This is a genomic window from Paraprevotella clara YIT 11840, from assembly GCF_000233955.1.
GTDB lineage: Bacteria > Bacteroidota > Bacteroidia > Bacteroidales > Bacteroidaceae > Paraprevotella > Paraprevotella clara.
This window is the reverse complement of record NZ_JH376618.1, coordinates 1-115343: the sequence shown is the minus strand read 5'-3', so window position 1 is coordinate 115343 and position 115343 is coordinate 1. Positions and strand designations below refer to the sequence as shown.

The window sequence follows — 115343 nt, the reverse complement described above, 5'->3', positions numbered from 1 at the left end:
GAAGCTTTCTCCAAGTTCAGCAGCGACATGGATTCCGTGACCGTCATGACTATCGACCGCGGACGAAAGAACAACCAACTGTTGATACAACCCCAATACTCCCCTATGCCGGTAGGCGAACAAGTCGCTATCCTCTATTGCGGTACGCACGGACTGATGCGCGACATACGTATCGACCAGGTCATTGCCTTCCAGCACGAATTTCTGGAAAGCCTGCGCGCATCGCACCGTCAGGATGTGTTGGAGGTTTTAGAAGGCGGAGCCATCAACGAACAAGTGACCAAAGTCATCGAAGATGTGGCTCAGTCCACTCTTCTGTTATTTAAACACTGATTAGACCATGGCATCATTAAAAGAAGTAAAGGGCAGAATACTCTCGGCCAATAATACGCTGAAGATTACGTCGGCCATGAAAATGGTGGCTTCCGCCAAGCTGCACAAGGCGCAAGAAGTCATCGAAGGCATGTTGCCCTACGAACGGCAGATGTCGGCCATCATGACCCACTTCTTGCAAACCGGCGGTAAGACGGAATCGCCCTTTGCCACGCAACGGAAGGCAAAGCGCATTGCACTGGTCATATTCTCGTCCAACAGCAGTTTGTGCGGCGGATTCAACTCCAACGTCATACGCTCCTACCATCAGTGGCTGGACGAACACGCACAAATGGCAAAGGAAAATCTTATCATCTATCCCGTAGGAAGAAAGATTGCAGACGCTGTGAAAAAATCGGGCTTTACCCCGGCCGGAGATTATACGCACATGGCCGATAAGCCCAACTACACGGAATGTGAGAGGTTGGCAGCAGAACTATGCGAACGTTTTTTGTCGGGCGACATAGACCGGGTAGAGCTTATTTATCATCACTTTAAATCCGCCGGTTCACAGGAACTCGTCAACACGGTATATTTACCGATAGATTTGTCTGCCATGACCGAGGTTCCGACCGACAACCGGCAGCCGGACTATCTGATAGAACCTTCGGAAGAAATTCTATTGGCCAAACTGATTCCGGAGGTGTTGAAGCTGAAAGTCTATACCACTCTTTTAGACTCCAACGCATCCGAACATGCCACACGAAGCATGGCCATGCAGATAGCCACGGACAATGCCAACAACTTGATACAGGACCTCACCGTCGTGTACAACAAAGGACGTCAGCAGGCCATTACCAACGAACTGTTGGACATCATGGGCGGCACCATGGCTTGATGCGCCGCGCTCCGCGACTTCTGAAAAAAGACCGGGCATACCAAGAGATTCTCCTCTGTATGCCCGGTCTTTTTTTCCAGATTCCGTTACCGCCCTCACCTGTGTTTCCTACCCTTGTGTTCCAGACCTAAAAAACACGTTCGGAAGGTTCTTTGCAACAGTCTGATAATGAATGTCATAAAATCTGCGCCAAACGATTTTTCATTCTCAGCCGAATGATTTTTCAATCTCCTGAGATTGATTTTCCGTTCTGCGGCAAACAGTTTTCCAGCCTCCTGCCTGCTTTTCAGCGGCGCGGCGCAGAATGCGTTTTTTGTCCCTGAAAACGCGGACGACTTCCCATGTCCGGACGTTCATAAAGCTGTTGCACCTGTCTCATCGTCAACACTTTCTTAAACTTGTCATAGTAGCTCTTCTGCACGTCCAACCGTTTCTCCTGAGCCGAAAAACGAGCCTTTATGTTCTCGTCTATATCTTTATCCGACTGTGCCGCCTGACTTCCTTTTTCCTTTTTGGGCACGCGGCATTCCGCCAACTTTTGCATATAGTCCTCGTAAAGGGGAATAAATTTTGCCGATGTTTCGTCGTCCAACATCAGTTTCCCGGCCATCCGCTTGGCCATCTGTTCGGGATTTGTCCGCATGCGCGGCGTGTTTCCGCCCTCTTGGGCTGACAATGTGCTTCCGGCCAGCAAAGCAAAACATACGGCCATCATCAATTTTCTCATAGTTGTTTCCTTTTTAATTAAACCATTCTTTTTTGTTTCACAGAAGTATGACCCATTTCCAAGTATAAGGTTTACTCGCAAAATCTCTACTCTGCCGAATATAACAAGCTTTAACAAGCCGTACCGGACCGTCACATACTCAAAGGGCCGGCTCCGTTTCCTTACGAAGCCGGCCCCTGCCACCGTATCTTTCCGGCGTGCAAACCGTATTATTTCATCACAAACGTATTATAAGAATGTGCTGCCAGTTCGGCGGACAGGCTCTTCTCTCCTATCTTGACCACCAACGGAGAAACCTCGTCTTTGAAATTTCCGGCCACGACCACATACTTTCCTTCAGGTGTGCGGCTGACCAATACCGGCATCCTGTCGTCTCCTTGGGCTTTGTAAGCCACCACCTGACTGCCTTTCGTGATGAAATGGCTGTAATGCTTCACGGCAAAATACTCCGGAGTATAGGTAAACGTACGTGCCTTGGAATCCACCCGGATAAGGGCATTCTGTTTCCATCCCCACGGACTCTCGCCATTGTCGGCCAAGATGAAATTCCAGAAAGTGTACTCGTTGCATCCGTTACCCAAATAATGGTTCATCAGTTCAAAGGTATGTTCGCCTGCTCCCCAGTCGAAGCTACCCCGTCCGCATTCGCTTTCCGAACACATATAGTTCCACTCGGGATGTTCCTTGCGCAGTACGGGGAGCGACTCGCGGCCTTCCCATTGGAATGCCATGCCGCTTACGTATTCCTGCAACTTCGTGTCGGAAGCAATCTTCTGCACGTAGTCCACACGGTTGGTGTTGAACGTCCCGAGATAAAGCTTCACCTCCGGATGTTTTTGTCTGAGCGTGGGACCCAGATAGTCGCGATTGAACCGCACCGTTCCCTCGGCCGTCCATGCACAACCGGGGTAAGGCGTGTAGCTGTATGCCTCATTCTGATATATCACCATATCTATATTCACCCCCTGTTCCTTGTAAGCGTCGATAAACTTACAGAAATAATTGGCATACGCCTGCAAGTAACGCGGGTCCTGTATAAAGTAGTCCGTGGTAGCCAACTGGCGCGGGAATTTATCCCCTCTCCTACCGACCAGTTTCATTTCATCAGGATCCACCTTATCGTTCACATTACCGTAAAGGATGTAATTCATCTTTTCGGGCATGTGGTTGAACTTGCTGCTCAACACAGGATAATCTCCCGTGATTTTCATCCAACTGGGTGGACACCACGGAGATGTCCAGAACGTCAGTTCGGGATTATACTTCTGTGCCGCACGTATGAAGGGGATGATGGACTGTTTGTCGCGGTTTATATTGAAATAACGCAGTTCCAGATCCCCGGCCACCTCGTCGCAACTATACCAAGAACGGGCATAGTCGTTGGCGTTCATGGAAATACGCCCACGGGAAATACGCAAATCCCCCTCCGGAGAAAATACGTTTTTCAGTATCTCGTCCTGTTCGTCACGGGTCAACATGCCCAATGCGTCCCAATCCAATTCATTAAACGTGGCACCCCACGCCTTGAATTCCACAATCGGTGCCACATTCTCTTCTACCGTCACATGGGCATCCGCAGCTTTCTTGGACATCTTCACCGTAGACGTTTTCCACGTATTTCCTTCCGTACTGGCATACCACGTGAATGATTGTGCCAAACTCCCGGCAGACCAAGCCGCCACACAACTGCATGCGAAAAGCAATTTGATTCTTTGTTTCATAATACTTCAAAAATTGGTTAATGAATATCAAGTGCAAATCTAACACTTTTTCCGAAACAGATATCTGATATAAATCAGAAAAAGCGGGCTCACACCCGCTTTCTTCTTAAAAAAAATTAATCCATACTTCAACTTTTATGCGTCATAATCTCCAAAACCTTACGGTCGGTCTCGTTCATGGCTTCGGCTCCGATACTTGTCAGGTTATGTATGCTCTTATCCACATCATCGTCGATGATGCCCTCCACGCTGCTCACACATTTCTGCTGCATGGCCAGCATGGCTGACAATACGGCTGTGGAAACCCCGCTCGTCAATTTCAATGCGCAACTCGGTTTGGCTCCGTCACAAATCATCCCCGTGAGGTTCGCTATCATATTCTTCACGGCGTATGAGACTTGCTCGTACTTTCCTCCCATCAGGTAGGTGATACCACAGCTCGATCCCGTAGAAGCCACCACACATCCGCACAAGGCCGACAGGACACCCAGACTTTGCTTGATATAGATGGCAGTCAGATGGCTCAGCATAAGCGCACGAACAAGTTCTTCGTCCGTATTGTGATTCTCTTCGGCAAAAACCACGACCGGCATCGTAGCACAAATCCCCTGGTTGCCGCTTCCGGAATTGCTCATCACCGGAATCATAGCCCCGGCCATACGGGCGTCGCACGCACATGAGGTGCTCGACAGAATATGAGAGAATATCGTATCCCCCATAATACCGCGCCCCAAAGGACGGCTCAGCGTCTTGCCCAACTCATGTCCGTAGCACCCTTTCAAAGCTTGCCGGGAGGCCGATTCGTTCAAGCGGCGTGCTTCCCGGATAAATTCGATTTCTTCCAACGGCGCTTCTACGGAAAAATCGTACACCTTGCGCAAGTTGAGTTCACATTCGTCCTCTCCGGCTTCCTCTCCTTGTGGCATACGGTTGTCCAACAGCACTTTCCCGTCTTTCTCCACATAGACGAAATGCGTGTGCTGACCGGCAATGACAGCCGTAGCCCTATGGCCGGACTCACTCTCCACTATGGCTTCGACATACAGCTTTTCCGAAATGCCTTCTTTCAATGATATTTTGACACGCCGCTCCGCTATGTATTGTTTGCCCTGCTCTACGTCTGTCGGCGTCACGTCTTTCAGCACCTCCAGCCCGTATGCAGACTTACCTGCCACTACGCCCAAAGCTATAGCTATGGGAAGTCCCACCATACCCGTACCGGGAATTCCCACGCCCATGGCATTTTTCAATATATTCGCACTGAGAAAGACACTGACTGCGACCGGTCTTTCTCCAAGCACCTCTGCCGCGCGGGCCACACAAAGAGACACGCATATAGGTTCTGTGCATCCCATTGCCGGCACCACCTGTTGCTTCACCAACCGGATGATGCGTTCCCGCTCCGTTTTTTCAATTTTCATGTTTTATTCTTTTCCGGCCCAAAGGTCATTCATCCGCCAGTTCTTCCTCCACATCCTTAATGTCCGCCTCGGGGGTATAGCTTCCGTAAAAAGTATCATCTCCGGCCGTATCGCCCTCTTCTTCCGACTCCGAATCTGTTTCAGTGTCTTCGTCTACAATACGACGATTGCCGTCTTCGTCATATTCCGGTTCGGGCACAAAACGCAATTTCTCTACCGGTTCGCGTTTCTTGGCAAAAATAGCCTCTACCCAAGTTCCTTTCGCAATCTCCAAGGCTTCATAGCCATCGGCGACTTTACGTTCCAACGTACCGCCTGCAGCATGGATGCGTGAAGCAGGCAGAGTTGTCGTACTAATGTCGAAAGCCGACTCTATAATGTCTTTTATCGTCAAAGATATGGAATCCCAACCACCGCCGAAATTACCTTCTATCAATTTCAGCAGGTCGGACGCCGTAATATGTTTAATGTTCTCATACGAGAGGTCCGTAATCCGGCGAATCTCTTTCTTACGTATGGCCACGGCACCTTTTCGTTTGTCTACACAAGGAAGGATGACATAATTGCCGTCGCTATACCTCATGACTTCCCGGTCGTCTTTCGGGTCGAAATGATATACGTCAAAGGCCAGCCGGATGACGTTCAGCACTTTTTCCTCAGATGAAGAAAAACCTTCTTCCTTAATATCCTTTTGCCACAATTCCAAAAGCTCTTGGGCTTCCGTTCCCCATACATTACTGGCGTTCAAATCGAGAACCGATTCCAAATAGTAATTCTTCTTCTGCATATTCTTTCCTCTTTAATTTTTTGGCAAAAGTAATAAAATAAATACGTTCTACCACAAGTATTTTTGAGAAAACGAGCGGAATGTCCATAAAAAAAGTTACCTTTGACCGTATTAATCTAATATCAATAAAAATACAGACCTATGAAGAAACCATTATTGACAGTTTTGACACTTCTTACCTCCTCGTTATGTATCTGGGCAGATCCGGTAGACAGGGCAAAGGCCAAAGAAATAGCTACGGCCTATATGCGTGGAAATCAACCCCCTGAACTTATAGAAACTTCTATTGCCAAACGCAAGGGAACTGACGGACATGCCCCTCTTTACATTTTCAATCGTGGAAACGACCAAGGCTTCGTCATCATATCCGGAGACGACTGCATGCCCTACGTACTGGGATATACCGAAAAGGGGGACTTCGACCCGCAAACTCTCCCGCCTGCCATGCTCGACTGGTTGGAAGGATACAGCCGAATGATAGAAGCAGCACAAGCCCAGGGTTTAGGGCCGAGAGTACAAACACGGGCCAACGACAAGGAAAACATCGCCCCATTGGTCAGTGCACACTGGTCGCAAGGGGCTCCTTACAATAACTTATGCCCGTATATGTCAAACGGGTCGGGCCGCGCGCTGACCGGATGTGTGGCCACGGCTGCCGCACAAGTCATCTACTATTGGAGAAAAGAGCTGCCCGACCGTTCGCAGTATGATACACCGACTTACGGTTACGGCGACGCTCCCGTCACCGAATCATTCCCGAAAGGAACTCCCTTGCAATGGGAACTGATGCAGGACAACTACGGAGGCTCCACGCCCGAGGACATGAACACGGCCGTGGCCACGCTGATGGCCATCACGGGAACATCCACATGGCTCACTTACGGCTCATCCACCTCGGGGCAAATCAGTGATTTGGTCAATACCTTCTCCGGACAATTCCTCATGGACAGCCGATGTACATACAAATCCGGCATCAGCCAGTCGGAATGGGAAAACATGATTTATGACGATTTGTCCAAAGGTTGGCCCATCGTGTACAGCGGCGTGCATCCCACATCAGGCGGGCATGCCGTAGTGGTAGACGGATACCGCGCCTCAGACAACCTTTTCCATTTCAATTTCGGTTGGGGCGGTGGCGGTGACGGCTACTTCACCGTGGACGACCAGACGGGCATGAACGGGTTCAATTCTTGGCAAGGCATGACCCATGCCATACATCCGCGTGCCCATTCTTTGGAAGGTGAAATCCGGACAGACAAGATGTACACCCGCATGAAAAACGCCATCAAGGTGGAAATCACCAACCATGGAACCACGGACTACAAGGGAATATACCTTGCCATCGAGCGAAAAGAAGAGGAACCGACAGACGTAAGCGACGCACTTCTGAGAGACGTGAACACGGTCGTCCCGAGCGGAGAAACGGCAACCGTGGAATTGACTTACCGGCCCAGTATCGCCGGGCCGTATTACATGTACCTCATGGACAGTAATGCCCGTATCCTGGCACGCCTGACGACCGAAGCCTCCGTACAGGAACCCGTCTTGTCACTGAACGGCCTCCGGCTCGATGCCGCTCAGGAAAGCGAGAAAACATCCATCGTGATCGGCGGACAAGAGAGCACCATATTATATAATAAGGTGTACAGCGACGCAGCCTGCGTCCTGGCTTCCATAACGAACGCCCAAGAAGCTACCGCCACTACGCCGACCTTGCAATGCGACCTGTACCAATACGATGCCGGACAATCAGCCTTTGTCATACGCGAGGATTTGTCGGACAGGGAGACCGTCTTTGCTGAAGGCGCGACACAAGACGTGACGTTCAACTTCGACGACATGGAAAAAGACGTGTTATACGCCGTCGCACTGCACCGCGACTACAAGGCCGGAGGAGAAGAGCGGACGATGGAGGCAGCACCGGAAGACACCATGGTCTATTTCAAGATAGCCGGTTGCGACCTCACCATGGCCGAAACGGACAACCGGGGAACCGTCTTCTTCGGCCACTGGAACAGGGACAAGTTTTTGGAACTGGCGGCCACGACCCCGGCCTTGCACTACGACCTGACACGCGTGACTGGCATAGACAGCCTGCCGCAGGTAGCGAACCCGAACATAGTGTTCTATCTTGATGCCGCCTCGGACGTCACCGGACGCAACATCATCAAAGACGGGATATGCGAGGAGCTCTACCTAACCCTGGGTTACGACTACTACGCGAAGGAACCTTTCACCGCCCGCCGCGCCGTCTTCGACCCGCAGTCCTCGACGACGAAATGGCAATATATCGCCCTGCCTTTCGACTGCGAAGTACCCGAAGGCAGCCGCGCACGGCGAATCAAGAAACTGAGCAACATCCTTATCTCGGAATCGGACGAAGTAAACACAACGTTAAAGGCTTGCACGCCTTACCTCTACCGGACTACCCGGCCGGGCGAAGACCGGATTACGGCCACCGACGTGACCGTCGATGACGGTCACGGAACGGCTACGTCCGACACCCTGTCCTACAGTTTCAGCAATGGAGTGGCCCGGAAAGGACTCCGCATGCTGAACAAGGCCGACATACAGACCTTCGTAGAGGACGAGGGCGCCACCATCCCCGCTTTCAGCGGTTACCTTACGTACGACAAGGACGTAAGCATCAACATCTACGCATACGAAAAGAAAGACAAGGAAAGCGAGGAGCTCGGCGAACTGCTGAACCAAGCCTACATTTTGGCTGAAAATTCCGACGGGCAGTTGTCTGCGGAAGACCTCAACACGTTCCTCGACCAAATCCACACCGCAGCCGCATGCTATACCCGCCATCCGGAAGCGGAGGAGATAGCCGCAGCCGCCGCCCTTCTGGAGGAGAATATCAAAGCCTGCCGACAGAACCTCATCCCCACAGATGCGCCCATCGACCTCACGGATGTCTACCTGACCAATGCTTCGTTTGAAAGCCGACGCACCACGGGTTGGGACATCACGCGCGAGACAGGGCAGAGTTCAAAGGTGGCGGACGTTTCCTCTTTAGACAACTACATGGTGGATGCCGATGGCAGTTACGTGTTCTATTCTTATTCCAGTAGCGGGGCAGGCAGCGTCACGCTGAGCCAGAAAGCTACGGGCCTGAAAAACGGATTCTACCGCGTGAAGGCATGGATAGCCACTGACGAAGGACAGAGCGTCACGCTCTTTGCCAACGAGGCCATGGCCACGATGACCGACGACGGTTTCGGCGGACGTTACCTGCGGGAAACCGTCATAGACAGCATCCACGTGACGGACGGCATGCTCACCCTCGGCATCAAAGGTAACGACGGATGGTATAAGGCCGACAACTTCAGAGTGTATTATCTGGGCGACGGCACCACCTCCGTCACTCCCGTACGTAAGGGCACAGCTACCGTCAAAGCATATGGCGGAGAGGGTTGCATCAGTTTGCAAGGTCCGGAAGGACAAGTACTGACCGTTTCCATTTACGGAACGGACGGACGCATGGTACGGCAAGTGACCGTCGACGGGCGCGAACAAGTGCGCGGCCTCTCTAAGGGGCTATATATCGTAGACCGGCAAAAAGTCATCGTCCGGTAATACGGACAATCGACTACATCGCCTACATTACCCCACTTCCACCTACAAGGTATGGAAGTGGGGTTTTTATTTCATATTTTTATCACCCATAATCAAACGGTACACAAGAGCAAAATCGGCGATAAATTATCGTATTTTACGTCTTAAAAAGGAGAATTCATAGAAAATATTGATGGGAATACCCAAAAAACACACCAAACCTTATAATTATATTATATTTATTTGTAACTTCGTTTTAAGTTCATTTACTTATCATTCATTAAAAAAAATGGACAGTATAAAAGCAATTATCAAATTAGATGACTGAAAAAGCAAGAAAACAGAAGTGGAATACAGGGTGTATTCCACTTCTTATATTATACATAATCCATGGAGTATTCGTCACGGCCTACATGGGGGAATATTATCCCGAGGTGGAGTTCGCCTTTTGGGTCGCCGAAGTCTTCCTCGTCATGCACGCCTACGCTTTGTGCAGACTGCCCCATAAGGTAGAATGGAATGACTTCTGGGGCATCAATTATCTTTGCACATACATCCCCGAACTTCCAAACTCCCCAAAACGGTCTGCCCTTTACATCAGGATTTTCATCCGGATTTTCTCTGCCAGCTTGGTAATTATTCCACCCACCGCTATCGTATCAGCCCGACTACACCTCCCTTTGCATACGGCTTTCTACGCCTTATTATATGGCCAAGCAGCCGTAGGCACAGCGTGTTTACTCATCTTGCTGAAAAAGAAGTGGACGCAGCACCGGTGACGGCCACCTTTATGACGCCATCCAACCTGTTCTCAAAAATCCGGTAGGCTTCTTCAATACGTTCCAACGGGAAACGGTGGGTGACGAGCGGCGTGGTGTCAATCCGGCCCGCCTCTATCAGGGAAAGGATTTCGGCACAATCGCAACCGTCCACCCCTCCGGTCTTGAACGTCAGGTTCTTCCCGTACATGTCCGGCAACGGCAACAACTGGGGCTTGTCATAAAGTGCCACAATCGTCACGATGGCATTGGGACGGGCACACTCCCAGGCCAGTCGGAAACTGTCCTGACTACCGGCCACCTCCAACACCACGTCCGCCCCTCCACGGGCACTATGGCGTATCACAAATTCTTTACAACCTTCGGGAGTCGTCACCTCTACCCCGGGATAGTGTTCGCGCACGAAACGCAACCGCTCCTCCGACCGTTCGCAAACGATGACGCGATGCGGATTCTTCAGCATGACACACTGTAAAGTGCATATCCCCGTGGGGCCTGCACCGATAATCAACACCGTGTCCTCTTCCTTGATTTCCGAGATACGCGCCGCCCAAAAGCCTGTGGCCAAGATGTCGCCCACGAACAAAGCCTGCTCGTCGGTCACCGACGGGGGAATCACATTCAAGCCCTGGTCCGCATACGGAACCCTGACAAATTCGGCTTGTCCTCCGTCGATGCGGCAACCCAAAGCCCATCCGCCATGAGGGTCGGTGCAGTTGTTCACGTATCCGTGTCGGCAAAAGAAGCATTCCCCGCAAAATGTCTCCACGTTTACGGTCACCCTGTCGCCCGGCTTGACCGAAGTGACTTCATGGCCTACTTCTTCCACCACCCCGACCATTTCATGCCCTACCGTGATTCCCGGTACGGCACGCGGCACACTCCCGTGTTTGATGTGTAAATCACTGGTACAGATGCTTCCCAACGTCACCCGTACGATGGCATCCCGCCCGTCCTGCAACTCCGGACGCGGCTTTTCCCTTAATTCGAATCTCCCTTGTTCTACGAACGTGTATGCAAGCATAATCGTCTCCTTTCTTTTGAACGGTTCTTTCCGTACACAAAGATAGCGAAAGGCGAGTGCAGTTCCAAGCCTAAAGCTTGCTTTTGAGCGAGGAACTGCCGAGCCACATCCTATCTTCGTGAAACAAAGAAAACGAAAGGCGAGTGCAGTTCCAAGCCTAAAGCTTGCTTTTGAGCGAGGAACTGCCGAGCCGCATCCTATCTTCGTGGAAACAAAGACAGCGGCCCTCCATCCCGCTACTCCGCTGCACCGCCCGCCCCTTCTCCCCTTCACACTCCGCAGGCGTAGACTGACAAAATGGCAGTTTTTCGCCCCACTCTCAGAGAGAAAAAAGACGGAAACAGCCTCATCTGGAAAATTCTTTTTAAGAAACATACATATTTGTGCGGCATATCCCAATAAGAATTATGGAATATTCACAATCAATTGCAAGAGATTGATTTCTCATTCGGCTGAAAGCGATTAATTTTTCTCCGCATAACTTTCCGTCGTCGTCCTCATCCCACCCCAAAAACAAGAAGAAAAGGGCAAAACATCCTACGGGGAAAAGGGATTTTTTCTCTATTCCGACGTTATTCCCCAACAAAAAGCTACTGTCATTTTGTATGGCTTCCCCCTCGCCTATGCCGGATGCCCGGATATGGAAGGTAAGTAAAAGACAAACGGAAATTACATTCAAGCATGATCCGGCTTCTTATCCGTTACATATTGTCCCAGGCAAAAGGCACGAGAATCCATTATTTTCGCACACGCCTGCACCCGTTCCCGAAAAACCAAACCTAAGCTCATTATAACTGACATTTTGGCAGACTCAAAATGAAGTTCAATGAAAAAATGAATCACAAAAAAGGGATGCCCGAAGGGCATCCCTTTATCTTTAAAACAAAATCCCCGTACGTAAGGAAAACGTTCCTATACAAACGCGGGGCACATCTCCCCCTCTGGGTTCTATTCCTCTTCCAACGTCATGCCCAAATAAGAACAAGAGAAGTTCTTTCCTTTTACGGAAGGAAACTGGCTGCGCGCATCCACATCTTGCCGTGAACGCAAATGCTCCACTATGCGATTGTAACATTCCTGCGCGTTACGAGCCTTGCAACGAGCCTTGAACCGCGTATCCTTATACTGGAACTTCGTGGTGCCGGGAATGGGAACCACACGTTTGAAAAGGATTTCCCCTTCATACCATCCCGGACGGTCGTTGATGGAAAAACGGGCCGCGGGTTCCTTCTCCGAACTTTCGGCCAAAGACTGCGTCCTGCCTCCGTTCACTTTAAATTCGGCCAAAGTCGTAGCCGTCGTCTTAATCACAATAAAATACACACGGGGACGTACCTTATAACGCTTGGGATAAGGCATCGGACTATCCATGTATTGGCGCAAATCTTTCACGAAAGCCTCATCCAACGTAATACCCGGCAGAGAAGACAGGAAATCGAAAGCCTCTTCCGCCGAACTCACCACGCACTCCTCGTCAAAATAGCGAATGTATAAATTCATCAATTCATTAAATAAATAAAACCATAAAATCCGAACAATTATACACCAAGGATATAATTAGTCGGAGACCGGTGCAAAATTATATAAAATCTCCCGTCCGGACAAATTTTGTCTGGTTTAATCCGCCCCGGCGATAACAAAATAAGTAACTTTGCACAACCATTCATGATAATTTGAACATGCCTATCATCAGATTCATTAAAAACTGGACTCTTCCCATCGCCATGCTCGCGGGAGCATTGTCTTACTTCATTTACACCGGGATTCCTGCCCTGGAACCTACGAAGCCTTACGTAGCCCGGTTTATCGACATCCTGCAACCGGCATTGATTTTTGCCATGCTTTTCATCACGTTCTGTAAAGTGAATCCCAGAGAACTCCGTCCTTGCCGTTGGCACGGATGGCTGCTCTTGATTCAGGCCGGCTGTTTTGCCCTCCTTGCCGGACTTTTGAAATGTTTTCCCCATCTGCCGGGCCAGGTTTTGGCAGAAGCCGCCATACTGTGCATGATTTGCCCGACAGCTACGGCGGCAGCAGTGGTCACCGGGAAATTGGGAGGCAGTGCGGCCAACCTGACCACCTATACCATTTTAATCAATCTGGTCACGGCACTGATAGTCCCCATATTCGTCCCCTTGATTCACCCCCACCCCGATTTGACATTCGGTGTCTCCTTTTCCTTGATATTAAGCAAAGTCTTCCCTCTCCTGTTCTGCCCGTTCCTGGCCGCTTTATTCGTTCGCTACTGCCTTCCGGGCGTACACAAACTGGTCGTCCGCTGCAAAGACCTGGCATTCTATTTGTGGGCCGTGGCACTGGCCATTGCCATCGGGGTTACCGTGAAGAGTATTGTCCACAGCGAAGTATCGGTGCTTTACCAATTGGGCATAGCCGGCATATCGCTTGTTTGCTGCGTCGTACAATTCTGGGCGGGGAAACGCATCGGAACCTGTTACAATGATTCCATCAGTGCCGGTCAGGCCTTGGGACAAAAGAACACGGTATTTGCCATTTGGATGGGGTACACGTTCATGACTCCGGTCACATCGGTAGCCGGAGGCTTCTACAGCATCTGGCACAATATCTACAACTCTTACCAGCTCTACCGTAAACGAAACGAAGAAAACAAATGAAACCGGAAAGTATAAAAACAAGAAAAGCCACCCTCACGGGCAGCTTTGCCTGAGCGGAAAACGAGACTCGAACTCGCGACCCCGACCTTGGCAAGGTCGTGCTCTACCAACTGAGCTATTTCCGCAAACTAATCGCTTATGAAAGTGAAGAGAAGGAGACTCGAACTCCCACGACACAATTGTCACTACCCCCTCAAAGTAGCGCGTCTACCAATTCCGCCATCTCTCCGGATGATACAGAAAACATTCTCTGTGCCCAGAACAGGACTCGAACCTGCACGTCTCTCAACACTCGCACCTGAAACGAGCGCGTCTACCATTCCGCCACCTGGGCAAAAAATGTTTCTGAATATCTTGAGCGGAAAACGAGACTCGAACTCGCGACCCCGACCTTGGCAAGGTCGTGCTCTACCAACTGAGCTATTTCCGCAAAAGATGCTTGTTCCATTAAGTTCATTAGCTTTTGCATTCCCCTGAATGCGGTTGCAAAGGTACAATTATTTTTTTAAAGCGCAAGCATCTGTATGGAAAAAAATCAATCGTTATTTCATTTTTTCTGTTTTCAACACATCCTGTCCCGATAGTCGGTGTAACTGAAACGCCGGTAATATTCCAAAGTCCCGTCGCTATGCAGCATCGCGATGTCCGGATGGCGGATGCCGTTGAACATATTGGTTTTTACCGTAGTATAATGTATCATATCTTCAAAGATAATCCGGTCGCCCGGCGCGAGCGGATGGCCAAAGCGCCATGCGCCCATGTAGTCACCGCTCAAACAACTGTTCCCGCCCAAACGATAGACATTTTCTTCCGGAGTCGCACGTTTCACCGCATCGGGTTCCACCGTCTCGGCGTTACGTACCGCCGGTTGATACGGCATTTCCAAACAATCCGGCATGTGGCAAGTGAAACTCACGTCGAGAATGGCCGTGCGTATCCCTTTATTTTCCACAACATCGACTACCGAAGCAACCAACGGACCGGTTTGCCAGGCAAAAGCCGAGCCAGGTTCCAAAATGACCGTAAGGTCGGGATAGCGTTCCTTCAAGCCTTTCAGGATGGCCACCAAACGCTCCACATCATAATCCTTCCGCGTCATCAAATGGCCGCCTCCCAGATTGAGCCATTTCAATCGGGACAGCCATCTCCCGAACTTCTCCTCTATATGCTGCAATGTGTGTTCGAGTGCTTCGGAAGAACTCTCGCAGTGACAATGACAATGGAATCCTTCAATCCCGGCTGGCAGACAGTCCGGAAGTTGCGAGGCCATCATACCGAAACGGGAACCGGGCGCACAAGGATTGTACAAGTCCACTTCTATCTCCGAATACTCCGGATTGATGCGCAGCCCGCAAGAGACGCGCTCCTCCGGATACAGACGGTTGTATTCCTCCACACGCGGATAGAAACGGACGTACTGGCTCATGGAATTGAACGTGACATGACTGCTGCACGAGAGTATCCGGTCGAAATCACGTTCCGTATACGCCGGAGAATAAGTATGTGCCTTGCTACCGAACTCTTCCGCCGCCAAACGGGCCTCGTAGAGGGAACTGGCCGTGGTATGGCTGATGTATTCCCTGAAAACAGGGAACGATTTCCATAAAGCGAAAGCCTTGAAGGCTAAAATGATTTCCACTCCCGCCCTTCGGGATACATCCCGAATCAGCTCCAGGTTACGCCGCAACAAATCTTCCTCTATGATATAGCACGGTGTCGGCACACCTTCGTATGTAAAACGGTCTGTCTTCATGCTGCCCACTTACCTACTTAATATATGACATGCACATTATCCAACCACAATGTGGTTCCTACAGAACCCACGTACGCACCTCCGTAACTGGAATCGAACTGCAACACGATATGCGTGGGCGTTTCACCGGCATCGGCCCAACCCACTTCCTTGATAGGCACCATCTTCCCCTTGCTGTTACGGGTGTATTGTGTCTTGTCACCGGATATCAATCCCATATAACTTTGGAACCCCGGCTGCTTGGTAATATCACCGTATTTAATAGGAAATTTTGCACCGTTTACCCAATCCGTATTGTGGTTGAAACGATGAATCATCGTTCCTATGCGTTGGGCGTACACATTTCCTTTTTTGTCTTCCCAACGTTTCTGGAGCAAACATACCACATCGGGCATATCTTTTCCCTGGACTTTGGTCACGCGGCTAAACCCTGTCTGACGGATACGGTCCGGTTCGTCGGAAAGTTTCACCTTATAGTCGAAACTGATAGCCTGCGGACGTTTGGTAAAAGGTATGCCCACAGCCAATTTGCTCATCGGATTGGACGTATTGGTAATCGGTTCGGGCACGCTGCCCAGAAAAACAGAACCGGCTGCCAACACTTCTATATTCACAATTCCCATGACTTTCACTTTCTCTACATGAGTCTCCAGGCGGGCACAATAACCGTCTCCCCGTTTCTCCCGGTAAACCGAAGTATTCGTCTTGGTGATTCCGCAAACCTTGGCCATCACATTCGACGTTGCCCACGGCGAACCTCCCTGATTCGTATAAGCCTTGTTCTCGTTCCACACCGCGTCCGGACCGATTTCGTACAACTGTTTGGTATCTCCACCGATAATGCCGCTCTCCTTAATGTTGCGGACAATCCATTGATCGAAATCACCAAACTTAATCAATTCCGACTGGGCCATGCCCTGCATCACGGGCCATACAGCCAACAGCCCTGAGACATACACACTCTTAAAATTCATTTTATATCTCTGTTTTTAGTTTTTTTCAAAAAGCCTCATTGATATTAAAGGTGAAATTCGGGCTGTCTTTGGTAAAGCCCAAATCAAAACGTATATTCACCCTTTTCTTGAATTCCCAACGATAGCCGATACCATAGTTGGGAAGCATCTCATCATAATATATATGACCGAAATTAGGAAACACGTTGGCCAAACCCACCCATACGGCTATTCCGTTGCGCCCCTTGATATGTTGGCGCAGTTCCAACTGCCCTTCCATGATATTACGGTCGCGATATCGCCCTTCATAATACCCACGCATGCGCCCCAACACCCCGACCTGGGCCATCATGGTCCAAGGCACATCTCCATAATTGAACAAGGTATGCAATTCCATGGCCAGCACGCCGCCTTTCCACACCTGATGGTAGGTGCTATAAGTCAAGTCGGTATAACTGAAAGCGTAGTCGTTTCCGAAACCGGACGGGTAGAACATCTGTTCCCAACGAAAGAAATTGCCGCGGTAGGCATTCAGTACAAAGTCTCGCGTATCGTACGTGAAATTAAATCCCGCTCCGTAATTCGCCACCGATTTGTCTTGTCCCTCCAGCAACGTCTCGTTTTCAAAACCGAAACTGTTCACCCATTCTACGTCCACGACCGGCCCCAAAAAGACCGATTCGTTCAGGCGAAACAAAAAACTGGGCTTGAACTGAAGCTTCACACGCTCATAGTCGCTCTTATTCGCATCACTGGCACCGTTTTCATAACCTATTCCCCAAAATTTTCCCGGAAAAGTATAAAACGACAACTGATAATCGAAACGGTATCTCTGATGAGGTAGAAAATTATTTCCCCGCAACCCTACAGCCAACATCCCCGACAGGGAAGCATTGGCGTACACCGAAACATTGGACTTGGGCAACAAAGGATCGGAACGATCCCATGAATACAGACCGGAGGCCGTAGCTCCCAATCCGACAGATGTAGCAGCCGAATAACTCGGCCCTATCAACATACTGAAATCGAAAGGCCGGTCTTCGTGTTTATTGGTGTTACTCAGATAACGCCCTATCCACTTGAGCGGATTGCGCGTCTTGCGAACCGGCTCCACAACTGAAGATACAGAATCCGCGCCAGGTTTTATACTGTCTTTCACCTCAGCGAAGGCATGCCCACCTTCTCCGACAGCCCGAACAAACATGCAAGACAGCCCGTACAAAAGCACAGTACAAAAGAATCTATTCCGCATTTCTTATTCCATGAAGTTGCAAAATTACAGTTTTTTTGCCATTAAGAGCTACTGTTTTCAGTATATTGATGCTTTCTTAAAAGAATTAACACTATGATTTCTACATTCTATCAGCCTGTTTGCCACGAAAAACCGCCAGCAAACATTGTAAGGAACAAAAGATTTGCGTAATTTTGTCTTAATGAACAAACGAAATATAAATACCATGACTCAGATATACTCCTACGAAAAGATTCGGAACGACATGAGACTTCTGGAACTGCTCTCCCAAAGCGTCCCCAACATCGGTGCCGCATGCACGGAAATCATCAACCTGGAGGCCATTCTGAACCTGCCCAAAGGCACGGAACATTTCCTGGCCGACATACACGGGGAATACGAGGCCTTCCAGCATATCTTGAAAAACGCGTCGGGCAATATCAAACGTAAGGTGAACGAAATATTCGGAACCACAATGCGGGAGTCGGAAATCCGGCAACTCTGTTCCCTGATTTATTACCCCGAACAAAAGCTGCAATACATCAAGAACTCCGAAACGAACCTGAACGATTTCTACAACATCACCCTTCATCAACTCGTAAGCGTATGTCAGTCGGTCTCGTCCAAATACACGCGTTCCAAGGTGCGTAAGGCGCTCCCTAAGGAATTTGCCTATATCATAGAGGAGTTGTTGCACGAGTCTCCGCAAGACTATAACAAACAAGCCTACTTCAACCGCATCATCGAGACCATCGTGTCCACCGGACGGGCTGATGAATTCATCTGCGCTATCTGCAACCTGATACAACGCCTGAGCATCGACCAGTTGCACATCCTCGGCGACATCTTCGACCGCGGCCCCGGAGCGCACATCATCATGGACACACTGTGCAATTACCACAACTTCGACATACAGTGGGGCAACCACGACGCGCTTTGGATGGGGGCGGCAGCCGGCAACGACTGTTGCATTGCCAACGTGCTGCGCCTGACGCTCCGTTACGGTAACCTCGCCACACTGGAAGACGGCTACGGCATCAACCTGGTGCCGCTTGCCACGTTCGCCATGGAAACATACGCCGACGACCCCTGTCATTATTTCGGGCCGCAACTGGACAAAGACGACACGAGGCATAACCAGAAAGCCCGACGCCTCATCGCACAGATGCACAAGGCCATCAGCATTATCCAGTTCAAGCTCGAAGCTGCCATGATAGACAGCCGCCCCGAATGGCACATGAAAGAGAGGAAACAACTGGAGCACATTGATTTTGAAAGAAAAGTTTTCGTGCGCGACGGGAAGGAATACGCCATGCGCGACTGTTATTTCCCCACCATCGACCCGAAATCGCCCTACAAACTCACGCCCGAAGAGCAAGAACTGGTCAACAAACTGCACCACTCTTTCAGCGTGAGCGACAAGCTGAACAAACACATACAATGCCTGTTCTCCCACGGTTGCATGTACGGGATATTCAACTCCAATTTGCTGTTCCACGCTTCCGTACCGCTAAATGCCGACGGAAGCCTGAAGGAAGTGGACATCAACGGAGAAAAAGTCAAAGGACGGGCCTTGCTGGACAAGATAGGCCTGGTCTTGCGCTCCGCTTTCAACAGCGACACCGAGCCTAAAGAAAGAAAGTTTGCCGTCGACTATTTTTGGTATCTGTGGTGCGGCGTGGACTCTCCCCTATTCGACAAATCCAAAATGACTACTTTCGAACGTTATTTCCTGGAGGACAAAACCACCCATACCGAAGAGAAAGGGTACTACTACAGATTGAGGGACGACGAGAAAGTCTGCGACATGATTCTCGATTCGTTCGGAGTCACGGGACAGCACCGCCACATCATCAACGGCCACGTCCCGGTACGCGTAGGGCGCGGAGAGACACCCATCAAAGCCAACGGCAAACTGATGGTCATCGACGGCGGCTTCGCCAAGGCCTATCATAATACGACCGGAATAGCGGGCTACACCTTGGTGTTCCACAGCCGAGGCTTCCAGTTGGTACAGCACGAACCGTTCACATCGGCCGAAGAGGCCATCAAAAACGGGACGGACATCGTGAGCACCACGCAAATCGTGGAAATGAGCACTCAACGTATGATGGTGAGGGACACCGACAAGGGTGCCGAACTGGAAAGCCAGATAGAAGAGCTGAAAGAATTGCTTTATGCCTACCGGCACGGTTTCATCAAGGAAAGTACCAAAAACAAGTTCCGCTATTGACGCACAACGCACGCGTTCCCTTCGCCTGCCCCACGAAGCGTCGTCGTCCGGACGCACCGAACATCCGACCTTCCGTACATATTATTTACCAGAAGAACATCATTGATTTACAACCGATTACAGTTGTAAAAAAGTTCTGCGCCAAACGGAAAATCGTTCTCAGCAGATTGATAAATCATTCTCAGCAGAACAAAATTTCGTTTGGCGCAGAACGTTTTTTGTATATCATTCTTCCTTTTCACGCTTCCCGAACAGCAGTTGACGGTCGCGCTCGCAAGCCGGAACGGCCCATGCTTCCGGCACCAAACGCCATTGGTACAAAGGACAGGCGTCAATCTCGCCTTTCTTCTTGATATATTCTATGATACATGCACGCAAATCCTTATCCGTACTGGACAGCAAGCGTTCGTTCAACTTCTCGTGAGGAATGCCGGCACCTTTGGTAAACAGTTCCCCTCCTCCGTTTCCGCGGTAGGAATTGACAACCACCGTGTACCACGTTTCAAGTCCGAACGTACTTCCGTCCGCCATCCCCGTCACGCGGATTTTCTCGCCGTAGGGTTTCGTCACGTCCACCGTGTAACAAATACCGGCAGCCGAATCGAAGTTGTAGGCCAGATGCTTGAAACCCAAACGCCGGCCTTCGTCCAATACATAGTCCAAAAGCATCACGTGGTCGTCCGGCGCTTTCATCTGCGCCGTCCAGAGTCCGTAACTCATCTCCAGCATATCCTTGATTTCCTGTCCGGTAAGCCGCATGGTGTACAGCACGTCGTCGTAACGGTAAAGATTGAACACGTCGCGCACGCACACGTCTCCCTCCTTGATACTGGCCGCAAAAGAGACCGGAGCGGCAAACGACACCTGGGCACCCGTGGTTTCCAACTGCGCCCGGTGGACAATGTCTACAAAAGCCGAGGGGCCGAAATAAGCATCCTGGCTCTCTATCGTATGCACGAACCTTCCGATTTTCTGCCCTACGTAATACTCCGTATTGCGGATATAACGGCTGAAATAACGCTGCATGTATTTGGATTCTTCGCCTTTATAGTACGACAAATCTGTTATTTTCCCCTTCACGGACACCACACGGTTGCCCTCCCGTCCCGTCTCTACGTCTATATCGACCTCGCCCACCACTACGGCCATGCTCGAGGGAGCCAGACAAAGCACCTCTTTGCCGTCGGGACCTTTCACCGTTTCACAGTTCTTCATGTGGTCATGCCCATAGCACACGACATCAAATCCCGCCACCTCGCGAGCTACGTCCAAAGCCGCGTTCTCCGCATAGTCCGGCGTAACGATGCCGCCCTCCTTGCCGGAATGGAACAGTCCGACGAGTACATCCGGCTGCTCTTTCTCCCGAATCAGGGGAACCCACCGCTTTGCACAAGACACCATGTCCTCAAACTCCAGGCCGTCCCACAAAGCCGGCGGAAGCCAGTTCGGCACAGCCGGGGTAGTCATCCCCATTACAGCTACTTTCACACCGCAACGCTCCAATATGCAATAGGGAGGCAAGTAGCATCCGCCCCTCGCCCGGTCTATCACATTGGCCCCCAGCACCGGAAAACGGCAGGCGGCCGTCCAACGGTCGTACACCGCATGCCCCGTCTCGATGTCATGATTCCCCATCGCACCCACATCGTATGCCATATAGTTCATGATTTCCGCTGCCAGATTCTTTCCGGAAGAAGCCACGAAATTACTGTAATACACCACGGGACTCCCCTGCAATATGTCCCCGCCGTCCATCAGCAACAATCTGTCCCCATAAGCCTTCCGCAGCGACTGCACGTAAGCATACACTCGGGAAAGGCTTCCCCTTACGGCATGATTGTTCACATAATCCCGCATGAAAAAAGTGCCATGCACGTCACTGGTATGCACAATTTTTAAACTCACTATCTGTCTCTCTGCCGTACTATTTGCCATAATCTTCCCTCTGAAATTGAATCTTCCATGCAAAAATAACAATAATGCCGTCTTCTACAAACAGATTGGCATCTTATTTGTTGCAAATTATGCAGAAAGGAGATTTTTAACTATGGCATTTATCGATTATTATAAAATAATGGGTATCAGCAAGGATACTCCGCAAAAGGACATCAAGGCCGCTTACAAGAAAAGGGCCAAACAGTTCCACCCGGACCTGCATCCCGACGACCCTAAAGCCAAAGCCAAATTCCAGGCACTGAATGAAGCGTACGATGTGTTGAACGATCCGGAAAAACGGGCAAAATACGACCAATACGGCGAACACTGGAAGATGGCAGGCATGGGCGGCGGTGCCACAGGCGGTGCAGACGCAGGCGGCTTTGAAGGATTTGACTTCAGTCAGTTTACAGGAGGAGGCTTCTCGGACTTCTTCACGCAAATGTTCGGCGGAGGCGGCGGACGCGCACGCAGCTACCGCAGCGGCTTCAAACGGGGATTTGACCCGTTTGGAAACGAAAGCGGGACTGTAAGTTATGCCGACCGTGAGTGCACGGTAAACATCGACATGTACACGGCGTTGCTGGGCGGCTCCATCATCGTACAAACCCCGGAAGGCGACAAATTGAAACTGAAAATAAAGCCCGGCACACAGCCCGGCGCCAAAGTCCGCCTGAAAGGCAAAGGCGACATGCATTCCGATGGTACGCGCGGCAACCTGATTCTGACATACAACGTGCAACTCCCTGCCAGCCTGAGCGAAAGGCAAAAAGAGCTGTTGCAACAAATGAGAATGGGATGAAGATAAGGAAATATGTTGTGAAATCCGGAGAAAAGTGCGATATTTGCACCGGATTTTAAACTTCAATATCAAGCAATATGAACGACAATATCACACCCTACGTCAGATACATTGGCGCCGATGACATGGATTTGGACTTATTCGAGAGCCAATACGTCGTACCACAAGGCATTTCGTACAACTCATACGTTATCACGGACGAAAAGATAGCCGTGATGGACACGATAGACCAGCGTAAAACGGACGAATGGACAGCTCGTCTGGAAGAAGCCTTGGAGGGAAGGACGCCGGATTATCTCATCGTGCAGCATATGGAACCTGACCATGCGGCCAACATCGGATGGTTTGCCGAAAAATATCCCGAGGCCACAATCGTAGCCAGTGCCAAGGCCATCCAAATGATGCCTCAGTTTTTTGAAGAAGTCAACTTCGCAGGACGTACGCAAACCGTCAAGGAGGGCGACACGCTCTGTCTGGGACAACATACCCTGAAATTTATCATGGCGCCGATGGTACACTGGCCGGAAGTGATGCTGACGTATGAAGAAAGCGAGAAAATCCTGTTCTCTGCCGATGCTTTTGGTAAGTTCGGCGCACTCTGCCATGAGGGGGAATGGATAGACGAAGCCCGCCGTTACTACTTTAACATCGTCGGAAAATACGGGGCGCAAGTACAGGCTTTGCTGAAGAAAGCCGCCGGTCTGGACATCGCCATGATTTGTCCGCTCCACGGGCCTGTCTTGAAAGAAAACTTAGGGTATTACATCGGGCTTTACGATACTTGGAGCAAATACGAACCGGAAACGGAAGGGGTTGTCGTGGCTTATGCCTCCATACATGGAAATACGGCTGCCGCCGCACGCCGGATGGCTGAAATCCTAAGCGAAAAAGGAGCCACCGAAGTCATGCTTATTGACCTCTGTAGGGACGACATGGCTCTGGCCGTGGAAAGTGCGTTCCGTTACAGCAAGATGATTGTGGCCGCATCCTCATACGATGCAGGGGTATTCCCCCCGATGTTCGACTTCCTGCACCATCTGCAAATCAAGAATTTCCAGAAACGCCGGGTGGGCATCATCGAAAACGGCTCTTGGGCACCTACCGCCGGACGCATGATGTCGTGCATGTTGTCGGAAATGAAGAACATGGAAATCATGGAACACATGGTCACGATTAAAAGCAGCATGAAGAAAGCCGACCTCTTGCAAATGGAAGAATTGGCCGAAGAACTCCTTGCCACAGAATAAAAGAAAGCCGGCACTTAGCAAAGAAATCAGAAAAGCGGGAATGCAATGAAAAGCACTTCCCGCTTTTTGTTTGTCACCCGCCACATCCTTCCGCAAGCCTCCCTTCCAACCACGCGTCAATCAACATGCGTGCCATGGAGACCTTTCCGGGTATGTCCGGCAATTTGTCACGATTAAACCAACCGCCGTATGCGATTTCGCTACGTTGCAAATGTAAGTCTCCCTCCACATAGTCGGCATAAAAACCAATCATCAATCCGCAAGGATAAGGCCAAGGCTGACTTCCGAAGTACCGGATATTCTTCACGGTGACACCGGTCTCTTCCATCAACTCGCGGCGCACACATTCTTCGAGCGTCTCTCCGGTCTCCACAAAACCGGCCACCAGTCCGTAATACTTCCCACGAAGATTATGGGCATGCACCAATAAAATGCTATCTCCCCGGCGTACCAATACGATGATGGCCGTGGCCAACTGGGGCCAGACTTCTTTCCCGCAGTTCGTGCAACGTTTGCTGATGTCCGTGTGCAACTTCATCGGCGCCCCGCATACTCCGCAAAACTTCGTATTCTTATCCCAATAAAGAATCTCGGCTCCCTTTCCGGCCTTCAAATAAAGTTCGCGGGGCAGAACGTCGTATGAGGCCCGAAGCCCGGTCATGACATAGCGTTCGTCTCCCACCACCGGCATATCAATGCTTACCGCCCGGCATTCCCGCCCTTCCAACGGGGTCAGCCGATGCACGGTATTCCATTCTGCCAACTTCACCGGAGGTTCCGCCCCGTAAGGCACCGTACAACGGCCTTCCGTCTCTCGCTGCAACAACAATTCGTCCTTACAAAAAACAAACCAATACGCCGGCTTGTCATATACAACCTGTACCATAAGTCTTATCATACAAAACGGAAGCCCCAACCTTAAAGGCGAGGCTTCCCGAACAGTTATTTCATCAGAAGTCCTATTACAATCCCAAAGAAACCTTCACGGCTTCGACGGTTTGCATAGCCTTCTTTTCTGCTTCTGCGTAGCATTTCGGACATTTCATCTCACCTGTCACTTCAATGTAGAACTTGATTTTAGGTTCTGTTCCGGATGGACGGACACTCACCTTTGTTCCATCTGCGGTATACCATTGCAGCACATTGGAGGTAGCGGGTTGCGCAATGTCCGTCACGTTACCCTTATTATCCGTAGCCTTCAGGCTCTGATAATCCTTCGTCAGTACGACTTCCGAACCGGCCAGTTCCTTCGGCGGATTCGTACGGAAGTTCACCATCATTTGTTTGATTTCGTCAGCTCCCGTCTTGCCAGGCTTCACGACATTAACCGTATGGTTGAGAGAGAAACCGTACTCCACGTAAATATCCATCAAGACATCGAACAGCGTCTTCCCCTGGTCTTTGGCCCAAGCGCAGATTTCTGCCAAGAGCGAACAAGCGGACACAGCATCCTTGTCGCGCACGAAGTCTTCGGCCAAGAATCCGTATGACTCCTCTCCTCCGCCGATATACTGCTTCTTGCCTTCGTTTTCGCGAATAACACTGGCAATCCACTTGAAACCGGTGTAACAATCGTACATCTCTACGTTGTTCTTGTCAGCAATAGCCTTAATCAATTCCGTGGTCACAATGGTCTTTACTACGAACTCGTTCCCCTTCATCTTTCCCATTGCGATACGGTTCTTGATGATGTAATAGAGGAAAATCATACAAGTCTGGTTACCATTCACCAACACCCATTCCCCGTTGCTGTCCTTGCAGGCCATACCGACACGGTCGGCATCCGGATCGGAAGCCATCACGATGTCTGCGTCTATCTTCTTGGCCAAAGCAATGGCCATGGAAAGTGCTTCGGCATTCTCGGGATTCGGTGACACTACCGTGGGGAAGTTACCGTCTTTCACCATTTGTTCGGGTACGGTATTGACGTTCTCAAATCCCCACAACTGCAACGACCGGGGAATCAGCATCATGCCTGTACCGTGAATGGGAGTATAGACAATCTTCATGTCCTTCTGACGGCGTATCGCCTCCGGGTCGATGGAAATAGTTTTTATTTTATCCAAATAAAGTTTGTCTATCTCTTCACCGATAATCTCAATCAAAGGATTGGCCGTGTCCAATACCGTATGCAAACCTTTAATATCCTCGGCACCGACTTTGTTCACCTCGTCGATGATACCCTTGTCGTGGGGAGCCAATACCTGAGCACCGTCGTCCCAGTAAGCCTTGTAACCGTTGTATTCTTTCGGATTGTGGGAAGCCGTAAGGATGATTCCACTTTGGCAACCCAACTGACGAATCGCAAACGACATTTCCGGAGTAGGACGCATGTCGTCGAACAAATATACCTTTATGCCGTTTGCCGCAAAAATATTGGCCGAAACCTCGGCAAACAAACGGCTGTTGTTACGACAGTCGTGACCTACCACTACGGCAATCTGCTTCAGATCCTTGAAGTTCTTATTCAGATAATTGGACAAGCCTTGCGTAGCTGCCCCCACCGTGTAAATGTTCATACGGTTCGTGCCCACTCCCATGATGCCGCGCAGACCGCCCGTTCCGAATTCCAGATTCTGATAAAAAGATTCCACCAAATCCGTCTTGTCGGGATTGTCGAGCATCTTGCGTACTTCCGCCTGCGTAGCCGCATCATATACTGAAGAAGAAAGCCAGGCTGCAGCTTTGGCCTCACATGATTTAATCAGTTCATTATCCATTTCGTATCTTATTATTATGAGTTATTTTTTATCCTTTGTTCCAAATTACAGGCAAATATACTCAATTCACAGCATATCGCCTACGATGAAATCTGAAAATACCCTAATTGCACGATTTATTTCACCTCAAAGCGATCTCCCGTAGCTTTCACGATTTCACGGCGATAACGTTCCGGATATCCCGGACGTTCTACCGGAACGCCCAACCCTCCGGGCGTACGCACATACTGCCCGTCTCTTTCAGGACGTACGGTCCCGTCAATATATTTCACCATCAGACGCTTGCCCAGCTCCATCCATTCATAGAGCATTCCGGCAGCCGTCCGGTTCGTATAAGCCGTCAGGTATTTACGGGCTGCCGACATCCCTTCGCCCTCCGTCCCGGCCAATGCCATGGCTTCTTTTTCCGTTTTCTCCTGTAACGTATTGTAATCGGTTTCCAATCGGTCGCGCACAGTCTTGAGTTCACCGAACAACTGGCTGTAACGGGGATACACGATGCTGCTTACCCAATTACATACCCAGAAAGCACTTTTAAAAGAAAAGTGCAAATCGTCCGCCACCTTGTCGCTATAACACTCCGGCACCAAGTCCGTACAGCAATACACCGGCGTGAAAGCCATCATGTTCGCATCGTCGCAGCCGAACCACAGTACGCCACCCACATAATCAGGCAACTGGCTGCGCATCTGTGCCACCATGACAAACGCCGACTGTTGGGTAGAGATAGGACGTTCGTTGAAATACATCTTCCCGTCTACCTCCCATGTCAACGGCGTGGGGCGGTAAGGAGCTTCAAAAGGTCCCATACCGGGATCGTTGTCCAAAGCCAACGGAGTACCTTCGTAATGGTCGCGCATCATATCCTTCACGTCCTGCACGGAAAGCAGGCGGTTCGGCTTGACAAACAGCGGCATCGGTTCGGCCTGCGGATTTTCTCCCGAAGCGTATGGCAAATATTTCTCCATTCCGTCCACATAGCGGTTAAAGAAGCTCCACACCCGTGCCTCGCAAAAACGCAAAGCACTGAAATCAGCGGGAGCATAAGCATCGGCAAATGAAAAATCGCTGTCTTTCTTTCCCTTGAAATATCCCTTCTCGCGAGCAAAGCTAATCACGTCTTTGGAATAAAGACAATTCTCCTTGTCACGCAACGGAAAGCGGCGGATGCGGCTCTGGTTGGCATGGGCACAGATACAATCGTCCGGCACACGCACGGCCACCCACACCGCACCTTTGCGTCCCGTCCCTTTTCCAATCAGATCCATGACCCACGCCTCGTTCTTGTCTGCTATCGTAAAGCTCTCGCCTTCACTGTTATACCCGTATTTATCAATCAGATTCGTCATCACTCCGATAGCTTCTTTCGCAGTCTTGGCACGCTGCAAAGTAATGTATATCAAGCTACCGTAATCCAACAATCCGGTTGAATCTACCAGTTCGGCACGGCCACCGAAAGTCGTTTCCGTAATCGTCAACTGGTATTCGTTCATATTTCCTATCACGTTGTACGTTTCGGGGGCTTCTTCTATCTCTCCCGCATAATTGTTGTTTTCCCAATTATATACCGAACGCGTAGCACCCTTCGCATGCTTTCCGGCCGCCCAATGGCGCAAATAACCGAAACTGCCGAAGTCATCCGCACTGTAAGACACGATGACCGACCCGTCGACCGATGCCTTCTTTCCTACAATCAGATTCGTGCAAGCCTGCCCGTAGCCCGTGCACACCGCCAGCACGACCGTCATTATCCATTTGATTTTCATCTTTCTGTAAATAAACCTATCGTTAATAAATAAACTCTTTCTCATCCACCGTTTCATTCCCGCAACGGTCCGTCACCTTCACGGTCAACCGGCGGCGTTTGCCCTCCGGACGCAACGGCGTTTCTTTCAACCGGCAAGTCCACACTCCCCGATAAGAAGTAAAGAGCACAAACCGGCCGTCCACGTATGCCTTAAAAGACTTCACCCCCGAACCGCTGTCCGTCAGTTCGCAACGCAACACACTGACTTTCTTTCCATTGAAAGCCGTCTTCCAACGAACCACAGGCGCCACGGTGTCCATAGCCAACGCATACGACTCTCCCAAATCCCGAATCCGGGCAGAAAACCAACCGTCTGCATAGTCTCCCCCTACATATCCACGGGAAGACTCGATATAACATTTCTCCGGACGGGACACTGGCGTACGGGGAGCCAACATCAACGTGGCCCATTTCACCAGTGGCACAAACTCATCGTGAAGCACATAAAGGTTGGAAATCCCGTCTTCCTTTGCTTCCACTCCCACGCGAAGCACTTCATCTTTTGTCAATGCTCCTGCCGGAATACGCAACTCCATCCCCGGACGTTGTACCACTTGCGGACGACCGTACTCCAACCATGCGCCCGAAGCCCTCCGGAGCTGTTCGCGCTCTTCCGCTTCGGCCAAACGCGCGTCGTCACGTTCGCCCCGCACCGTAAAACGGCACACCCGGACGTTTCCCTTCAAATCCTCCAAGGCATATTCAAAGAGGTAGTCGCGTTCCTCGTCCACGTCCACCCAACCTCGGTTCTCGTCGGCCGAAAGGAAACACAATGTGTTACCCAGATCCACAAAAGACTTCAAATACCAATGCTTCGTTTTCCGGTAGTGGGGATAGTCTCCCCACGAATTCACCAACGGATTTTCGTCCGGCATGAATTCGTCCATCAGGCTTTGGAAAACCTGCCTGCCGTCCACTTTCAGCGTGATGCGACGGATGCCGAACTTGTTCTGTGTGTTGTTCATCAGGTCGTCCGCCCAAACGGCAGCACCTACATGCCCCCAAGCCCGGACCACACGGGCAGAAGCATCGGCCGTGACCGTGAAAGTCTTGGACGACCCTCCGGTGTCTATCCAACCCCGCCCCGGACAAGCATACAGCTTCACCCCGTGGACGACCGGTGACATGTCGTCCGTCAGCAAATGTTGGAAATAAGGTAACGGATCCACCAACGCCCCGTCCGACACACGATGCAATTCCAAATGAAGATGAGGGGCAAGAGAAGCCCCCGTATTACCGCTGTAAGCAATCAAATCCCCCGCCTTTACGGGAAACACGGCGGGTGGAAGCTTCACGTCTACCCGCTCCGTCTCTTCTTTGTACTGACACCTTCGGACAACCTCCTGCAAGGCCGGAACGAACTCGTTCAAATGGCAATAAACGGATACCAGGCCGTTGGGGTGCGTCACATAAACGGCATTGCCAAAACCGTCGTAACCCACCGTAAGCCGCGACACATAACCGTCGCACACAGACAGTACCCGTTTACCCACCACGCCTTGCGTTTTCACGTCGATGCCGCAATGGAAATGGTTCGGACGCGGCTCGCCGAAACTGCCCGACATCAGGAACGGAATGTCCACCGGGGAATGGAAACGCTCGTCCTGTGCCGCTGCCTGCAAAGGGAGCCACAAAGCCACACTCATCCACCAAAAGTGCTTCTTCATATCTTATATACCTTATTATATATGCAAAAAACGATTACCAAGGCTGTCTCCCTTCCGTTTTCACGACGAGACAGTCCCGGCAACCGTTTGTCAATCCGACAGACTCATGGCCTGTCAACAAGCCTTAAAACTCATATCCAACCCTTTGACGGAATGGGTCAGTGCCCCGACGGAAATGAAGTCTACCCCACACTCGGCATAATCGCGCAAAGTGTCGAAAGTGATACCGCCGCTCGACTCCGTTTCAAAACGTCCGGCCACCATCTCCACGGCCTTACGCGTATCCTCCACGGAGAAGTTGTCGAGCATGATACGGTCAACACCGCCCATATCCAACACCTGTTGCAGTTCATCGAAGTTACGCACTTCGATTTCTATCTTCAGGTCCTTTCCCTTTTCCTTGAGATACTCATGGCAACGGTTGATGGCGTTGGCGATGCCTCCGGCGAAGTCTACGTGGTTGTCCTTCAGGAGAATCATGTCGAACAATCCGATACGGTGGTTCACGCCGCCTCCGATTTTCACGGCCGCCTTTTCCAACATACGCATGCCCGGGGTCGTCTTACGCGTGTCCAGCACACGGGTATTCGTCCCCTTCAGCCGCTCCACATACTTGTTCGTCATGGTAGCAATGCCACTCATACGTTGCATGATGTTCAACATCAGACGCTCCGTCTGCAACAGGCTCCTCACCCGCCCTGTGACGACCATGGCCACGTCGCCCGGCTTCACGTGCGTCCCGTCCTGTATGAACACCTCCACTTTCATGTCCGGATCGAAGCGACGGAACACCTCCATCGCGATTTCCATTCCGGCCAACACGCCCTCTTCCTTGATGAGCAACTTGGATTTTCCCATGGCATCCGCCGGAATACAGCAGAGCGTAGTGTGGTCTCCATCGCCTATGTCTTCGGCAAAAGCCAAATCAATCAAACGGTCATTCAATTCTTCAACTGACAACATATTTCCTATTCTTTTAATGTATTCGCAATGATTTGCAGACAAAGATACAACATAAAAACGAAAGGAGGTGCTTTTTTCAATGCCTTTCGGAAGATAAAGAACGATGGACGGCATTTTTTGATTTTTGAATAACAAAAATCATTCGGCTGAGAACGTGAAATCAATCTCAGCCAAACGATTTTTCATTCTCAGCCAAACGATTTTTCATTCTCAGCCGAATGATTTTTCGTTTGGCGCAGATTGATTTTAGCAGCACAACCGTTTGATATACAACCTACTGCATAATATAAAAAATCAAGACATCACGTATATTCCTGAAAATAGGGTAACGGGCAGACTTTCCGGGCACTCCCCCTGCACAAATTGGGCCAATCCAAAGAACTGGCCCTACCGTCACCATCCTATAAAGAATGCTAATTCCGTAGGACCGAAGCCGCGACCTGCCGTCTTTTTGCTTACCTTTGGGAAACAACAACCCCAAAAGCAAAGCGACATGAACAGAATATGCAAACTTTTCGGCATCCGTTACCCCATCATACAAGGCGGTATGGTGTGGTGCAGCGGATGGCGGTTGGCTACCGCCGTCAGCCAAGCCGGCGGATTGGGACTGCTCGGAGCCGGTTCGATGCACCCGGAAACTCTCGTGGAACACATCCGCAAGATGAAGGCAGCTACAGATCGGCCGTGGGGCGTGAACGTCCCGCTGATGTATCCGGAAATAGACCGGCTGATGGACATCCTCATACGGGAAGAAGTGAAAATAGTGTTCACCTCGGCCGGAAGCCCCAAGAAATTCACCCCGATGCTTCACGAGGCGGGCGTGACGGTGGCCCATGTGGTGTCGAGCAGTAAATTCGCACGGAAATGCGAGGAGGCCGGAGTAGACGCCATCGTAGCCGAAGGATTCGAAGCCGGAGGACATAACGGACGGGAAGAAACGACGACCCTCACCCTGATACCGCAAGTGCGCCGCGCCACCGGCCTTCCGGTCGTGGCAGCCGGAGGAATCGGCAGCGGAGAAGCGATGTTGGCAGCCATGGCATTAGGAGCCGAAGGGGTACAAATCGGTACCCTTTTTGCCCTGTCGGCAGAAAGTTCGGCTTCGGAAGCCTTCAAACAGCGTTGCCTCGCTTTGGACGAAGGCGGCACGATGCTCTGCCTTAAAAAACTGTCGCCCACACGTCTGGTGCGGAATGGGCTGTTCGACAAAGTGGCCGAAGCGGAGGCCCGTGGGGCCCATGCGGAAGAACTGCGCGACATTTTAGGCAAAGCGGCCTCCAAGCGCGGTATTTTCGAGGGGGACACAGAACAAGGCGAACTCGAAATCGGACAAATCGCATCGTCCGTAGATGCCATACGTCCCGCCGGGGACATCGTGCGGCAACTCGTGGAAGACTTCCGGAAAGCGCAGAAGGACGTGGCCGCCATCGACTTTTGAAGAAGGCCGGAACGCGCCTTGCCCTACCGTAGGCACAAAACCGTACAGAAACGGAGGGTTTCCGTGTCGGTTCTTGAAACTTTTTCCTAACTTTGACCCGTCAATCAAACGCATAAGAAAATAAAATGTCATTATTCAGAGTTCTCCTTTCCATCATTTTTCCGCCTTTGGCCGTACTGGACCAGGGTTGCGGCTCGGTAGTCATCGTGTTCATCCTCACCCTGGCCGGTTGGATTCCGGGAGTCATTGCGGCTTTGGTCATCCTAAACAAAAAATAATAATCCGTCGCGGCCATGAAAATTACCCTACTCGTCGTCGGCAAGACGAACGACCCGCATTTCATTGCAGGCATAGAAGAATATGCCAAACGTATCCGGCACTACCTACCTTTCGACATCGAAGTCATACCGGAATTGCGGAACACCAAAAGCCTTTCGGAAGAACAACAAAAGGAGAAAGAAGCGGATTTGCTGTTGAAAGCGTTCCAACCGGGCGACCATATCGTCTTGCTGGACGAACACGGACGGGAACATCGTTCGGTGGAGTTAGCCGCATGGATGGAAAAGCGGATGGCAGCCGGACTGAAACGGATGGTGTTCGTCGTGGGCGGTCCCTACGGTTTCTCACCGCGCATCTACGAAAAGGCAAACGAGAAAGTCTCGCTTTCGCGCATGACATTCTCGCATCAAATGATCCGTCTGATTTTCACCGAACAAATCTATCGGGCCATGACCATCATCAACGGCGAACCTTATCATCATGAATAACCCTTCCGGGCAGACATTCATTCAGGAAAACACCACTCGAAATCCAGCGTCACCGGAAAATGGTCGCTGTATCCCCCCTTATACAACGGGCCTTGATAGGTGCGAAACGGACGAACGCCGCCATACGTCTTTTCCCGTTCGCACATAAAAGGAAAGGCCACTATGGCGCGACATCCATCGGACGTATGAAACGGACGGCTGTTGTCCATCAACACCGGACTGACCAAGATATGGTCAATAGTTTCCCATATCCCCCGGTAGCGGTAGGAGCCTCTCACTCCGTCTGCGCAGAAGGGGGAAAGCCCCGGCTCACGGAAATACGGGAAAACCACCTCGCGGAACACTCTATCCTCCACATCGGCATTGAAATCGCCCATCCACAAGATACGGGCATCGGACGTAGCCGTACGCACCGAATCGGCTACAGCTCGCACCGTCCGTGCGGCCAGCATCCGATGGCGGCGCGAAACACGGGTCGCTCCCAAACGACTGGGCAGATGGCATACGAGCACGTGCAACGTATCTCCCGAGAGTACTTCTCCTTTTACGTACAAGACGTTGCGCGTGGGCCGGAATCCGGCTTCTGCGGAAGGGACAGGAATTTCATGGGACTCCAATAAACGGAAACTACCCGGCTGGTAGAGCAGGGCCACGTCGATGCCCCGCACATCGGGGGAGTGGGTCGCCACGTAACGGTAACCGAGCGCACGCAGGGACGAACGCCGGGTCAAATCGAAAAGCACACTGTCGTTTTCCACCTCGCACAACCCGACCAAATCCGGCAAACGTTCTTCTCCCACAGCCGCAACGACCTTGGACAAGGCGTCCAACTTGCGCCAGTAACGAGACGGTGTCCATTTCTTCTCTCCGTCGGGTAGAAACTCACGGTCTTCCTTCAGGCTGTCATGACGGCAGTCGAACAAGTTCTCCACGTTGTAGAACATGACCCGGAAAGGTTGCTGCCCCTTGACCGGAAGCCACGCGCTCCATCCACAAAGCAATGCCGAAAGCCAAACAACCGGTTTCATTCTTCGGGCACGAATTCATAGCACCCGGCATCCGGTGTAGGTTCCGTCAAACGGTCTATCCCGTAACGGTCCGTCGGATAACGGGCGGCCCACTCCGTCGAGCCTTTGCCACGCGCCACGGAAATGTCTTTCAAGCGGAAATCGTACAGATAGTTATCCGTATCAAACAACCGGAACTGTTCTTGGCCGGTACCCTCCTCGCCTTTTTTTTCATACACCACGCCGACGAAACGCGCGGCATCGTCTTCCGCCTCGACCGTACGAAGCACGCAATTCCCGAAATAGTAATCCACATCCTTGTTCTCGTCTTCCAGATTCCCTGTCACTACATCATCGGCATACCCCGTCACCAGACAGTTCAGGAAATGGGCATGCTGAAGGGGATAATCCAAAGCCAACCATTTGTTGGCCAAATACAAGGCATCGCCCCGCGTAGCATCCCAAGGATAGAATTGTGCCAACGTGCAATGCACGAACTCGGCCCAACCGCCCACCACGGCCACACAATGCCCCAACGTATTGCTGATTTGGGTGTTGCCCACCGACGCACGGCAATGGTACAGCCCCAATCCTTCGCCACCTACGTTATGAATCACGCTGTTCTCCAACGTCAGTTTCATCACGTCCGTGGAAGAGCTGTCGCACGCAATACCGTAGGAAGCACTATGGATGTCCACATGGTTCAGCCGATTGTCCGTACTCGTGGCCTTCAACCGTATGCCCCCCCAACGGGAAGGCGTATTGTCGTATGGCAGATAATCGAACATCCGGTCTGTACGGTCGCCACGGAACACCACCGGACGATCGACCGTCCCTTCGGCCACGATACGACCGTGCACCCAAAGGTTGGCTCCGTCGTGGAAATACAACTGTACGCCTGCGGCCATGGACAATGTCACTCCCTCTCTCACGGAAAGACTGTCGTACACCACAATCGGACGTCCGGCCTCCAACAAAGTATCGGCTTCTATCACCTTGCCACGCCACATATAGGCATCCTGCCCCACGGCTGTAAGAATGACATGCTGCTCCACCCCGCTCTCCAATGCAAAAATCAGGGTGTCGTTCAGGGCTACGGGGGCATCCTGCCCGTTTTCGGGCATCGTCACCTCTGCAAAAACCCGGATACTGTCTCCCGTGCGTACCTCGAAATCGTATGCCCGCGCCCCGCTTTCCGGCTCCAGATAGGAACCGTCCACATTCACCCGAAAGGGAGTGGCATACGCTTGTTTCAGACGTACGGACGCAATACGCAGGCCATCTGCGTTACGGTTGTAAACCATCAGTTGGCGCGTGCTCGACCCTACGGTGGAAATCACAGTGTCGAACCTCACCGTATCGGTGGAAAAGGATAACAGCGCACCGCGGTCGGTCGTGAACGACATGGAGTCGTCACAAGACGTAAAACCGGATACGGCCACGACGCCCCACGCAAGGACCGAGCCACAAAAGACGGATATTTTTCGCATATTCATAAATTCAAAAAAGGCATATCTGCCTTGTTATAACGCAGATATGCCCCGCTTATTTTAGGCTTTCGCCGGAATATTCTTCAAAATGGCTTTGATATGGTCCCAAACCATGGCAACCGTCGGTATCAACAAACGTTCGTCGGGCGAATGTACTCCACGCAACGTCGGGCCGAACGACACCATGTCCAAACCTGGATACTTCTCGCTGAACAATCCGCATTCCAATCCGGCGTGTATCCCCAACACTTTCGGTTCTTTGCCAAACAAGGCTTTGTAAGTTTCCACTGCAATTTTCAGAATGTCCGATTCCGGATTCATTTTCCAACCCGGATAGCCTTCGCCCACTTCCACACGGGCACCGGCCAATTCAAAAGCGGCTTTCACCATATTGCTCATGTGGTGGCGCGCACTCAGTATGCTGCTGCGCTGACTGGTTTTCACCTGAATCTTATTGCCGTCCGTCAGACGGATACTGGCCAGATTGGAACTGGTCTCCACCAAATCGATGTCCTGCGACATGGAAAGAATGCCGTTGTGCACGGCCTGCAAAGCCCAAATGAGCTTGCGGGCCACTTCGCGCTCCACAGCTTTCGGCCTCGCGCTTTCGCTCTGCAACTCGAAGACCATGGTCTTTTCGGTCACACTGTATTCTTCTTCCACATCGGCACTGAACAGGTTCCAATCCACACGGATGCTCTCCTTGTCCTTCATCGGAATGGCACAAACCGCCATCGCTTCACGGGGTATGGCGTTGTGCAGACCTCCGGCCTGAATGTCGCATAAATATAAATCGTATTTAGTCCAGGCATTATATAGGAAACGCGCCAGAATCTTGTTGGCATTCGCCCGCTTCTTGTTAATGTCGTCACCCGAATGTCCGCCCGTCAATCCTTTTACCTTCACTTCGAAGAAGAAATAATCCTGCGGAACATCCACCGGCGTAAAGTCGAATTCAGCCGTAGTTGCCGCTCCCCCGGCACAACTTACGAACAACTGCCCTTCGTCTTCCGAGTCCAAGTTCAACAAAATATCACCGGACATGAAACCGGGCTTCATGCCGAAAGCACCGCTCAAACCTGTTTCTTCGTCACGGGTAAACACACATTCTATCGGGCCGTGGGCAATATCCGAAGCGTCCAACAAGGCCAACTCCATCGCCACGCCTATCCCGTCGTCGGCACCCAACGTCGTCCCGTCCGCACGCAACCAATCTCCATCAATCAACGTACGAATCGCGTCTTTTTCAAAATCGAACTCCACCTCACGGTTCTTCTCGCAAACCATATCCATGTGGCTCTGTAAAATCACCGTCTTACGGTTTTCCATCCCCGGAGTCGCCCCCTTACGAATCAATACGTTTCCCGTCTCGTCCACTTCACATTCCAAACCTCTTTCACGGGCAAACTGTTCCAAATAAGCTATCATCCGCTCTTCTTTTTTGGAAGGACGGGGTATCCGGTTGATTTCTGCAAAAAACTTAAAAACCTCGGCAGGTTTCAATGAATTCATTTCCATATCCATAATTTTATATATTCATTCTACTAAATTTGGTTAAAAGCGAAGATACGACACAATTCCACGCTTTTAAAGTTTATCTTTGTAGCACAAATATACGCAAAAATGTTGAAGACACTATTGTTTACTCTGATAATTGTGGCCATAAGTATGGCATTCTTTGCCATAAAAATCCTTTTTAAGAAAAACGGCCGCTTCCCAAACACCCACATAGGCCATAGTGCGGCTATGCGCAAACGGGGCATCACGTGCGTACAAACCATGGATGCCTTGGAACGGGTGGAAAATCCACATAGAATCAATGAACGCAGTACAAGAAAATCATAAATAAGGAAAAAATAATGAAGAAAAACAGTATCATTGGCGCAGGACTTATCACCTTGGCAGCCACATTCGCCCTGACGGGATGCAACAAGTCGGCACCGGAAGAAAAAACAAACACTCAAGCTACGGAAATCCCCTCAGGCGGATTGAAAATCGCATATGTGGAAATCGACACATTGATGTCGCAATACAATTTCTGTAAAGACTATACGCTCCTGATGAACAAAAAGGGAGAAAACATCCGGGCTACATTGGCCGGCAAAGAACGCGCTCTTCAGGCTAAAGCCGCAGAGCTGCAAAAGAAATATGAAACCAACCAGTTCACCACTAAAGAGCAAGTGGAACAGGCTCAAATGACATTGGCCAAACAACAGCAGGACTTGCAAGCATTAAACGACCGATTGATGAATGATTTCGCCGCAGAACAAGCAAAATACAACACCGAAATGCGGGATTCCATTCAGGCATTCCTGAAAGAATACAATAAATCTAAGAAATTCGATTATATCATCAGCAAGGCCGGAGACAATATTTTGGCAGCCAATGCTAAGTACGACATTACAAAAGACGTAGTAAACGGCCTGAACAAACGGTATAAACAGAATCCGGAAATGGCCGAAAAAATCAGCGGTAAAAGCAAGGAATAAATATCTATTTAAATAAGGGAGGTTCAAGGACCTCCTTTATTTTTGGAGAACCTTTTACCATTATTTTTCCAAAGCTTCTTTGTTACTTAATATATTTTTCATATCTTGCCGACACTAACGAATGAAATTATCCGGAAAACCATAGTCAAGTAAAATCACAACCACCAAAAAGCGAAAATATGAAAAGAATAAAATTATCAGTATGGAGTATTATGGTCTTGTGTTTAAGTTTAGCCCTGGTATCTTGTGGAGACGACGACCATAAAAATGATCATCACGGAATGAGGACGGGTATTCATAAAATCGTAGTAGAACAGTCTGGGAACACAGAAGATTTTGAGGTGAACCTCGTATTCGGAGCTACAAACGTAAACGGACCGGCAAGACTATATGACGAAAACGGGGAATACTTGGGCGATTCGTATTCGGTAGGCAAAATGAAAAGTAACAGAGTGAGTTGCCAAACGGGACAAGACGGTTTTTTCATGACTTGTTCAGGCTCGGCAACAAGTACTTCCGAGGAATCGGGAAAACAGTTAAAAGTAACTATTATCGCTTACGTAAATGGAGAAGAAACCAATCGGCTCGTAAAAGAATACACCACTCAAGGAGAGATTCTGATGGAAAACTTCAGTCTTTCGACCACGAGTGTGGAATGAACTTTATTCCATCCCTATCCATAAACGAAGCATCCTCTCACTCGAAAATGAGAGGATGCTTCGTTTTAAAGGGGGATACGGATTCCCATCTTACGGATGTATCTCATAATCCCAATCCTTAAGGGCATATCCCCAATTTTCATTCACCAACTGAATGGTACGGGGCTTATACTCATATTTGTTCTTTTTGTAGCCTTTCTTCCGGTCTGTATACTGGCGTATGGCAGCCTCGGCACAATCAAACTCACGAATACCTAATTTTTCATACGCAAGCTTCGTGGTTCCGAATGCATCAGCCTCAAAATCCTCGAATTTCACTTCAAAAAGATTTCCTTCCGGCACATACTTCTTCTGCTCCTCATAGGCGCGATAAAGCTTTGTATAGGTAAGAAGGATGTTCTTCTCCATCTCCTCGTCGCTGATATGCTGCAATTCCAACGGCTTGATCGTGTTGGTGAAGAAACTGCGTGTGCTCTCGAACACCGTATAAGGGTTACGCATCAGGTAAATGAACTTGGCATTGGGAAACATCTCGACCAAGGCTTTTACGCGTCCCGTATGGGGCGGGTTCTTGGATAAATACACATCTCCTCCCGTCGTACAGTATCTGGAAATCTTCATCAACTTCACAAATGTTTCCTTGAATACCTGAAGTTCCTCTTTCGTAATGTTCTCGAACGTCAGATACTTGTCGCAATATTCCTGCCACTTCTGAGGAAAGAACCAAAAGTCATAGAAGGAATAAGGCATCATGTTCGACAATGCGAATTCTTCCTCCTGCGGCAGGTCGGGAGCCAACTCCATATTGTCCGTCGGACGTTTGTTCGGCATAAGCCAACCCATCGTCTTCTTGAAGAAAGGTTGGCCGAACATCATCAGATGGGGGAATACGGTCTGGTACGTGGTCGTATAACAGAAATTATCGTCCTGTGCAAAGATGTTGTGCACAAAGGTCGTCCCGCTTCTCCAATGTCCGAGAATGAAAACAGGATCGTGGTCGAATTCGTACGCCCCCAACTTCTCCTCAAACCTGCGGTCTTGGATAGGTGCCAACAAACTCAACAGCCTGCATACGCTCTTCGTCAGATAATACTTGGTACGCTTGTCCGGAGCTATCTCCTGACCACGCGTCATTTCTTTAAACGTTTTCCAATCGGCACCTACCAACGTATTGACCGGAAGTTTGCTGAACTCTAATAATCCCATGAAACTTTGATTTTTAATTAAGGTTATTCTTTAATGATTTCTATCGCGAGACCTTGGCGTCCCAAATCTTTGACGGCTTTCTCTATGGCTTCGTAATGCTCTTTTCCGATACCCAATTTGGGCAGGTTCAACTCCGGAAGGCGCTCAACGTCATTCTCCTTGGCATCCACCGGACCGATAATCATGCCCACTGCACTCGTGTTGTTCGTAATCGGATCTATCAATATGAAGGAACCGGTCGCACGGTTCTTCTGATAGGCATCGAAAAATATGGGTTTTGCCGTCGTGATATGCACTTTCCCAATTTCATTCAAACGAAAACCGTCCGCCGGACGCTGCTCCATCGTATTCACATCTACCTGATAACAAATCTCACCTACCGTGGCACGGGTCGTATTCGTATTATGCTTCAGATAAAAATGCTTGTTACGATCCATCGGTTCTTCATCCATCCATACGAGCATCGTCTCGAAATAGCGCCCTACTTCCGGCACATTGTCGGGATGTACTAACATTTCACCGCGTGAAATGTCTATCTCATCCTCCAACGTCAACGTCACACATTGCGGGCAAAAAGCCTCTTTCAAATCTCCGTCATACGTCACAATACGTTTCACATGCGACTTCTTACGCGACGGAAGAGCCATAATTTCATCTCCTTCCCGTACCACACCGGAAGCTATCTTCCCACAGAACCCACGGAAGTCGAGGTTAGGGCGCAACACGTACTGCACAGGATAACGGAAATCCGTCATGTTTCGGTCGGTATGAATAGGTACGGTCTCCAAAAAGTCCAACAGACTGGTGCCTTCATACCAAGGCGTACGCTCAGACTTTTCCACCACATTGTCACCATCCAAAGCGGAAAGGGGAAAACAGGTCACATCCTCTATACCTAATTTATCCGTCAAAGCCTTGTATTCCGCTACAATGGCATCGAACACGTTTTCGTCGAAATCCACCAAGTCCATCTTGTTGACGGCCAACGCGATATGTTTGATTCCCAACAAAGAAACAAGAAATGTATGACGACGGGTCTGCGTGATGACTCCCGTACGGGCATCCACCAATATAATGGCTAAATTAGCCGTGGAACCGCCGGTAATCATGTTGCGGGTGTATTGTTCATGTCCCGGAGTGTCGGCAATGATAAATTTGCGTTGGTTCGTCGAGAAATAACGATAAGCCACGTCTATGGTGATGCCTTCTTCGCGCTCCGCTTTCAAACCGTCGAGCAACAAAGCATAATCTATATGGTCGCCGGCATTCCCCACACGTTTGCTGTCACGCTCCAAAGCCTGCAACTGATCTTCATACAGTTTCTTGCTGTCGAACAAAAGCCGGCCTATCAATGTGGATTTTCCGTCATCCACCGAACCGGCCGTCAACAGGCGCAACAAATCTTTTTTCTCGTCTTGGTCTAAAAACTCCTTTATATTTAATGTAGCCATATAATACCCTCCTGAATTAAAAATACCCTTCACGCTTTTTCTGTTCCATGGACGCCTCCTGGTCGAAGTCTATCACACGGGTCGTACGCTCGCTCTTGGTGGTAGTCATCATTTCCTCCACAATCTTCTCTATCGTGTCGGCTTCGCTTTCGATGGCACCGGTCAGCGGCCAACAGCCCAACGTACGGAAACGAATCTTTTTCATCTCAATCCTGTCGCGGTATTTTTCCGGCAAACGGTCGTCGTCCGGCATAATCAGTTGCCCATCGATGTTCACTACCGGACGTTCCTTGGCATAATACAGCGGGACGATAGGAATGCTTTCCAAACGGATGTACTGCCAGATGTCCAATTCGGTCCAATTACTCAATGGAAACACCCGAATACTCTCTCCTTTGTGGATACGGGCGTTATAAATGTCCCATAACTCCGGGCGCTGGTTCTTAGGATCCCACTGCTGGAACTGGTCACGAAACGAAAAGATACGTTCCTTTGCACGGCTTTTCTCTTCATCGCGACGCGCTCCACCAAAAGCCGCGTCAAACTTATACTTGGCCAGAGCATCCAGCAAAGCCTTGGTCTTCATCAAATCCGTATGCACCTTACTGCCGTGTGTAAAGGGGCCTACCCCTGCCCGAAACGCTTCCATATTGGATTCCACTATCAGGTTCCAACCGTATTTCTTGGCGTACTCATCGCGAAATTGTATCATCTCCTTAAACTTCCACTTGGAGTCGATGTGCATCAAAGGGAAAGGAACCTTTCCCGGGGCAAAAGCCTTCTCAGCCAAACGAACCATCACGGACGAATCCTTTCCTATGGAGTAAAGCATTACAGGATTCTCAAACTCGGCCGCCACCTCACGGATAATGTGAATGGACTCTGCCTCCAACTCCTGCAAATGACTCAATTTATATTCAGACATAATATTGTGATTTATTTATTGTTCAATATAAGTTCCAACACTTTATTAACCGATTCTTCCAACGTCAGAACGGAAGTATCCAGCGTCAGAGCCGGATGTTCCGGCACCTCGAAGGGGGCACTGACCCCTGTAAAATCCTTAATTTCTCCCCGACGTGCACGAGCATACAAACCCTTTACGTCGCGTTGCTCGCAAACTTCCAACGGTGTGGACACATAGACTTCCTTAAAATCGTCCGCCCCGATAATCCCGGAAGCCATGCGACGGGATTCGTTCGTGGGACTGATAAAGGCAGAAAGCGTCACCACTCCCGTATCTACGAATAATTTTCCGATTTCAGCAATACGACGGATATTCTCTTTCCGGTCGTCGGCCGAGAAACCTAAATTCTTATTGATACCGCTACGAATATTATCACCGTCCAAAATGCGGCACAAGATACCACGCTTATGCAACTCCCGTTCTACACCGAGTGCCACCGTACTTTTCCCGGAACCGGATAAGCCGGTGAACCAGACCATCACCCCACGTTGTCCAAGAAGTTGTTCCTTGTCCGAACGGGTCATCATTTTTTCGTATATCGGATAGATATTTGTCGCCTCTCCCATAAACTGCTTACTTCTCTTTTAAAAATTCCAGAACAAAGGTATTAAAAATACAGATAACACAAACACAATTATGTTCAAAGGCAAGCCTATTTTAACGAAATCGGTAAATTTATAGCCTCCGATACCTTGTACAATCAGATTGGTCTGATAACCGATAGGTGTAGAGAACGAAGCCGATGCAGCCATACAAATCACTACAAAAAACGGAGTCGGACTCACACCCAAGTGATTGGCCACCTCCAAAGCTATAGGAAAGGACAGGGCCGCCGCCGCATTATTCGTTATCAACTCCGTAAACAAGTTCGTGATAATAAAAATCACGGCCAGCAAAGCATACGGTCCGAGAGCATCGGTCATACCTATTATATATTCGGCAATGAAAGCTGCAAAACCGGAATTACTCATCGCCTTACTGATAGCAAAAGCACAGGCGATAGTAATCAACACGTCCCATGAAATGAACTTCGTATATTTCTTAGGATTAAACATTCCCGTCCAAGCCATAATCACCGTCGTGACGCAAACAAAGAAAAACATATCCAACTTCAGTCCGGGAAGGGCCTGCTCCACGACCGGAAGCTCGCCTACCGTTGCCCCGATAATCATCACCAACAACAGAATCATGGCCAGATATTTCTTTTTCTTTCCCATTTCGGGTTCCGCATCCAACACCGACAACATCAAAAACACACGGCTGTCTCCCCATGTTGGAATAAAGGTGCCGTCTGCATCCAGAATCAACGTATCATTCTCCGACAGACGTACATTCATCCAATCCCCTTGGAGACGTTCACCATTACGATGCAGACTCTTTACCGTGGCTCCATAGTGACGGTGAAAATCAAATTCGCGCAACGTTTTTCCGTTTCCGGGGAAACGTGCTCCCAACACGGCCTCCACGCGCACAACATCGCCCGAGTCGCTACTTTCTTCTATGTCGTCATCTTTCAGGGTTCGGTCGGGCAATAAACGTTTGGCAAAACAAACCAAATAGATGATGCCCGCAATGGCTATAATCACCCCGACCTGCCCCAACTCGAAGATGGAAAAGCCTTTAAAACCTGCATCTTGTATCATTCCGTCCACCACCAGATTCGTAGAAGTTCCTATCAACGTACAAATACCGCCAAGGATAGTGGCATACGAAAGAGGAATCAAAAACTTTGCAGGTGGCAGTTTCATCCGTCTCGCCCAGTTCTTGATGATAGGCGCAAAAATAACCACCACCGGCGTGTTGTTCAGAAAAGCCGAAATGAAAGCAATGACCGGCAGAACGCGTACATTAGCCCCTGCCACCGTAGACTTCTTTTGCGGCAACATGGCAAAAATCAAACGTTCCAACACTCCGCTCTTACGTATTCCCTCACTGACCAGAAACAAAAGAGCTACCGTAATCATGCCTTTGTTCGAGAAACCTTCCAACACTTCCTTGGGCGTAAGTATTCCCGCGCAGAAAAACAGGATGACGACAGAAAAAAGTATCATGCCCGGACGCATACGGTCGTAGATAAGTGCTACGACCATAGCGGCCAGACAGATTAAGACATAAACAATTTCAAAATTCATGGTATGGTATGATTGTGTAGTGTTTACTTATATTCAGACCAGCTCTTTATGGGCAGATCATCCATATCAATATGGCAGAAAGCCTGGATAAAGGCACTTGCCAAACGGGAGTTCGTAATCAAAGGAATGTTCAAATCCACCGCAGCACGGCGAATCTTGTAACCGTTACTCAATTCGCTTACCGTCAAATCTTTCGGGATATTGACTACCATGTCTATCTCCCGATTATGCAGCATGGTAAGCGCTTGAGGCGTCCCCTCTTCGCTCGGCCAATACACCAGATGATTCGCCACACCGTTCTCCGTCAGATAGCGACTGGTCCCTCCCGTAGCATAAAGTTCATAACCATGCTCCTTTAAAGTACGGGCTGCTTCCAGCATGTCGGCTTTCTGTTTAGCACCACCGGTAGACAAAAGAATGTTCTTCTTCGGAATACGATGCCCTACCGAAAGCATGGCCGTAAGCAAAGCGGTTCCCGAATCGTCGCCCAAACAACCGACTTCTCCGGTCGATGCCATATCGACTCCCAGTACGGGGTCGGCCTTCTGCAAGCGGTTGAACGAGAACTGACTGGCCTTGATACCCACATAATCGAAATCGAACAGACTCTTGTTCGGTTTCTCCACGGGCAATCCCAGCATGACTTTCGTGGCCAGTTCAATCATATTGATCTTAAGCACCTTGCTCACGAACGGGAAACTCCGCGAAGCGCGCAGGTTGCATTCAATGACCTTGATGTCGTTGTCCTTGGCCAAGAACTGGATATTGAACGGGCCGCTGATTTTCAACTCGCGGGCTATTTGCCCGGAAATCTTCTTGATGCGGCGCACCGTCTCCACATACAGTTTCTGTGCAGGGAACTGGATAGTGGCATCTCCCGAATGCACGCCGGCAAACTCGATGTGCTCGCTGATGGCGTATGCCACGATTTCTCCCTCACGTGCCACGGCGTCCATCTCCACCTCTTTGGCATGCTGTAAGAACTTACTGATGACAACAGGGTGTTTATGAGACACATTGGCGGCTAACTTCAAGAATCGCTCTAACTCATCCTGGTTGGAACATACGTTCATCGCCGCACCGGAAAGCACGTACGAAGGACGCACCAGAACCGGAAAGCCCACCTTATCTATAAATGCGTTTACATCGTCCATGCTGGTCAGCGCACTCCACTCCGGCTGATCCACGCCGATACGGTTCAACATGGCCGAGAACTTCTCACGGTCTTCCGCATTGTCGATGCTCTTGGCCGTCGTGCCGAGAATAGGAATACGCTGCTGGTCCAAACGGATGGCCAGGTTGTTCGGGATTTGTCCGCCCGTAGAAACGATAACCCCTTTCGGACATTCCAAGTCCAGAATATCCAACACGCGCTCGAAAGTCAGTTCGTCGAAATAAAGGCGGTCGCACATGTCGTAGTCGGTAGATACCGTTTCGGGATTGTAGTTAATCATCACCGAACGGAAACCTTCTTTACGGATGGTGTTCAACGCCTGCACACCGCACCAGTCGAACTCGACGGACGACCCGATACGATAGGCACCCGAACCCAAAACCACAATACTGCGCTTGTCGTGTTCGTAATGAATGTCATGGGCTATACCGCTATAAGTCATGTACAAATAGTTCGTCTGCGCCGGATACTCGGCAGCCAACGTGTCTATTTGCTTCACAACCGGTACGATACCTGCGGACAAACGACGACGGCGCACTATCAGCGAAGCCTCTTCGATGTCCATTTCCTCTTCCATACCCAAGGCACGGGCTATCTGGAAATCCGTAAAGCCTTGCACCTTCGCCCGGCGCAGCAAGTCATTGTCCATCACATTGATGCTTTTACAGGCATGCAAAGCCTTGGACGTATCCTTGATGTTCTGCAATTTTTGCAGGAACCACTTGTCTATCTTCGTCAATTCATGAATCCGGTCTATCGTATAACCTTGCTGCATGGCCTTGGAGATGATAAAGATACGCTTGTCGGTCGGTTCGTGCAGGGCGGCATCGATGTCGTCGATTTGCAGTTCCTTGTTCTCCACAAAACCATGCATCCCCTGACCTATCATGCGCAAGCCTTTCTGGATGGCCTCTTCGAAAGTACGGCCTATGGCCATCACCTCGCCTACAGACTTCATGGAGGAACCCAACTCGCGGTCCACACCCCGGAACTTACCCAAATCCCAGCGCGGTATCTTGCACACCACATAATCCAACGCCGGCTCGAAGAAGGCCGACGTTGTTTTCGTCACGGAGTTTTTCAGTTCAAACAGCCCGTAACCCAACCCCAACTTGGCCGCCACAAAAGCCAACGGATACCCCGTGGCCTTGGAGGCCAAAGCAGAAGAACGGCTCAGACGGGCATTCACCTCTATGACACGGTAATCCTCCGACTCAGGGTCGAAAGCATATTGCACATTACATTCTCCCACGATTCCGATGTGACGGATGATGCGGATGCTCAACGCCCGCAATTTGTGGTATTCCGAATTGGTCAACGTCTGCGAGGGAGCAATCACGATACTTTCACCGGTATGAATGCCGAGCGGGTCAAAGTTTTCCATGTTGCACACCGTGATACAGTTGTCATACCGGTCGCGCACCACTTCGTATTCAATCTCTTTCCATCCTTTCAAGCTCTTCTCCACCAACACTTGAGGTGAAAACGAGAAAGCCTTCTCTGCCAACTTGTTAAGTTCTTCCTCATTGTCGCAGAATCCGGAGCCCAATCCACCCAGCGCATAGGCCGCACGGATAATCACGGGATAGCCCAGATGGGCAGCCGCCTTGCGGGCTTCTTCCATATTCTCGCAAGCATGGCTCTTGATGGTCTTCACGTCGATTTCATCGAGCTTCTTCACGAACAATTCACGGTCTTCCGTGTCGATGATAGCCTGTACCGGAGTTCCGAGCACCTGCACGCCGTATTTCTCCAAAATGCCTTCCTTATATAAGGCTACACCGCAATTCAAAGCCGTCTGTCCTCCAAACGCCAACAAGATGCCTTGCGGCCGTTCCTTCCGGATGACTTTCTCCACAAAGAACGGAGTCACCGGCAAAAAATAAATCTGGTCGGCCACACCTTCGCTCGTCTGCACGGTGGCGATGTTCGGATTGATGAGTACCGTCTCTATCCCTTCCTCTTTCAACGCTTTCAATGCTTGCGAACCGGAGTAATCAAACTCACCGGCCTCGCCGATCTTCAGCGCACCGGAACCTAACAACAAGACTTTCTTTATTCCTTTATCTTCCATAGACCACCTGTTTCTTATTTGAGCAAATTAACAAAATCATCGAACATGAACTCCGTATCCACCGGACCGCTGCAAGCTTCCGGATGGAACTGCGCGCTAAACCAAGGATTCACTTTATGGCGTATGCCTTCATTGGAACCGTCGTTCATGTTGACGAACAAGGGTTCCCAGTCTGCCCCGAGCGTTTCCGCATCCACAGCATAACCGTGATTCTGGCTCGTGATGAAACAACGGGTCGTGCCCACCATCCTCACCGGCTGATTGTGGCTGCGGTGTCCGTACTTCAATTTATAAATCCGGGCGCCGGCCGCTTTGCTCAAAAGCTGGTTGCCCATACAGATGCCCATGCAGGGGCGCACCGAAGGAGAAGCAAGGAACTTGCGGATGTTCGCCACCGCAGCCTCGCACGTGTCCGGATCGCCGGGACCGTTGGCCAAGAAAAGGCCGTCAAACTCCAACGTATTGAAATCATAGTCCCAAGGCACGCGTATCACTTCCACGCCGCGACGAAGCAGGCAACGTATGATATTGTGTTTCACGCCACAATCCACCAGCACAACTTTCTTCCGCCCGTCTCCTTCATTGTAGCGGATGATTTCCTTACACGACACTTTATCCACGAAGTTCACACCGTTATAATCGGCCTCGGGTATGTTATCCGGTTCGTCGTCAAACACGATTTTACCCATCATCACCCCGTGCTCGCGCAACACTTTCGTCAACTCACGCGTATCCACTCCCGTGATGCCCGGCACCTGTTCCCGTTTCAGCCAGTCCGCCAGACTTTCTTTTGCATTCCAATGGTTGTAGGCCAGACTATAATCGCTTACGATAATGGCCGAGGCATAAATCCGGTCGCTCTCCATAAAAGTGGCCAGGCCATTCTCTTCCATGGTAAAAGCCGGCACGCCGTAGTTCCCGACCAAAGGATAGGTCAGCGTCATCAACTGCCCGGCATAAGACGGGTCGGTCAAACTCTCCGGATACCCCATCATGGCCGTATTGAAAACCACTTCGCCGGCCACCGGTTTTTCATAACCGAACGACTTACCGTGAAAACGGCTCCCGTCGTCGAGGATAAGTGTCACGTTTCTCATTGCAGAAATACAATCTTTATTATCTTATTTATTTGCCTTAAACACATTCTCATAATAACTGATGAACGCCCGGTTCACCAGCTTCACACCGCCCGGTGTCGGATAGTCGCCACTGAAATACCAGTCGCCCGAATGCTCCGGGCAGGCCTCATGAAGGCCCTCCAGCGTCTGGTATACGATTTCAATGGGTGTGGTGACTCCTGCCGGACGCAACATCTCCACCATCTTGCGTGAAATGTCTTCGTCCGTAAAAGGGGCATAGATGGCTTTCACACTGTTCGCCATCTCTTCTTTAGGCAACCCCATCTGCATTTTACATTGTTCATAAACCTCGCCTACCACGTGCGCCATGCCCCGTTCTTTCAACAGCTCCACGGCTGCGCGGAAAGCGATGAATTCGTCCATATTGGACATGTCGATACCGTAATAATCGGGATAGCGCACCTGCGGAGAAGAAGACACCAGCACAATTTTCTTCGGATGCAGGCGGTCGAGGATGCGGATGATGCTCTCTTTCAGCGTAGTCCCGCGCACGATACTGTCGTCGATGACCACCAGATTGTCCTCGTAGGCATTCACGCTCCCGTAAGTGATGTCATACACATGCGCAGCCAAATCGTTCCGGCTGTTGCCTTCCGTAATGAACGTACGCAGTTTGATGTCCTTGATAGCCACTTTCTCACTACGGATATACTGGCTCAGGATACGTTCGAGCTCCTCATGCGTGGGCTTATGTCCCAACGCTTCTATCTGGGCAATCTTGGTCTGGTTCAAATATGCCTTGAAAGCGTCCAACATGCCATAAAAGGCGACTTCCGCCGTGTTCGGAATAAAAGAGAACACCGTATGTTCCAAATCCCCGCCAATGGCTTTCAGGATGGCATCGCGCAACTGCATGCCCAAAGCCTTACGCTCCAGGTAAATATCGCGGTCGCTTCCACGGCTGAAATAGATTCGTTCGAACGAGCAGGCTTTCACCTCCTTGGGTTGCAGGATTTGTTCCAGACGCATCTCTCCGTCCTTATGCACGCTGACCGCCTGCCCCGGCATGAGTTCGTGTATCTGCTCCGTCTCCAACGCGAAAACCGTCTGGATGACAGGACGCTCGGAAGCCACGACCAAAACCTCATCGTCTTTATACCAAAAGGCCGGCCGGATACCCCACGGGTCGCGCAGGACAAACATCTCGCCGCTGCCCGTCGCCCCGCACACCACATAACCGCCGTCCCACAAGGGGGCCGCCGTGCGCAACACGTTGTTCACGTCGATACGCTCCTCGATATAGTGTGTAATGTCCATACCGGACAGCCCCAGCCCTACGGCTTCGGCGTAAAGGCGTTCGCTTTCGCGGTCGAGCCTGTGCCCCACTTGCTCCAGCATGATATAAGTGTCGGAATAAATCCGGGGATGCTGCCCTTTGGCCGTAATGTCGGCAAATACCTCATCCACATTCGTCAGATTGAAATTGCCGCACAACGCAAGGTTTTTCGCCCGCCAGTTGTTGCGCCTCAGAAACGGATGGACAAAAGAAAGGCCACTCTTTCCGGTCGTTGAATACCGAAGGTGGCCCATATAAATTTCACCGGCAAAAGGAAGCTGCCGTTTGGCATACGTGGCGTCTGCAAGCTGTTCCGCGCTCAAATCCCTGAACCGGAACTGCACGGAAGAAAAAATCTCGGTAATGGCACCCGTACCCAACGCCCGTTCACGGAACATATACTCTTCTCCGGGATTCGCCTCCATCTTCACGCAAGCCAGTCCGGCGCCTTCTTGTCCGCGGTTATGCTGTTTCTCCATCAACAGGTAAAGCTTGTTCAAGCCGAACATCCAAGTACCATACTTTTCCTGATAATACTCCAAGGGCTTCAGCAAGCGTATCATAGCGATACCGCATTCATGTTTCAACTGTTCCATGACAATCGTTCTCTACAAACCTTATTAGGGGGCAAAGGTACAAATAAATGCGAATACTTGCAATTTATTTCGCTATTTACGCCGAAAAAGACACTTCTCATGACAAAAAAGCAACCTATCCGCGCTTTCATGAACAAAACGAAAGACAAGCGCCCTACTTTACTTCCACATCGGAAACGAACCCGTTCATCTCCATCCCTTCCGTGCCCGTCAGTTTCTTTCCGTCTACCGTGACACTCTCCAACAGTACGCCGCGCACGTCGTTGTCTGCGTCATATCCTTTTATCCGCATAGGATACATTTTTCCCCCTTCCCCTTGGTAGCGGATATTACGGAAGACAAGGTTACGAATCGGACCGCCAGGCTCACGGTTGTATTTCTCATTGAAAATAACACGGATGTCTATCAGCCGGGCCTCTTCGCAGTCTTCCACCCGGATATCCTCGAACGACACATCCTCCACCCGGTTCTTGTCGCCCGCACACACGGCCATCACTCCACGGTAATTGTCGTCATCCTCATCCACGTTCAGCACGTCTATGTTGCGGAACCTCACGCCGCGAAGCGTCTCTCCTTTCGGGGAACGGTCGTCGCCATGACCTCCCACGTTAATGGCATGCGCCACATCGGCCCACAAAATGGAGTTTTGCACCGTCAGGTTGCTCGTCCCTCCCCAAAACCACCAACGGTGGTTGTAAAATGCCAGACAGTCGTCGCTCGTACGAAGAAACACATCGTCCACCAACCAGTCGTGGCAACACATCAAATCTATTCCGTCGCTCCACCCCCGGGACGAGAAACTCTTCACATTCCTGACCGTCACCTTACGGCTCTCGCCGCCCAATATGGTGTAATGCTGGGGGTTGACCACCGTAATGCCTTCCACGTGTACGTTGCGCGAACGGGTGATTTCCACGCCGCGCAAGGGCTGAAACAGCATCCCGCGTCCCACAATCCGCACATTCTTCGCCCTGTCCACCCGGAGTTTGGCTTTCACCAAAGCTCCCGGTGCCAGATAGACCGTGCAGTTGCTCGGTACGTCTATCTCGCCGTTGGGCAGATCCTTGGGCTTATGTACGCCGGGACCGAAATAAATCAGACGGCAATCTTTCCGGAAAATATCTTTCGAACCGCCGTCCCAAACCACGACGCCTTCGCCCTCCGTTCCGTCATACGTCTCCGTCTCCACCGCATTGGCAAACAAATGAAGATTGCCCATGCGGTCGCCCCCGAACTCCACACTCAACTTGGCCGGACGCTCCAAGCGGAACGTCAAGGCGTGCCCGCCCACCTTATTATATGATATACCTTGCGAGAGTGGCCGTATTTTTACGTTGTCGTCCATCTGTTCCGGCGTGACGACCTTCACCTCCACCGGCTCGTCTGCGTCGAACTGCGCCATGGCCGCCCGGCTCCGGGTGTCCATGTCCACTTCCACCGAAAAGACCTGTAACTCCCGCCACGCATTTTCCGTCCCGGCTTCCCTGACGTACACCTTGTAACGGCCGTCGTCCACAACGGCCTTGTCTTCTATCCTCGGATACACGAGTATTTTCGCTTGCATGGGAAAAGAAATGAAGAAGGCTCCCAGCGCGCCATACAATATTTTATTCATACTATCAACTTAACGTGAATATAATATATATACGAACGAACCTTATAAAATACTTGCCGGAAGACGTTATATTATACTTAAAAAATATTAAAGCCCAATCCGGCATGCTATTGACACTTTGACACGATGTCATTTTCGCATCCCTGAGAATCGCGTATTTGCACATAGATAACGCTTCGGGCAAGAATAACGCAACCATACACCCCGTCAGGAATAACAAAATGACAACTCATGCGCAAGAATATTTATCCTCTGTCACCCGTTCATGCCTTTCCTGCCGCATGAAGTGGCTCGGTACGTAAGCTTAAAGACACATCCGGCTTGCACGATGTTACCGGATTTTGGAACGGAAAAAGCAGCCAAATAAATCCGGCACGTGGTTTGCAAGCCGGAAATTTGCCGGAAAAAAGATATTTTTCCGGCATTTGAAAGAGAAACACGAACCGACATGCAGAGAATGATTTTCCGCTTTCAGCCGAATGATTTGTCATTCTCTTGAGATTGAATTGCATATATGCAGAAAATATGCAAAACAGCAACGCATATACCGTATAAATATACAAGAAGATGCACTGTATGCTACGGTTCACCCGTTTTTGGCCTGTCAGATAAAACGAAAACGCTGTCTTTTTGAACCGAAATCCTCCCATACAGTAACAAAAAGACATTCTCCACAAATCCGCCCGACATCTTCCGTCCTACGGAGAATTAATTTCTTTTGAAACCATTAGGCTGTAATGGAAAAAAGACGTACCTTTGCACAAGAATCGGTTCTGTGCGCAAGTCCTTGCGTACGGATTAAAAGGGAATCGGGTGCAAATCCCGGACAGTCCCGCTGCTGTGATGCTCCGTGAACTTTCTGAAAAAGCACCATCACCACTGGCCACTTGTTTGTCATGGCCGGGAAGGTTTCAGAAAGGGGGCGAGTCAGAAGACCTGCCATTCACTAAAGAACTGTTCTTGCTCGTGGGTTAGGAGAACATGTAGGATAAATGAAATAAAGATGATTAAAAAAGTTTTGATCGCCAATCGTGGCGAAATCGCTGTACGGGTCATGCGCTCGTGCCGCGAAATGGGTCTGCGTACCGTGGCCGTATTTTCTGAGGCCGACCGTACGTCAAGGCACGTGATGTATGCCGACGAAGCTTACTGCATCGGCGCGGCCGAGTCGCACGAAAGTTATCTGAACATCGACCGTATCATCGACGTGGCCGTAAAATGCAAAGCCGATGCCGTCCATCCCGGCTACGGCTTTCTGTCCGAGAATGCGGAGTTTGTCCGCCGTTGCGATGCCGTAGGCATCATCTTCATCGGCCCGACAGCCGATACGATGGAAGCCATGGGAGACAAGATTGCAGCCCGACAACGCATGATGGCGGCCGGAGTACCGGTGGTTCCGGGCACTGCCGAACCGCTGAAAGACGCTGATGAAGCCTTACGCATCTGCAAGGAAATAGGTTTTCCCGTCATGCTGAAAGCCTCCATGGGTGGCGGCGGAAAAGGCATGCGCCTCATCCATAGCGAAGACGAAGTGAAAGAGGCTTACGACTCGGCCCGCTCGGAATCCATGTCTTCTTTCGGGGACGACACGGTGTATCTGGAGAAATTCGTGGAAGAGCCGCACCATATCGAGTTCCAAATACTTGGGGATGCCTATGGCAACGTGGTGCATCTCTTCGACCGGGAGTGCTCCGTGCAACGCCGCAACCAGAAAATCGTGGAAGAAAGCCCTTCGCCTTTCCTCACGCCGGAACTCCGCCGGGAGATGGGCGAGAAAGCCGTAGCCGCCGCCCGGGCGGTGAACTACCGTGGTGCCGGTACCATAGAATTTCTGGTGGACAAATACCGCCACTTTTATTTCCTGGAGATGAACACCCGTCTGCAAGTGGAACACCCCATCACGGAAGAAGTGGTGGGCGTAGACCTCGTCAAAGAACAACTCCATGTGGCAGGTGGTGAAGCACTGCGCTTCAAACAAGAGGATCTCTTCCAACGCGGACACGCCATCGAGTGCCGTATCTGCGCCGAAGACACGGAAAACGGGTTTATCCCCTGCCCCGGCATCATCCGCCAACTCACGGAGCCGAACGGCATCGGTGTGCGTATCGACAGCTACGTGTACGAAGGTTACGAAATCCCCCTCTACTACGACCCGATGATCGGCAAGCTCATCGTATGGGCCACAAACCGCCAGTTTGCCATCGAACGTATGCGGCGTGTGTTGTATGAATTCAAAATCACGGGACTGAAAACCAACATCAGCTACCTGCGCCGCATCATGTACGCTCCGGCTTTTGTGAAAGGCGAATACGACACTTCATTCCTGTCAAAATATTCCCGTTCGCTGCAACGCAGCAACGGAGAGAACGAAGAGATAGAAAACATGGCCATGATAGCCGCCTACGTGGACTACCTGTTCAATCTGGAAGAGAACAGCCCCGTGCGCACGACAGACTCCCGCCCCATCAGCCGTTGGCGCGAGTTCGGCCTGCAAAAGGGAGTATTACGTATATAATAAGGAAAGGGATATTTTATGGAAATACACATAGGAGACCGTGTCGCGGACGTGACATTGGTAAACAAAGAGGGAAACCGCGTGGAACTCACCATCGACGGCAAACCGTGCGTGGTGGACATCGTCATGGCCGAAAACGGCAGTTGCTCCATCCTGCACGACGGTAATTCCTATAATGCGGAACTGATTCGCGGCGAAGGCGGAAAGAGCTACGACGTGAACATGTTCTACCGCTCCTACCACGTGGACGTGGTGGACACACAGGCCAAATACCTCCGCATGAAAAAGCATGCGGACGAACGCCAGTCGGATAAAATCGTGGCTCCCATGCCAGGCAAGGTGGTCAGCATCCCCGTACAGCCGGGCGACGAGTTGAAGGCAGGTGACATCGCCATCGTACTCGAAGCCATGAAGATGCAAAGCAATTATAAGGTCAGTTCGGACTGTAGGGTGAAAAACATTCTCGTGACAGAGGGAGAGGCCGTACAAGACAATCAAACGTTGATAGAATTAGAACTCATACAAGAAGCATGAAAAGAGAAGAACTATATGCCCGGTTTGAGGAATTGGACAAACGGGCTTCGCAGGGTGGCGGACCGGACAAGATAGAAAAGCAACACGCCTCGGGCCGCATGACGGCACGCGAACGCATCGACATGTTGCTCGACAAAGACACGTTCTGCGAAATAGACAAATTCGTGAACCACCGTTGTACCCGCTTCGGAATGGACAAGAAACAGATTCCGGGAGACGGCGTGGTGTGCGGTCACGGCAAGATAGACGGACGGCAGGTGTTCGTTTACGCTTACGACTTCACCGTACACGGCGGTTCGTTGAGCGAGACCAACGCAGCCAAAATCGTAAAAGTGCAGACTTTGGCCTTGAAGAGCGGCGCACCCATCATCGGGCTGAACGATTCGGGAGGCGCCCGCATACAGGAAGGCATCACCAGCCTGGCGGGATACGCTTCCATATTCTACCAGAATACGATGGCCTCCGGCGTGATTCCCCAGCTCACGGCCATCCTCGGCCCGTGTGCCGGAGGTGCCTGCTACTCTCCCGCCCTCACCGACTTTATTTTCATGGTCAACGAAAACAGCCACATGTTCATCACCGGACCGGATGTGGTAAAGGCCGTGACCAATGAAGTGGTGGACAAGGAAGAGTTGGGAGGAGCTTACACGCACAGCAGCAAGAGCGGCGTGGCTCATTTTGTCTATCCGACGGAAGAAGAAACACTGATGCAACTCCGCGAACTGCTCAGTTTCCTGCCGTCCAACAACATGGAGGACGCGCCGATCGTGCCTTGCAGCGACGACGCGAACCGCCGTGTGGAAAGTTTGCAGACGGTGATTCCGGAAGATCCGAACCAACCATACGACATCAAAGACGTTATCGAACCGGTCGTGGACAACCAATATTTCTTTGAAGTGATGCCGCATTTTGCCAAGAACATCGTCATCGGTTTCGCCCGCCTCGGAGGACAAACCGTCGGCATCATCGCCAACCAACCGGCATTCCTGGCCGGCGTGCTCGACATCGACGCTTCGGACAAAGCCGCCCGCTTCATCCGTTTCTGCGACTGTTTCAACATCCCTTTGGTGACGTTCGAAGACGTACCGGGCTTCTTGCCGGGTACGGCACAAGAACATGACGGTATCATCCGTCACGGTGCCAAAATCGTGTATGCCTACGCCGAGGCCACCGTTCCCAAAATCACGCTGATTACGCGTAAAGCCTATGGCGGAGCCTATATCGTCATGGCCAGCAAGATGATCGGTGCTGATGTGAACTTTGCCTGGCCGCAAGCCGAAATTGCAGTCATGGGGGCATCCGGTGCCATCAACATCCTCTACCGTAAAGCATCGGAGGAGGAGAAAAAGACGGCTGTGGAAGCATACGAAGAAGAGTTCTCCAATCCCTACCGCGCAGCCGAGCGCGGACTGGTGGACGAAATCATCATGCCGCGCGACACACGCCGGAAACTCATCCGCGCCTTGGAGATGGCCCGAAACAAAAATCAAAGCAATCCGCCCAAGAAGCACGGCAATATGCCGTTATAACCTCAAAACCTCTGCATCCGCTTCACGGGTGCAGAGGTTTTTAATTCCGTGAATAACGGAACTCACCCGGCGGCACCCCTACCACCCTTTTAAATATCAGACTGAAACATTGTACGTTCGGATACCCCAGCAAACGGGCCACTTCGGCCGGTGTGTGCATGCCTTCCGACAATAAACGCCGGGCCGTATCCAGTCTCCTGAACTCAAAATATTCCTCCAAACTCTTACCGGTCTCGAACTTCAACAAGTCGGAAAAATAAGCCGCAGACAGATTCAGCGCAGCGGCACACTGCGCCAGGACGGGCAAACCTCCTGCCGACAACCGTCCGGAATCAAGATATTCATCGAACATGCGGTCCAGACGGGCCAGCAAAAGCTTGTTTTTGTTTTCACGGGTAATGAATTGGCGTTCGTAGAACCGCGTACAATAATCCAACAAAAGTTCGATGTGGCGCGAAAGGATGGTACCGGTATGTGCATCAATCGGATGGTGCAGTTCTTCTTCTATATGCTCCAACAGGCAAGTCACTGTGGAAGTCTCTCGCCGGGAGAGGTGTAACGCCTCTTCCTTGTGATAAGAAAAGAAAGTATAATTCTTGATGTGGTTCTTGAGCGAGGTGCGGAACAGCAAGTCGGGATGGAATGCCAGGAGCCAGCCCTTGGGGGGCAACGTGTCTTCCTTGCTCATACGGAAGATTTCACCCGGCGTAAGGAATACCATCGTGGCCACGGAATAATCATAATACTTCCGGCCGCAACAGCAACAACCGTCCGGACAATCCTCTATCAACAAGATGGCATAGAATTCGAACTTCACGGCATCCTCTTCCAGTTCCGGCTTTTCCAGATTGATAAGGCTCACCTGCGGATGCAGCGTCTTGCTGCCCAAACAATGACAACATTCGCACACGGTCTTTATGTCCAATGTCTTATTATCCTTTTTCACTCCTGTCTTTGCCATTTTACCCTATCCATACGAAGCCTCCGGCTCCGTGTATAACCTTTTTCATACTCATGTTTATCTCATAGGTTATTACAAAGGTAGCAGATTATCCTTTCGCTTATATAACCCCAATTACGGATACAACAACCCTAATTACGGATTTCTTTTTTTGCCGGAGCGAGCCATCCCCAAATCTGTAATTAGGGTTGCAGAATCCGTAATCCGTCTACCCGCAGCAAGCACATAAGTCCCTATCTTTGCCTTCATCAAACCAAACCCTAAACGAAATGAAACAAATTTGGAAAAACATACCTGCAACAATGGCTATATGCCTTTGCGTGTCGGGAAGCCTTATGGCACAAGTAAAACCATTGGAAAAGGATAGCTTTATGGAAAAAAGACTCAATCTGACGGAAGAATGGGACAAGACGTTCCCTAAAAGTGAAAAAGTAGACCACGCGAAAGTTACTTTCCACAACCGCTACGGTATAACGCTCGCCGCCGACCTGTATGTACCCCGGGACGTGGAAGGCAAGTTTCCCGCCATTGCCGTGAGCGGCCCGTTCGGAGCCGTGAAAGAACAGGCCTCCGGATTGTATGCCCAGACATTGGCCGAACGAGGGTTCCTGGTCCTTGCCTTCGACCCCTCTTACACCGGAGAAAGCGGCGGTGAACCCCGTTACGTGGCTTCACCCGACATCAACACGGAAGACTTTTGCGCAGCGGTTGACTATCTCGCCACACGTGACGAAGTTGACGAAAACCGCATCGGCATCCTCGGAATCTGCGGGTTCGGCGGTTTTGCCCTTAATGCGGCAGCCATCGACACCAGAATCAAAGCCACCGTGGCCTCTACCATGTACGACATGAGCCGGGTGACGGCCAACGGCTATTTCGACGGGACGGACGCCGACGCGCGCTACGAACTCCGCCGGCAACTCAACGCACAACGCACGGAAGATTACAAAAACGGAACGTATGCCCTCGCAGGCGGAGTCGCCGACCCGTTGCCCGAGGACGCACCACAGTTTGTGAAGGACTACCATGCCTATTACAAGACACCGCGCGGCTACCACAAACGTTCGCTCAACTCGAACGGAGGTTGGAACAAAACCTCGTCCCTCCCGTTCATCAACATGCCGATACTCGCATACAGCAACGAAATACGGAGTGCCGTACTGCTCATCCACGGGGAAAAAGCCCATTCGCGCTATTTCAGCGAGGACGCGTTCAAGACATTGCAAGGCCCAAACAAGGAGTTATTGATCATCCCCGGAGCCACCCACGTAGATCTTTACGACAATCCGGAAGCCATTCCATTCGACAAGCTCGAACAGTTCTACAAGGAATACCTGAAATAAAAAGCATATCGTCCATTCCGCAGGTGCAATCACCCAACGGAATGGACGATATATTCATTCCCTCCTATTCTTATCAAACCTGCAAATCCCGATATCCGGTCGGCGTACATCCGACACTCTTCTTGAAAATCCGTGTGAAATGCTGCGGATATTGGAAACCGAGACGGTAAGCTATCTCGCTTACGCTACGGCTCGAACCGAGAATCTCCTGCTTGGCCACCTCTATCAGTTTGCCTTGGATGTACTCTTGCGCCGTACGCCCTGTTTCTTTCTTGACGAGATCTCCGAAATAATTGGGCGACAGGTTCATCCGATCCGCAAAATATTTCACGGTAGGCAGCCCCTCCGACTGCGGACGCCCCCCTTGGAAATAAGCATCCAACTGTTCTTCAAATCTTACCAGAATGTCTTTGTTCACCTTGCTCCGCGTAACAAATTGCCGTTCATAAAAACGCATGCAATAATCCAACAGAAGTTCGATGTTGCGGACAATGAGGCGGCGGCTATGTTTGTCCACCGGACGGGCCAGCTCCATCTTGATTTTCTCCAGACAGTCTCGGTAAATGCTTTTCTCTTCGTCGGACAGATGAAGAGCCTCATTCGAAGCATACGAAAAGAAGGAATACTGTTTGATGTCTTGTCCCAACGAAGTACCGCGTATCAGATCGGGATGAAACACCAACCCCTGCCATTGTGGACGGACATTCGTGTCACGACGGACTTCCACCACTTGCCCCGGTGCAAAACTCGTCACCGTACCTTCCTGGTAATCATATAACTGCCGACCGTAGCGCAGGTCTCCGCACTTGGTTTGCTTTAGATAAAGGGCATAAAGTCCGTAGTTGAGCGTGACGTTTGCCGGAAGATCCTGTTTGATTTCCGAAGCATCGACGACCGAAACCAACGGATGCAACGTTTCCACACCATAGAGCTTATTGTACAAACCTACCGTGTCGAGCTTGATAATTTCTTCCATATTGAAGCACATTGTTTATGTTCTTGGAAACAAATATAGTGATTTTGCCCTAATCTTCAGCCTGAAATCGTAATATTGGTAAGAATATCCGTAATTCGGGTTATAACAACCGTAATTTGTCTACTCCCCAACCCTGACTTTCTCCCGAACTTTGCATGGCCATAGAAGAGTGCAAGCTAAAACCATCCGTCAAACAGACCCAAAACATACATGAAGGAAAAGAAGAAGAAAACAGACCACCTGCTCGCCCTAATCCGCGAAGGCCGACCGATGACATCCGGCGAACAGCTCCGCCTTACGGTGGCATTGAGCATACCCGCCATCGTAACCCAGCTCTCGGCCATCGTCATGCAATACATCGATGCCGCGATGGTGGGAAGCCTCGGTGCGAATGCCTCGGCCTCTATCGGATTGGTATCCACCACCACATGGCTTTTCTGGGGACTTTGTGCTGCGGCATCCACAGGCTTCTCCGTACAAGTAGCCCATCGAATCGGAGCCGGTGACTGGGACTGCGCACGTTCCATATTGCGCCGTTCCGTACCTTCGACATTTGCATTCAGCGCACTGTTGGCCGCAATCGGAGTGTCCGTCAGCGGAGCCTTGCCCCAATGGTTGGGAGGCGACAGCGCCATTCGTAGCGACGCCTCGCTTTATTTCCTGATTTTCTCGCTCTTCCTCCCTATCCTGCAAATGAACTTTCTGGCCGCCGGCATGTTACGTTGCAGCGGCAACATGCGCATTCCCAGTATCGCCGGTGTACTGATGTGCATTCTCGATGTCGTTTTCAATTTCTTTCTCATCTTCCCATCGCGTGAGTTATCCGTAGGCGGGCTGACCTTGTCCATACCCGGTGCGGGATTAGGCGTACAGGGTGCCGCCTTGGGTACGGGACTTGCCGAAAGCGTAGCTGCCGCCATAACCTTATGGTATCTCTTCACCCGTTCGTCCGGCTTAAAGATAAAAGCATGGCGCAAAAGCCCGTCTCTTCCCACGCCACCGATAGTCCGGAACTCCATCCGTATCAGCCTGCCGATGGGCCTGGAGCACGTCGTCATTTGCGGAGCACAAATCATGACCACCGTCATCGTGGCTCCTCTCGGCATTCCGGCCATAGCGGCCAACTCATTTGCCATCACCGCCGAAAGCCTTTGTTACATGCCCGGATACGGGATAGCCGATGCCGCAACCACGTTGGTAGGACAAAGCCTCGGTGCCGGACGGCGCCGGCTCACTCGCCGCTTTGCTTACATCACCGTATTCATGGGCATGGCGGTCATGGGAATAATGGGCGTCGTGATGTACATCTTTGCCCCGCAGATTATCGGTACGATGACTCCCGTGGAAGAAATCCGCAGACTGGGCATAATGGCACTCCGCATTGAAGCTTTTGCCGAGCCGATGTTTGCGGCAGCCATCATATCATACGGCGTATTCGTCGGGGCAGCCAATACCCTCGTCCCGTCATTGATGAACTTTTTCAGCATCTGGGCCGTGCGAATCTCGTTGGCGGCGTGGCTCGCTCCCACCATGGGCCTGAAAGGTGTATGGGTGGCCATGTGTGCGGAATTGTGCTTCCGTGGAATCATATTCCTGATCCGGCTGAGAGGAAAACAGTGGATGAAAATCTGACCGGAAGCCTTGCACGACAAAAATCTCACGGTTTCCGTAATTTGGGTTGTAACATCCGTAATCCGTCTACCCTTCAATCCATGATATTGGCGTAACTTTGCACATATATAATAGGTATAGAAACATAAGAAAGCCATATACGACTTCTAAAGTAACAAACTTTAAAAACAATCATACAATGCAACTGATAAAAGACATGGAATTTGGCGGTGAACGCCCCTTGTTCGGCTCGCGCGACTTGCATCTGGACCACGTGACCGTCCGTGCTGGGGAATCGGCCATCAAAGAATGCAGCAACATCATCGCCACCAACTGCCGTTTCGAAGGCAATTACCCCTTTTGGCACGTGCACGGTTTCGTCATCGACCGCTGTTTCTTCGACGTGGGAGGACGCTCCGCCCTGTGGTATTCCGACCATTTGAAGATGACCGACACACGCATCGATGCTCCCAAAATGTTCCGCGAAATGACGGACATAGAAATCGAGAATGTGGAAATCAACGATGCCGACGAAGTTTTCTGGAGATGCAACCGGTTGGACATAAAGAACCTGAAGCTGCACGACGGGCGATACCCGTTCATGTTCAGCCGCAACATCCGCATAGACGGGTTGGAAAGTGATAGCAAATACGTCTTCCAGTACGTGAAAGACGTTGAAATCCACCATGCCAGGATTACCACAAAGGATGCGTTCTGGGAAGTGGAAAACGTCACCGTGTACGACTCTGAACTGAACGGCGAATACTTGGGATGGCACTCGCGCAACCTGCGTCTGGTGAACTGCCACATCACGGGAGAACAACCGCTCTGCTATGCCCGCGATCTGGTGCTTGAGAATTGCACTTTCGGCCCGGAATGCGACCGCGCTTTCGAGTACAGCAGCGTACGGGCCACCATCAACGGACCGATAAGCGGCGTGAAAAATCCCTCTTCCGGATGTATCGTCGCCGAAAGCTACGGCGACATCATCCTCGACGAAAACATCAAGGCACCTGCCGACTGTGAACTTAAACTTTGGGACGAACAAACTTGTTTCAGCGACTGCGTATGAAATACGATTTTGACGAGATAATTCCCCGCCGCCATACGAATTCCTACAAATGGGACAGCGCGGCGGACAGCGACGTACTTCCTTTATGGGTGGCGGACATGGATTTCCGCACGGCTCCCGCCATCACGGAAGCCTTGGCCGACCGTGTGGGACACGGCATCTTCGGTTACACACGGGTGCCCGATGAGTATTACGAAGCCGTCTGCGCGTGGTTCAAACGCAGGCACGGATGGGCCATTGAAAAGGAGTGGATGATTTATACCTCCGGCGTAGTGCCTGCCGTGTCCGCCATCATCAAGGCCCTGACCGTGCCGGGCGACAAAGTACTGGTGCAGACGCCCGTCTACAACTGCTTTTTCTCCTCCATCCGCAACAACGGCTGCGAAACGGCAAGCAACCCGCTCGTTTACGAAAACCATACCTACCGCATCGATTTCGAAGACTTGGAACGGAAAGCCTCCGACGAACGGGTAAAAGTGATGCTGCTCTGCAATCCCCACAATCCCGCCGGACGGGTGTGGACAAGGGAGGAACTGATGCAAATCGGCAAAATCTGCCTCCGCCACAACGTGACGGTGGTGTCCGACGAAATACATTGCGAACTGACCTACCCGGGACATGCCTATACTCCTTTTGCCTCCTTGCCGGAAACAGTCACGGGACATGCCGTCACCTGCATATCCCCCAGCAAATCATTCAACATCGCAGGACTGCAAATCGCCAACATCGTGGCTCCGGACGAAGAAATACGCCGCCGAATCAACAAAGCCATCAACATCAACGAGGTGTGCGACGTCAATCCTTTCGGAGTAATCGCCACCATAGCCGCATACCGCAAGGGGGAGGACTGGCTCGACCAACTGTTGGCATACCTGCAAGGGAATTACAGGTACATGAAAGAGTTCTGCACGGAACACCTTCCGGACTTTCCGATTTGCAAACTGGAGGGTACTTATTTGGTGTGGATGGACTGCCGTACACTGGCTACGCCTTCCGCCGAACTGGAACACCGCCTGACTCGGGAAGCCCGGCTTTGGCTCAATGCCGGAGCCATGTACGGCAAGGAAGGCGAAGGCTTCATGCGTTGGAACATCGCCTGCCCTCGTGCCATACTGGCAGAAGGCTTGGAACGTTTCAAAAATTTTATCGTCCATAAAACATAATAACTTCTAAAAAGCTATAGCCCTTTCGTTTTATTCCCTATATTTGCGGACATGAAGGCAAGGCCCCGACTTAGGGCGGAAAAGCCGGACAAATAAGGTGTTTAACTAAAAAGGAAAACGGATGAAAAAGTTCTTATTGAGTTGCGCGGTGCTTCTAAGCGCAGTGTCCTTTACCGTTTATGCCGCACAGGAAAACAGCGAGGACAAAAAAGACAAAAGGGATAAAACGGAATGCTGTTGCAAAGATTGCACATGCAAGGATTGTACGTGCAAGACGGACTGCTCGGAATGTGCCGGATGCCGCAGAAACGAAGAATGCAGCGAGTGCCGGGATTGCAGGCACGAAGGACATTGCTGTGACTACGACCATCACCGCAAGGACAGAAGGCATCACCACCGCAGGGGAGGCTGTTGCGGAGGCGGGTGTTAATCCCCTTCCGGCATGATTGCCCATCGCAGAAAATCCGTTTGCATGTTGAAGATGATAAGACATAAGAACAAAAGGACATATCTTTCTCGTGAAAGTTATCTTGCTTTTTTGTTCGTGTGTTCTTCTGCCTTATAGGTTTCAAGATGTTTGAAAACAGGAAACAGGCTGTTTTCAGGTGTTTCTGCGAGAAAAGCATATACAAAAACGAATCTGCGCCAAACGAAAAATTGTTCTCCTTTGATTGATTTTTCGTTTGGCGCAGATTCGTTTTTCATTCTCCTGTCATCAATTTCAAGAGCTTAACTCTCTGAAAACCAATCATAAGAAGAAGGTAAAAGGAATTAACAGCCACAACATCCGGCTTCCCAGTCCATGCTATATCTATTCTGTAAGTTGACCACCACCATGCGCCGGAAACAGGGTAAACAAATACTATGAGACACATTCAAACTACTCTCGCGGACGGGCACACAGTTCGGCCAAATCCGGATATTTCGGCAAATCCTCCTTTCTAATTCTTATCATTTCCCGACCGTCCTTATCCGTAAAAGAATAAATTTCGACATTATACCTTTGTTTCTCAACCTTGAACTTTAGTTCCCGTAACGGGTATCTCTTCGGAGCGGCGTACCCAAATCCGTTGTAGGACACGATGTCATGTTCCAAAATAAAAGCATAAGAAACATTTTTATAAAACCTCTTAAAAAGAAGTACCATAACGGCCAACATGAGAAAAGCTATAAAGATCAACGCATAAGAGAACATCGAAAGTTCTTCATCTTCCAATGTTCCTTCCATGCCTCCGACAAAAGCCCAAGCAAAACAATACGCCCCAAGCATCACCAAACTCGCCAACACACAAACCGGCAAGTCCAATGTACTCCCTCCCCCGTTCAATGTCATGCACACCTTTTCTCCGGAACCCTCCAACAAATTCCGGACTTCCTTACGTTTGTTTTTCCACATAAAATAACTCACCACTGTCATGCCGCATGAAAATACCATCCAAATTATCAGGTATTCCACCATCATTAGTTCATTTTCCATATACCTTTAAAAAACATTCAAGTATAAAATTCCCACTTTTATGCAGCAGCCATTAAACTCTAAACCATTCGGAAAACAACTGCTACCGACATCTGCAAAAATAACACTTTGACTGGTAATACGCAAGAAAAACGAATCAAATAGAACAGGGTAACAAGAAAAACAGAATGCGGTTCTTGCATAGGCTTACATTAAAGCGCAACCCGATAGCAAATCAGTTGCCATCGGGTTTCTGCATCTCCACAAAGGGGCTTTCGTCCCAGTGGAACGCATCCGGACTATCCGGCACGGAAGGCCGGAAAGGCTGCACGTCTTCGCGAAGGTGGTCTACAAAAGGCAGACGAGCTTGTTTCATTCCTTCGATGACACACCGCGCTATCTGGTATGCCCCGTAAGGATTGAAATGGGTGTTGTCGGCCAAAGCCTTGTCCTGCCCCGGATAAGTACCGGCCGGATAATGCACGAAAGCTCTTTTACTTCCTTCCTCTCCCAAAGCCTCAAACAGAACGCGCGTCATTTCCTGCAAATCTATCAAAGGCACCTGCTCCCGTTCGGCCACCCAATGCACGGCACCGGGATAGTCGGCGTGTGTGGGCTGTATCTTCCCGTCCTTGAAAGCCCGGCGGCAGGTCGGGGTCACCAACACAGGATGTCCGCCATGCTGCCGGACTTCGTCAATGAACGTTTTCAGGCTTGTGGCGAAGGAATAATAAGCTCCCCTGCCCGGTCCTTTTTGTTTCTGGTCGTTGTGCCCGAACTCCATGAACATGTAGTCGCCCGGTTTCATTTGCGACAAAGCTTTCTTCAACCGTCCGGCACGGATGAAAGTGTCGGCACATTCGCCGCTCTCCGCATAATTGGCAAAGCAGACCTCCGCATCGAAGAAACGGGAAATCATCTGTCCCCAACTGGCCCACGGCTCTTCGTCCTGATCCACCACGGTAGAGTTTCCGGCCAGGAACAGGGTCGGGACACGGCGGTCCGGTTCAATCCGGATGGCCGCACACTGCGGACGGTCACCATTGATTTCAATCGTCAGCTTGTCATCCCAGTTCAGTTTGGAGCGTTCGCGCGGTTTGATGCGCACCGCTTCGGTGTCGGAGATTTTCGGTGTACGTTTGTTGACTGTGAAAGTAAACGTGCGGAACTCCCCTTTCTTCGTCGGCACGCTTTCCAAAAACAAGCGGCGCGACTCCGCCCGCACCGTGGTAACGCCTGCTTCCTTGCGGTTACCCAGGAGTACCGTGACGCGGTAGTTCCCGTCGGGTACCTGTACGGAGACATAATAAGGGCGGTCGCCGCTTTCGTCCGGCGAGGCGAGCAGGTCATAGCCGTACCCTTTCTCCGGTGTATAACGGTCTTCGGGAGACAGCCGGTGTCCGGCCAACGGTGCGGCAGACAATGTATCGCCCTCCTCCAACAGACGTTGCACCGGTACGCGCTTGTCCGAAGTCAGTTGCAACAAGTAACCACCATCGGAGGCATGCAACACGGAAAATCCCGTGCCGCATGCCCATAGTCCTAATATAATAAGGTGGCGTCGCATCATTTCTTGGCATTAAGTTTCGGTTTCAACTCATCGGGCGAATCATTGGTGTACATGTTCACCTTGGGAGCTTCTTTGGTGAAAAGGTCTTTGACGCACTGCAAATCCACCGTGTATTGCGGGCGGAAATCATCCGACTGCATGTAAGCGATGACGGCCTTGCGCATTTGGGCGATAACGGGCACCCCGCTGTCCGCATCCAACGGCATGGTGGTCATCATCAGCCGTCCGCCCGCCACGTTGGCTTCGAACAGCATACCGATCTTGCGGCTCAGGAACCACGTGTCGATGCTCTGTACGATCGGTTGGAAATCAGCCGGAAATTCCGTAAACTGCATGACCTGTTTACGGTTCACCAAGTCCCACCACTGCATGTCGCTATGGTAATCCGTGGGGAAGTTCCGGAAGAGCGGATGGTTGCTTTCGATGTAAAGCCCGGTGGTGTGGGGCGGACGCATCTTGAACCAACTCGTGTTCCAGAACACGGGCGTGAACTGTTGCACGATGTCCTTTCCATAAGTAATCTTTCCGGCTGCCGTCACCAACACCTTGCCTCCTGCCTTCAACACTTGTTCGGCTTTCTCGTCCAAGACATCCGTGATGTACACGTCGCCGGTGTCCATACGGGCCAAATCATCCAACGTCGTCTGAGGATACACCCAAAAGTCCCAATGGTTCCTGCTTCGCACTTCTTCCTTGCGGCCATCGAGGTCATACGTTCCCTTCAGCATCACCTCGAACACCATTTGCCGAGGCGCACCTATCTTGTCCAAAGCAACCGTCACGTTGCCCAAACCGATGTTGTTGCCCAAAGCCACATCACCGTTGTACAAAGTCCCTTCCGTATACGTTTTCCCGTACTTGTCGCAGATACGGTAGGACACTTCTGCGTCACGAATCGCCGCTTTGCCATAATGGGCCACCTCGACCGCCGCCGTAAAAGCGTCCCGGTTCCAATAGGTAAACTTGGGAATGCGCGCCAACAGCACCGTCGGCGAACAGAACTCCCGGAAGTCTTCCGGTGAACAGTATTCCTTTTCGTCAAAAAAGACATCCGTCAACCCCACCAAAGCCGTGCCCTGCCCGGAGTAGTCGTTCAGGGCCAACAACTGGAATCCCGCATAATCCGGTGTACGTAATGTCCGTTCAATCTCATGTTTGTAGCACAGGGTTTGCAGCTTGCCGGAGGCCATCATGAACTTGTGCGCCATTCCGCCCATGTGATTGTCGTTCAGTATGTCGCGGAATATCTCGAAGTTTTTGGCTTTGTTCACCCCCGTGTACTTACTGATTTCATCGAAATTAGGGAATACGCACCATTGTCCGGTCTCGTGGGAGACGAAAGGCACACTCACCGTATCGATTTTCGCTCGGAAGTCGGACATGCTTTCGGGTGCACGGCGGCGCCATTCGTCCAACCCGCGCACACCGGCTTTCACATGGTACATGCTCTTAGGCTGCCAAGCCCAACCGCCTCCGACCGACGCGCCGGTGTATACATGACGGCTGTCCGTCTTCTTCCAATAGTCCACGAAATCGCTCACCCAAGCCACCCAGTTGCCCGCCGGTTCGTTGCCGCAGGCCATCATGCAAAACGAAGCATAATTGCCATACGCCTTGTTCATGCGCTGTGTTTCTTCCATCAAATAACGGTCGATGTACATTCCGTTCCCCAGCTTCACCCCGTGGTTCGGCCAGCTCGGTCCTTCGGGCTGCAAATAGAATCCCACACGGTCGGCCGCCGCAAAGGCGGCTTCGGGCGGGCAGAAAGAATGGAAACGCATGTGGTTCAGCCCATAACTCCGGCAAATGCGGAACACCCGCTCCCACGACTCCTCGTCCATCGGGGCATATCCTGTCAATGGGAAATCGCAGTTCTCCACCGTGCCGCGCAACTGGGTGAGCCGGCCGTTCACATAAAACATCTTTCCGTCTATCTTGAACTCACGCATCCCGAAAGTACGGGTCTGTTTGTCTGTCCCGTGTTCGGAAGAGACTTCCGCCGTCAATTCATACAATGCCGGATTGAATTCATCCCACAACTGCATTTTCTCGCCCATGTCCAACACGACCTCTACTTCCGCCTGTCCTTTTTTCAGCTTCACCCGGCGGGACACAACCGGAATCTCGTGCTCCACATCGGCATTGAAACTCTTGGCCGACAACTTGACCTCGGCATCGGGACGTCCTTTGCCGCGATGTTGCTTCAAACGTATCCGCACGGTGGCCGTACGGTCGTGTATGTTCGGATAGACCTGTATGTCTTCGGCATACAGAAGAGGCGTGCTCCGCAATTCCATACGTCCCACCACACCGTTCCAGTTTCCTTGTGTCTGGTCGGTCACGCTGTGCGAGTCCGCTCCCACACAAACGCCGTCGATACGGTTGCTGACGCGCAACGCCAAAGCGTTTTCCCCGCTTTTGACATAGTCCGTCACGTCATAACAATGAGGCACGCACAAGCTGTTGTCGCCCCCGACTTTCTTTCCGTTGACCCACAATTCCGTCTCGATATGCGGACGCTCAAGATACAATACGACGCGACGGTTCTTCCAATCAGCCGGCACTTCCACCGTCCTCCGGTACCAGGCCGTCCCCACATAGTGGCGGTCGGGCGTCAGGAAAAACGGCAACTTGAAGTTCTCTTCCCGACGGTATTTCTCCATGTAAGGGTTATAAAAATAGGAACTATCGTAGAGCGACCCTGTCCACTGCGTTTCCACCGACGGCCTGTCACCCTTCAAACGTTGCGGCATACTGCCGGGTAACAAGATACGGTCTTCCAAAGGCCGGTCGTACCACTTATCGGCTGTTCCCTTATCAGCCCTGTCAATTTGAAACTCCCACTGTCCCGCCAAGTTCAAACGACCCTGTGCGGACAGCTTCCCACCGTAAGTCAAGGCGAGCATGGCAAAAGCCGATGCCCAAATGCGATGTTTGTTCATGAAAATTAGGTTAATAAAACGATTATATTATTGAGTTAAAAACTTTATCATCTCGGCACCGGCCAACAAATAACAACCGATGGCAAAATCCTCGAAATCCGGCTTGCTGTCATATCCTACCGGCTGACCGTCTTTCGGTTCTTTACCGGTCCCTTGCACGTATCCCAGAAATCCGTCCGGATGAACCGCGTCGTGCATCAACGCATTCCATGCCTTTAATGCAGGTTCTCCAAAAACATCGTCCGACAAGACCCCATTGCGCATTCCCCATGCCATACCATATAGGAACAGCGCGGTACCGGTTGTTTCCGGACCTCCGTAATGAAATTCATCGGTCAGGCTGCAATTCCAGAAACCATCGCTCCGTTGGCATTTCTTCACTGAGAAAGCCATGGCAAGGAAATCATCCGTCAGCAATTTCTTGATGTCCGCAATCTCCTGCTTCTCGCCTCCGACAAACAAATCCTCCGCCCGTTCCATCTCGTCTATCGTACGTGCCAACGCCGCCATAACCCAGCCATTCCCGCGGCTCCAGTAGCAATTCTTCCCGTTCGGCTCCTTATAAGGCGGAATAAAATCGGCGTCACGCCACCACAAACCGTCTATCGTATTAAACAGTCCGACCTGTCCGGCACAGTCGCGCGTATAGCCATACAGTTCCCTCATCGTACGGAAATAGCGAATGTCCTGCTTGACTACGCCCATTTTTGCATAGACGGGCATGGCCATTTGCAAGGCATCTATCCACGACCAATCCCCTCGTTCCGTACTGTTCACCACGTTATTGAGCATACGTTCCGTATTCCCCAAAACCTGGGCATCTTCATGCAGGCGATACAAATCAATATACACCTGCGCGCAACATTGGTTGTCGGCATTACGTGTATGCGAACCTCCGCGGAATCCCCACAAATTCGCCACAGCCCAATCCATGGCATATTCCACATACCGAGGCTGTGGAGCAACTTCGTTCAAAGCCAACAGCCCCTCCATATACACACTACGCGTCCAAATATTAGAGGGACGAACACCGTTTATCCGTATGGAATCCCCCGCCACAGGGTGCTGAGCCATGAAACGTTCGTTCACCAAAACCATCTGTTCTATCATAAGCTTTCTATCCGGCCGCCGGCCGGCCATAAGCCCGGTAACACAAGCTATAGAAAGGATTAACCACAGCGCTTTCTTCATTTAATATAGGTATTAATAAAAGCAAAGATAGTTTTTTTTCATCTTACCCTGAAAAAAATCCGGTTTTATTTTTGTATTTAAAAAATATGTCCTACCTTTGCACGCGAAATCAAAAGCCGACATGGCTCAGTTGGTAGAGCATTTCATTCGTAATGAAAGGGTCCGGGGTTCGAGTCCCCGTGTCGGCTCAAAGGAAAAAGGAAGAAAATAACTTATATTTTCTTCCTTTTTTGTTATCAGATTCCAGCTCTGTTACTATAAAACAAAAAGCAACCATCGTCTCAATTATATGAAAGATGGCTGCCTTTCCACTCGACAATCCGACTGTATTTCTTTAATCTTTCTATTCCTTAGCTCTACCCTTAAAGCTGTTGGTCTCCTAAAATATGGCAGTCTTCCTCAGAAAGCTGTTTCAGGCACTCGGACAGATTGCTCGGCCGGATAACGATATTCGCCCGGTCTCCCTGGGCAAAGGCATACATATATTCGATAAAAATCTGATGCTCGGCCAACTTCTCCAAAATCTTAGACAGCGCACCGGCCACGTTCGGGCAACTGATGCAAACCACATCGGTTAGAATCACTGCGAAATCTTTCGCACGCAATACTTCTACCGCCTTGTCTACGTCGGACACAATCAAACGAAGGATACCGAAATCCGTAGTCTCCGCCATACTGAAAGCGTGCATGTTGATACCTTGTTCGCCCAAAGCTTTGGTCACTTCGTTGATTCTCCCGCTTTTGTTTTCCAAGAAAACGGATAATTGTTTGATAGTCATACTCTTTCGTTTTTGAATTAAGCCAACACACGTTTATCTATCACTCGCGTACTTTTCCCTTCGCTCCTCGGCAGACTGTTGGGTTCCACCAATTTCACTTCCGCACTGATGGAAAGCACGCTTTTCAGACGTTCGGCCAAACGTTTCTTTAAAGCCAGCATACCGCCTAAATCGTCTGAGAAATTATCCGGACGCAACTCTACCTGTACCTCCAACATATCCATGTTGTTTTTGCGGTCTACCACCAACATGTAACGGGGCGCAAATTCCGGCATCTCCAGAATCACGTTTTCCACCTGTGAGGGGAACACGTTGATGCCGCGTATGATCAGCATATCGTCGCTCCGTCCGAGGATACGCGTAAAGCGCACACTGGTACGTCCGCATTCGCACGTGCCGAGCATCAATGTCGTCAGGTCTTTCGTACGGTAGCGCAACAGCGGCATTCCGGTCTTCGTCAGCGTAGTCAGCACCAACTCCCCTTCTTGCCCGAGCGGCAGTACCTCGCCGGTTTCCGGATGGATGATTTCCGGATAGAAATGGTCTTCTGCGATATGCGAACCGTTCTTGCAGCCGCACTCGTAAGCTACGCCCGGCCCCATGATTTCACTCAATCCGTAGATGTTGTAGGCCTGAATGCCCAGACGTTCTTCTATCTCGCGGCGCATGTTCTCCGTCCACGGCTCCGCCCCGAACGCCCCGATGCGCAACTTCAAATCGTCGGCCGAAAGCCCTTGCTTATGCAACGCCTCAGCCAGATACAGGGCATAGGAAGGCGTACAGGCAATACCCTTCACTCCAAGGTCTCTCAACAGACGGATATGTTTCTCCGTATTCCCGGTAGAAGTAGGCAATACGGTAGCCCCCAGATGCTCCACACCGTAATGGGCACCCAGTCCGCCCGTAAACAACCCGTAGCCATATCCCACGGAAACGATGTCTCCACGCGTCACGCCATAGGCCGTCAACGCACGTGCTATCACTTCTTTCCAAATCTCCAGGTCACGATAAGTATAGCCTACGATGGTGGGATTGCCCGTCGTGCCGGAAGAGGCATGAATACGGACTATCTCGGACATGGGCGTAGCCAACAGGCCCACCGGATAATTATCACGCAAATCCGCCTTGGTCGTAAAAGGCAATTTCACAATGTCGTCTATCGTACGGATATCATCCGGAAGCAAATCCATTTCCTGCATCTTAGCCCGGTAGAAAGGCGTGTTATGATATACCAAATCCACCAGCTTGTGCAGCCGTTTCCCCTGTAAGTCGCGCAATTCCTCACGACTCATACACTCTTTATTCTTGTTCCAAATCATGTTTTCCATTTTGTCTGTAACCGTCCGTGCGGCCTTATATCCATTCAGATTTATTCGCTCAACTTAAAGGATGATCCAACCGGAAAGCCTTCATCCGCTCCTCCATGAGCGGATAAAGTTCCTCACGCATACGGGAAGTACATGCCCTCACACCGGGCTGCCCACTGCCGGTTGTCTCCAACGAGATACTGCTCACTCCATAATATAACAACTCGCGCAACAATTCGCCCCCGCTCATCCGGCCATAGCCCACGGTAAAGAAAAAACCGTCTCCCACCGGCCGCGTCACATCGTAGTCATACACGATGTGGAATCCGTTGTCGGTGAATATCTTCTTCATCCGTTCAGCCCGTCGGGCATATTCACGCACGTCGGCTGCAAAATCCAATTCGCCGTCCGTAGCCGCCCGCAGCATTTCGGCATAGCCATACTGCGTGGAGGCCGTACAACCGGAAGTTATCATATACAGCACCGAAGCCACGAAAGTCTGCCCGAACACGCCGGAGTCGCCGTAACGTTCGGCCAACGCTGGATAATGCGTGTCGAACAATTTGTCGGACACACAAGCCACGGCCATCCGCTGCCCGGCATAGCTGAAGATTTTGGAGGAAGACAGCATAAGGATGTAATTGTCCGTATAGCGGGCCACCGTAGGCGGATAAGGCGCCTTCCAAGGTTGGCCCAAGTCCTGACGGAAGTCCATACAGAAATAAGCCATGTCTTCCAATACGATAACCCCGTAACGGGTGGACAATTCACCGATAATCGCCAGTTCGCTGTCCTCCAGACAAATCCACGCCGGATTGTTCGGATTGGAGTAAACGATAGCCGCGATGTCGCCCTGTTTCAGATAACTCTCCAGCTTCTCCCTCAACGCCTCTCCCCGATAATGGTAGATGTCGAACTGTTCCCACTTCGCCCCGATGATGCGCAACTGGGATTTCTGGATGGGAAATCCCGGATCGATAAACAAGACCTTGTCTTTTCCCGGCACGCATTGTGTGGTAATGACGAACGCCCCGAACGAGGCAGCCACCGAACCGGTCGTAGGTATGCAAGCCCGTGGCGAGATGTCTATATCGACAAAAGCCTTCACGAAGCGCGAAGCCTCGCGCTTCAGTTCGGGAATCCCGTCGGCTGCAGGATACTGCGCCCCCACTCCACGGTCTAAAGCGGCCTTCTCCGCTTCTATGCCAACACGATTGGCAGGCAGCCCCGGCGAACCTTGATCCATTCGGATGAATGGAATCCCCGTCTGTTGTTCCAGCCGGGAAGCCACCAACAGCACCTCGCCGATGGTGGCATGAGCGAGGTCGGCAATCTGCAACTCCTTTACCACAGATGCCACCAACTCTTCACTAAACACCTGATGTCCCATATCCGCTTACTTTAAGTCCGAAGCCGCATGCCCCAAATCGAAAGCCCGGCGGTTCATTTCCACTACGGCCTCCCCTTTTGTCCCGAACACACGGGCGATACTTTCACGCAACTCCTCCACCGACAGGATGTTCAGGTAACGGGCCGCAGCCCCCAACAGCATCACATTGGCGCACTTCGGCATGGAATGTTCCTTGGCCAATGCGTCCACATCCACCATGACGACATGGGGCAATGCCCTCAATTCGGCCATCAAAGCCTCGTCCTCGGGATAATTGGGAATGTTTTTGAACGGGGAAGAAGAGGTAATCACCCAACCGTCCTTATTTAAATAAGGTATATACCGCAAAGCCTCCATCGGCTCCAACGAGAGAATCATGTCGGCAGTTCCTACCGCAATCAAATCGGAAGCAATCTCCCCGTCAGACAAACGCAAATTGGACTGCACGTCACCTCCACGCTGGCTCATGCCGTGCACCTCAGCCTGTTTCAAGGTCAACCCTGCCTGCGTGGCAGCCTCACCGATGATGGTGGCAATGGAAAGGATGCCTTGTCCTCCCACGCCCGAAAGAATTATATCTTGTTTCATGCTTTCTTTTCTGCTCTTTTCTGTTTCAACTTTCTGTTCAAGGTCTGTATGCACTCCCGGCGCGGGATGATGACCGACACCCCTTTGTACTCTATTTCTTCACGAAGAATACGCGTAATCTCTTCCATGTTCTTAGGCAACGGCACCACTACGCGCACATGTTCCGGCTCCACCCCAAGCCCCAGACAAATCGCCTCAAACTTGTTCGTACCGGCAGAGTCCTGCCCGCCGGTCATCGCCGTAGTCAGATTGTCCGATATGATGACGGTAATCTGCGCCTTGTCGTTTACGGCATCCAACAACCCCGTCATGCCCGAATGGGTGAACGTGGAATCGCCGATGACAGCGATGGCCGGAAACACACCGGCGTCGGCCGCCCCTTTGGCCATCGTAATGGAAGCCCCCATGTCGAGGCAAGTGTCTATGGCACGGAAAGGCGGCAAAGCCCCTAATGTATAACAGCCGATATCGGCAAACACGCGTGCATCGGGATATTCCTTTACCACTTCGTTCAAAGCCGTGTACACATCGCGGTGGCCGCATCCCTGGCACAAGGCAGGCGGGCGTCCCACCACATTTTTCGGCGCTTCGAAGTAACGCTCCGGCCGGTGTCCCATAGCCGCTGCCACGCTGTCCGGCGTCAGTTCCCCCGTACGCGGCAAGTCGCCCGTCAGACGACCTCGTACGGGATAGTCTGCGGAAAGCATCCCCCTCACGAGTTCTTCGGCAAAAGGCTGGCCGTCTTCCACCACCAGAATCTCACGACTGTCGGCAGCCAGGCGGCGCACCAAGTCTGCGGGTAACGGATATTGGGTGATTTTAAGAATGTTGAACTTTTCCGCAGCCTCGCGTACCTCCGTCACATAGTTATATCCTATACCGCAGGCCAATATGCCCACCGGTTTCTCTCCCGAAGCCTGTTCGTAACGCGTGTAAGGAGCTTCGGCCGCAGCCTGTTCCAGACGCGGTTGCTGTTCCACCAATGCGGCATATTTCCGGCGCGAATTGGCAGGAAGGAGCACCCAACTGGCCGGATCCTTCGCACAGGGCAACGCCCTCACCTCTTCGGCTTCTTCCTTCACCGTCACGGCGGCCCGGGAATGTGCCAAACGCATCACGATACGCATCAGCACCGGCAACTTCTCCCGTTCGGAAAGTTCGAAGCCATATTGCATCATGTCGTACGCCTCTTGTTGAGTAGACGGTTCCAAGGTCGTTATCATGGAAAACTTACCGTAGAAACGGGAGTCTTGTTCATTCTGCGAAGAGTGCATGGAAGGGTCGTCCGCCACAACCACGATCATACCACCGTTCACGCCCGTAATAGCAGCGTTGACAAAAGCATCTGCCGCCACGTTCAGCCCTACGTGCTTCATGCAAGCTATCACACGCGCACCGGCGTAGGATGCCCCCAGAGCCGCCTCGACGGCAGTCTTTTCGTTCGTACACCACGTGCTGTGCAGACCTCGCGCACGCGCCAACGGATGCCGTTGGATGTATTCGGTGATTTCCGTGCTCGGCGTCCCCGGATAAGCATACACTCCGCGAATGCCTGCATGGATAGCCCCGAGGGCTATGGCTTCATCACCTAATAAGAGTTTCTTTTCCATATCTGTATATCTTCTGAGTTTAAATATTCAATGTAAAATCATCGGCATCATCCAATACCGGAAATTTGCGGCGGAAATCAGCCAGGCCGTCCATATCCACCTCCACCGTCACGGCATCTACCCGGCCTTGCTCACAGGCCGCTACCGTACGTCCGTAAGGGTCTATCATCAACGTGCCTCCGCAATACTCGCAAGACGGGTCCGCTCCCACACGGTTCACCCCCGCCACATAGCACTGGTTTTCGATGGCTCTTGCCCGTAGCAAGGCCAACCAGGCTTCCACACGCGGTGTAGGCCAACTGGCCACATAAAGCGCCACGTCGTAGTCCTTCCGGTTGCGCGCCCATACGGGAAAACGTAAATCGTAGCAAATCTGGAGCAGGATTCGTACGCCCCGGAACTCCACGACCACACGTTCCCGACCGGCTGTAAAATGATGGTGCTCTCCGCCGTACGTGAACAAATGCTTTTTGTCATACGAACGGACCTCCCCGTCCGGACTTACGAAATAGAAACGATTATAATACTTGCCGTCTTCCTGTACGGCCACGCTACCGGCCACGGCACAGTCGTGCCCTGCGGCATAGCGGCGCATCCAGCGCAGCGTATCACTGTCCGCCGGTTCGGCCAGTCCTTCGGGTTGCGTACAGAACCCGGTGGAGAACATTTCGGGTAACACATATAAATCCGACCCGGGACAAGCCTCCATCGCCTGCTCGGCATTCCTCACATTAGTTTCCGGATTCCCCCATGAAATATCTTGTTGCAAAAGTGTTATTTTCATACAATTTTGATATTAGATAGGCACAAAGGTAACGAAAATAAAAGAAAGAAGCATCTTTTTCCGATAAAGTATTCAAAAAAAGTAATGAACAAACGCAGCTCCGCCGCCTTTTCATGGAAAAAGGCGGCGGAGTAGCACGTTCTTTAGGGCTATATCTTTATTCAAAACGAAGACGGTAACTCTTCCCAGCCGATGTAGGAAATACCACTGCGCCATCGGCCTCCTGCGTAAAGGCCACCTTGCCGCCTTTCGACTTCTTCACCTCGACAAGCTTGGCATCCGGCAGGTACATCCGGCATTCCTGTCCGGCAGCCGAATACACCCGGCCTTCCACCATCTTCCCGTCTTTCCACGTCACGTCGAAAGTAAAGCCGCCTTTCGCCTTCAATCCTTTGAAATGCCCGTCATCCCACGCCGAAGGCAAAGCCGGCAACAGATGCACGCCCTTCACGGTGTTCTGCAACATCATCTCGGCGATACCGGCCGTGGCTCCGAAATTTCCGTCTATCTGGAACGAAGGATGGGCACAGAACAGGTTTTCATACACGCCGCCGGCATTGTCGTCCATGCTCACCACCGTCACGTCTGTAATATTTTGCGCTTGTTTCAGCAAACGGTAAGCCCGTTCTCCATCCCACAAACGTGCCCAGCAAGCCACTTTCCAAGCCCGGCTCCATCCCGTGGCACCGTCGCCCCGTGAATCCAAAGCCACTTTGGCCGCCTCGGCATAACGTTTGTCTTTCAAGTAAGAAATCTGGTCGCAGGGGTACAAGGCCATCAAATGAGACAAGTGCCGCTGATGGTCTCCTTGTTTATCCTCCTGTATGGTCCATTCCTTGATTTGCCCCCATGAACCGATATGCAAGCCGTTGTCCAAACGGGAGAATTTCTCTTTCAGCTCCGATACGAAAGCATCGTCGACGGCCAACACATCGGCTGCCGCCAATGTTTCCTCAAACAAGGCGTACACCAACTGTTGGGCGTAGGCCACGCCGTCTTCCCAAGGCCCGTGTTCGGGCGACCATTCGTTGGGAGCCACCAACCGCCCTTCTGCATTTTCCTTCAGGCGGTCGAACCAATACTGGCAAGTCACCTTCATGACGGGCCAGGCCGTGTCGCGCAAGTATTCCTTATCTAAAGTATAAGCATAATGTTGCCACAGGTGAGTGCAATACCAGGCATTGGCCGGACGGTTGATCAACCAGTCCGTATAACCGAAGATATTGTTCTGCGTGTGTACGGCCCATCCGCGGCAATTCTCTTTCCGTGCCACTTGTTGCCACGCGCCTCCGTCCTTCAAAGCTTCAGTAGACACGTAGGTAATGAACGGGGCATAGCATTCCGAAAGATTGGTCACTTCGGCAGGCCAATAATTCATCTGCACGTTGATATTGCTATGGTAGTCGCACTCCCATGCAGGATTGTTCACGTTGTTCCACAACCCCTGCAAGTTACTGGGCAACTGGCCTCCGCGCGAAGAGCCGAGCATGAGGTAACGCCCATATTGGAAATAGAGCATGTCGAGGTAAGCATTGTCTTTATGCTCACGCACAAGCACGTCCGTCGTGTAGTCCGGCTGCTCCGCATCCAGGTCCAACTCCACACGGGCGAAGAGAGGTTGGTAATCCGCCAGATGCGCTGCTTTCAACTTCTTGTAAGACTTCCGCGTAGCCTTGTCCATCCGAGCCGATACCCGTCGGTGTATCTCGTATGCATCTCCACGCGTGTACGTCGGCGAAGCCAGGTCGAAATTGGTCGCACCGGTCAGCACGACCGTCACCGCATCCGCCCCTTTCACCTCCAACCGGTCGGATTTCGTCTCCACCATGCCGCCGTCGGCCTGTAAGAGAGCCTGTGCCTCGTAGGACAACAAATCCAACGTGCCTTTGATGGTCATCGTATGGCCGTCCACCCGGGTCATCCCTTGCCGTCCGTCCTGCATCCGCAGGGAGAAGTTCAGTTTGCCTTTATGTCCGGGCGTCGTCAGGCGCACCACAATCACGCTGTCCGGGTTGCTGGCAAAATATTCGCGCAGGTAGTCCACTCCGTCAATCGTATAAGACACACGCCCTATGGCATCGTCCAAAGAAAGTTCCCGACGGTAGTTGGTGCAAGTTTCCGGCGTATCGAACTCGAAAAACAAGTCGCCCATGTTCTGGTATGCCCCACGCCGGGTCGTACTGCCGGCCCACAACGTCTTGTCGTTGAACTGCAACTGTTCCTTGGCCACACCCCCGAAGAACATAGCCCCGATTCCCCCGTTACCGACCGGCAAGGCCGATGTCATCCACACTTTAGCCGGCTCGTCATACCACAGTTTCATCGGTACGCGTTCCGCATCCGCCGCCACTGCATACAAACAAGCAGCCAGGCCTAAAAAGCATTTTCCCACTCTCATTTTCGTGTTTCTTTTCTTTTATTCTTATATTTAATGTAATGAAGTACAAAATTAACGATTCCATACTTCACACAGTAGAACAAACCCGTCAAAAAATAGGAGAATATCGATAAAACGGCCTCTACTACCACCCAAGCCATGCTTCATGCGAAAAAATATCCCATCGCAAATATTTTGCAATCTTTCCCAAAAACATACTTCCTTTCCCGGATATTTTGACTATTTTTGGAGCATTGCAACAAACCATGCGTAACGAGACATGAAAGACCGGATAAAAATAATCGTGGGAGACATCACGCAACTGCAAGTGGATGCCATAGTAAACGCCGCGAACTGTTCCCTGTTGGGAGGCGGGGGTGTGGACGGAGCCATACACCGCGCTGCGGGTAAAGAATTGTTGGAGGAATGCCGCACGTTGGGCGGATGCCGGACCGGCGAGAGCAAGATGACCGGAGCGTACAGACTGCCCTGCAAGAAAATCATCCATACCGTCGGACCCGTATGGCACGGCGGAGGGCACCACGAGCCCGAGTTACTGGCATCCTGCTACGCCACCGCCTTGCAAATGGCCGAGACTCACCACCTGAAAAGCATCGCCTTCCCTTGCATCAGCACCGGCGTGTACGGTTATCCGCACGCGGCTGCCGCAAAAATAGCCTGGGATACCGTCAAAAGCCACATACGGGACGGGAAATATGAAGGTGATGTCGTCCTCTGTTGCTTCCGGGAAGAGGACGCGGAAATCTATCGCAAACTCATGCAAAATCAAACTTATACCGACTAATCCCCCCATACCCTTTGGAATGGAAAAATATATAGAACTTTCAAATGAAGAAATACGCTTGGGATTTGTTTCCACATGTATAGAATCTGTGGCTGCAGCCCTGAAACGACCGTACCACGAAGTATTCCTCCGCATGAAAAAGACGGGAATGATCCGTGATTATATCTACCATTGCTATGATGCCCTTCACAGCGACAGCCTCGAAAACGTGACGGCAGAATTGATCGGACTTCTAAAAAAAAGAGGAGGATAGGCAATGAGCAAGATTGAAGTCTACCACGGAGGTACAGAAATTGTAGAACGCCCTTTGTGCCCATCAGCCCAACAACCAGATTTGCTTGCGCAACCAGTTTTTATTAGATAAATACTTATATTATGAGCGTACAGAGAAAGCCTGACATGCAACATTTGCCTCCCGATATAGACCGCATTCTTTTGGGAGGACGCATAGGTATCATAGCCAATGCCATTGCCGGGAAATTAGACATAGACAGTGTAAGGGCATTGGAATTGTTCTATGAAAGCGAGACCTGCAAGCACCTCCACGACAAGACAACAGGCCTCTATCTTTTCGGTGACCTTTATATCGCAGAGGAATTCTTACAGGAATTACAAAAACGGCAATAAGAAAAAAATGGCATCACACACATACCAAATAATATACTATGATGAAAAGTTTTAAACCTCAACCGTGGCTGTTGCCACAACCCGTGCTGATTATCGGCACTTACGACGAACAAGGACGACCCAACGCCATGAACGCGGCCTGGGGCGGACAATGGGACATGAAAGAAATCATGATTTCAATGGGCAAGCATGCCACCACCGAAAACCTGAACCGCCAAGGGGACTTCACAGTGGCCTTTGCCACCCAAGCCACTATGACGGCGGCCGACTACGTGGGCATCGTCAGCGCAAAGAACAACCCGCAAAAGATAGAAAAAACGGGATGGACGGCCGTACGGTCGGAAAACGTCGACGCCCCGGTCTTCACCGACTTCCCGATGACGTTTGAATGCCGGATTAAAGAAAAAATACATGAATCGGACACCGGATATTACATCGTCGCGGAGGTCGTGAACATCCTCGCCGATGAAAGATACCTCGCAGACGACGGCAAACCGGACATGGAGAAGATGGGGCTGATTGTCTTCGACCCCGTCCACCACAACTACGCCGGTCTCGGCCAAGCCGTAGGAAAAGCCTTCTCCGACGGTAAGAAACTGAAATAGGATAAGTGTCAAATCGACAGCCCTACCCTTCCGAGAATGCCTTATTCGGACACGGAACGGGACTTCGACGAAAAAAAACGATTCTCGCCTGCCGGTGTTTTAGCATAATGACAGTCCGGCAGGCTTTTTCTATTCCACCACGTCACACGGAAGACCACAGTACAAGGTTCTTTCGCTCCTTCCTGTCAACAAAAACAAGCATCAGGTTTCTTTCTGCACAAAAATTTCTCAGGCAAAAAACCACCAAACAGACGAAAAAGGGATACTTAAAGCACGTTCCTTCTTCGCCCGGCTCCGTAAAATCCGGCCGCATGAGGAGAACTCAGGATTTTCATGCGGAAGAAAATTTTGTATACTGCTCCAAACGAAAAATTGCTTGGCTGAAAGCGATTCCGGTTTATGCGGTTTTTATACATTAGGAATACCGGAAGCCGTATAAATATACACCGTTTTGCATATCCGCACGTCTAAACTCCTTCTTTTCACAGCCGCCATCCGCTTCGTTTTTTGACGTTTTGTTAACCAAAAAGTCCCTCATGACGCACACGACGTCACAAGGGACTTTCCTTTCGTCAACTTCCCCAAAGGGAAGGAATACTTATTTCACTACTGTCTTGTAAGAGCCGTTGCCGACCTTGACGATATAGAAACCTCGTTCGAGTGTAATCTCTTCCGTCTGGTTTTCCGCTTTCTTCTGAACGGCCATTTTACCGGAAAGCGTAAATACCGTAACGACTTTTCCGACGGCACCTTCTACGACGATGCTTCCCGACCGAGCACGGACGGAAACGACATCATCCTGCAACGTTTCGGATATAGCATTGGCATCCTTCGTCTCAAACGTACCGGTATATTGCGAAATGGCCTGGTCGGCTTCGTTGTAAGCCGTCATACGATAGTAATACCCCGTAGACGCTTCCAACCCGTCGATAGTGGCACTCAGCATCGTGCTGCGTTTCTTCACCGGATTACCCTCCGCGTCGAACCACAGGCTGCCGGCCAACTGCGTCATGGCCTCATCACGATAAACGTTCAACTGGTAGCAAGAAGCTCCCTCTTCTGCCTCCCAAGTGAAAGCCACCGAAGTGCTTCCGGCCTCCGTCTCCACACTGTTGCTGCCACTGACAGGGACGAATACGGCTATCAAACTGCGGCTGCCTTCCACGACGAAGGAGTAAGTCTCTTCCTCGCTTACCACTTGGCCGTCTTCCGTCCAGGCCGAGAATACGTAGCCGGAATGTGCCACGGCTTTCAACTCAGCCGTTTCGCCAAGTTGGTATTCGTTCATGCCATAGATTACCCCGGCGTTTTCTATATTCTTGGCCACAGCCACCGTGATGGGTGCTTCCTCCTCTATATAATAGAAGTCTTTCCAACCCGTGCTGCGCTTATACATCTCGCCTGCACCATGGGGAACGTGAAGTTTGCATGAGTTGACCCGCACGCCCTCGAAGGTATTGGAATAAGCCGACGATGGGTCGGCCCCCTTGCAATAGATGTCCGTCAGTCCGGCACATCCGTACAGAGCTTTCTCTCCCACCATGTAAAGCGTGGAAGGCAACGTCAGTTCGTGGAGCATGTTACAGTTGTAGAACGTACCGAAAGCCAACGTCTCGCAACCTTCGGACAACGTGAGTTTCTCCAGACCTGCCGGTAAATAATAAGTCTCGCTGCTTCCGTCCTCCATAAATTGGACGACCTTCTTTTTGCTGTCGTCGGCCATGCCGTTGAACAAGGTTCCGAAGTTGGTGGCCGTGGAAGCCGAACCCGCCCCGGCAAAAGGCAACGTAAGCTCCTTCAACCCCTTCAGGTCGGCCAAGCACCCTTCCTCCATCGTCTTGACCTGCGGAAGCGTCAGTTTCTCCAGACTTTCCATGCCGGTGAAGCTCCCGTTGGCCAAGTTCTCGACACGTTTTGCCTCCAAGACCTTCAAGTTCGTAAATTGGTTGAACAGTTTCGTATCGGTAATCGTATCGACATATACCAACAACGTGTCTATCAGGTCCAGGTTTCCTGTGAGATACACGGACTTGGTTCTCTTGCTCTCATTGACTTCCGTATAAACGAATTGGTCCATGGACAGTGAATCGCAGTAAAACACCAACTTCTCCAACGTCTCGGGCAATTTGTATTCGCGTTTGTAAATCGTCCATTTCTTGCCGTCACTTCCGGTCTCCGTCTCTGTAGGCAAGCCATCCCCATACTCGGCAAACATCGCACCCAAGATGTCATCTTCCTTACTTATCGTTGCGCGGCTTCCACCCACGTAATACAAAGTGGCAGAACGCAAATACTTGCAGTCCGGCAGGTTGTATTGCCAATAACCGGCCAAGGTAGCCGGGATGACCAAGTCGGTAAGGCAGGGCGGAATGACGACCGTCTCGGTCAAATCCTTGTCGCACAGCATGCCGCTGCACGAAGCATAGGCCTGGTTCCCGCTCTCCACATCGATGTAGGCCAAAGCCGTGCAATCATAGAAAGCTTCGTTCCTCACGCTTCCTGTCGCAGCCGGAATCGTTACCCTCTTCAGGTTCGTACATCCCCGGAACAAATTTGATTCCAAAGTTGTCAGGTTATGGGGAAGGGCCATTTCGCTCAACATCGTGCATCCTTGGAAAGCACTGCTCCCGATAGACGCCACCATGTCCGGAATATCGACATGGGCCAAGGCCGTACAGCCCTCGAAAGCATTGCTGCCGATTTGGGTAAGCCCTTCCGGCAAAGTGACGGATTCCAGTCTCGTACAGTTCTTGAACATACTGGATTCGAGGGCCTTTATCCCTTCAGGTATCGTTATGGAAGGCAGGCTCAAGCATCCTTGGAAAGCACAATATTTCAATTCCGTGAGGGATTCCGGAAGCACGATATTTTCCAAGCTCGTACACTGGTTGAAAGCATAGTCTCCTATCTTGACCAATGAAGCGGGAAGCTCCACGCTATGCAGCTTCGCACAGTTGGCAAAAGTGTATGCCTCGATGTAGCGCACGCCCTCGGGCACCGACACGCCGCCCAACGACCAACACATCTCGAAAGCATGTTGCCCGATAGTGTCCACGGCCTCTGGCAAGGTGATTTCCGTCAGGGAGGCACAGTTGGCAAAGGCATACGCCCCGATGGCCTTTACGCTTTGGGGTAATTGCACGTATTCCAGAACCTCGCAATTATGGAAAGCGTAATCACTGATATATTCCGTTCCCTCGGGTACCTCAAAACGCCCTGCGGACCGCGGGCATTTAAGGAAAGTATTTCCAATGGCCAACGGCATGTCCAGATTATCGCAATTCGCAAATATGGCGTTACCCAAGGTATCCACTTCCTCCGGCAGGACAACCTTGTACAAGGCTGCACATCCGCTAAAGGCATATCCACCGATATAATTCACCGTAGAAGGGATTTCGACCTCCTGTATCGAAGCACAACGAGAAAAAGCCCCGTCGCCGATGTGCGTAAGGTGCGAAGGTAGCGAAACGCCTTGCAACTTACTGCAATCCTGGAACGTATAATTAAGAATACTGGTAATCCCCTCCGGAAGGTTCACACGTTCCAAACTCGTACACTGCTCGAACACGGCATACCCTAACTTTTCCACAGAGGCGGGCAAATTGACCGCTGTAAGCTGGTTACATGAGGAAAACGCACCGCCTGCCACCGCCTTTATCCCATCGGGCACCGTATACTCGCCCTGATAGGAGGTAGGCAAGCAAACAAAAAGAGTACTATTGTAAAGAGGAGAAGTAAGGTTACCGCACTCTATAAAGACCGGAATATCCATCCGGACAAGGCTCTCCGGGATATTTACCGTCTTCAAACCGGAACAGCCCAAGAACGCACTCGAACCGATATATGTCAACCGGGACGGAAGTTGGATTTCCTCCAAACCGGTGCAATACTGGAAGGCATATTGTCCGATACTGTCCAACATCTCGGGCAAAGTTACCTTTTTGAGTACTGAACAACCACCGAACATGTTGTCACCGATTTTGTGCACGCTTTCAGGAATCGCTGCTTCTTCCAAAGCCTGACAACCGGAAAAGGCATTATCTCCCAACACATCCAAACGCGACGGCATCTCCACGCGTTGCAGGCCTGTGTTATAATAGAATGCCATCTTTCCTATTTCTTTCACACTCTCCGGGATTTTGAGTGTGGTGATTTTCCCATAAGCGAAAGCATTCGGAGCAATCTTCTTCGGACTGCCGGGAATAGTGAAATCACCGGTCACCTCTTCCGACAAATAGAAGAAACAGTCTTCGTTATACACGCCTTCCGTAAGGGCATTGCAATAACGGAAACAATTTGCCCCTACGCTTTCCACACCTTCGGGCATGTTAAGTTTGCGAAGCATCTTACAATTATAAAACGCATTCTCCCCTATTTCCTTTACGGTAGAGGGCAGATGCACATCTTCCAAATCCGGACAAGCCGAAAAGGCATTCTTCCCTATTACTTCGCAACCGGCGTTGATGTAGATGTTCCACACCTTTTGGCACTTTGAAAAAGCATAAGGGGCTATCACCTTGATTCCGGCAGGAGCACCGTAATTGTAACTGCTGCTCCTGTAATTCCGTGGAAGATAAATAAAGGTTGTCTTGTTGTACTGTGGTTCTACAATGGATTCGCACCCCACCAACCAATCAAACTGAGGGAACTCGATGCCCTCGTCGGCCTCTATTTTCTTGATGGATTTCTTGTGGGCATCCCAAGGCAAGGGAACGGTGTAGGTGGAAGAAGAAATAATTCCTTCCCCCGTCAAAGCAAGCACACCAGTCTCCGTATCCAACGAATACCGTACATTCTCGCCGCAAGTCCCTTCGTACACTTCGGCAAACGAAGGCAAACCGAACCATAAGGCCAGCATGCCCGTCAGAAGTTTTCTTTTTTTCATTTCACTTCATTTTTAATGTTAAACAATTATGTAAAAAACACTATTTCCTCCTCTCCACTTGAAGAAGCATGGCGTATTGTGAAATGAAATGTGAGATTCCGCAAAAAAGAAGCGCAAGCTCCTATTCTGCGTCTTCCAAAATTGAGGTCCTGAGAAAACCTTAGCAACAGAAGAGACGAACAGTAGCCTACGCTATACGTAGGCATCTACTCGCACTATCCTCTTGTTGCTATTTTTTGAAATTTCTCAGGTTTCAATCTTGACAAGAACAATGCAGCAAATGCTTCATAATCTAACCCACAAAAACGGACATGCGGCTACACTTAACAGCATATTCCACCGTAAAACTAATAAAAATAATCTGACCATAGGACCTTTTTCTTTTATTTTTTTGCACTTCTCCCTGAAAAAACACGAAACAGGACACTCGTGAAGACAAAAAGAAATCTCCCCGCATCCACCATGACAGATGAATACGGGGAGAATAGAAATAAATCCAAAATAAATTACCGCAACTCCAACGCCACAATACTCATCGGCGGCATCTTCACGGTCAACTTGCCGTTTTTCAGTTTTGCCCCCTTGAAGTCCGCAGGCTTCACCACGTCGGGCTGCTCAAAGGTGTTCTTGTCTGTGATGGCCTTACAGGTCAATATGCGTCCCGCAATGGATTTCATGCCCAAGCCGGACAAATCGACAGTGACTTCGTTGGAGTTCTCCAAATCCACGTTGGACAGCGAAATATGCACCGCACCGTCCTGCGCCTTGGAAGCCGTGGCACCGAGCATAGGCAGCGTGCGCTGCTCGCCGTCCTGTCCCATGCGTGCACGCACTTGTTTGTTCTCGCACTGCACCTCTATCGGCAAGTAAGTAGCGTCCTGATGCACGTTGTACATCTGGAATACATAATAGGAAGGCGTCAGCACCATCTTATCGTCCTTTGTCAGAATCATGCTTTGCAACACATTGGCTATCTGCGCGATATTGGCCATCTTGATACGGTCTGTGTACTTGTGGAACACGTTCAGCGAAAGGGCTGCCACGAAAGCATCGCGCATGGTGTTCTGCTGATACAAGTGCCCACGGATGGTACCGGGTTCTTCATCCCACCATGTCCCCCACTCGTCCACCATCAGAGCCACGCGCTTTTTAGGGTCATACTTGTCCATGACGGCCGAATGTTCCTTGATGCAGTTCTCGATATCAAGGCACTTGCCCATCGTCCAATAATAATCTTCCGGAGTGAAGTCCGTAGCCGAACCTTTGCTACCCGACCATCCGGCCACGGTATAATAATGGAGCGAAAGGCCGTCCATCTGGTTACGCGCCTGCTTCATCATCGTTTCCGTCCAATGCAAATCGTATTCCCCCGACCCGCTGGCTATCTTGAACAAACGGTTACCGTCGTAATTGCGGCAGTAAGTCTGATAGCGGCGATACAGGTCGGCATAATATTCCGGACGCATGTTACCGCCGCATCCCCAACTTTCATTGCCCACACCGATGTATTTCACACGCCACGGCTTCTCGCGACCGTTCTGCTTACGTAACTTGGCCATCGGGCCGTCCTCGGCCGTCATGTATTCCACCCACTGCGCCGTCTCCTGCACCGTGCCGCTCCCCACATTCATGGACACATACGGCTCGCACTCCAACAACTCGCAAAGGTTCAGAAACTCGTGTGTACCGAAACTGTTGTCCTCCACGGTTCCGCCCCAGTTGTTGTTCACCATGCGCGGACGGTTCTCTTTTGGACCGATACCGTCCATCCAATGATATTCATCGGCAAAACAACCTCCCGGCCAACGCAACACGGGTATCTTCAGGTCCTTCAAAGCCTGAAGCACATCGTTCCGGTAACCGTCTGTATTGGGAATGGTAGAATTCTCGCCCACCCACAGCCCGCCGTAAATACACGTTCCGAGGTGTTCGGCAAACTGGCCGTAGATTTCTTTGGGAATGGATTGCTTGGCCTGGTCGGGAAACAATCGAACTTGTGACTCTTTCTGCGCCGCAAGCGGCAAAACGGCCATCAGGGCCGCACTCATCATTAGCTTTCTTACTTTCATGATATTAAAATGAGATTAAATCGTTGCAAATATACATATCTTTTTTGAAAACCCTTCCTTTTTTGGTTAACTTTGCACGATTAAGAAACAGAATTTCATCATCATGGAAAAGAAAGAAGCATTCAAGAAGATCGCGAGTGAGCGAGAGCAGTCCGAGCTTGCTCAGGGACTGCCGGGCGTGAGCGGTTTATCTAAATGGGGACTTCCGGCTGCCGGCGTCATCGTGGTCTTGCTGGGACTATGGGCTTACCTGGCATTCTTCCATGCCACATTCGGCATCGGAAACACTGTATACCTTTATATAGATGCAGACGATACACCGGATTCCGTACGGGTCAAAATCAAAAACACAGCCCGTCCGGGCATCTCTGCCGGTTTCCCCTTGCTATCCGCGCTCAGCGGCTACACCGTGAAAAGCGGATGCTACGCCGTGGAACCGGAAGATAACATGTTCAGCGTATTCCGCCGACTGAAACAGGGACGCCAGACACCCGTCCGGTTGACTATTCCCAACGTACGAACGATGGACCGTCTGGCCGGCACATTAGGGAAAAAACTCATGATGGACTCTGCCGTCGTGGCGCAACACTTTGCAGACTCCGCCTTCTGCCGTCAGTACGGCTATGACACCGCGACGATGGCTTGTCTGTTCATCCCCAACACGTATGAAGTATATTGGAATACAAGTCTGGAGGATTTCATGAAACGCATGCAGAAAGAAAACACCATATTCTGGAACAAAGAAAGGCTCCGCTTGGCAGAAGCTGCCGGATTGACACCGAACGAGGTCGTCACCCTGGCTTCCATCGTGGACGAAGAAACAGCCAACAACGCCGAAAAGCCTATGGTGGCCGGCATGTACATCAACCGTCTGCGTACCGGCATGCCTCTGCAAGCCGACCCGACGGTGAAGTTCGCCCTGCACGATTTCTCCCTCCGGAGAATTTACCACAATCATCTGAACGTGGAAAGCCCCTACAATACTTACCGGAACACCGGCCTGCCTCCCGGCCCCATTCGTATTCCTTCCATCGCCGGTATCGACGCCGTGTTGAACCATGTCAAGCACGACTACCTGTATATGTGCGCCAAAGAAGACTTTTCCGGTACGCACAACTTTGCACGCACCTACCGCGAACATCTGGCCAACGCCGCCAAATACTCGAAAGCCCTCAACCGAAGGGGCATCAAATAAAAGAAAAAAGACCGATATAAAAACAGTGAAGGCCGGGCATCGCTGCCCAGCCTTCTCCAGTTTCTAACTTAACTAATATATGAAAAAACCTATTAAAAAAACCATTCTAACCGTACATCCGTTGTAAACTGCAACCGATAGTCCTTTCGGCCTTACGCAACTGATATTCCACCACGCGTTTAGTGATATTCCTGGCTTTTGCCACTTCGAGATAAGTCTGCCCTTCCATGTGGATATCCAGAAACACCTCCTGCTGCAAATCCGGCATCCCGGACAATGTCTCACCGATGATACGAAACAGTTCCTTATGGCACAGAGCCTCGAACTCATCATCCGAAAAACGATCTGCCGTCTGCTTCAATTTGTATTTTATCTGCTTGAAGCGCGACCTGCGGCGAAGATAATCCATACACTTATTATAAATCATAGAGAAAAACAGCCCGACTACATTTCTCTCGCGGTTCAACTTTTCCCCCTGTTCCAAGAAACGCAGTAAAACGTCGCTCACGATGTCACGTGCGTCTTCGTCATTAAAGACATACATCGAAGCATATCGCAGGGCCGACCGGTAGTGGCTCTCATAAAAATCTGCAAAGTCGAATCTTTCTTCCATGTTCTCACGGTTTTTCATTAAGACTTTGCAAAAGTAACGGGGACGTGCAAAACGCCACTGCACGAAGCGTCGCAAAACGCTGTACAAAGCGTTGCAAAACACCGGTTGCAACATACCATACATATAAAAACAACATTTTATACACCAACCTGCGTTTCCCGGAATACAAATCCGGCCAAAGCCACCATTCTTTACATACGTTTTTGTAACTTTGTTACACGAAGATAGGATGCGGCTCGGCATAGCCAAGCCAGAAAACTGCGTTTTCGCTTGTCTCTGCGCTCACCTTTCACTATCTTTGCTGTAATAAACCTAATGTCAAGAGATGAAAAACTTCTGGATTCTTATCATAACCGCTACGCTGTTGTCCTTGCCTTACCGGTCATCCTCCTCGACGGAAAGATTCCGGCTGCTGGATACCGGAAACGGACTTTTCAATAATCAAGTACGCTTCCTCACACAAATGGAAGACGGCAAGATACTGGTCTGCACCGAAGGCATGTTCAATGTGTACAACGGCAACAGCTTCGAGCCGCTCGCCTGCGACTTGACCTACACCGTCCCCTTGGGTATGCACAATTTATGCACAAGCTATGACGGCGGCAACGGGCTGCTGTGGGCCAAGGACTTTTACCGTCTCTATCTCATCAATACCCGTACCGGACGTTTCTGTCACGATATCAAAGAACGCTTTGAGGCTGCCCGTCTGACCGAAGCTTTCAATGACTTTATCCTCGACCACGACCGAAACGCCTGGATTATTACCGAAAGCGGAAAACTTTACCGGTATGACTGGAAAAAACCAGCCAAACAGGTCTACGAGCCACGACCCGAAGAAAAATCCCGGGGTATCCGTGTCAAAGAAGTCATGCAGGCCGGTCCCTTTCATCTGATATTCCTGAATACCGGCAGGATGCTGGTTTGGGAAGAGAAAAGCGGACACATCGTGGGCGAAGATTCCACCGTGGCCACTCCCGCCCCCTCCGAATATTTCCGTACGGCTTGGTTGCAAGCCGACAAGGAGCACCTGCTTATCTCCGTCAGCCATACGGAAGGATACTTGTACCTCTATAATATATATACGCGCGAATGGAAAGAAATACTTAAGGGAAAAGCCATTAATGATATTAAAAAATGCAAAGACGGCTGTTTTTGGTTAGGTGGCAACCAAACGCTCATCAAACTTTCCCCACGTTTTGAACTGCTACAAGAAACCCATCGTCTGGAACTGACCGGAAACGAATCCGTAACGGACTTCATCATGTCGGTCCTCGTCGATGACCGGCAAGGGTTATGGTTAGGGTTGAGCAGTTCCGGAATCTTGCGGGCCGTCCCTCCCGGAAAATACATGGAATACTATATCAACGAGGAGGTGGCGCACGAGGAAGGACGGATGATTCGCAGCCTCTGTCCGTACGACGGCCGACACTTGCTGGTCGGCACGATGGAAGGCATCTACCTGTTCGACACGGCCCGCAAGAACTACCGGACATTCCACTCCGGATTCAGTCACCTCTATTGTACAGACATCAAAAGAGACCCGCACGGTGCATTCTGGTGCAGCACCCGGCAAGGACTATACAAAATACAGGGCAACAGGGTCGAGCGGGCAGACCCGACGCTGCTGCCGGGCCTCCCGTCCGAAACGGTCCGTTTCAGCCTTCCCCTTTCCGATGGCAGCATCTTGGTTTGTATGGATTTGAAAGACCTGTATCTTTGTCGGCCGGAAAAAAGGACAGCCCTACGACTCAATGAAGATTTTCCGGAACTGAACCGCAGCCGTGCCATGAGCTTTGCCATAGAAATAAAACCCGGCCAACTCATCATCGGCGGACAAAACGGACTCTTCGGATATGAGATTACCCGGAAGAAACTGCAACGTCTGGCTTGGATAGTCCCTTGGGAAAGATACAGCACGAAATACAACTGTGCATACGCCGAAGGAACATCCGTCTGGATAGGTACGCAGAACGGATTGATATGCCATGACTTCCGCACGAAGGAAACCCTGCGGCTCAGCACGGAAAACGGCCTGCCGAACAACTGCATACAAGGCATTGCCGCCGATGCCGAGGGGAAGCTGTGGGTATCGACTTCCAACGGCATCGGGAGAATAAACCGGAACGCAGACGGCACCTTTTCCATCGCACGGTTAGACGGAAAAGACGGCGTGCAATACGGGGAAATGATGGAACAGTCCATCACCGCCATGCCGGACGGGCATGTATATGTGGGCGGACTGAACGGTATCACCGACATTGCCCCCCAAGCCACGGACTACGGGCACGAAAACCTGAGGCCGACACTCGTCGGCCTGCGCGTCATGAACCATCCCATCAACAACGAAGGCACGTTCCGCGACCGCCAACTGCTTCCGGAAGGGCTGTCCTACACCCGCCACCTGTACCTGAAACACAACGAGAATTTCATCGAAATGAAATTTTCCGCCTTGGATTACGACACGCCCCAACACACGCACTACCGTTACCGGCTGGAAGGGGTGGACAAAACATGGAACCTCACTTCGGAACCAACAGGTATCTGCACGGCCAGCTACACCTCCCTCACGCCCGGAACGTACACGCTTCAGGTACAAGCCGCCATGGGAAGCACACCGTGGGGAGCCGCCGCCGAATGGCAAATCACGGTAGAGCCTCCTTTATGGAAGACTTGGTGGGCTTACGCCATTTACCTCATCGCCGCGCTGGCACTCCTCTACTACATCATCGAACTATACATCGCCGACAAGCGTTCGCGCATGATGGCTGAACAGGAAAACCTGAAACGGCAGAAGGAGCAGCATCTCGACGAACTCAAATTCCGCTTCTTCACCAACATCAGCCACGAGTTGCGCACGCCGCTCGCGCTCATCATCACCCCGCTCGAACTGCTCATCCGCAAAGCCGGAGACTCCGCCCTCAAAAGCGAACTGGAAAAGATACTCGGTAACGCCCGCGACTTGCTCCGGCTCGTCAACCAGTTGCTCGACTTCCGCCGTCTGGAACAGAAAGGCGAACAACTGAAACTGTCGATCGTGCAAATCAAACCGTTCATCGAAGACAACGTGAACCATTTCGGCCCACTCGCCCACGAACGGCACATCGGATTGTCCTGCGAGTGCGCGTTCGGGCAGGAAGACCTGTTCCGTCTGGATGCAGAAAAGATGACACGCGTGTTGAACAACCTGCTTTCCAACGCCATGAAGTTCACCCCCGAAGGCGGTTTCATCACCGTACAGGCGGGATGGCAGGAAAGCTCCCCGGCAGGCGAAGGTCCTAACGGCATCCGCATCACCGTCAGCGACACTGGTATAGGCATTCCGGCGGAAGACCTGAAAAACATTTTCGTGCGTTTCTACCAAAGCGAAGGCACACAAAGCCATCCCGTGAATACCGGCAGCGGTATCGGACTGCACCTGGTCAAAGGTTATATGGACTTGCACAATGGGGAAATCACGGTGGAAAGCACACCGGGAAAAGGCACTCGCTTCACGCTGCTGCTGCCTGCCCAACCGCCGCAAACCGCCGCCTCCGATTCCCAAGCCGCCATCGGAAGCACGCTTCCCGACACGGAGAAAGCACCCGAATCCCCCGTGCCCGAAGGAAACAAAGTCACCGTCTTAGTGGCCGAAGACAACGAGCAATTCCGCACGTTCATGAAAGATCTTCTCGGACAGGACTTCACCGTGCTCACCGCCGCCGACGGGCAGGAGGGACTGGCCATGGCACGGGAATACGGTCCCGACCTCATCATCAGCGACGTGATGATGCCGCACATGGACGGCTACGCCTTCTGCCGCGCAGTCAAGGACGACGTGCAGTGCTGCCACATCCCGTTCATCCTGCTCACGGCCAAAAACTCTTCCGAAAGCCGGAGCGGGGCATACGAAGCCGGTGCCGACTCGTTTATCGCCAAACCGTTCGACATCGACGTGTTGCACAGCCGCATCCGTTAGCTTCTGGAACAACGCGAGCGACGGTTGGCTTCGTTCCGGAAAGGCACGCACATCAACCCCAAGGAAATCACGATTACCAGTCTGGACGAGAAACTGATACAAAAGGCATTGGAATGCATCGAAAAGAACATGGACAACACCGAATACAACGTGGAGGCCCTCAGTGCCGACATGGGATTAGAACGCTCCTCGCTCTACAGGAAGATGCAAGCCATAGCGGGGCAGACACCCACGGAGTTCATGCGTTCCATACGGTTGAAACGCGCTGCCCGATTGTTGGAAAGCGGCCAATATTCCGTACAGGAAATTTCATGGATGGTAGGTTTCAACACCCCGCGCTACTTCTCTTCCTACTTCAAAGAGATGTTCGGCATGACACCGTCCGCGTATGCCGCGCGAAACCGGAAGCAGGCCTGAAAAAGGCATACGCCTCCTGACGGAATCATAAAAAGAAGCGAGTTTCAGACAGCTTTCAGCCACGCGTCCGACCGACCGGCTGAGAACGGAAAATCGTTCGACTGAGATTGAAAAATCGTTCTCAGCCGAACGATTTTTCGTTTGGCGCAGAAAAATTCGGCACATTCACCATGCAAATAAACAGAAAGAAGCCTCTTTCATAATACACGACATAACATCATATTACACAATCTGTTATATTTCATATCAAACACCCAAGTCCGTTTTTTTGTCCTTCTTCTTCAAAGGCATGAAAATGGGCATGACGAATATCAGGGCCAGGATGGAAAACAGCAAGCCGCCCGACGTTCCGATGGCGAAAGAGAACCAGAAAGCTTCCTCCTGCCCGTCTATGAGGAACGGCACCAAACCCAGGACGGTGGAAAGCGTGGTCAGGAACACCGGAATAATCTTGTGGTTGTAAGCCTTGACGTACAAATTCACACGGGGCAACGCCTGCGCCTTGCAGGCCGCCGTTTGGTTGTTGTACTCGTTGATGATGTAAATACCGGCATTCACCACCAGTCCGCTCAGCAGGACCAACGAGGCGAAACCGCCCGTCCCGAACTTCACTCCGGAAAAATAGAACGTCAGGAACGTGCCGATGAAGGACACCGGAATCAAAGTGATGATGACGAAAGGCAACCGGAACGACTCGAAAAGTATGGAACACATGAAGTAGATAATCAGCACGATGACCAATATCAGCCAATACTGCGTGCCTTCGTCCTGATACCAGTTCGGCGTGTTGTTCAGGCAACGGTACCCCACCGGGAAGCGGTCGTTGAACTCATCCGTCACTTCCTCTATGTATTTGGCCGTGTAGTTGTACGAACCCAACACGTTGAAAGCCACACGCAACACATATTCCTGATTCTTTTTGGGAATGCAGTTCTTGGCCTCTCGCAGGTTCATGTCCATGAAAGGCGGAAGCCACACGTCTCCTTCGGACGTCTTGACATGGGTATGCTCCAAATCCCACACATTGAAACGGTCGGATTGCAACGAACGCAGGTAGATGTCGGTCCGGATAAACTCGTCCTCGTAACGCCCCACGTCCACTCCCGAAAGCAACTCGCGCAACGTGCCGTGCATGGCCGCCGCCGACTGTCCGTACAAAGCAAAGTTCTGCGGCGTATAGACCATGTACAATTCATCTTCCTGCCGCTCATGCCCCGGCGTTTCGATGATGATGTCCATCACGCGGTGGTTCTGCTTCAAGCGGGCACAAATGTCCTCCGCGTACCGGTACAAGGCATTATAATTGTATCCGGCAATCTCGATCCGGTTCGACCGGTATTGCAGGTTCAGCGAATTGCTGAAACCCCGCTCGCTCACACCGTAAGTGCTCCAGTCCGCCCCTCCGATGGAAATGACCTTGCCGATGACCTTGCTCTCCAAGACATAAGGGAAAGACGTGTCGCGGTATTCATCCTTGAATTCCACGGTCAGGTTGGCCCCCCACCATTCCACGCGGCTCTCGAACCGTTTGATTTCCTTGAACCCGACCAAGAAGTTCTCCAGAATCTGCACCTTCTCGTTCAATTCGTGCACGCTTCCGCCCAAAGGCATTTGGGCACGGATGTGGAGTTTCATCTCCTCTTCCTCCTTGGCATACGTATTCTCGTCCAACGACTGCGCAAAGAGACGCATGGTTCCTCCGAACACCTTGCTCAACGGTTCTTTCAGCTCGGTCTGGAAAAAACGGGTGCCAAACGTGGCATTGTACGCCCTTTCATACCACGGATCCTCTTCTTCCGCCTCGCTCTGGTAATACACTTTCTCCTTGTCCCACCGGTCCGGAAGGGCATGGAACGGTATCCCGAAAGCCAACACCAACAGGACGTAGTATATCCACTTGCGTTTCTGCGTGAAAGCGATGTACTTGCGGTAAAAGCGCGTCCAGGCCATCACCCGCTTGGAACGCCCCAAACGTTTTATCGGCATGCGGCTGCTGTAATGGAACTGCTTGACCAAAGCAGGCACGAAGAACAGGGCCACGACAAGCGCCACCGTCAAGTTGATGATGATAATCCAAGAGAAGTCGTACAGGTCGCGCTGGATATACTCCGGCATGAAGAACACCACCACCAACGACCCTATTGTGGTGAGCAAGGCGGCCAATATGGCCAGGAACGCTTTCCGGTTGTGGTAGTAACTGTAATGGTCCACCATCACGATGGCCGCGTCGATAATCAGTCCCAACGACACCGTGATGCCGGCCAACGAAAAGGTATGCAGGCGCATGTCGAACACATAGTAAGCCATGACGGCTATCAGGACGTTGGCGGCCAACGTGATGGCGATAATCGACAGATACTTCCAGTTACGACGAACCAACCAGACGAACACCAACAGGATGGCCAACGACATCAACGTGCGCGTAATCAGCTTTTCCAATTCCGACTGTTTCTCCTTGGCTGCGTCGTACGTCAAGGTCAGATACATGCCGTCGCGCAAACGGGGTTTCAATTCCTCTATTTTCGTACGCAACTGGCGTGACAACTCTATCTCGTTGGCATCCGCATCCACGACGATGTTCATGTAGATGGTGTTCAGCCCGTTTACGCGGTAGTAACTGCCCGGCAGCCGGTCCCGGTATTCGAAGGTGGCCAAGTCGTTCAGATAGATAATTTTCCCGTCCACGGTCTTCAGGGGCATCTCACCTATCTGGCGGGCAAACCTCGAGGTCTTCAGGTAAAGGGTGACACGGCTTTGCTCCCCGTCTTCATCCCTGTACATCACATCGCCCACGATATCCGACTTTCCGATAAAACTTTTGATGCCGTCCTCCACGTCAGCCACCGTCAGGCCGTAGTTCGCCACGATGAGGGGGTCGTACGTAATCTCCATATATTTGGAAGTCCCGCCGGTCACGTCCACGCTCTTCACCTCTTCCCATGCCCGTACCACCGGTTCGACGTTTTTCTCCACATACTCTTTTATCTGTTCGCCTTTCAGGTTGGAATTCACCTGATAGGTCAACAGATGCCTCACAGGACTTTCTTTCTGCGGGGCACCGTCATTCACCACTTCCCCACCCGTCAGTTCTGGATAAGAAACCTCTTCGGGCAATTTCTTCCGCACCTGCTTCAAGAGCGACGAAATCTCGAACTTCACAGCGGACACATCGGCTTCTTTCTTCAGCACGACCGTAACCCGTCCCGAACCGAAATAAGACTCCGACGAGACTTCGGCCACGCCTTTCACAGCCGAGACCAACCCTTCTATCTTCGACGTCACCTCCTGCTCCACCACCTTGGGCGAGGCGTTCCTCCATCCATAGCTTATCGTCAGCGTCTTGCCCTGGCGCGGCTTGGGGGACGAACCCACGTCTACCAACGGAATCAGGGCAGCCCCGATAATCATCAGGATAATCATCGTGAGCAACAGGCTGAACGACGATACGCGATCCAGTATGTGAGTTTTCTCTTGCATAAGCCTTATCCCCTTCTCCTATATATAAGGTAATACACCAACGGTATGAAGAACAGGCTGACCAACGTGCCGGCCACCATGCCGACAATCAGGGTCAACGACAATGGGTATTGCAAGGCAGATCCCATATCGCCCCGGCTCAGGAAAGGAAGAATGGCCAGAATAGTCGTGAGCGAAGTCATGACAATGGGGCGCAAACGACTGTGCCCGCCGCGCCAGATAGCCGTAACGAGGGGCATCCCCTCCCGCCTCAACCGGTTCATCGTATCCACTTTCAGGATAGAGTCGTTGATAATGATACCGCTCATCACCACGATACCTATCATAGACATGATATTCAGCGACTCGCCCAACAGCCACAGGACAAGGAACACCCAGAACACATCGATTACGATTTCCGACAGGATGACCAACGGTTGCACGATGCTTTCGAACTGCGCGGCCAAGATGAAATACAGCAATGCCACAGCCACGCTCAACACCAGCACCAGTTCGCCTATCATCTCCCGGCTGGAATAATAATTGCCCGTAAACGATGCCGAATAGCGCGGGTCGGCCTTCACGAACCGTTCCGTGAAATCCACGATGCTCTCCACCGTACGGTCGTCCGCCGTAATCTTCACGGGATAGTAATCCCCGCCGTTTCCGGAATACAGCCGTTTGAAGTCCTCGCCCTGCGTTTCCCGTATCAGGTAGCTCAAAGGTATGTCCACTCCTTCGTCGTTACGTACGGTGTACTGCAACAATTTACGGCTGTCCATACTGTGTTCGCCGATAATGACCGGCAGCGAACGGGCACCCTCATTGATGGCATACACCTCATTCTGGCTCACCAACATCCTCAACCGAGCCTGTAAAGCGGCATACGACACATGGTACACCGCCATCTGCTCCGTGTCGGCCACGTATTGTATGTTGCGTTCGGAAACGACCGGCTGCACCGCCACCTCGGGGAAACGGCGCGACAAAGTGTCCAGAAAAGCCCGGGCTTCCTGCACATCGGGACGCCCTCCGCCCTGACGCTGCAAACGTATCTCCAAGTCCGCATCGTCATTGGAGAATATCAAATCGAAAATATTGCCGGACACGCCGAACTCCACCGTGCCGTGCGGATAGTGTTCCGCCATGTAGTTTCTTATCTTCTCCTGCGCCTGCCGCAAGGTTTCCCCGTCCTCCGCCTGAAAGTAGACCACAGCTTCGGACGTGGTAAGGTCTTCGGTATGGGACAGCACGAAATCCTGCACGCCGACCATCGCCGTAGAAGTCTGCACCAGTCCGTCCACCTGCTTCAACACATCCCCCACACGGACATCGTTCTCCTCCACCGAGATACCCGCGTTCCAGTCTATTTTCATCAGCGCATCGTTATGCTCCATATAAGGAAGACGTTCTTTCTCCAGCCCTTTATAGATAAGGAAGATGGCCGGGATAGCCAGACAAAAAGCCGTCACGCTCTTCACCGGATTCCGTAAAACCCATTTGATACCGCGTTCGTAGGGAGCATAAAAATTAAAATGGAACTTACGGTCGAGCACCTCTCCTTCCGGACATGTTTTTCTTTTCCGGTACAACACCATGAAATACACCGGAATGACCAACACCGCCACGAAAAGCGAGGCGAACAAGGCTATCGTGACGCCCATCGCCTGGTCGTAAAACAAGGCACCGGCGATGCCGCTCAGGAAAATCAACGGGACAAACACCGAACAGGTGGTCAGCACCGAACTCAACATCGGGGTGAACACCTCGTTCGTTCCTTTCACGAGGGCATCCGCAAGCGGCATCCCCTGCCGCCACCGCTGCATCACGTTGTCGATGACGATGATGGAGTTGTCCACAATCATTCCCACACCGAGAATCAGTCCCGACAGGGAGATGATGTTCAGAGAGATGTCTAACAAATGAAAGCTGAGCAGCGTCACAATCAGCGTCAAGGGGATGGTGATGATAATCAACAGCGGCAACCGCCAGTCTTTCATGAAAAGGAAAAGCACCAGACAGGCCAACACCGCCCCCACGTACAGGTTCTGTTCCAGATTGTCTATGGAGTACGTCAGCAGTCGGGTCTGGTCGCGCGTCAGGTCGAAACTGATATCCGGATATTCCTTCCTCAGGTCTTCCACCAGCCCCTCGATGCTCTCCTGCAAATCTTCCATCTGCGCGTCGTTCTGTTTGATGACGGCCATCGTCACGGCATTCTTCCCGTCGTGGCGCACCAGTCCTGCCCGCGATGCCAGTTTTTCTTCCACACGGCACAAGTCTTTCAACTGCACCAGACGGCCTTCGTGGTTGATATACACATTCTCAATGTCCTCCCGATTCAGCAACTGCGAATCGAAATGGATGTTGTAACGGTACAACCCGTCTACGACGGAAAGCGCCCCGAGCGTGATATTGTTCGACTGGATGGCCTTGGACAAGGTTTCCATATCCAGCCCCATCGACAAAAGTTTCGCCTCGTCCGGGATGCAAATGATTTCCGCTCCCGTCGTACCGGATATATCCACCATGGCCGTCTGCGGCAACTGTTCGATGCGCTTGCTCACGATGTTCCGTGCAAATTCGCCCAGTTGGGTGAACTTCATACCGGCCTTCGGCAAGCTGCCGTCTTTCCCGCCCCCCTCGTTTTTCAACGACAAGTCCAGATAAAAGGCCGGGATGTCCATGGCACTGGCCTTGACCACCTTGGGACGTTCCAACTCCTTCGGCATACGGTTCATCGCCCGGTCTATCTTCTCGTTCACCTCGATGAATATCAGGTCGATATTGCTTCCCGGCTCGAACTCCATGAAGATGGAACCCGCGTCCATCCTCGATTCGCTGTGGATGTCCTTCAGCCCGGCCACCTGCATCAACTGGCTGCGCAACGGAGCCACCACTTCGGCATCCACCTCGTGCACCGACGCTCCGGGATAAGACACCTGCACCGTAATCTGCGGGATGTCGATGTCCGGCATCAGCGACACCGGTATATACTTGAAAGAGATACAGCCGATGGCGATCAATGCGATCAGGCACATCGTCACGGCAATGGGCCGGTGAATCAAATTGCGTACAATCATGGCGATCTCCTTTCCTTAGTCCATCTTCTTTTCTCTCCTCGTGCGAGGGATGACCTCCGTCCCGTCGGCCAGATTCAGGTTACCCGATGTGATCACCACGTCGCCGTCCTCTATCTTCGTCTCCTTCCGCGCATTGCCTGTCACGGCATACTGGCTGATATTGGAATACACCACATCCACGTAAGTCCACACGGCGCGCCCCTCCTCCAACCGGAAGAGCACATGGAAACCGTCACGCATCACCACCGCGTCCTTGGGTACGACAAACATGTCCGGCACCTCCTTCTCGATGACGACCTTCACGTTCATCCCCTCCATCAATACATTGCCCCGGTTCCTGATTCTTGCCCGGATTTTCACCTGCCCCTTCTCGTCGATGGACGGATTCACCTCCGTCACCTTCCCCGTGAACTCCTCGTTTTCGTCCACGAAAGGAGACACGACGACCTTCTGCCCGATGCTCACCGACTGCAATTCGGCCTCTAAGATGCTGAACTCCACGTCGAACCAAGTGTCGTCTATCAACGTGCAGAACTTCTCCTTCGGCTGTTGGTAAAGTTTGCAGTCCATATCGGCCACACGCCCTGCGAAAGGAGCATAGAGGTTGCACCGCTCCAGATTGAGCCGAGCCGTCTGCAAGGCATACTCCGCCGACGTATAGCCCGAAGTCACTTTGGCCCTCTTGAGAATCGCTTCCGGCACGTCGGCCATCGTCTCGTCATATCCCTGTCCGATAAGTTTGTCCACCAGTTCCACTTCCGCCTTCTCCATCTCCTGTTCGGCCTTGGCCAGTTCCCGTCGGGCTTCACGGTCGTCCACCGAAGCCAGCAACGCCCCCTTCTTCACCAAAGAGCCGTTCTTCACATGAATGGCATGCAACAGTCCGGTAGCCGGCATGGCCAGTTCGCTTTTGGCCGCCGCCCTCAACTTGCCGTTACACTTGATTTGCTTGTTGAACACCACCTTGTGCAACATCATCGTATCCACATAATTCTCGTTCAGTTTCTGCACCGCGCCCTCCATGGCCTGTTCCTTTTCTTCGTCTTGTCCGTCCGTGTCCTTGCAGCCGCACACGGCTCCCCAGACGGCCCACACCACGAGGCTTATTCCCGTAATCCGTTTCATATCTGTCTGTCGTTAATTTACCAAATCATTAAAGTTCACCCCGATGTTCTCCTTGCGGATAAAGTCGTACAGCGTCAGTTTCTGTATGCCGTAATAGTCCGTCCAGAACTGTTGCAGTTGGCTGATGTACTGGTGCTGCGCGCTTTCAAACTCCTCTTGTGCCGTGTTGAGTTCCGTCACCGTCACCGACCCGTTCTCGAACCGCTTCTTCATGATGTCGTAACGTTCGGCGGCTATATCCTGCGCCCGGAGTGAAGTCTTGCACTGTTCGGCCTGGTTGTTGAACTGCAACACCTTCGTCCGCACGTCGTGCGCAAATTCGATGTTGGCCTGCTCTATCTGGGTCTTGGTGATTTCCACGTCCGTCTTGGCCATGCGCACCTTCCCCCGGCCCATGCCCCAGTCGTAAATCGGAATGGTCATCGTAAGCCCCACCGTCTCATAGTCTTTCAGGCGGCGGTAGGCGGCAGGCAACTCATTCGCCGACTGGCTCAGTCCGAGCCTTCCGCGAAACTCCACCTGCAAGCCCCTGTTGGCCTTCGCCTCGGCCAACGCCCGCTGCGACTCCAACAGGTTCAACTGTTGTTCGATTGAATGCGACGACCCCGTCCATGCCTTGTCGAGCACCTGTTCGGCGTTCATCTCGATTTCCGGCATGTAATAAGGCGGCAACAGTTCTATGTCCCCATAGTCCACAATGCGCAAATAAGAAAACAGGCTGAACAACTGGGTCCTCAGCGTAAGGCTCGTGCTATTCACACTCATCTTGGCGTTCAGCAACGAAAGTTCCATCTGCAACACCTCGCTCTTTGTGGTCGTCCCCAAGTCCAGCCTCTTCTTGGCAATCTCGAAAAGATGTTTCCGGTCCTCGTAGTCCGCCACGCTTTGGCGGTAATTTTCCTGCGCCGAAAGCACCGTAAAGAACAGGTTCGTCACGTTGATGGTGATGTCCTGCATCGTTTCCAAATAAGCCCTCTGCGCATTCTCGTACTGCAGCGGCGCCGTCTTCTTCCGCCACTTCAGGGCATTGTAAGCCCTGATGGGCTGCGTATAATTCAGGATGAGAGGCACCGTGTTATACGTCTGCAAATCGTAGTTGAACTGGTCCAGCCGCGAGAGTGACGACTGCAACGACAGCGTACCGCCCAGAAACGGGATGTTCTGGTCCACGGACAAAGTCAGGTCGTTCGAGAGCGAGTTGTTGTCCACGTAAGAGATACGCCCCGTGTCCGGGTCGCGAGCCTCCACGATAGAGCGGTCGAAGTTCATCACCCCGCCCGAAAGGTTCAACGAGGGCAGCAGTTCCGCCCGGTAAGAACGGTAGTTCCAGTACTGTCCCAAGAAACTGTAGCGAGCCACCTGCGCCGCATACGAATCCCGTTTGGCTATTTCTATGGCTTCCGTCAACGACAGTTTACGCACCTGTTGCGCCCCTACCGGCACGACAGCCACCCACAAGCACCACCAAGCACCACGCAAATATTTTCCTATTTCGCTTTTCATGGTATACCTATTATCTTTTTGTTAACTTCTTCGCTTCGTTTTTCATCTCCCGCACCGCCGGAGAATCCACCTTCGGCCTGAAAGCAATGATTTGCCGGGCCATCTCCTCCGCCTTGCGCATTTGTCCTTCCGCTTCATAAAGTTTCATCAACCGATAGAGCGGATACATGCGCCCCGGCAACATCCCGAAAGCCTTCCGGTAAGCCGATTCAGCCTCCGCCACAGCCCCCAAATCCCGGTAGTTGTTCCCCATCAGTGTGTAAAACACGGGGTCACAACTTACCCTTGTGCCCTGACGCAGCATCGCATTGCTTTCGTTGTAACGCCCGGCCTCCCGCAACGCAGTACCAAAGGTAAACAAAAAATCCGGATAAGCTTTCAAATCCTCATACTTTTTGCGGTAATCCTCCAAAAATGCCACATCCTGAACGCCACGCACGCGGCGGAACTCCTCGTATGCCTCCACGCGCCGGGCCGTACAGGCCGACAGGTGCCATACGCACAAACCGCCTGCGGCCACCACAGGCCACACGGCCGTCCTTTTCCACCACCGCACTTCCGCCGTTCCGGCCTCGAGCGATACCGCCAAGGCCACCCAAGCCACAGCCAACGACAAGAACGGCCACAAAGCGAAAGGATAGGAAAACAGGGAAGAGACCAACAAGACCAACCAACCGTAGGCCGAGACCTCACCACGCCTGCACAACACCGCCAAGCTCCACAAGCCCAACACCAAGGCCGGAACGGCCCCCAACACGCCCTGTTCCACGCCTACGCCCAACACACCGTTGAAGGCATACTCCGGACTACCGGCCACCACCGACAGCGGCGAACCGGGACGCGCGGCAAAGAAAGCCTCCTGCGCTGCACCGTAGGCCTGCGCATAGCCGCCAAGCCCATGCCCGCAAAGCCATTCCCCGGCCCAAGCCCGTCCGGCCACCATCGTCATCAGCAGACGCCCGTCTGCCGACCCTTGTTTCAGGAAGTAAGCCGACACGCCTGCACACACCGCCACGCCCATCCCCCAAAGCACCATCCGCCGATGCGCCTTCCACAGCAGGCAGGCCGCAGCCACCGCCACAGCCACCCAGGCCGCGCGGCTCCACGTGGCGACCAGTACGGGAAAGCAAAAAACCGCCACTGCCGCCACGCTCCAAGCCCCCACCCGGCTCCACCGCCCCCGCCCGGCAAAAGCCTCTCCATACCTGTACCACCAAGCTACGGAGACGGCCAGCACCACGGCCACGAATATGGCATACGGGCCGGGATTGAAAAACGTACCCGTCACGTCGAACAAATGATGCCGGGATGCCTCCCGACCCGCCAACTGCATGAAACCCGTCCAAAGCTCATAGCCGCCCGCCGCACACAGTCCGACCCACCAAAGCCGGGTAAAAGCCCTGCCGCAAAAAGGAATAACCAACCGCAAGGCTACGTAAGCCACTCCCAAGGCCATGGCCTTGCCATAGGCCTCCGCCGCCGGATAGGGCGACACAAACACATAATTCAGCGAAACATAGACCCACCAAAACAAGGCTACGCCGTCCGCCCAATGCAGGCGCGGCAACCGCCGTCCCAAGCATACGGCCGTCAAAGCCAAGACGACCAAAGCCGCCACCGCCCGATAGCCCCAAACGTCCGACACGGAAGGCATCGCCTCCGTCCGCCACACGACAGGGTCGCACAACGCCGCCACCGCTGCCGCCGCCACGCCATACCTTATTATATATGTATATTGTCCCTTATTCATTGTCCGTCAGGTTTAGTCCGCGGCGTTCCCTCCGTTCGCGCCCCGTCAAGGGATGGTGCGACTCCACCACACGATCCACCACGCCCACGATGTATTCCTCCGGAACGAAGCCCCAGTAACGCGAATCCTTAGAACCGTAGGCCATGTCGCCGCATACGAAATAATAATTCTTGCGGAAACGGTAGTAAGGCAAAGGCCGACCGTCCGACAGGCACTGCCCGCATGCCCCGTCCCATGCCAACGCACGACCCGTCTCCCATTCTATCACCCGGCGGTAGATTTCCACCTTGCGCCAGTCGTCCATCCGCAGAATGTCGCCCCGACGGGGCACGTACACCGGTGGGATGTCCTTGATGGTATAGCCCAATACAGCCGTCTCCACCAAGATGTTGCGCATCGCGTACCAAGGTATCAGGCTGTCCGGCGTTTCCTCCAATCGCCGTTGCGCCTCCGGAAGCCCCAACACGCCCTCATAATGGCTGTTCACCGGGCGGCTGTGCACGAAAGATATCGTATCGCCCGGCAAGGCCACCACGCGCTTCACATACACGTAATTCATCTTGAAGCCGATACGCCCCTTGTCATTCACGGGATAGTTGAACACCACGATGTCGTTGTAACGCAGGCCGCGATGCCCCCGTGTGCGGATGCTCTCCATCCGACCGTCCGTAAAATCCAGCGACGTGTAGAGCCGCGCACCGAAAACCGTCTTGTCCACCCGGACCTTGTCGCCCGGAAGCAACGTGGGCGACATCGAGTCCGACGGGATGACGAACGTGTCGGCCACCAAAGCGCGCCAACCGTAGTGAACGGCCACGCCCAACACGACGGCCAACCAGACGAGGCACACGCCGCACGCCACCTTATACGCCACGCCCCATACCGCCTTCATCGTCCGCCCTCCGTTTCTTTACGGCGCACCCAGACCATCACCGCCAAGCCCGCCAATACGCAAACGCCGTAACGCCACGGCAGGCCTGCGTCCTCTTCCATCATCTCCCCCACCGTGACGTTCCGACCGAACCGTGCCGGACGGAACACCGACAAGTTTCGCTTGGCACGCACGATACCCCCGTCCACCACCACGAAACCAACCTCGGCACGCAGCAGCGATTTCAGCGTCACCTCGTCCGTATAGAAAACATCCATACCCGCCCCGCCGTTCAGGCCGGGAAGCGTCCACAGGCAGAGGGAGATGCGCCCCGCCCCGGCTTCGGCACGAAGGCCGGACAGCCTGCGAAGGTCGTCCACCGTAAGCTCGCGCCGCGACACCACCACCACCAAAGGCTTTGACCCGGACACCTCCATCAACGAATCCGTCACCTCTTCATAACGTCCGTCGTACACTCCGAAGCCCGGCACGGCGGACAGGGCCGCCCCACGGCCGAAAGGCAGGAAATCCACCGGGGGAAGCCATACCGCCGAGTAAAGGGGAACTGCCAAGGAGAAGACCGCACAGCAAGCAGTCGTGCGCCACCCTTTCAGGCCGTGCCAAGACTCCGTCCGCACTACCCACAGATGCCAGACTGCCAAAGCCCACAGCAACACGTTTTTCAACAACGTAGCCCCGTGCCCCAACGTGAAAGCCTCGCCGAAGCAGCCGCAATCCTGCACCGACAACCCCATGGGCGAGAAAGCCAGCCAAGCCGTCAGCGCGGTAAAGGCAGACATTATCGCCACCGTACCCCAGGCCACCGCCTTGCGGAACACGCCCGAGAGCAGGAGCAGCCCCATGCACAACTCCCCGGCACAGATACACACCGACCATGCCAAGGGATGATCGGCCACGAAGCCGCTCCAACCCCACACGCGGAAATACTCCGACAGTTTCAGCGACGTGCCGTAAGGGTCCACGCCTTTCAACCAACCGGAGGCCACGAAGCATGCGCCTAACAGCAAGGAAGGGATATGACGGATTATGCGTTTCATTTTATTCTCGTTTGCCTAACTTTTCTTCCACTATTTGCCAAAACATTTCCTCTATCTTCTCATTCTCCAAAGGATTGCCGACCAACAGCACGTTGTTGTTTTCATCCAAAAGGAAAGTGTGAAACATTGGATTATGCGGCAAATGGGGATTTGAACGTTCAAATATACCAAGCGTATCTATATAAATGGGATATTCAGGCGCATACGTCCTTACCGTCCAATCAAAGCCAAACCGATCTTCAGTGGAAGGAGAAAAAATAAAATAAAACTTCAAATCCTCTCCATACATCCCAACTTTCCGTAACAGCTCGTCCCATTTATACATTTCGCTCAATTTACAAGATGAACAAACCAAAGAATCTGCATATACAACCCATTGAAAAGATGGAGCGTTTATTTCAGAATCAATCTCTTGTCCTCTCTCTACGTACTCCATACTATCCAAACATAAAGTAATAATCTGAGACTGAAATGCCTCTAATTCCCCTTTTACTTGTCCTTTCTTGCTACAAGAGAAAAAGAGAATACTAGAAAACAAACTCGTTAATATGTATTTCAAGACCATGAAACTCATTATTAAAGACTAAAGAAGGTAGGGGTATTTAAAATACCCTCTACCTATTTTCACAAAAAGAATTTTATTTCATCGTATAAAACAATAAAACCCAATCCCCTTCTTTAATACTATTTTCAACTTGATGATCAGCACGTCTAAATCCTTTTCGAACCAATTCATCATATATATCATATCCAGGTATCACACTTACAAATTTATTTTGATAGTATGAAATTGGTGACAACATAACATTACTCCAATTTTTTGTGTCATCTGAAGGATTACGGTAAAACATTGAATCTTTTCTACAATAAAGATAATTCTCTGAAAATTCACCTTCTACAACCTCCATTGCAATATAATTGCTACAAAAGAAAGGAACTCCAGCCAAATAATTATAGCTTCCTTGCTCTACTTTCTCTGTATCAAATCTATGCTCTTCAGGGATTTTATTCTCAAAGTCAATACTTACACAAGTATAGTTCTCTGGATTCTCCTTTGGAAATATTGTAACTCCGTCAAATCTCCATGAACTGAAGTAAACATTATCACCATAATTGGTAAAATAGCGAATATAACCTATCGGCTCTGAATAATTTTCATCATACGGAAGTAGACCTGTAATGACATTGAACTCGTTATCTGTTATATAAATAAGGTACTTACTCTGTTTTTCTTTCAAATTGCCTCCACTATTAGGAACAAAAGTTAACAAAAATTTTCCATCTGAAAGAGTTGCTATATCCCATGCCACAATGGATAAATCTTTTTTACCTTTATATTCCCCTGTATAAGCATCATAAAGATAAACTTTACGCCGATAATTATCCAATATGTATATATTGTTTTTATCTACAGTAAAATTCCTTATTTCTTGATATTCCCCCTCTCCATTTCCAAATTTGTTAAGGACAAAGTTCACATTTCCATTCATGTTGCATACGGTAATTTTACGAGTTCGAAAATCGCCTATATACATCATTCCGTTTTCACACAACATTTTATCAATATTGCGAAACAAGGCCTCTTGCGTAAGTTTTAAAGGAAGATAAGTAACAGAATCCACACAATCTGAAATACTTCCCATTTCCTGTTTCTCAAAATCTAAAACTTCAGTAATTTTTAAAATTCCATCCTTTTCAGACTTTTGAGAACAGGCAGCAAAAAGCACCACACATATAAAAAAAATTATTCTCCTCATAATAGATCAGCTCTTACCCATGTACAGGACATTTTCTAGTATCACACCCACTACCTCCACCTGGACAAGTTACAATTTTGGCTCGACATTTTTTCAAACCTCCAAGAGATACTCCACAGTCAAAAATAACTTGGTATCCATTAGGATATTCATAACCGCCTTCATCTTGGTTTGCCAACGCTTCCGCATTTGCCAACAACAAGTCACTTTCACTCACTCCATTGTACGCATCATAAGTGCGATACCCGGCGTAGGCCGACAAGCCCAACACCACTGCGCCTATTAAGGGCGCGAAGAACTTCTTCTTCATAACATTTAATTTTTAATAATTATACCCTTTGCAGGTTTCGCGGCTTCACGCTCTTCTTGCCGATCACCTGCGTGGGATTCGCAGGTAAAGTAATCACAAAATTTTCAAAAACAAGCGTTTACAAGCGTCCTTTTTCGTTTACAAAATTGTAAACGGCCATTTACGCTCATTTCCAATATATTACAAGATACGTTTACAAGGCGTTTACAAGAATAAACAGGCTTGTTTATCTCAACATACCCCAAAAGAATGCCAAATAGCTCTGGCAACGCGTTCCGGGATATAAACATATGCCCCCTTTTCATCTGTTCGATGTTGCTTCATATAAATGGAAGCCATAAATTCACCATGGCCACGATAACGCTTACCAATTTCATTGCGTGCCAAAACCTCCGCATTAGCCAACAACAAATCACTTTCATCCACTCCCATGTACACATTATAGCCTTAGGGTGCACCGACCGGCAACCCAGTTATAAAATCCCATTCAAAATCAAAGGAATACCTTAAAGGTTGATAAAACGACTTTCTTTATTGTCAATATACACGAGACAAAAACTACCGGAAGAATCACTTACCACATCAAAAGGCATCGATTTTAATGCCTGACGGGCATAATACTTCATATTCCTTATTTTAGATTTGCTACATCCCAGTTTTTCATAAGGAATAGAATTGAATATTTCATTGAATTCTTCCAACGTCAAGGTATGGTTTTCCTTCTTTACCAAGACATTCAAAAACAGAGCCACACGAGGTGCCACCCTAACCGTATTCCCTTCGTACGACACAATCCCACCGAACGTATCAACATGTAACGCATAATGAACAGAGGGCAACACCTCGCTCATACTCTCTTCGGAACAAACTTTTTCTTCCGACTTGAGAAATTTCAAACAGCGGGACAGGGAAACGTAGAAAACCAGAGCGGTCAACACCAAAAGGCAAGACATGGAGATACAAAAAGCATACAGGAGCTTGACGTGAAAGGCATCCATCCGGAAGGTTTCCGTAAGCATTAAATCGCACCACAACGGATAATCACGCCATTCCTTCAGCATGAAAACAAATCCCAAGGCCTCACACAACCATAATCCGCCCCATAGCACCGGAACGGACACCGACTTTAAAACCTGCTTATTTATTCTTACCATAACATGAGTATTTTAATATTACCAAAAACGCTGCTTTCCTTCTTTGTATTCAAACAGACGCTCCGCTACCCCCCGACTATGGTCGCGTAATAACAACAGGGCATGTTTCGGCACATTCTGAAAAAGCAGGGAATCCGAATGGGCAACTTGCCGACCTGCTGACTCCCATTTCCCCCCACGGCACACGAACAGTTCATAAACGTCACCTTCCCGAACAAAGTTGTCCCGATTGCGGGGTGTGTAGACAATCTTGCCCACATGCTTTTGCTCTCCCAAGTCCAACCCTGCCCAACCGCCATAATCTAAGGGATAGTCGTATGAGGTGTCCGTATGCCCATCGAACACATTGAAATAGGAATGGCTGCCACGTGCTCCATCCTCAGGCCCCAAAATTTCTCCTTTCAAGGGCATGTCGTCTGTCCATGAGGAATAGAAACCCACCTCGGACACATTGCAGAATCCACCCCGTGGCCCAAGATAACGCACATAGCGGTAAGCCTTTGACGAATCGGCGCGAACCACAGTACATAAGCGATCCGGTACGTCGTGAATATGGAATAATGTGTCCGGATGCTCAAATCCAGGTATATTGCTACCCTCGAATACACCGTCCACCATACGTCCCAAAAAGAATTCCGCAAACATTCCGAATTTACTCAACAATACGACATCCTCAGTCTCCGGTCCAGGCTCATAATAAGCCATTTTTCCAGTTTCAACATCTACACTAAAAGGATTGGAAATCATTTCCAGTTCCCCACTCTCTTGGTCATAAAGGGCTAAGCAATATACCGTACCGCCATGGCAATCTTCAAAAACAGCCGCCATACCGTCATAAATATCCCACCCGACCGGTTTCCATGAATACCTTTCGGACATGCAGAGATAAACTGGTTCGCCTTCCTTCGGTTCCTGAATAAAACGGTCTTTCCCAACAGACAGTTTATATGCTTGCTCTCTGCCATATATGCGGGTCACGTCCTCGAAACAAGGATAGCGGAAGACCGGGTGGACATCTTTAGGCCTAACATCCATTTCCTCTATTATCCGACGATTAAGCCCGAACTTCTGACGGAAAACCTTTCCATATACATCCACATAATCTTCCGCTTTCAGGAAACGGGGACGACGGTAAAACATCGAAGAAAACCAAGTCTGCCCTTCAGGGTCATCCACAAAAATCCAATAATGAGGAACGTTGTTGTTTCCCCTCAAAGGAAGCTCTTCAATGCCGCACGGAATACCCAATGCCCTGTAAATGTAAACCAATGCATCGCATAAATCCAGACAACTTCCACTCCGCCAATCCGCAATCCGAGGCCCGACACGCACGCTTGTCCCCATTTCACCGGTAAAGTAATGTGGTGTCCTGAGCAAACTGTCGCGCACGACAAATGCGGCATGCACGGGGTTCTCTATTTCCGGATCGTTCTTATGTTTTTCTATGATAGGCATAAATTGGTAATACAATCTTTCGCGCCAAGGCTCAAGTTTCTCATTACCCACACGATAAGGCAAAACGTATTCACAAAACTGCTCAAATGAAACATTTTTTCCCCACGGCTGTTCACGCCACACTTTAAACGCCCACTCTATGTTTCCCACAAGATAGGCGGGGTCGATATATACATCTTTTTTCATGGCAATCTTTCCCACACCGGAAAAGCCATATTGTCGTGCTGCAGAATCCAAAGCCTCCTGATAAGAAAATTTACCGGTACTGAACAATTCGTAGGATTTATACATCGGTCTCAAGTCACCGCTGTCCACACCTTGGTGATAAGGTAAATTGTCTATCAAAAACAGAGCAGCCTTGTATTTTAAAGAATCTCCTTCATAAAGCTGCAATACATGCCGTAATCCCGGATTTTCCCTCAATACCAAATTACGTACCTTCATTTCCTCGTCTGGAACACACCCCACACTTAAAATGCTTAATACTCCTACGACACTTAATAAATACTCCTTCATACAGTTCATTAAAATATTTTATATTTATATTCTTGGTATTTTACATTATCTCTCTACTAATTTATCTTCTCTAAATAGAACAAGAAACCTTATGCTGCCTTTCATATTATTTTTCCACTTACTTGATTGGGAAACAATACAAAGTAACAATATAGCTAAATAAAAAACAAATTTTTGCAATAAACATTTATAAACGGAAAATAAACACACTATAAACAGATTTGATTTTCAGTAGAATAATCATCAAAAAAAGTTTGATAACGAACATTCCATCCCACATTAAGTTTTATTATGGTGAAACGTACGTTACATTCCGTGCAACCTACGTACAATTGTGTTTAACCTTCAAAGGACATAGAAAAAGACAAATACCACCAAATTTAAGTATATTTTATCCCTTTGTATTAGTTGTAGAAACAAAAGAATTTATTTAATTTTGCAAAAAGGACATTGTTCATACGAAATATGAAGAAAGAAAACAAAATATTGACTTCTGCCATTATATCAGCCATTATCGCTATTATAATTATTATATGGAACATAAACAAAATCCCATCATGGCATACAGGCCTGGAACTTAGTTATATGAATAAAACCATCCCTAACAGCATTTTGCAAGAAGTATTGCCGTTCGCATATATTGAAGGAATACTCATCATCTTAATTTGTTGCATCACTACCATCTTTCTACTAAAGAAGTGGCATAGAACAATAAGAACAGCAAAAGGACAAGTATCATCAATCCCAATACAAATGGAAGAGGATAATTTGGAAAAGGAATTACTGAAAATACAAATCAACGACCATACTATCACATACAATGATACCATATTGATAAAAAGCCGAACGCAAGTAATCCTTGTACTGGAGAAGCTGATAGAAAAGGATACACACACTTTACACGTGGAGGAACTAAACTCCATCTTGGGAGAAAACTACTACGATGGTTCAGATTCCTCACGAAAACGCGTAAATACCCTCAAACATAATATGAAAAAGGCTTTATGCAATACTCCTTTCGATATCAAAAGAATAAATAATGACTTTCAGCTTGTTCTAAAACGAATATAACGGATTATGATTAGGTCACCAAGCATCTGAAAAATATTGCCGAGCGAATATTGGCAGGCCTTCCTGCCACAGAATAAGGAACTTATCAGTAAATACGGCTTTTTTCAAAAAATAAAAGACAGAAACTATAATGGTGCTAAATTTCACATAGTTTCTTTTACATACATTACAAAGTCATCATTCAGAGCGTTATAAATTCACAAAGATTGTTCTCCACAGCAAGTTTTCAAAAAACATGTTTCATCTTTCAGGATAGTTTACAATCTCTTGGAACACAATAGATTCCGGTGAAGGATGTACTAATCCATCCTTCAGCCTTCTTTCAGCGGCAATCATCCCCGACCGACATCTTCATAACCCTCTCCGGTGAATACCCGGTGAACCCTATAGATGAAGAAAGTTCACCTTAATAATCTGTAAAACAACAAGTCTGAAGGATGCGAATGGATTTTTTCACATATATCCTTGTATGGAGGGAAGAGGCATAGAAAGACAAACAAAGAAACCGAAAACAATTACCGCAAACCGGAAAATCAATCGCACCACAACGATTTTCCGATTTACGGCAAAAATAAGAGACGAAAAAGGAGAACTAAAGGGCCACTTCTCTCTTGCCCGCTCTCTTCAAGAGCCAACGGAACATTCCCAAAGTATCAAAAAATATTTTATACTCTTTTACTTTGATTTCTTGCGATAATTCCTTTTCTTTGT

The 115343-nt window shown here is 50.8% G+C and carries 87 protein-coding genes, 5 tRNA genes and 1 riboswitch (1 of these 93 running past the window's edge); of the genes, 30 read left to right on the top strand and 62 right to left on the bottom strand.

The window, feature by feature from the left end:
- Both atpA and HMPREF9441_RS13630 read left to right on the top strand, forming a co-directional pair.
- A protein-coding gene (atpA, locus tag HMPREF9441_RS13635; RefSeq protein ID WP_008622209.1) for a F0F1 ATP synthase subunit alpha crosses the window boundary here: on the top strand, positions 1-333 show its 3' end. It extends 1254 nt beyond the left edge of the window; 333 of the gene's 1587 nt are visible here — the last part of the coding sequence; its start codon lies beyond the left edge, outside the window; the stop codon is at positions 331-333.
- 7 nt (positions 334-340) lie between these two features.
- The gene (locus HMPREF9441_RS13630; RefSeq protein ID WP_008622207.1) at positions 341-1210 is read left to right on the top strand and encodes a F0F1 ATP synthase subunit gamma; all 870 of its coding nucleotides are present in this window, start codon (positions 341-343) and stop codon (positions 1208-1210) included.
- Between the two features lie 286 nt (positions 1211-1496).
- On the opposite strand, the gene HMPREF9441_RS13625 is transcribed toward HMPREF9441_RS13630, so the two are convergent.
- The 4 genes from HMPREF9441_RS13625 to HMPREF9441_RS13610 form a co-directional block, all read right to left on the bottom strand.
- Positions 1497-1937: a hypothetical protein gene (locus HMPREF9441_RS13625; RefSeq protein ID WP_244949777.1), complete on the bottom strand. Its 441-nt coding sequence runs from the start codon at positions 1935-1937 to the stop codon at positions 1497-1499.
- Between the two features lie 209 nt (positions 1938-2146).
- Complete coding sequence (locus HMPREF9441_RS13620; protein ID WP_008622203.1) at positions 2147-3658, bottom strand: glycoside hydrolase family 30 protein; 1512 nt, start codon at positions 3656-3658, stop codon at positions 2147-2149.
- Between the two features lie 128 nt (positions 3659-3786).
- Entirely contained in the window at positions 3787-5079 is a 1293-nt protein-coding gene (locus HMPREF9441_RS13615) for an L-cysteine desulfidase family protein (protein ID WP_008622200.1), read from the bottom strand.
- Between the two features lie 25 nt (positions 5080-5104).
- The gene (locus tag HMPREF9441_RS13610; RefSeq protein WP_008622198.1) at positions 5105-5866 is read right to left on the bottom strand and encodes a hypothetical protein; all 762 of its coding nucleotides are present in this window, start codon (positions 5864-5866) and stop codon (positions 5105-5107) included.
- Positions 5867-6007: 141 nt separating this feature from the next.
- Between HMPREF9441_RS13610 and HMPREF9441_RS13605 the strand changes: the two genes are divergently transcribed.
- Positions 6008-9448 carry a C10 family peptidase gene (locus HMPREF9441_RS13605; RefSeq protein WP_008622196.1) on the top strand — a complete coding sequence of 1147 codons (3441 nt, stop codon included), beginning with the start codon at positions 6008-6010 and terminating at the stop codon, positions 9446-9448.
- 356 nt (positions 9449-9804) lie between these two features.
- Here the strand turns inward: HMPREF9441_RS13605 and HMPREF9441_RS19195 are convergent, their stop codons facing one another.
- The 3 genes from HMPREF9441_RS19195 to HMPREF9441_RS13585 form a co-directional block, all read right to left on the bottom strand.
- Positions 9805-9933 carry a hypothetical protein gene (locus tag HMPREF9441_RS19195; RefSeq protein ID WP_008622194.1) on the bottom strand — a complete coding sequence of 43 codons (129 nt, stop codon included), beginning with the start codon at positions 9931-9933 and terminating at the stop codon, positions 9805-9807.
- A 235-nt stretch (positions 9934-10168) separates the two neighbouring features.
- Positions 10169-11230, bottom strand: a complete 1062-nt coding sequence (locus HMPREF9441_RS13600; RefSeq protein ID WP_172634968.1) for an alcohol dehydrogenase catalytic domain-containing protein — start codon at positions 11228-11230, stop codon at positions 10169-10171.
- Between the two features lie 948 nt (positions 11231-12178).
- Positions 12179-12730, bottom strand: coding sequence for a hypothetical protein (locus tag HMPREF9441_RS13585; RefSeq protein ID WP_008622190.1), 552 nt, complete (start codon positions 12728-12730; stop codon positions 12179-12181).
- A gap of 179 nt (positions 12731-12909) precedes the next feature.
- Between HMPREF9441_RS13585 and HMPREF9441_RS13580 the strand changes: the two genes are divergently transcribed.
- On the top strand, positions 12910-13863 hold the full coding sequence (locus tag HMPREF9441_RS13580) for a transporter (protein WP_008622182.1): 954 nt from the start codon (positions 12910-12912) through the stop codon (positions 13861-13863).
- Positions 13864-13915: 52 nt separating this feature from the next.
- Here the strand turns inward: HMPREF9441_RS13580 and HMPREF9441_RS13575 are convergent.
- The 7 genes from HMPREF9441_RS13575 to HMPREF9441_RS13545 form a co-directional block, all read right to left on the bottom strand.
- Positions 13916-13988: transfer RNA gene (locus HMPREF9441_RS13575), tRNA-Gly, on the bottom strand.
- A 20-nt stretch (positions 13989-14008) separates the two neighbouring features.
- Positions 14009-14092 (bottom strand) — tRNA-Leu (locus tag HMPREF9441_RS13570).
- Between the two features lie 24 nt (positions 14093-14116).
- A tRNA-Leu gene (locus HMPREF9441_RS13565) sits at positions 14117-14197 on the bottom strand.
- Positions 14198-14220: 23 nt separating this feature from the next.
- Positions 14221-14293, bottom strand: a tRNA-Gly gene (locus tag HMPREF9441_RS13560).
- A gap of 132 nt (positions 14294-14425) precedes the next feature.
- Entirely contained in the window at positions 14426-15616 is a 1191-nt protein-coding gene (nspC, locus tag HMPREF9441_RS13555; protein ID WP_008622181.1) for a carboxynorspermidine decarboxylase, read from the bottom strand.
- Between the two features lie 17 nt (positions 15617-15633).
- On the bottom strand, positions 15634-16590 hold the full coding sequence (locus HMPREF9441_RS13550) for a PCMD domain-containing protein (protein ID WP_008622180.1): 957 nt from the start codon (positions 16588-16590) through the stop codon (positions 15634-15636).
- Positions 16591-16615: 25 nt separating this feature from the next.
- Positions 16616-17773, bottom strand: a complete 1158-nt coding sequence (locus tag HMPREF9441_RS13545) for a BamA/TamA family outer membrane protein (RefSeq protein WP_008622178.1) — start codon at positions 17771-17773, stop codon at positions 16616-16618.
- Positions 17774-18026: 253 nt separating this feature from the next.
- Here HMPREF9441_RS13545 and HMPREF9441_RS13540 point away from each other — a divergent pair, with 253 nt between their 5' ends.
- The gene (locus tag HMPREF9441_RS13540; protein ID WP_021981224.1) at positions 18027-20033 is read left to right on the top strand and encodes a fructose-bisphosphatase class III; all 2007 of its coding nucleotides are present in this window, start codon (positions 18027-18029) and stop codon (positions 20031-20033) included.
- 225 nt (positions 20034-20258) lie between these two features.
- Here the strand turns inward: HMPREF9441_RS13540 and HMPREF9441_RS13535 are convergent, their stop codons facing one another.
- A complete protein-coding gene (locus tag HMPREF9441_RS13535) occupies positions 20259-21968 on the bottom strand; it encodes a bifunctional metallophosphatase/5'-nucleotidase (RefSeq protein WP_087943210.1) in 1710 nt (569 codons plus the stop codon).
- 112 nt (positions 21969-22080) lie between these two features.
- Between HMPREF9441_RS13535 and HMPREF9441_RS13530 the strand changes: the two genes are divergently transcribed.
- Positions 22081-22770 carry a DnaJ domain-containing protein gene (locus HMPREF9441_RS13530; RefSeq protein ID WP_021981226.1) on the top strand — a complete coding sequence of 230 codons (690 nt, stop codon included), beginning with the start codon at positions 22081-22083 and terminating at the stop codon, positions 22768-22770.
- Positions 22771-22847: 77 nt separating this feature from the next.
- The gene (locus HMPREF9441_RS13525; RefSeq protein WP_008622173.1) at positions 22848-24017 is read left to right on the top strand and encodes an FprA family A-type flavoprotein; all 1170 of its coding nucleotides are present in this window, start codon (positions 22848-22850) and stop codon (positions 24015-24017) included.
- 73 nt (positions 24018-24090) lie between these two features.
- On the opposite strand, the gene nudC is transcribed toward HMPREF9441_RS13525, so the two are convergent.
- From nudC to nadC, 5 genes are all read right to left on the bottom strand, one after another.
- A complete protein-coding gene (gene nudC, locus HMPREF9441_RS13520; protein WP_008622172.1) occupies positions 24091-24915 on the bottom strand; it encodes an NAD(+) diphosphatase in 825 nt (274 codons plus the stop codon).
- A 64-nt stretch (positions 24916-24979) separates the two neighbouring features.
- Positions 24980-26737 (bottom strand): phospho-sugar mutase, encoded by a 1758-nt coding sequence (locus HMPREF9441_RS13515; protein ID WP_008622171.1) that lies wholly within the window; start codon positions 26735-26737, stop codon positions 24980-24982.
- A 116-nt stretch (positions 26738-26853) separates the two neighbouring features.
- Positions 26854-28503: a C69 family dipeptidase gene (locus HMPREF9441_RS13510; protein ID WP_458692662.1), complete on the bottom strand. Its 1650-nt coding sequence runs from the start codon at positions 28501-28503 to the stop codon at positions 26854-26856.
- Between the two features lie 22 nt (positions 28504-28525).
- Positions 28526-30211, bottom strand: coding sequence for a M23 family metallopeptidase (locus HMPREF9441_RS19190; RefSeq protein WP_008622169.1), 1686 nt, complete (start codon positions 30209-30211; stop codon positions 28526-28528).
- Between the two features lie 114 nt (positions 30212-30325).
- Positions 30326-31174, bottom strand: coding sequence for a carboxylating nicotinate-nucleotide diphosphorylase (gene nadC / locus HMPREF9441_RS13500; RefSeq protein ID WP_039865359.1), 849 nt, complete (start codon positions 31172-31174; stop codon positions 30326-30328).
- Positions 31175-31667: 493 nt separating this feature from the next.
- On the opposite strand from nadC, the gene HMPREF9441_RS13495 reads away from it, so the two are divergent.
- The 3 genes from HMPREF9441_RS13495 to rlmH all read left to right on the top strand — a co-directional run bounded on the left by HMPREF9441_RS13495 (position 31668) and on the right by rlmH (position 33379).
- A complete protein-coding gene (locus HMPREF9441_RS13495) occupies positions 31668-32612 on the top strand; it encodes an NAD(P)H-dependent flavin oxidoreductase (RefSeq protein ID WP_172634966.1) in 945 nt (314 codons plus the stop codon).
- A 125-nt stretch (positions 32613-32737) separates the two neighbouring features.
- Positions 32738-32890, top strand: a complete 153-nt coding sequence (locus tag HMPREF9441_RS17975) for a YqaE/Pmp3 family membrane protein (protein ID WP_008622165.1) — start codon at positions 32738-32740, stop codon at positions 32888-32890.
- 15 nt (positions 32891-32905) lie between these two features.
- Positions 32906-33379, top strand: coding sequence for a 23S rRNA (pseudouridine(1915)-N(3))-methyltransferase RlmH (gene rlmH / locus HMPREF9441_RS13490; RefSeq protein WP_008622164.1), 474 nt, complete (start codon positions 32906-32908; stop codon positions 33377-33379).
- Between the two features lie 17 nt (positions 33380-33396).
- On the opposite strand, the gene HMPREF9441_RS13485 is transcribed toward rlmH, so the two are convergent.
- The 3 genes from HMPREF9441_RS13485 to HMPREF9441_RS13475 are packed head-to-tail and all read right to left on the bottom strand — an operon-like array spanning position 33397 to position 37394.
- A complete protein-coding gene (locus tag HMPREF9441_RS13485) occupies positions 33397-34407 on the bottom strand; it encodes an endonuclease/exonuclease/phosphatase family protein (RefSeq protein ID WP_008622163.1) in 1011 nt (336 codons plus the stop codon).
- Positions 34404-35876, bottom strand: a complete 1473-nt coding sequence (locus HMPREF9441_RS13480) for a hypothetical protein (protein WP_244949776.1) — start codon at positions 35874-35876, stop codon at positions 34404-34406. Before HMPREF9441_RS13480 ends, HMPREF9441_RS13485 begins: the two co-directional genes overlap by 4 nt.
- Positions 35877-35936: 60 nt before the next feature.
- Positions 35937-37394: an aminoacyl-histidine dipeptidase gene (locus tag HMPREF9441_RS13475; RefSeq protein ID WP_172634965.1), complete on the bottom strand. Its 1458-nt coding sequence runs from the start codon at positions 37392-37394 to the stop codon at positions 35937-35939.
- Between the two features lie 105 nt (positions 37395-37499).
- Here HMPREF9441_RS13475 and HMPREF9441_RS18650 point away from each other — a divergent pair, with 105 nt between their 5' ends.
- The 3 genes from HMPREF9441_RS18650 to HMPREF9441_RS13465 all read left to right on the top strand — a co-directional run bounded on the left by HMPREF9441_RS18650 (position 37500) and on the right by HMPREF9441_RS13465 (position 39024).
- The gene (locus HMPREF9441_RS18650; protein ID WP_172634964.1) at positions 37500-37721 is read left to right on the top strand and encodes a hypothetical protein; all 222 of its coding nucleotides are present in this window, start codon (positions 37500-37502) and stop codon (positions 37719-37721) included.
- A gap of 14 nt (positions 37722-37735) precedes the next feature.
- A complete protein-coding gene (locus tag HMPREF9441_RS13470) occupies positions 37736-38365 on the top strand; it encodes an OmpH/Skp family outer membrane protein (protein WP_008622159.1) in 630 nt (209 codons plus the stop codon).
- Positions 38366-38544: 179 nt separating this feature from the next.
- On the top strand, positions 38545-39024 hold the full coding sequence (locus HMPREF9441_RS13465) for a beta-barrel fold lipoprotein (protein ID WP_008622158.1): 480 nt from the start codon (positions 38545-38547) through the stop codon (positions 39022-39024).
- 90 nt (positions 39025-39114) lie between these two features.
- On the opposite strand, the gene HMPREF9441_RS13460 is transcribed toward HMPREF9441_RS13465, so the two are convergent.
- The 9 genes from HMPREF9441_RS13460 to HMPREF9441_RS13420 form a co-directional block, all read right to left on the bottom strand.
- Positions 39115-40230, bottom strand: a complete 1116-nt coding sequence (locus HMPREF9441_RS13460) for a sulfotransferase family protein (protein WP_008622157.1) — start codon at positions 40228-40230, stop codon at positions 39115-39117.
- A gap of 23 nt (positions 40231-40253) precedes the next feature.
- Positions 40254-41681 (bottom strand): sulfate adenylyltransferase subunit CysN, encoded by a 1428-nt coding sequence (cysN, locus tag HMPREF9441_RS13455; RefSeq protein WP_008622156.1) that lies wholly within the window; start codon positions 41679-41681, stop codon positions 40254-40256.
- Between the two features lie 16 nt (positions 41682-41697).
- On the bottom strand, positions 41698-42609 hold the full coding sequence (gene cysD / locus HMPREF9441_RS13450; RefSeq protein WP_172634973.1) for a sulfate adenylyltransferase subunit CysD: 912 nt from the start codon (positions 42607-42609) through the stop codon (positions 41698-41700).
- Positions 42610-42617: 8 nt separating this feature from the next.
- Entirely contained in the window at positions 42618-43214 is a 597-nt protein-coding gene (cysC, locus tag HMPREF9441_RS13445; protein WP_008622152.1) for an adenylyl-sulfate kinase, read from the bottom strand.
- A gap of 18 nt (positions 43215-43232) precedes the next feature.
- A complete protein-coding gene (locus HMPREF9441_RS13440; protein ID WP_008622150.1) occupies positions 43233-44780 on the bottom strand; it encodes an SLC13 family permease in 1548 nt (515 codons plus the stop codon).
- A gap of 23 nt (positions 44781-44803) precedes the next feature.
- Complete coding sequence (gene carB, locus HMPREF9441_RS13435; RefSeq protein WP_008622148.1) at positions 44804-48028, bottom strand: carbamoyl-phosphate synthase (glutamine-hydrolyzing) large subunit; 3225 nt, start codon at positions 48026-48028, stop codon at positions 44804-44806.
- A 14-nt stretch (positions 48029-48042) separates the two neighbouring features.
- The gene (carA, locus tag HMPREF9441_RS13430; protein WP_008622146.1) at positions 48043-49125 is read right to left on the bottom strand and encodes a glutamine-hydrolyzing carbamoyl-phosphate synthase small subunit; all 1083 of its coding nucleotides are present in this window, start codon (positions 49123-49125) and stop codon (positions 48043-48045) included.
- Positions 49126-49149: 24 nt separating this feature from the next.
- The gene (locus tag HMPREF9441_RS13425) at positions 49150-51039 is read right to left on the bottom strand and encodes an amidophosphoribosyltransferase (protein WP_008622145.1); all 1890 of its coding nucleotides are present in this window, start codon (positions 51037-51039) and stop codon (positions 49150-49152) included.
- A 154-nt stretch (positions 51040-51193) separates the two neighbouring features.
- Positions 51194-52654: a glycosyl hydrolase family 28 protein gene (locus HMPREF9441_RS13420; protein WP_008622144.1), complete on the bottom strand. Its 1461-nt coding sequence runs from the start codon at positions 52652-52654 to the stop codon at positions 51194-51196.
- Positions 52655-53405: 751 nt separating this feature from the next.
- Positions 53406-53612: riboswitch (cobalamin riboswitch) on the top strand.
- Positions 53613-53657: 45 nt separating this feature from the next.
- On the opposite strand from HMPREF9441_RS13420, the gene accC reads away from it, so the two are divergent.
- From accC to HMPREF9441_RS13395, 3 genes are read left to right on the top strand one after another with little or no spacing between them, the layout of a single operon-like run.
- On the top strand, positions 53658-55169 hold the full coding sequence (gene accC / locus HMPREF9441_RS13405) for an acetyl-CoA carboxylase biotin carboxylase subunit (protein ID WP_008622142.1): 1512 nt from the start codon (positions 53658-53660) through the stop codon (positions 55167-55169).
- An 18-nt stretch (positions 55170-55187) separates the two neighbouring features.
- Positions 55188-55703: an acyl-CoA carboxylase biotin carboxyl carrier protein subunit gene (locus tag HMPREF9441_RS13400; RefSeq protein WP_008622141.1), complete on the top strand. Its 516-nt coding sequence runs from the start codon at positions 55188-55190 to the stop codon at positions 55701-55703.
- A complete protein-coding gene (locus tag HMPREF9441_RS13395) occupies positions 55700-57232 on the top strand; it encodes an acyl-CoA carboxylase subunit beta (protein ID WP_008622139.1) in 1533 nt (510 codons plus the stop codon). Before HMPREF9441_RS13400 ends, HMPREF9441_RS13395 begins: the two co-directional genes overlap by 4 nt.
- A 40-nt stretch (positions 57233-57272) precedes the next feature.
- Here the strand turns inward: HMPREF9441_RS13395 and HMPREF9441_RS13390 are convergent, their stop codons facing one another.
- The gene (locus tag HMPREF9441_RS13390; protein ID WP_008622138.1) at positions 57273-58193 is read right to left on the bottom strand and encodes a helix-turn-helix domain-containing protein; all 921 of its coding nucleotides are present in this window, start codon (positions 58191-58193) and stop codon (positions 57273-57275) included.
- Between the two features lie 269 nt (positions 58194-58462).
- Between HMPREF9441_RS13390 and HMPREF9441_RS13385 the strand changes: the two genes are divergently transcribed.
- Positions 58463-59536, top strand: a complete 1074-nt coding sequence (locus HMPREF9441_RS13385) for an alpha/beta hydrolase (protein WP_008622137.1) — start codon at positions 58463-58465, stop codon at positions 59534-59536.
- A 73-nt stretch (positions 59537-59609) separates the two neighbouring features.
- Here the strand turns inward: HMPREF9441_RS13385 and HMPREF9441_RS13380 are convergent, their stop codons facing one another.
- Positions 59610-60512 (bottom strand): helix-turn-helix domain-containing protein, encoded by a 903-nt coding sequence (locus HMPREF9441_RS13380; RefSeq protein ID WP_008622135.1) that lies wholly within the window; start codon positions 60510-60512, stop codon positions 59610-59612.
- Positions 60513-60722: 210 nt separating this feature from the next.
- Between HMPREF9441_RS13380 and HMPREF9441_RS13375 the strand changes: the two genes are divergently transcribed.
- The 4 genes from HMPREF9441_RS13375 to HMPREF9441_RS13360 all read left to right on the top strand — a co-directional run bounded on the left by HMPREF9441_RS13375 (position 60723) and on the right by HMPREF9441_RS13360 (position 64788).
- Positions 60723-62144 carry an MATE family efflux transporter gene (locus HMPREF9441_RS13375; RefSeq protein WP_008622134.1) on the top strand — a complete coding sequence of 474 codons (1422 nt, stop codon included), beginning with the start codon at positions 60723-60725 and terminating at the stop codon, positions 62142-62144.
- A gap of 178 nt (positions 62145-62322) precedes the next feature.
- The gene (locus tag HMPREF9441_RS13370) at positions 62323-63195 is read left to right on the top strand and encodes a DUF3737 family protein (RefSeq protein ID WP_008622133.1); all 873 of its coding nucleotides are present in this window, start codon (positions 62323-62325) and stop codon (positions 63193-63195) included.
- The gene (locus HMPREF9441_RS13365; protein WP_008622132.1) at positions 63192-64358 is read left to right on the top strand and encodes a MalY/PatB family protein; all 1167 of its coding nucleotides are present in this window, start codon (positions 63192-63194) and stop codon (positions 64356-64358) included. The genes HMPREF9441_RS13370 and HMPREF9441_RS13365 overlap by 4 nt, the downstream gene beginning before the upstream one ends.
- Positions 64359-64479: 121 nt before the next feature.
- Positions 64480-64788: a hypothetical protein gene (locus HMPREF9441_RS13360; RefSeq protein WP_172634963.1), complete on the top strand. Its 309-nt coding sequence runs from the start codon at positions 64480-64482 to the stop codon at positions 64786-64788.
- Positions 64789-64883: 95 nt separating this feature from the next.
- Here the strand turns inward: HMPREF9441_RS13360 and HMPREF9441_RS13355 are convergent, their stop codons facing one another.
- The 5 genes from HMPREF9441_RS13355 to HMPREF9441_RS13335 all read right to left on the bottom strand — a co-directional run bounded on the left by HMPREF9441_RS13355 (position 64884) and on the right by HMPREF9441_RS13335 (position 71517).
- Positions 64884-65063: a hypothetical protein gene (locus tag HMPREF9441_RS13355; protein WP_008622129.1), complete on the bottom strand. Its 180-nt coding sequence runs from the start codon at positions 65061-65063 to the stop codon at positions 64884-64886.
- Positions 65064-65238: 175 nt separating this feature from the next.
- Complete coding sequence (locus HMPREF9441_RS13350) at positions 65239-65835, bottom strand: hypothetical protein (RefSeq protein ID WP_008622127.1); 597 nt, start codon at positions 65833-65835, stop codon at positions 65239-65241.
- 214 nt (positions 65836-66049) lie between these two features.
- Positions 66050-67384 carry a rhamnogalacturonan acetylesterase gene (locus tag HMPREF9441_RS13345; RefSeq protein ID WP_008622125.1) on the bottom strand — a complete coding sequence of 445 codons (1335 nt, stop codon included), beginning with the start codon at positions 67382-67384 and terminating at the stop codon, positions 66050-66052.
- Complete coding sequence (locus HMPREF9441_RS13340; protein ID WP_008622124.1) at positions 67381-70326, bottom strand: exo-beta-1,4-galactosidase; 2946 nt, start codon at positions 70324-70326, stop codon at positions 67381-67383. The genes HMPREF9441_RS13345 and HMPREF9441_RS13340 overlap by 4 nt, the downstream gene beginning before the upstream one ends.
- 27 nt (positions 70327-70353) lie before the next feature.
- Complete coding sequence (locus HMPREF9441_RS13335) at positions 70354-71517, bottom strand: glycoside hydrolase family 88/105 protein (protein WP_008622123.1); 1164 nt, start codon at positions 71515-71517, stop codon at positions 70354-70356.
- A gap of 115 nt (positions 71518-71632) precedes the next feature.
- On the opposite strand from HMPREF9441_RS13335, the gene HMPREF9441_RS13330 reads away from it, so the two are divergent.
- Positions 71633-71705, top strand: a tRNA-Thr gene (locus HMPREF9441_RS13330).
- Positions 71706-71879: 174 nt separating this feature from the next.
- Here the strand turns inward: HMPREF9441_RS13330 and HMPREF9441_RS13325 are convergent.
- The 7 genes from HMPREF9441_RS13325 to HMPREF9441_RS13295 all read right to left on the bottom strand — a co-directional run bounded on the left by HMPREF9441_RS13325 (position 71880) and on the right by HMPREF9441_RS13295 (position 80373).
- Positions 71880-72296, bottom strand: coding sequence for an ACT domain-containing protein (locus tag HMPREF9441_RS13325; protein ID WP_008622114.1), 417 nt, complete (start codon positions 72294-72296; stop codon positions 71880-71882).
- A gap of 17 nt (positions 72297-72313) precedes the next feature.
- Positions 72314-73615 carry a phenylacetate--CoA ligase family protein gene (locus HMPREF9441_RS13320; protein ID WP_039865357.1) on the bottom strand — a complete coding sequence of 434 codons (1302 nt, stop codon included), beginning with the start codon at positions 73613-73615 and terminating at the stop codon, positions 72314-72316.
- A 58-nt stretch (positions 73616-73673) separates the two neighbouring features.
- Complete coding sequence (locus tag HMPREF9441_RS13315; protein ID WP_008622111.1) at positions 73674-74993, bottom strand: aminotransferase class I/II-fold pyridoxal phosphate-dependent enzyme; 1320 nt, start codon at positions 74991-74993, stop codon at positions 73674-73676.
- Positions 74994-74999: 6 nt separating this feature from the next.
- On the bottom strand, positions 75000-75581 hold the full coding sequence (locus HMPREF9441_RS13310) for an indolepyruvate oxidoreductase subunit beta (RefSeq protein ID WP_008622099.1): 582 nt from the start codon (positions 75579-75581) through the stop codon (positions 75000-75002).
- Complete coding sequence (locus HMPREF9441_RS13305; RefSeq protein ID WP_008622098.1) at positions 75578-77191, bottom strand: thiamine pyrophosphate-dependent enzyme; 1614 nt, start codon at positions 77189-77191, stop codon at positions 75578-75580. The genes HMPREF9441_RS13310 and HMPREF9441_RS13305 overlap by 4 nt, the downstream gene beginning before the upstream one ends.
- A 19-nt stretch (positions 77192-77210) precedes the next feature.
- Complete coding sequence (locus tag HMPREF9441_RS13300; protein WP_008622096.1) at positions 77211-77975, bottom strand: amidohydrolase; 765 nt, start codon at positions 77973-77975, stop codon at positions 77211-77213.
- A 157-nt stretch (positions 77976-78132) separates the two neighbouring features.
- On the bottom strand, positions 78133-80373 hold the full coding sequence (locus HMPREF9441_RS13295) for a glycoside hydrolase family 95 protein (RefSeq protein ID WP_008622095.1): 2241 nt from the start codon (positions 80371-80373) through the stop codon (positions 78133-78135).
- Positions 80374-80632: 259 nt separating this feature from the next.
- Here HMPREF9441_RS13295 and HMPREF9441_RS13290 point away from each other — a divergent pair, with 259 nt between their 5' ends.
- From HMPREF9441_RS13290 to HMPREF9441_RS13275, 4 genes are all read left to right on the top strand, one after another.
- Positions 80633-81157 (top strand): O-acetyl-ADP-ribose deacetylase, encoded by a 525-nt coding sequence (locus tag HMPREF9441_RS13290; protein ID WP_008622092.1) that lies wholly within the window; start codon positions 80633-80635, stop codon positions 81155-81157.
- Between the two features lie 19 nt (positions 81158-81176).
- Positions 81177-81410 (top strand): DUF3791 domain-containing protein, encoded by a 234-nt coding sequence (locus HMPREF9441_RS13285; protein WP_008622091.1) that lies wholly within the window; start codon positions 81177-81179, stop codon positions 81408-81410.
- Between the two features lie 122 nt (positions 81411-81532).
- A complete protein-coding gene (locus tag HMPREF9441_RS13280) occupies positions 81533-81784 on the top strand; it encodes a hypothetical protein (RefSeq protein ID WP_008622090.1) in 252 nt (83 codons plus the stop codon).
- Between the two features lie 41 nt (positions 81785-81825).
- On the top strand, positions 81826-82389 hold the full coding sequence (locus HMPREF9441_RS13275; protein WP_021981271.1) for a flavin reductase family protein: 564 nt from the start codon (positions 81826-81828) through the stop codon (positions 82387-82389).
- Between the two features lie 598 nt (positions 82390-82987).
- Here the strand turns inward: HMPREF9441_RS13275 and HMPREF9441_RS13270 are convergent.
- Together HMPREF9441_RS13270 and HMPREF9441_RS13265 are read right to left on the bottom strand one after the other, a co-directional pair.
- On the bottom strand, positions 82988-87274 hold the full coding sequence (locus HMPREF9441_RS13270; protein ID WP_008622086.1) for a leucine-rich repeat protein: 4287 nt from the start codon (positions 87272-87274) through the stop codon (positions 82988-82990).
- Positions 87275-87780: 506 nt separating this feature from the next.
- A complete protein-coding gene (locus tag HMPREF9441_RS13265) occupies positions 87781-89322 on the bottom strand; it encodes an alpha-N-arabinofuranosidase (protein WP_172634971.1) in 1542 nt (513 codons plus the stop codon).
- Between the two features lie 124 nt (positions 89323-89446).
- On the opposite strand from HMPREF9441_RS13265, the gene mltG reads away from it, so the two are divergent.
- Positions 89447-90538, top strand: a complete 1092-nt coding sequence (mltG, locus tag HMPREF9441_RS13260; RefSeq protein WP_008622080.1) for an endolytic transglycosylase MltG — start codon at positions 89447-89449, stop codon at positions 90536-90538.
- A gap of 106 nt (positions 90539-90644) precedes the next feature.
- On the opposite strand, the gene HMPREF9441_RS13255 is transcribed toward mltG, so the two are convergent.
- The gene (locus HMPREF9441_RS13255) at positions 90645-91151 is read right to left on the bottom strand and encodes a sigma-70 family RNA polymerase sigma factor (RefSeq protein ID WP_244949775.1); all 507 of its coding nucleotides are present in this window, start codon (positions 91149-91151) and stop codon (positions 90645-90647) included.
- 325 nt (positions 91152-91476) lie between these two features.
- On the opposite strand from HMPREF9441_RS13255, the gene HMPREF9441_RS13250 reads away from it, so the two are divergent.
- Both HMPREF9441_RS13250 and HMPREF9441_RS13245 read left to right on the top strand, forming a co-directional pair.
- Positions 91477-95106 carry a hybrid sensor histidine kinase/response regulator gene (locus tag HMPREF9441_RS13250; protein WP_008622077.1) on the top strand — a complete coding sequence of 1210 codons (3630 nt, stop codon included), beginning with the start codon at positions 91477-91479 and terminating at the stop codon, positions 95104-95106.
- A gap of 24 nt (positions 95107-95130) precedes the next feature.
- Positions 95131-95523, top strand: a complete 393-nt coding sequence (locus HMPREF9441_RS13245; RefSeq protein ID WP_008622076.1) for a helix-turn-helix domain-containing protein — start codon at positions 95131-95133, stop codon at positions 95521-95523.
- 246 nt (positions 95524-95769) lie between these two features.
- Here HMPREF9441_RS13245 and HMPREF9441_RS13240 read toward each other — a convergent pair whose 3' ends face one another.
- From HMPREF9441_RS13240 to HMPREF9441_RS13180, 13 genes are all read right to left on the bottom strand, one after another.
- Positions 95770-99000 (bottom strand): efflux RND transporter permease subunit, encoded by a 3231-nt coding sequence (locus tag HMPREF9441_RS13240; protein ID WP_008622074.1) that lies wholly within the window; start codon positions 98998-99000, stop codon positions 95770-95772.
- 5 nt (positions 99001-99005) lie between these two features.
- A complete protein-coding gene (locus HMPREF9441_RS13235) occupies positions 99006-102062 on the bottom strand; it encodes an efflux RND transporter permease subunit (RefSeq protein WP_008622072.1) in 3057 nt (1018 codons plus the stop codon).
- Between the two features lie 15 nt (positions 102063-102077).
- Positions 102078-103187 (bottom strand): efflux RND transporter periplasmic adaptor subunit, encoded by a 1110-nt coding sequence (locus HMPREF9441_RS13230; RefSeq protein ID WP_008622069.1) that lies wholly within the window; start codon positions 103185-103187, stop codon positions 102078-102080.
- A gap of 12 nt (positions 103188-103199) precedes the next feature.
- Positions 103200-104690, bottom strand: coding sequence for a TolC family protein (locus HMPREF9441_RS13225; RefSeq protein WP_008622067.1), 1491 nt, complete (start codon positions 104688-104690; stop codon positions 103200-103202).
- Positions 104691-104700: 10 nt separating this feature from the next.
- Positions 104701-106440 carry a tetratricopeptide repeat protein gene (locus tag HMPREF9441_RS13220; protein WP_008622065.1) on the bottom strand — a complete coding sequence of 580 codons (1740 nt, stop codon included), beginning with the start codon at positions 106438-106440 and terminating at the stop codon, positions 104701-104703.
- Positions 106433-107332 carry a signal peptidase I gene (gene lepB, locus HMPREF9441_RS13215; RefSeq protein WP_008622063.1) on the bottom strand — a complete coding sequence of 300 codons (900 nt, stop codon included), beginning with the start codon at positions 107330-107332 and terminating at the stop codon, positions 106433-106435. The genes HMPREF9441_RS13220 and lepB overlap by 8 nt, the downstream gene beginning before the upstream one ends.
- On the bottom strand, positions 107329-108369 hold the full coding sequence (locus tag HMPREF9441_RS13210; protein WP_008622061.1) for a MauE/DoxX family redox-associated membrane protein: 1041 nt from the start codon (positions 108367-108369) through the stop codon (positions 107329-107331). The genes lepB and HMPREF9441_RS13210 overlap by 4 nt, the downstream gene beginning before the upstream one ends.
- Before the next feature lies 1 nt (position 108370).
- Entirely contained in the window at positions 108371-108934 is a 564-nt protein-coding gene (locus HMPREF9441_RS13205; protein ID WP_244949774.1) for a hypothetical protein, read from the bottom strand.
- A gap of 73 nt (positions 108935-109007) precedes the next feature.
- Positions 109008-110126 (bottom strand): 6-bladed beta-propeller, encoded by a 1119-nt coding sequence (locus HMPREF9441_RS13200; protein ID WP_008622057.1) that lies wholly within the window; start codon positions 110124-110126, stop codon positions 109008-109010.
- Positions 110127-110139: 13 nt separating this feature from the next.
- Positions 110140-110436 (bottom strand): hypothetical protein, encoded by a 297-nt coding sequence (locus HMPREF9441_RS13195; protein ID WP_008622055.1) that lies wholly within the window; start codon positions 110434-110436, stop codon positions 110140-110142.
- Positions 110437-110667: 231 nt separating this feature from the next.
- Positions 110668-110868 carry a hypothetical protein gene (locus HMPREF9441_RS13190; RefSeq protein ID WP_008622054.1) on the bottom strand — a complete coding sequence of 67 codons (201 nt, stop codon included), beginning with the start codon at positions 110866-110868 and terminating at the stop codon, positions 110668-110670.
- Between the two features lie 74 nt (positions 110869-110942).
- A complete protein-coding gene (locus HMPREF9441_RS13185) occupies positions 110943-111590 on the bottom strand; it encodes a hypothetical protein (RefSeq protein ID WP_008622052.1) in 648 nt (215 codons plus the stop codon).
- 18 nt (positions 111591-111608) lie between these two features.
- Entirely contained in the window at positions 111609-113570 is a 1962-nt protein-coding gene (locus HMPREF9441_RS13180) for a hypothetical protein (RefSeq protein WP_253270817.1), read from the bottom strand.
- A gap of 456 nt (positions 113571-114026) precedes the next feature.
- Here HMPREF9441_RS13180 and HMPREF9441_RS13175 point away from each other — a divergent pair, with 456 nt between their 5' ends.
- Positions 114027-114632: a hypothetical protein gene (locus HMPREF9441_RS13175; protein ID WP_008622047.1), complete on the top strand. Its 606-nt coding sequence runs from the start codon at positions 114027-114029 to the stop codon at positions 114630-114632.
- Positions 114633-115343: the final 711 nt, after the last annotated feature.

Excerpts from the sequence above, each read along its gene's own strand:
- HMPREF9441_RS13275 (WP_021981271.1), top strand. The coding sequence starts at position 81,826 with ATGAAAAGTTTTAAACCTCAACCGTGGCTGTTGCCACAACCCGTGCTG.
- carA (WP_008622146.1), bottom strand. The coding sequence starts at position 49,125 with ATGAGAAACGTGACACTTATCCTCGACGACGGGAGCCGTTTTCACGGT.
- nspC (WP_008622181.1), bottom strand. The coding sequence starts at position 15,616 with ATGAAGACAGACCGTTTTACATACGAAGGTGTGCCGACACCGTGCTAT.
- HMPREF9441_RS13315 (WP_008622111.1), bottom strand. The coding sequence starts at position 74,993 with ATGGGACATCAGGTGTTTAGTGAAGAGTTGGTGGCATCTGTGGTAAAG.
- HMPREF9441_RS13255 (WP_244949775.1), bottom strand. The coding sequence starts at position 91,151 with ATGGAAGAAAGATTCGACTTTGCAGATTTTTATGAGAGCCACTACCGG.
- HMPREF9441_RS13395 (WP_008622139.1), top strand. The coding sequence starts at position 55,700 with ATGAAAAGAGAAGAACTATATGCCCGGTTTGAGGAATTGGACAAACGG.
- HMPREF9441_RS13295 (WP_008622095.1), bottom strand. The coding sequence starts at position 80,373 with ATGAGAGTGGGAAAATGCTTTTTAGGCCTGGCTGCTTGTTTGTATGCA.
- HMPREF9441_RS13370 (WP_008622133.1), top strand. The coding sequence starts at position 62,323 with ATGCAACTGATAAAAGACATGGAATTTGGCGGTGAACGCCCCTTGTTC.
- HMPREF9441_RS13320 (WP_039865357.1), bottom strand. The coding sequence starts at position 73,615 with ATGATTTGGAACAAGAATAAAGAGTGTATGAGTCGTGAGGAATTGCGC.
- accC (WP_008622142.1), top strand. The coding sequence starts at position 53,658 with ATGATTAAAAAAGTTTTGATCGCCAATCGTGGCGAAATCGCTGTACGG.
- HMPREF9441_RS13345 (WP_008622125.1), bottom strand. The coding sequence starts at position 67,384 with ATGATGCGACGCCACCTTATTATATTAGGACTATGGGCATGCGGCACG.
- carB (WP_008622148.1), bottom strand. The coding sequence starts at position 48,028 with ATGGAAGATAAAGGAATAAAGAAAGTCTTGTTGTTAGGTTCCGGTGCG.
- HMPREF9441_RS13620 (WP_008622203.1), bottom strand. The coding sequence starts at position 3,658 with ATGAAACAAAGAATCAAATTGCTTTTCGCATGCAGTTGTGTGGCGGCT.
- HMPREF9441_RS13180 (WP_253270817.1), bottom strand. The coding sequence starts at position 113,570 with ATGAACTGTATGAAGGAGTATTTATTAAGTGTCGTAGGAGTATTAAGC.
- HMPREF9441_RS13475 (WP_172634965.1), bottom strand. The coding sequence starts at position 37,394 with ATGGAAATGAATTCATTGAAACCTGCCGAGGTTTTTAAGTTTTTTGCA.
- HMPREF9441_RS17975 (WP_008622165.1), top strand. The coding sequence starts at position 32,738 with ATGTCATTATTCAGAGTTCTCCTTTCCATCATTTTTCCGCCTTTGGCC.
- HMPREF9441_RS13375 (WP_008622134.1), top strand. The coding sequence starts at position 60,723 with ATGAAGGAAAAGAAGAAGAAAACAGACCACCTGCTCGCCCTAATCCGC.
- HMPREF9441_RS13280 (WP_008622090.1), top strand. The coding sequence starts at position 81,533 with ATGAGCGTACAGAGAAAGCCTGACATGCAACATTTGCCTCCCGATATA.
- HMPREF9441_RS13400 (WP_008622141.1), top strand. The coding sequence starts at position 55,188 with ATGGAAATACACATAGGAGACCGTGTCGCGGACGTGACATTGGTAAAC.
- HMPREF9441_RS13365 (WP_008622132.1), top strand. The coding sequence starts at position 63,192 with ATGAAATACGATTTTGACGAGATAATTCCCCGCCGCCATACGAATTCC.
- HMPREF9441_RS13495 (WP_172634966.1), top strand. The coding sequence starts at position 31,668 with ATGAACAGAATATGCAAACTTTTCGGCATCCGTTACCCCATCATACAA.
- HMPREF9441_RS13465 (WP_008622158.1), top strand. The coding sequence starts at position 38,545 with ATGAAAAGAATAAAATTATCAGTATGGAGTATTATGGTCTTGTGTTTA.
- HMPREF9441_RS13420 (WP_008622144.1), bottom strand. The coding sequence starts at position 52,654 with ATGAATAAAATATTGTATGGCGCGCTGGGAGCCTTCTTCATTTCTTTT.
- HMPREF9441_RS13390 (WP_008622138.1), bottom strand. The coding sequence starts at position 58,193 with ATGGCAAAGACAGGAGTGAAAAAGGATAATAAGACATTGGACATAAAG.
- HMPREF9441_RS13630 (WP_008622207.1), top strand. The coding sequence starts at position 341 with ATGGCATCATTAAAAGAAGTAAAGGGCAGAATACTCTCGGCCAATAAT.
- HMPREF9441_RS13540 (WP_021981224.1), top strand. The coding sequence starts at position 18,027 with ATGACTCAGATATACTCCTACGAAAAGATTCGGAACGACATGAGACTT.
- HMPREF9441_RS13585 (WP_008622190.1), bottom strand. The coding sequence starts at position 12,730 with ATGAATTTATACATTCGCTATTTTGACGAGGAGTGCGTGGTGAGTTCG.
- HMPREF9441_RS13325 (WP_008622114.1), bottom strand. The coding sequence starts at position 72,296 with ATGACTATCAAACAATTATCCGTTTTCTTGGAAAACAAAAGCGGGAGA.
- HMPREF9441_RS13305 (WP_008622098.1), bottom strand. The coding sequence starts at position 77,191 with ATGGAAAAGAAACTCTTATTAGGTGATGAAGCCATAGCCCTCGGGGCT.
- HMPREF9441_RS13470 (WP_008622159.1), top strand. The coding sequence starts at position 37,736 with ATGAAGAAAAACAGTATCATTGGCGCAGGACTTATCACCTTGGCAGCC.
- HMPREF9441_RS13530 (WP_021981226.1), top strand. The coding sequence starts at position 22,081 with ATGGCATTTATCGATTATTATAAAATAATGGGTATCAGCAAGGATACT.
- HMPREF9441_RS13545 (WP_008622178.1), bottom strand. The coding sequence starts at position 17,773 with ATGTTTGTTCGGGCTGTCGGAGAAGGTGGGCATGCCTTCGCTGAGGTG.
- HMPREF9441_RS13225 (WP_008622067.1), bottom strand. The coding sequence starts at position 104,690 with ATGAAAAGCGAAATAGGAAAATATTTGCGTGGTGCTTGGTGGTGCTTG.
- HMPREF9441_RS13535 (WP_087943210.1), bottom strand. The coding sequence starts at position 21,968 with ATGGCAAATAGTACGGCAGAGAGACAGATAGTGAGTTTAAAAATTGTG.
- HMPREF9441_RS13285 (WP_008622091.1), top strand. The coding sequence starts at position 81,177 with ATGGAAAAATATATAGAACTTTCAAATGAAGAAATACGCTTGGGATTT.
- cysN (WP_008622156.1), bottom strand. The coding sequence starts at position 41,681 with ATGGCTACATTAAATATAAAGGAGTTTTTAGACCAAGACGAGAAAAAA.
- HMPREF9441_RS13195 (WP_008622055.1), bottom strand. The coding sequence starts at position 110,436 with ATGAAGAAGAAGTTCTTCGCGCCCTTAATAGGCGCAGTGGTGTTGGGC.
- HMPREF9441_RS13240 (WP_008622074.1), bottom strand. The coding sequence starts at position 99,000 with ATGCAAGAGAAAACTCACATACTGGATCGCGTATCGTCGTTCAGCCTG.
- HMPREF9441_RS13380 (WP_008622135.1), bottom strand. The coding sequence starts at position 60,512 with ATGGAAGAAATTATCAAGCTCGACACGGTAGGTTTGTACAATAAGCTC.
- HMPREF9441_RS13270 (WP_008622086.1), bottom strand. The coding sequence starts at position 87,274 with ATGAAAAAAAGAAAACTTCTGACGGGCATGCTGGCCTTATGGTTCGGT.
- HMPREF9441_RS13220 (WP_008622065.1), bottom strand. The coding sequence starts at position 106,440 with ATGAATAAGGGACAATATACATATATAATAAGGTATGGCGTGGCGGCG.
- lepB (WP_008622063.1), bottom strand. The coding sequence starts at position 107,332 with ATGAAGGCGGTATGGGGCGTGGCGTATAAGGTGGCGTGCGGCGTGTGC.
- nudC (WP_008622172.1), bottom strand. The coding sequence starts at position 24,915 with ATGATAAGACTTATGGTACAGGTTGTATATGACAAGCCGGCGTATTGG.
- rlmH (WP_008622164.1), top strand. The coding sequence starts at position 32,906 with ATGAAAATTACCCTACTCGTCGTCGGCAAGACGAACGACCCGCATTTC.
- HMPREF9441_RS13335 (WP_008622123.1), bottom strand. The coding sequence starts at position 71,517 with ATGAAGAAAGCGCTGTGGTTAATCCTTTCTATAGCTTGTGTTACCGGG.
- HMPREF9441_RS13610 (WP_008622198.1), bottom strand. The coding sequence starts at position 5,866 with ATGCAGAAGAAGAATTACTATTTGGAATCGGTTCTCGATTTGAACGCC.
- HMPREF9441_RS13300 (WP_008622096.1), bottom strand. The coding sequence starts at position 77,975 with ATGAAAATAACACTTTTGCAACAAGATATTTCATGGGGGAATCCGGAA.
- HMPREF9441_RS13625 (WP_244949777.1), bottom strand. The coding sequence starts at position 1,937 with ATGAGAAAATTGATGATGGCCGTATGTTTTGCTTTGCTGGCCGGAAGC.
- HMPREF9441_RS13480 (WP_244949776.1), bottom strand. The coding sequence starts at position 35,876 with ATGCGAAAAATATCCGTCTTTTGTGGCTCGGTCCTTGCGTGGGGCGTC.
- HMPREF9441_RS13230 (WP_008622069.1), bottom strand. The coding sequence starts at position 103,187 with ATGAAACGGATTACGGGAATAAGCCTCGTGGTGTGGGCCGTCTGGGGA.
- HMPREF9441_RS13250 (WP_008622077.1), top strand. The coding sequence starts at position 91,477 with ATGAAAAACTTCTGGATTCTTATCATAACCGCTACGCTGTTGTCCTTG.
- HMPREF9441_RS13190 (WP_008622054.1), bottom strand. The coding sequence starts at position 110,868 with ATGGGAGTGGATGAAAGTGATTTGTTGTTGGCTAATGCGGAGGTTTTG.
- HMPREF9441_RS13385 (WP_008622137.1), top strand. The coding sequence starts at position 58,463 with ATGAAACAAATTTGGAAAAACATACCTGCAACAATGGCTATATGCCTT.
- HMPREF9441_RS13340 (WP_008622124.1), bottom strand. The coding sequence starts at position 70,326 with ATGAACAAACATCGCATTTGGGCATCGGCTTTTGCCATGCTCGCCTTG.
- HMPREF9441_RS13350 (WP_008622127.1), bottom strand. The coding sequence starts at position 65,835 with ATGGAAAATGAACTAATGATGGTGGAATACCTGATAATTTGGATGGTA.
- HMPREF9441_RS13265 (WP_172634971.1), bottom strand. The coding sequence starts at position 89,322 with ATGAGTGCGGCCCTGATGGCCGTTTTGCCGCTTGCGGCGCAGAAAGAG.
- HMPREF9441_RS19190 (WP_008622169.1), bottom strand. The coding sequence starts at position 30,211 with ATGAAGAAGCACTTTTGGTGGATGAGTGTGGCTTTGTGGCTCCCTTTG.
- HMPREF9441_RS13425 (WP_008622145.1), bottom strand. The coding sequence starts at position 51,039 with ATGGAACAGTTGAAACATGAATGCGGTATCGCTATGATACGCTTGCTG.
- HMPREF9441_RS13615 (WP_008622200.1), bottom strand. The coding sequence starts at position 5,079 with ATGAAAATTGAAAAAACGGAGCGGGAACGCATCATCCGGTTGGTGAAG.
- HMPREF9441_RS19195 (WP_008622194.1), bottom strand. The coding sequence starts at position 9,933 with ATGGGGCAGTCTGCACAAAGCGTAGGCGTGCATGACGAGGAAGACTTC.
- HMPREF9441_RS13175 (WP_008622047.1), top strand. The coding sequence starts at position 114,027 with ATGAAGAAAGAAAACAAAATATTGACTTCTGCCATTATATCAGCCATT.
- HMPREF9441_RS13235 (WP_008622072.1), bottom strand. The coding sequence starts at position 102,062 with ATGATTGTACGCAATTTGATTCACCGGCCCATTGCCGTGACGATGTGC.
- cysC (WP_008622152.1), bottom strand. The coding sequence starts at position 43,214 with ATGGGAGAGGCGACAAATATCTATCCGATATACGAAAAAATGATGACC.
- HMPREF9441_RS13360 (WP_172634963.1), top strand. The coding sequence starts at position 64,480 with ATGAAAAAGTTCTTATTGAGTTGCGCGGTGCTTCTAAGCGCAGTGTCC.
- HMPREF9441_RS13355 (WP_008622129.1), bottom strand. The coding sequence starts at position 65,063 with ATGAAAAACGAATCTGCGCCAAACGAAAAATCAATCAAAGGAGAACAA.
- HMPREF9441_RS13550 (WP_008622180.1), bottom strand. The coding sequence starts at position 16,590 with ATGAATTTTAAGAGTGTGTATGTCTCAGGGCTGTTGGCTGTATGGCCC.
- HMPREF9441_RS13290 (WP_008622092.1), top strand. The coding sequence starts at position 80,633 with ATGAAAGACCGGATAAAAATAATCGTGGGAGACATCACGCAACTGCAA.
- HMPREF9441_RS13525 (WP_008622173.1), top strand. The coding sequence starts at position 22,848 with ATGAACGACAATATCACACCCTACGTCAGATACATTGGCGCCGATGAC.
- HMPREF9441_RS13460 (WP_008622157.1), bottom strand. The coding sequence starts at position 40,230 with ATGGGATTATTAGAGTTCAGCAAACTTCCGGTCAATACGTTGGTAGGT.
- HMPREF9441_RS13605 (WP_008622196.1), top strand. The coding sequence starts at position 6,008 with ATGAAGAAACCATTATTGACAGTTTTGACACTTCTTACCTCCTCGTTA.
- HMPREF9441_RS13210 (WP_008622061.1), bottom strand. The coding sequence starts at position 108,369 with ATGAAACGCATAATCCGTCATATCCCTTCCTTGCTGTTAGGCGCATGC.
- HMPREF9441_RS13185 (WP_008622052.1), bottom strand. The coding sequence starts at position 111,590 with ATGGTAAGAATAAATAAGCAGGTTTTAAAGTCGGTGTCCGTTCCGGTG.
- HMPREF9441_RS13310 (WP_008622099.1), bottom strand. The coding sequence starts at position 75,581 with ATGAAACAAGATATAATTCTTTCGGGCGTGGGAGGACAAGGCATCCTT.
- HMPREF9441_RS13580 (WP_008622182.1), top strand. The coding sequence starts at position 12,910 with ATGCCTATCATCAGATTCATTAAAAACTGGACTCTTCCCATCGCCATG.
- HMPREF9441_RS13485 (WP_008622163.1), bottom strand. The coding sequence starts at position 34,407 with ATGAAACCGGTTGTTTGGCTTTCGGCATTGCTTTGTGGATGGAGCGCG.
- HMPREF9441_RS13205 (WP_244949774.1), bottom strand. The coding sequence starts at position 108,934 with ATGGTCTTGAAATACATATTAACGAGTTTGTTTTCTAGTATTCTCTTT.
- HMPREF9441_RS13510 (WP_458692662.1), bottom strand. The coding sequence starts at position 28,503 with ATGAAAATCAAATGGATAATGACGGTCGTGCTGGCGGTGTGCACGGGC.
- HMPREF9441_RS13600 (WP_172634968.1), bottom strand. The coding sequence starts at position 11,230 with ATGCTTGCATACACGTTCGTAGAACAAGGGAGATTCGAATTAAGGGAA.
- HMPREF9441_RS13440 (WP_008622150.1), bottom strand. The coding sequence starts at position 44,780 with ATGAATTTTGAAATTGTTTATGTCTTAATCTGTCTGGCCGCTATGGTC.
- HMPREF9441_RS13200 (WP_008622057.1), bottom strand. The coding sequence starts at position 110,126 with ATGAGGAGAATAATTTTTTTTATATGTGTGGTGCTTTTTGCTGCCTGT.
- HMPREF9441_RS18650 (WP_172634964.1), top strand. The coding sequence starts at position 37,500 with ATGTTGAAGACACTATTGTTTACTCTGATAATTGTGGCCATAAGTATG.
- nadC (WP_039865359.1), bottom strand. The coding sequence starts at position 31,174 with ATGTTGTCAGTTGAAGAATTGAATGACCGTTTGATTGATTTGGCTTTT.
- HMPREF9441_RS13515 (WP_008622171.1), bottom strand. The coding sequence starts at position 26,737 with ATGGATAATGAACTGATTAAATCATGTGAGGCCAAAGCTGCAGCCTGG.
- mltG (WP_008622080.1), top strand. The coding sequence starts at position 89,447 with ATGGAAAAGAAAGAAGCATTCAAGAAGATCGCGAGTGAGCGAGAGCAG.